Below are 115,343 nucleotides of genomic sequence, written 5' to 3'. Positions count from 1 at the left end.
GATTGTCATTACCAGTTTACATGGGAAATCCAGAGTCAAACACCGGTAAGCAGTCCGGACCGGACGGCCCTCCTCCCGGCCGGGCAAGGACGCTCCATGAAAAGACTGCCGCAGTGGGTGTGGCTCGCGGTGCTCGCGGTCTCGCTGTTTCACGCGGACCGGGCACGGGCGCAGATCGCCGCCGCGCACGTGTATCACAATCACATGCCCAACTTCTGGGCGTACTACGACCTGACCCAATACAACGCGACGCCCGTGGGAGGGCCCATCCGCTACGCGTATGACGGGCAGGTCATCCAGATAAAACAATCGCCTCCGGCCAACTACACCTACTTCCTGCCGTCGGGCGCGCCCATGCCGCACGACGACCTGGTGACGTATTACTCGCACCACGCGAAGGTGGGCGCGTATCAGTTCTGGCCGCCGGACGTGGCGGCGGACATGAAGGCCAACGCCTCCACCGGGCAGGTGCACGTCACCATGTCGGGCGCGGTGGTGAACAACGTCAACGACCTGGTCACCCGCCGCAACGTGTCCGGCTATGACAACGCGAGCTGGGGCGCGACGTGGCGGGACCGCTACACCAACCTGCGCACGCCCGCGGGCAACCGCACGTTGGACCTCATCCACTTCACGGGCCACCACTCCATGGGGCCGCTGGTGGGGCCGGACTACTTCCTCAAGGACCTCATCCACCAGAACGCCACCCTGTCCCAGTCGTACTTCCTGGGCAGCGGCTTCACGTCCTCCAAGGGCTTCTTCCCCACGGAGCTGGGCTTCTCCGAGCGGCTCATCCCCACGCTGGCGAAGCTGGGCGTGAAGTGGTCCGTGATTGGCGACAACCACTTCTCCCGCACGCTGAAGGACTACCCGTTCCTGAACGACCCGGGCGCCGACACGCTGGTGTCGCCGCCCAACCGCGCGGACCTGCAGAACACCAGCACGGTGGGCGCCTGGGTGAGCGAGGGCATGGCGCACGAGCAGCAGGTCATCCGCAACAAGTACCCCTTCGCCTCCACGCCGCACTGGGTGCGCTACGTGGACGCGACCACGGGCGCCGAGTCGCGCGTCGTGGGCATCCCCGTCAACCAGAACGGCTCCTGGCTGGAGGGGTGGGAGGGACAGGCCACCGTGGACGTGGTGGGCCTGCGCAACTTCGAGGGCCTGGTGCCGCAGAAGCAGTTCTTCGTGCTCGCGCATGACGGCGACAACTCCGGCGGGCGGGCGGGGTCGCTGGACACGTGGATGAACGGCCGCGCCGTCACCTGTTCGGGCGGGGTGCAGTGCCTGGGCATCGACGAGTATCTGGCCACGAACACGCCGGTCGCCACGGACGTGGTGCACGTGCAGGACGGCTCCTGGGTGGACACGCGCGACTCGTCGTCCGACCCGCAGTGGCACCACTGGCGGCTGCCCTTCGGCATCTGGAAGGGGCAGTTCCCCGCGTTCAACACCGCCACCGGGCTCAACCTGGCGCCGAAGACGAACCTGAGCGGGCTCCAGGAAGGGATGACAGTGTCGCTGGAGCACGGCTGGCACTACCTGGAGCGCAACTTCGCGCTGCTCCAGGCCGCGCTCAACTACGCGAAGACGTCCGAGCAGATCTGGCTGGACGCGCACCCCAACCACTGGAAGCCCACGACGGCGCTGGACTCGCAGGTGACCTACGCGGGCAACCAGCTCAACCCGTGGATGCTGTCCTTCCCCGTCAAGGGCGACGCCGCCAACGACTGGGCGGGCGGCGCGAACCCCGCGGAGCTGGCCTGGTACTTCCTGCTGCCAGCCATGGACTCCGGCTTCGGGTACTACGACGAGAACACGGACGACAACGTGAAGCCGACGCTGTCCTTCAACCAGTCGCTCTACTTCTCCAAACCTTACGTGCAGGACCGGCTGGCGCAGGACCGCACGGGTCCATCCATCTGGGCGCCGCAGCGCTGGCCGTACAACCCGGGCAGCGCCAACACGGACAAGTCCGAGGGCTGGACGCTCCACCACTTCGACAACACCTTCGCGCTCTACACCTACGCGTTCGACGTCAGCGGCATCGCCAGCATCAAGGCGCGCGTGCGCGTGCACACCGCGAAGAGCATCGACCCGCTGGACAACACGCCGCGCGTCTATGACCCGGTGGCGCTCAAGGCCGCGGGCGTGGCCAACATCGACCCGGCGCGCGTGGGCACGTGGGTGGACTACCCGCTCCAGCGCCGCGAGCTGCGGCCGGTGATGAACGGCGTGTCCTGGCAGCCGGCGTACCTGCCGGTGATGCAAAAGGTGGCCGCGCAGGAGATCGGCGACCTCTACTACGTCTACCTGAGCGCCTACCGCGACCAGCTGGTGGACTTCTACATCGAGGCCACCGACGCGCGCGGCAACGTCACCCGGAGCGAGATCCAATCCGTCTACGTGGGCGCGGGCCGGTACCGCCAGGAGGCGGGCAAGTACATCGAGGACCTCAACGGCGCGGTGGCGGGCACCTACCCGTTCCTCCGCGTGGACACCACCGCGCCCTCCACGCCCACGGGGCTGGCGGCGACGCGGACGGACCGCTCGGTGACGCTGTCGTGGACGGCCTCCACGGACAACGTCGGGGTGACGGGCTACGCCGTCTTCCGCGACGGGACGCAGGTGGGCACGCCCACGGGCACGACGTACACGGACAGCGGGCTGAGCGCGGGCACGACGTACAGCTACACCGTGAAGGCGCGCGACGCCGCGGGCAACACGTCCGCGGCGAGCACGCCGCTCTCCGTCACCACCCTGCCCCCGGACACCACGCCGCCGTCCGCGCCCACGGGGCTGGGCGCTTCGGGGATCACCAGCTCGTCGGTGGTGCTGAGCTGGACGGCGGCCACGGACAACTACGGCGTCAGCCACTACCTGGTGTTCCGCGATGGCACGCAGGTGGCCACGCCCACGGGCACGACGTACACGGACACGGGCCTGTCCTCGAGCACGACGTACAGCTACACCGTGAAGGCGCGCGACGCGGCGGGCAACACGTCCGTGGCCAGCGCGGCCCTCTCCGTCACCACGGGGCTCGGGTACACGACGACGGTCTATTACAAGAAGGGCTTCAGCACGCCGTACATCCACTACCGCCCCGCGGGGGGCACGTGGACGACCCCGCCCGGGGTGCTGATGCCGGACGCGGAGGTGGCGGGGTACTCGAAGTACACGGTGAACCTGGGCTCCGTCCAACAGCTGGAGGCGGTGTTCAACAACGGCAGTGGCACGTGGGACAACAACAACGGGAGCAACTACCTGTTCCCCACGGGCACCTCCACGTTCAACGCGGGCGTCATCACGGCGGGCGGCCCGGTGAACGACACGGTGGCGCCGTCGGTGCCGTCGGGGCTTGCGTCGCCCTCGAAGTCCGCGACGACGGTGACGCTGTCGTGGACGGCCTCCACGGACAACGTCGGCGTGACGGGCTATCTCGTGTTCCGCGATGGCGCCCAGGTCGGCGCGCCCACCACGACGGGCTACACGGACAGCGGCCTGTCGTCGAACACGGCGTATGTCTATACGGTGAAGGCGCGCGACGCGGCGGGCAACACGTCCGCGGCGAGCACGGCGCTCTCCGTCACCACCAGCGCGGGCAACACGGCGACCGTCTATTACAAGAAGGGCTATGCCACGCCGTACATCCACTACCGCCCCGCGGGGGGCACGTGGACGACGGCGCCGGGCGTGGCCATGGCGGCGGCGGAGGTCTCCGGGTATGCGAAGCACACGGTGGACCTGGGGTCGGCCACGCAGCTGGAGGCGGACTTCAACAACGGCAGTGGCACGTGGGACAACAACGGGGGGCTCAACTACTTCTTCCCCGCGGGGACCTCCACGTTCAACGCGGGCGTCATCTCCGCGGGCGCGCCGTCCACGGACACCACGGCGCCCACGGTGCCGTCGGGCGTGACGGCGGCGTCGAAGACGGCGACCACCGTGTCGCTGACATGGACGGCGTCCACCGACGCGAGCGGCATCGCGGGCTATGACGTCTACCGCGACGGCTCGCTGGTGGGTTCGCCCACGACGGCCAGCTACACGGACACGGGGCTGACGGCGGGCACGACGTACAGCTACACCGTGCGGGCCCGGGACACGGCGGGCAATGCGTCCGCGCAGAGCACGGCGCTGTCCGTCACCACGTCCACCAGCGGGGCCACCGTCACCTTCAACGTGACGGCGAGCACCGTGGTGGGACAGAACGTGTACGTGGTGGGCAGCATCGCCGCGCTGGGAAGCTGGAGCCCGGCGGGCGCCATCCTGCTCTCACCGGCCAACTACCCGACGTGGGGCGCGGCCGTCTCGCTGCCGGGGTCCACGGCGGTGGAGTACAAGTACATCAAGAAGGACGCCGCCAATAACGTCACCTGGGAGAGCGGCGCCAACCGCACCCTGACGACGCCGGCCACGGGCACCGCGACCGTGAATGACACCTGGCGCTGAGTTGACGACCTTCACGGCGGGCCCGGTGCACGCGGCCCGCCGTGAAGTCCCGATGACTCGGATTGGCAGGTGGCGCGTTCCCTCCACCGTGTGACAGTCCGCGCCCGGGCCGCGCGCCTTCGGGTGCGCGGAGGGTAGTCTCCCGTCCTCCCCTCTCACCGGAGCCCACCCCATGAAGACCAATCCCTACGACGCCCTGCCCCAGGTGCCCTCCTTCACGGTCACGAGCACCGACGTGCGCGACGGGCAAGCGCTGGCCACCCCGCAGCTCAGCGGCATCTTCGGCGCGGGCGGCCAGGACGTGTCTCCTCAACTGGCGTGGAGCGGCTTCCCGGAGGCCACGAAGGGCTTTGTCGTCACCGTCTACGACCCGGACGCGCCCACCGGCAGCGGCTTCTGGCACTGGGCCGTGGTCAACCTCCCCCCCTCCACCACCAGCCTCCCCTCCGGCGCGGGCGCACAGGACGGCAAGAAGCTGCCGGCCGGCGCCTTCCAGCTGCGCAACGACGGCGGACTCGCCGGGTACATCGGCGCCGCGCCACCGCCGGGCCATGGCGCGCACCGCTACTTCATCGTCGTTCATGCCGTGGACGTGCCGTCGCTCGACGTCCCGAAGGACGCGTCGCCCGCCCTGCTGGGCTTCAATCTCTTCACCCATACGCTCGCGCGCGCCACGCTCGTCGGAACGTACGGGCGCTGAGCACCCGCAGGTGCGGCGGGCGACCCTGGCTTCGCGCTAGCGTCCCCCCATGGTCCCCCGCCTCATCCCTGTCGTGGCCCTGCTCCTCCTGGCGAGCTGCGCGAAGCCCGCCTGGAGGGTGCGCGCCATTCCCCGCGACGCCATCCAGCTTCCACGCCTGGAGCCCTCCGTGGAGCTGGAGCTGCCGCCCCGAGGCTCCGTCGTCTCCGCCTCGCTCGGGGACGGCACCCCGCTGTGGCTGGTCCACCGTGAGGATGGCACCGTCTCCGTCTTCTCCGCCCTCATCCCAACGGCACATGCCGTGGCCTACGCGGGGACGATTGCCTGGATTCCCACCATGCGGCGCTTCAGCGGCACCTACGTCTGGGACGACCACGGCAGGGTCGTCGGCAACCATGGCTGGGATATGTGCATCGGTCCATGCCCCGAGGACAAGGACATGCCCGACGAGGCAAGGGACATGGACTCCTTCCAGGTCGAGCGCATCCAGGCAGCGCCTGAACGGATCCGCGTGGGCCGCCCAGTCCCGGGCTCGTGGCGGGAGATTCCCCAGAAGCCCCGCCCCTCATGGTCCGCGGAGCCGTCCTGGGTACGCCTCCACCGCCTGTCCGTCGCCGAGGCCCTGGCGATGCCCGAAGGCATGATTGTCGCCGTCGATGCCGCGCTGGTGCTGGCCAGCGCCGGGACGCCGCGAATCTGCCAGCGGCCGTCGGGCTTCTCGTGCTGCCCCAGGGGGTCGCCCCGGCTCTATGACGTCGAGGGCATTCCCATGCGGCACGTGGGTCCTATGGTCTATACCCACAGCGTCCCTCTGCTGCGCCGCTACCGCGACGGCTTCGTCCAGTATGAGCCGGGGAAGAAGCTCGGCGCTCCTGACAGCGTGGGGACCCTGGGCGACACCGTGCCGAGGGCCTCCGAAACCTGGGACCCCGCCAAGCCTCCTCCCGTGGACCCCTGCGAACAGGCCTCCACGGGAGCCCCTTGAAGCCCCCGCGGCGAGCGGACATGCCGTGACTCAACCCGGCAGCAAGCCGCGCGCCCTTCGCACCACGCGCTCCATGCCGCTCTTCACGTGGTCCAGCGGCAGGAAGCGGTTCACGGGCACCGGCTGATAGCCCAGCGGCCCCAGGCGCTTGCGCAACGCATGGTTGGCGCGCAGCGCGCGCAGGTGCCGCGCCGTCTCCCGGGTGTTGAAGATGATGGACAGCGAGATGGAGACGTCCTCCATCCCGTTCTTCACGTAGTGCGGCGCCACGAAGGGGATGTGCAGCGCGTCCCCGGGACCGAACGCGTAGCGCGTCGCCGTCTGGTCGAAGGTCTCCCGGTAGCTCACCTTCGAACCCGAGCGCGCGACGAAGGCCTCCAGCTCCGCCGCGGGCACCACCTGCTCATCCCAGGCCTTCGAGACATGCACCGCCTTGCTGCCCCGGAACTGGAGGAGGAGCGTGGAGTAGCGATCCAGGTGGAACGGCGTGACGCTGCCGGGGGACGCGATGAAGAGGTAGAGCATCGGATCCACGGCGGTGGTCCCCACGCCCTGCTCCCGCATCAGGTCCTCCACCTCCGCGAGCATCGCGCGAAACAGCTCGTGGAAGCTGGGGTCCTGCTCCGGCGCGCGAAGCATGATGTACGAGTGGCTCGTCATCATGTTCTCCACGGTGTCCTTCAACGACAGACCGGTGCGGTAGTCCACGTGCGCGCGGTCGAAGTCCGCGTCCTTGGGCAACAGGCCCGAGCTGAAGAACACGTTGTCTGAAGGCAGCCGTTGCACCACGCCCGCCAGGTTCTCCAGCTCCAGCGCGGGGTGTCCCAGCAGCGTGTGGCGGCACCGGAAGGACTCACGGTCGAACAACAACGGCGACCCGGCGGAATCAAAGATGTGCTTCACCAAGATGAACTCCTGGCCGCGTGACGACGCGGTGTTCACTCGATGCCAGCAGAGCGTGAACACCTCGTCAAAATGGGGCGTTTTGCCCCGCGTTTCCGTGGGGCGTTCTGCCCCACGACGCCTGCGCGACCGCCTGTCTTGAGAGGGCATGCACGAAGGAGCCTGGCCGCCTGCTCTCCAAGGCGACGCCCTCCAGGGAGGGGCGAGCGTCGCCGGGAATCGTGCACAGGTTGTGTCTCATCACCTCGATGGGAGGAATGACAATGGCGTTGGAAGCAATCCTGTTGTGGGCGGTCATCGGCCTCATCGCGGGGTGGCTCGCCTCCGCGGTGGTGGGCGGCGGTTACGGCGTCGTCGGCGACATCGTGGTGGGCGTGGTGGGCGCGTTCCTGGGCGGCTTCATCTTCCGCGCGCTCGGCACCGGGGCCCCGTTTGGCGGTCTGGCCGGAACCATCTTCGTGGCGTTCATTGGAGCGGTGGCGCTGCTGTTGATACTCCGGGTCATCCGGTCCGCCACGGTCCGAAGGGTCTGACCCCTCCGGACCGGATGAGTCGTGGCGTCCCTTCTCGCGCGGGCTCACGGGCCCGCGCGAGAAGTGTTTCAGGGGGTGATGACGCCAGACATCGGACACCGAACGGCTGTCATCAGGCGACACGGCGGGACGCGGCCTGTCACCGGTGAGCACCCAGCGTCGCGTGATGGAATCTCGCGGGTTTGCCTTTCACGCCACCCGGGCGTGAGGCTGGCACGCGTCCTGCTCATGGGTCCCGGCATCCCTGTCGGCTCCGGCCGGCGCTGCTGCCTCCGAGGACCCCACCATGGCGCTCGCTCCCCTCTCCCGTTCGTCCGTCGCCAGCCCGTGCGCGCAGCGCTCGCCCGAAGCCGCGCAGGCCGGCCAGCGCGTCGTGGTGAAGGTCGTCAACGCGGACGGCTCGCCCCTGAAGACGCTGGATGCGCAGAAGCAGCCCCGGGAGCTGGCGGCCCTGCTGAAGCAGTTGGGCCTGTCGCCCCAGTCCCTCCAGAAGACCGCGCAGGGCACTGGCGGCGCGTGTCAGAAGCAGGCCGCGCACCAGCAGTTCCAGCAGGCCTACCAGCGCGACAGCTTCGAGCCGGCCAAGAGCCAGAAGCCGTCGCCCACGCCTCCGCCCGCCCAGGCCCAGAACACCCCCGCGCCCGCGCAGCCCCAGAACGCCGCCGCGCCCGCCCAGGGAGCCAAGGGCCCCTCCTCCGGCAAGAGCGCGGATCAGGTGGCGCAGGACATCGCGAAGGAAGCCACGACGTGGAAGTACGACTACACGGGCGGCAAGACGTGGGACGCCGCGATGAACAACGCCCAGAACTTCGACACGTCGAAGGCAGGCGTCTGCGTGGACATGGCCATCGAGGCCGAGCAGCGGTTCGAAGCGCAGGGCGTGGACGCGCACGTCGTCTTCGGCAAGACGGCCGAGGGCGACCACGCCTGGGTCGAGTTCAAGGACGACCAGGGCGGCTGGCAGGCCTTCGACCCCACCGCCGCGGCCTGCACCAAGAAGGCCGACGACGCCATCACCCCGTACGACGGCGGCCCCTACCACTACCAGGGCGTCACGGAGACCCACGAAGCCGTGGCCTGAGCGCCCCCCTCGCGGCGCCCCTCGCTCCCGCTGTTCAAACGACCCGGACTTCCACCTTCCCCCAGGTGGAGGCCCGGGTTTGTTCGTGGGCCCGGGCCTGATGACGGCAGACATCAGCGGCCTGACGGCAGTCACCAGGGACAGGGCCTCCAGCCCCCACCGGCCTGCCGCAACTCCCTGTCATTCCAAGGGGTTGCCCGACACCAGAGCGCGTGAACTCGCTGGCACGCGTCCTGCTCTAGCCCCCCACATCAGCCGAACCGGCCGGCGCCCCCGCCGACCCATCCAATCTCGAGGAACACCGCCATGGCGCTCTCCCCTCTGTCCAAGTCCTCCGTTGCCAGCTCCTCCTTCTCCCCCCGCACCTCCGCCGCCCAGCTGTCGAGCCCGGTGGCGCGCACCCCGGCGGTGACGGCGGACGCGGTGAAGGGCAAGGGCGGCCCGGGTTCACTCCAGGGCCTGTTCCAGGCGGACGGCTTCGACGGCGCGGCGGGCGCGGGCAAGAAGGGCGCCCTTCAGGGCAGCCCCCTGGAGCAGCTGAGCGAGGTGGTCCAGGCGCTGACCCAGTTGGTGCAGATGCTCGGCAGCCTGCAGGGGCTCGGCGGCGCGCAGCAGGGTGGCGTCCCGGGCACGGAGGGAGCGGCGGGCGTCGGTCAAGGTGGCGGCGAGGGCGCGGACTTCGGCGGCGCGCCGGACCTGGGCGGCGAGGGCGCGGACTTCGGCGGCGTGCCGGACCTGGGCGGCGAGGGCGCGGACTTCGGTGGCGCGCCGGACCTGGGCGGCGAGGGCGCGGACTTCGGTGGCGCGCAGCAGGCCGCCGCGGCGGAGGCGGCCCCGGCCCCCGCGCAGTCGGCTCCGCCGGCCGCCCAGAAGCAGCCTGCCGCTTCCGGTGCCCAGGGCGCGGCTCCGGCCGCGGGCGCCTCCAACGGCAAGAACACCCTCACCCTCAACAACGACGGCGATAAGCCGATGACGGTGAACTTCACCCCCAACGCGGGCGAGAAGGCCGTCGACTCCGTCACGCTGAAGCCCGGTGAGAGCAAGACGGTGCAGTTCCCGGAGGGCTGGTCCGGCAACTTCCGCAGCGACTCCGGTGACGGCAAGAACGCGACGCTCGGTGAAGTGAAGTTCGGCGGCGGGTTCGGGCAGACGTACTACGACGTCAGCTACATTGAGGGCCACAACGCCGCGATGACCATGCAGCCGGAGGCCGGTGGCCGGAAGTCGGGAACGATGGAGGACCTGCTCGCCTCCGCGCCTGACTCCGTGAAGGCCAAGGGAGCGAACGGCGAGGCGTACGGCATCAAGAAGAGCACCACCTCCAACGTGCAGGATCCGGAGGTGGTAGACTTCTTCCGCAAGCACGTCGGCGCGGATCAGGGCTACGTCATCCCCACCGACGACGCGAGCACGCTGGGCAGCAGCGACAGCAACCTCGTCGTCCACATGAAGAACCTGGCCTGATTCCCCCCACCCGAGGCCCCCGCCCATGAGCATCCGCCTTCCGCCCAGCCTTCCCCGTCCGGGTCTGCCCCTCCAGGGCCCCAAGGACGAAAAGGGCGAGAAGGCCCCGGCGGGCGAAAGCAGGACGCCGGGCAAGGCCACCGGGAAGGGCGCCGCTGGCAAGGGCGTCGCCCTCAAGGGAGGCGCCTCCGCGAAGGGCGGCGCGGCGCAGTCCTCTGGCACGGAGGGCGGATCCGCGCGCTCCGCCGAAACGGAGCGCGGTAGTGGTGGTGGCGCGCAGGCCGCGAAGCAGCAGGACGGGATGGCGCCCAGCACCCAGCGCGGCGCCGGCGCGGCGGGCTTCGGAGGCCTGGAGCAGCCGCCTCCGCCCTCCGCCCAGACGCTCCCGTCCGCGCCTCAGCCCCAGGCGCTGGCGCCGCAGGTGGAGGTGGCCCCGCTCCTGACGCGTCAGGCGCCCACCTCCGAAGCCCCTCGGGAGCGCACCGCCACGGAGGGCCGGTCTCCGGACACCGCGAAGCAGGCGGCGGAGAGCCGCGCGAAGCTGCGCGTGGCCCTCCTCAACCGGCTCCACCGGGGACTCACCGAGGTGGAGAAGAAGCTGTCCGCGTTCCTCGCCAACCCGGGCCGCCAGGGCGTCGTCACCCTTCCGGTGGTCCTGAGCGAGAGCTCCGTCACCTACGAGTGGTGGAAGACGGCGAACGCCGTTCCCGACGACCGGGCCTACCTGGCCCAGGCGCTGGGCGAACCCAACACCGTGGACGACGCCACGCTCCTGCGCACGCTGCGCGAGGAGATCCACCAGGCCTTCGGAGAGTTCCAGCGCACGGCGCCGGGCATCGAGGCCCGGAAGCAGTACGACGCCGTCCTCCAGAAGTACGAGGCCGCCCGCATCCAGCCCGTCATCTCCGGCCACGACACCGGCCCGCTGGTGGAGGAGTGCGCGCGGCTGGGCCTGACGTGCGAGCGGGACTTCACCCGCTCCCTGCTCCTGTCCCCGTGGATGCTCGCCATCAGCCAGAGCCCGGACGAGGGCTCCTCCACGCAGGTGATGGTCGCCGGCCTGACGCTGCCCCAGCTGGGCGCGCTGGTGGGCCACCTGCGGCGGCTCAACCCCATCCTCAGCAACGCCCAGCTGCGCACGCTGCTGCTGCGCGCCTCCACGGACCTGAAGCTCGCGCTGCGCAAGGCGCTGGGCCAGCAGGAGGTGGAGCAGGTGCAGGAGCTGGCCCGCCAGCTGCTGCGGCTGCGCGCCGTGGAGCACCTGGTCGTCTGAAGCCCGGGGCCGGGCTCAGGCGCGGAAGACGGTGGGCCGCAGCGCCAGCGCCACCGTCGGATCCAACGTCACGGACGCGAGCAGCGACTCCGCCACGGACCGCGTCGCGGCCAGCCGGTGCGCGCGCTGGGTGTACGTGAAGGTGAAGGCCACGTCGTCGCGCAGCACGTAGAACTGGAGCTGCGCGAGCTCGAGCGAGTGCATCTGGAAGGTGTACTCGCGCACCACGCCGGAGTTGGCGCCGAAGGTGGCGTGACGCTCCGACAGCTGGAGGAAGTCCTGCGCCCCGCGCACGCCTTCCAGCATGCGCGCGGCGAACCGCTCCAACGTCTCACCCGGGACCGCGGGCTCCAGCGACACGACGAGGTTCGCGCGGAAGCCGTCCTCCTCCGGCCCCACCGCCACGACCTGGCTGGCGTCGAACCAGCCATCAGGCAATGAGACGCGCAAGGGCCCGTGGCGGATGGTCCTGGGGGCGGACATGGGAGGTGGAAGCCCTTAGGAGGATTCGCGGCCGAAGTTGCCCATCGCGCGGGAGCCACCGCCGTCGGTGTTGCCGAGCGCGACCGCCTTCTCCCCGCCCTCCTGCGCGGCCTGGGCCTCGGAGGCGCCCTGGGCGCTCTCGACGATCATCATCCCGCCGCCCTGGTGCTGCTCCCAGCTCTTGTCGACCGCGTTCGCCAGCTTGTCGGCGTCCACCGCGACGTTCTTGCCCGTGCTGGGGTCCTTCACCAGGTAGCGGCCCTGGTCGTCCTTGCCCTCCACCGTGACCCAGTGCGCACGGCCCGTTTCCCCGCCCTTCGCCGTGGGGTCCACCACGGACGAGTCCACCATCACCGCGGCCTTGCCGCCGCCGCTCAGGGCCTGGTCCAGCACGCCCTTGTCGAGCGTGGACGACGTCTGCGTCACCTTCGCGCCCTGGTTGGCCAGCATGTTGGACAGCTCATGCGGCGTCGTGCCCTTGCCGTCGGTGAAGCGAGACTCCAACGCGTCCATCTTCTGCGTGTTCGACTCGGGCTGCGTCTTGCTGGTGCCCAGCTCGTTGCCCAGCATCACCGCCACCGCGGAGCCACAGTTGTTCTCCTTGGTCTGCTGGATGACGTCCGGGTCCTTGCCCACGTCGTCCCAGCCGCCAATCTCCGGTGCCTGGGGCGCACCCGCCAGGCCCACGCGGAAGCTGGAGTCATCCAGCGGCGCACCCGCGGCCGGCTGGAAGCGGTTCGCCCACGTCTGCGTGAGCGCCTCCGCCGCGAACGCGTCCGTGGCCTGCTCCGCCTGCACGGGCGTGGCCGTGGACTCCACTCCAGCGACGACCTGATCCTGGGACAACCCCACCTGCTGCGCGGCGGCCTCCGGTGACGGCTGACCGGGAGGTGTCACGTCCACGCGGGACAGGATGGAACGGAGGAGGTTGGAGGGAAGGCTCACGCTCACGGGAGGCTCCGGAGGGGGGGGATGGGGGATGCCATCCTACCCGGGTTGCCGCCCCGTGTTAAGGGTCCCCGGACGGATCCAGCCCGTGCTTGCGCAGGAGTTTCCGAAGGTAGACACGGTCGATGTCCGCCTCGCGGGACGCCCGGGAGATGTTGCCTTCGCAACGCTCGATGAGGTTCTTCAGGTAGTCGCGCTCGAAGCCCTCGATGAGCTGTTCCTTGGCCTCCTTGAAGGGCAGGTCCAGCTCCGGGCCCCGGCGGCCGGACGCGTCCGGGGGCGGCTCCAGGTCCGGCAGCGCCTCCTCGCCCAGGTTCACCACCTGCTCCACCACGTTGCGCAGTTCGCGCACGTTGCCCGGCCAGGGGTACTGCATGAGCAGGGCGCGCGTCTGGTCCGACAGGGCGCTGGGCGGCCGGCCCATCTGCTTGAGCATGGTGTCGATGAGCAGCGGGATGTCCTCCGGGCGCTCGCGCAGCGACGGCAGCGTGACGCGCAGCACGGCGAGCCGGTGGAAGAGGTCCCGGCGGAACTTCCCCTGCTGGACGGCCTGCTCCAGGTTCACGTGCGAGGCGGCCACCACGCGCACGTTCACCGTGAAGTAGTCATTGCCGCCCACGCGCTTCACCTGCCGGCGCTCCAGCACGCGCAGCAGGCGCGGCTGCAGCTCCAGGGGCAGCTCGCCAATCTCATCCAGGAAGACGGTGCCGTTCTGGGCGCGCTCGAAGGCGCCGGCGCGGTCCGCCTGGGCGCCGGTGAAGGAGCCCTTCACGTGGCCGAAGAGCTCGGATTCGATGAGCGTGGAGGGCACGCCCGCCAGGTCCACGATGACGAAGGGCCCCTTGGCGCGAGGGCTCTGCTGGTGGATGGCCTCCGCGCACAGGTCCTTGCCGGTGCCCGTCTCGCCGTGGATGAGCACGTCCGCGCCGCCGGGGGCCAGCCGCTCCAGGAGCGTGAAGGCCTCGCGCATCTTGCGGCTGTGGCCCACCAGCGCGCCGAAGCGGTCCCGCGAGGAGAGCGTCAAGGTGCGCTCGCGCGTGTCCTCCGGCACCAGCTTCAGCTCGGTGGAGCCCACGGTGACGACGCTGCCGGGGCGCAGCTCCATCGCGCTGAAGCGCAGGCCCTCCACGAAGGAGCCGTTGTGGGAGCCCAGGTCGGTCGCGAGCACGTGCTCGTCGTGCACCTCCAGCCGCAGGTGCTGGCGCGAGACGGCCTTGTCGGTGAGGACGATGTCGCACGTGGGGGCCTTGCCCAGCACGTACGTGCCCTGCTTGAGCGCGTGGGCCTTGCCGGCCTCCGCGCCCGAGAGCACCCGGAGCAGCATCCGCACCGGACCCATGCGACCCCGGTTCAGGGTGGCCGTGGCGTCCAGGAGCGCCTCATCCTCGTCTGGCGGCAGCGACACGCGGCGGGACGCTAGCACGCCTCGCCATCGCCGCCAGCAGGCCGCTCGCGGGAGCTACTGACGCCGGGCACGCGGAGGCTTGCGAGCAGGCGGGCGCGGAGCCTCCTTCGGAAGGGACTGGAGCCACGTGTCCACCTCGCCCACGCGCTCATCCATCCCCGCCTCGCTGAAGCGCCCCCGGGCCCGGGTGGCCTCTCCGCGGGCCTGGGGGGACTGCCCCGTCTGGTACAGCGCGCGCGCCAGCGCGAAGCCCGACTCCGCCAGCGCATCCGCAGGCGCGGACGCGAAGGACACCGCCAGTTGGAGGGGCTCCACGGAGTCGCGCGCCCGCCCCAGGCCCAGCAGGGCCTGTCCCACCCCGTCATAGGAGGGTTGCAGGCCCTCGTCGCCTTCGGGGAGCAGCTCGCGCTTGAGCGCGAGCGCCTGCTCATAGGTCTTCAGCGCGTCGTCGTAGCGCTTCATCCCCAGCTGGCACATGCCCACCTCGTCCAGCGCCTCCGCGGTCTGCGGGCTCTTCCCGCCGTGGAGCGCCTGGGAGATGTCCGCCACCGCCCGTGCGTGCGGCAGCGCGCGGTCCGGCGCCCCGGCCTCGCGCAGGGCCAGGGACAAGAGGCCGTGGCGGCGCGCCATGTCCGGGTGCACCGAGCCCACCGACGCCTCGGTCTGCGCGAGCGACGCCTCCAGCAGCGGCAGCGCCTGCTTCGCGTCGCCGTTGCCCAGCAGCAGCCGCCCCAGGAGGAAGAGCGCCCGCGCGCGCTTGGGGTGCGGCGACGGCAGCGCCTTCTCATAGAGGGCCCGCGCCTCCTCCAGCCGCGCCCGGGCCTCGTCGACGTGGCCCTGGGAGATGGCGAGGTTGGCCTGGTTCACCTTCACGTCGGCTTCGAGCACGGGCTCGCCGCCCACGCGCTGGAGGGTGGCCTCCGCCAGCTGGCCCCAGTTGGCCGCCGGGTCGAAGTGCTTCTGGCCGTCCTCCACGAAGAGCAGCTTGTTGAGGATGGCGACCTTCAGCCGGTCCGCCCGGCCCGCCTCCGCGTCGAACACCGCGCGCGACAGGAGCCTGGCGGCTTCGGGGGACTGCCCCGTCTGCTCCTGGAGCCAGCCCAGGTGGAAGCGCATCTCCGCCTTCAGCGGCAGGTAGCCCGTCTTCTCCACGGGCGCCTCCAGGGCCTTCACCGCCGCGAGCGCCGCCGGGAAGCGGCCCGCGTCCACCTGCGCGCGCACCTCCGACAGCTGGTCCTCCAGCCCTTCAATCGTCTCTCGGAGCGCGGGGTCGGAGGGACGGCGCTGCTGTTCGGCCAGCGACTCCACGTCCTCGCACTCGTGCAGCGCGGGCAGCGCGTGCGCCATGTCCACGGCCTTGTCCACCATGGCGGCGTCCGCGCCCGCGAGCAGGTCCACCGTGGCCCGCAGGTCCTTGCGGCGGCGCTCCAGGCACACCACCTGCCGGTCGAGCTGCTCCTCCGGCTTCACGCCGCTCACGCGCGCGTCCTCGCACGCCTGGACACGCTGGTGCTTCCACGCGCCCGCGTACTGCTCCAGCACCTGCGCGGTGCGCAGCGCCATGGCTTCGGCGTAGGGCCTGCCGGTGGCGTGGAACGCGGACGCCAGTCGCGCCTTCGCGTCCGGCGTCCAGACGGCATCCATCAGCGAGCCCGCGTCCGCGCAGACATGGGACTGCTGCCAGACCACGCCCGAGGCCACCGCCAGCGTGGCGGCCATCGCGCCGGACGCGCCCACCCAGCGGCGGCGACGTCCATGGCGCTGCTCCTGGGAGAGCGCGTCCAGCAAGGCCTGCATGGAGGCGAAGCGCGCGTCCGCGTCCAACGACAGGCCGCGCAGCACCGCCTGCCGCACCCAGCCGGGCACCTTCGCCTCGCGCGGCGGCTCGCGGATGAGCGCGGGGGGCGGCGCGATGGGCGCGCGGGCGGGGGCCGGGGCCAGGGACTGCGTGCCGCCCAGCGACTGCGTGCCCTCCGCGTCCACGCCCGGTTCGCGGCTGGCGGAGGCGTACGCCTTGATGCTGCCCGGGTCGAAGGGGCGCGTGCCGTAGAGCGCCCCGTACAGCGCCGCGCAGAAGCTGAACTGGTCCGTGCGCGCGTCCAGCTGCGTGCCGCGGAACTGCTCCGGGGACATGTAGTTGGGCGTGCCCACCAGCAGGCCCGCCTCCGTGAGCGTGGTCTCCAACATCCGCCGGTCCGAGGACTCCAGCAGCAGGGCCTCCTCCGGCGACGCCGCGGCCTCTGGCCCGTCCCCCACCTGCCGCGCCAGACCGAAGTCCGTCACGTAGACGCGCCCCGCGCGGCTCACCAGCACGTTGGCGGGCTTGAAGTCGCGGTGCACCAGCCCCGCGTCGTGCGCGGCCTGCAGCCCGCGCCCCGCCTGGAGGTAGCGCTCCAACACCTCGCGCCAGGAGGGCTTCGCCTCCTTCAGCCACGAGCCCAACGTGCCGCCGTCCACCAGCTCCATGGCGACGAAGACCTGGTCGCCCCACATGCCCACGTCGAAGACGGGGATGACGTTGGGATGGGAGACGCGCGCCATGGCCTGCGCCTCGCGCAACAGCCGGGCCCGCGCCTCCTCGCTGTCCTTCTGGGCGTTCGGGTGCAGCAGCTTGAGCGCGACCTTGCGATCCAGATCCGGATCATACGCGGCGTACACCACGCCCATGCCGCCCTGCCCCAGCCGCCGCAGCAGCAGGTAGCGGCCCACCTGCGGAACGGGCGGGACGTCCTCGGCGCGACGGGGCCCGGAGCCACTTCCCCGCCCCGTGCCACGGCCCGTGCCTGCCCCCGAACGCGCCGAGTCCGACGGGCCCGTGCCTGAGCTTCCCCTTCCGGTGTCTCTCTTCGTCATGGGCGGCGCACCTGGTGCGGCGAGTGTAGCGCTGGCCCTCGCCCGCTCCGCATTCTCTTCCTCGACGCGTGAGCACCGGCCGCCTGCCTGGTGACAGCCGTCACCAGGTCCCCAACGACTGTCATCAGGCCCCGCGCCGCGTGTGGGAGACAAACCCCTGGAATCAGGAACAGTGGGAGGACTCCCGACGCTGGCATGCCAGCCGCAGTGGGTCCGGACATCGCGGTCCGCCCTCCATCCCCCCTCTGGAGTCCCCCATGGCTCTCGCCCCTGTCTCCCGGAAGCCGCTGTCCCTGGTCAGCCCTCCCGCCGTCACCGAGAAGGCGGCGGCCACCGCGCCGAAGGCCGCGCCCGTGGAGCCCAAGGCCGAGCCCCGGCAGCCGGCGGTCGTGGCGGATGGCTTCGATGTGAAGAAGCCCGCCGCGGGCCCGGAGCTGAGCGGCGTGGGCGCCGCGGTGAAGGCCGTGAGCACCGCCGCCGCGAGGGCGAAGGCGGCCCCGGCGGTGGACGCGCCCCCGGCGGAGCGGCAGACGGTGTCCGGCGAGGACAAGGCGAAGCAGGCGGTGGACCTGAAGACGGTGGGCGACCAGCGCAAGGAGACAGAGGACGCGCAGAAGTCGCTGCGGGAGAAGACCACCCAGCAAGCCGACAAGCTCTTCGCCATGGCGGACGGCAAGGAGCAGGTGCCCGAAGGCGCCAGCGTCAAGCGCGTGTCCGACTCCGAGGTGGAGCTCACCCGCGTCAACGGCGAGAAGGAGGTGGTGGAGCGCTCCGTCGCGACGAAGAAGGACGGCGCGGTGGTGATGGACACCGCCTCCTATGAGGACGGCACCAACAAGCGCGACCGGCTGGAGATGAAGGGCGACGGCGCCACCCGGGTGGAGCGCGCGGAGTGGAAGGGCGACAAGAACGAGACCGCCGACCTCAAGTCCTTCGGCGACATCTCCAAGAGCCGCGACACGAACCTGACCTACACGCGCAACGAAGTCTCCATCGAGAAGCACAAGGACGGGGACCGGCTCCACACCGACGAATACTCGCAGGTGAACGGCAACGCCGAGGGCAGCCGCACCTCCTTCTACCAACAGAAGGGCGGCGGCAGCATCGACAACAAGCTCAAGGGCCCGTTCGACTTCAAGAAGCCGGTGGACCGCTCGGACACGTACAGCTACTCCATCCCCGCCCCGGGCGCGGACGGCAAGCAGGGCGACCCGCAGTACAGCCGCGTGCAGAACTTCTCCCAGGACAACGTGAAGGCGACGTCCTACGTGGACCGCACGCTGGACGGCCACACCCAGTTCGCTGGCGAAGGGCCGCACACGTTCGAGGACATGGCCCGGGTCCGCGACGAGTACTCCAAGCACGGCGGTGAGGACTGGGACGCGGACAAGGCGGGCGAAGGCCGCCCCCCGAAGCGCTGGACCGTGGACCTGCAGAAGGACGAGAACCGGCTGGACTCGCAGACCTTCATCGAGGGCTACCCGGACGCGACCATCAAGACGGAGCGGACGCGCGAGGGCAGCACCGTGAAGGAGAAGTACGAGGGCAAGACCTTCGAGAAGGAGGACTCCTCCAAGCGCGTGCCCGTGAGCGGCGAGTCGTCCACCACCTACGGCCAGGACGGCTCCATCGAGAAGATGGACGCCAAGAGCCGCGAGCCGGACGGCGCCGACCTGGAGCAGCACTACAACAGCAGCCGCCAGGCCACCGACCAGGGCCTGGAGCTCCAGGAGTCGCTGGAGACGAAGCGCACGAAGGACAACAAGACGGAGAGCTCCCTCAAGGAGGACACGTCGCTGCTGTCCGACCAGGGCGCGCAGCTGGTCGGCTCCCGCACCACGGTGACGGACGCGGACGGCCGCAAGGGCATCCACGAAGTGGGCAAGGACGGGGAGAAGCTGCAGCTGTCCGGCAAGGGCGGCGCGGACATGCGCGAAGTCACCGACGCGGAGGCCTTCAAGGACGACGCGTTCGGCAAGGTGCTGCTGGAGCAGGCGTCCATCTCCACCGCGAGCACGGTGAACCAGTACGCCAACAGCGGCGGCGCGCAGTCCCTGAACATCCTCAAGGGCCTGAGCCAGGACGCGGGCCGGCTGCCGGCCAAGGCGACGGAGGTCCTGGGCAAGGACACCCTCTCCAAGGGCCTGAACGCGGCGCAGGGCGGCGCGAGCGCGCTGGGCGGCGTGGCGGGCGTGGTGGCGGGCGGCATGTCGCTGGCGCGGGGCATCCGCGAGAACAACATGCCGGACATCGTGAAGGGCGTGTCGGACACGGCCAACGGCGCGCTGAACATCTACAGCGGCGGCAAGGCGTTCACGGAGGCCATCAAGGGCTTCAAGAACGCGGGCGCGCTCACCACCACGACCGCCAACGCGTCGAAGAGCATCCCCTGGGCGAAGACGCTGGCGAACCCGAAGGTGGGCGGCGCGGTGACGAGCGCGGTGCTGGACTCGGTGAAGGGCATGGGCGGCATCGGCAAGGTGGCCGGCGCGGCGGCGAGCGTCGGGAGCAAGGCGCTCTCCGCGCTCAAGGCGGCGGGCGGCGCGGCCAACGTGCTGGGCGCGGTGGGCGGCACGGTGGGCGGCGTGTTCGACATCGTCAACGGCGCGAAGGTGAACGACGGGGCGCAGATCGCCAAGGGCGCCATCGGCATCGCGGGCAGCATCGGCGGCGCGGTCGCGGTGGGTGCGATTGGCGGACCGTTGGGCATGGCGGTGGGCGCGGGCATCGGCCTGCTGACCTTCGGCGTCGGGAAGATCATGGACGCCATCAGCGACAAGCCGCACAAGATCGCGGAGCTCCAGATCGACTGAAGCCGCGCCGCGTCCCCGGGAGGCGGGGGGACACCTCCGCCTCCGGGAGCGCGCTTCAGCGCTTCACGCGCAGGGGGCGCTCGGAGTCCTCGTCGCGCGGCTTCACGAGGGTGCGCCAGTCGCAGGTGCGGCCCCCGATGCCCTCGGGGTGCCGCCCGGCCCCCGCATCCAGGAGGCCCTCGGGGTGCCGCCTGGCCCCCGCATCCAGGAGGCCCTCGGGGTGCCGCCCGGCCCCCGCATCCAGCGCGCACCGGCTCGTGGGGCGTGCGTGCGCGGGAACCCGAAGGCGCCGTCCAGGTCCCTGGGCTGGTCCGCGCCGTCCAGCTCGAGGATGCGAGGGGTCGTCTCCAGCCCGTGCTCGCGGGTGAAGACCTGGAGGGCGTCCTCGGACACGAAGGGCTGGCCTCCCAACTCGCGCCAGTCGGACACCTGCTCCAAGCGGGCCCAGGCATCGACCCACTCCGGCGCGAGCCTTCCGCGCGGCGCCCCTTCGGTGCCTGGGGGCGCCGGGAGGGGAACCTCCAGCCCGGCAGGCCGCTCCTGGGCCCGTGGATGGACGCGGGCCCCTTCCCTCTGGCGCCTGGGGGCAGGCCGTGCCGCACGCAAGCTCCTGTCCTCCATGACGCGCCGGTTGACGTGCGTCCCCGGCGCCCCTCTTATCTGCCCCTCACCTTGAGCAGGAGTCCACGTTGGCAGGCGCACCGGTTGAACTGAGCCCGGAGGATTACAAGCAAGTCACCCAGCGGCCCGGCATGTGCGTCGTGGACTTCTGGGCCTCGTGGTGTGAACCCTGCCAGGAGTTCGCCCCGATCTTCGAGGCCGCGGCGCCGCGCTTCGCGGACATCGCCCTCGCCCGGCTCGATACGGAGGCGCACGAGGAGCTGTCCGAATCGCTGGGCATCGAGTCCATGCCCACGCTCGTCGCGTACAAGGACGGCCTGGAAGTGCACCGCGTCTCCGGCGCGCTGTCCGCCGAGGCGCTGGACCTGCTGCTCACCCGGCTGCGGGCGGTGGACGTCGCGGAGGAGAAGCGCCGCGCCGCGAACCGCGAGCGCACCGAAGCCGGCAAGCTGCCTTCTGGCATCCCCGAGGGCGCGACGTGGGACGACGGCGACGGGGAGTGGTCCTTCGGCCCCACGGACTCCAAGGGCCGGCCGCACGGACCATGGCGCTACTGGCGCGCGGACGGCACGCTCTGCAACGAGTGCATCATGAAGCAGGGCGCGCCGCACGGCCCCTTCAAGCGCTTCCACGAGGACGGCGCGGTGTCGCAGGAGGGGGCCTTCGAACAGGGCCAGCTCCACGGCCCGCGCACCTGGCTCGCGTCCGAGCACTTCACCACCGAGCGCATGCACGAGAACGGCGTGAGCGAGCGCGTGCGCAAGACCGTGATGCAGTACGACCATGGCACCGTCCGGCAGGTGCTCCACTTCGACGGCGCCGGCCAGCGCGTGCTCCCCACCACCGGTGAGCCCTACCCCACCCGTCCGCCGCACCTGCCCGAGGACGCGGAGCTGCGCGAGGACCTGGGCCAGTGGGCGAAGGTGACGCTCAACGCCGACGGCGAGCGCCACGGCCTCGCGCGCTTCTGGGACTCGCAGGGGCAGTTCCTCTGGGAGGCCGAGTTCGTGGACGGCGAGCGCCACGGGCGCTACCGGTCTCGCGCCGAGGACGAGTACGCGGACTTCCGCGTCCACTTCGACGAAGGCCGAATGGAAGGCGACCTCGTCTGCGGCGAGTGGTCGCTCAGGGATTCGCAGCGCGAGGTCGTGCTCACGCGCGACCTGGGCCGGGCGCAGGATGAGCGGACACTGGAGCGCTCGCCGGTGTTCTCCAACCTGGCGCGCACGGCGGAGGGCTGGCGAGAGGTCGCGAAAGAGGCCCGGGCGGACCGGCGCTATCGGGAGGCCCTGCTGGCCACGGCGCGCGCGTGCGCCACGTCCCTGGACGCGCAGCCGCTGAAGGAAGGCCTGGAGGAGCTCACCCTGCCCCGCACGCGGGACTCGGCGTCGGAGCTGGCGGACGACGTCGTGGAGGACGAGGGTCAGGCCTGGGCCCCCATGGCGGATGCGCTCATGCGGGGCGGTGAGGCCGCCACGATCCTGCGCGCCTACGCCGTCCTCCTGGACCAGAGCAACCGGCCGCGCGCGGCGCTGGACTTCGTGCACGCGGCGATGCTGCTCGCTCCGGAGCGCAAGGCGTATCTGTTCACGCGCGGCCTCATCCTGTTGAACCTGGGGTTGGCGGAGCAGGTGCGCCAGGACGCCGAGGGGCTCGCGACGGTGGAGCCGGACACCGCCCGGTTCCTGGGCACGTACGCGCGGGCATTGTTTCCGCGGTTCGACTTCTGGGCGGGGCAGGAACCTCCGCGCTGCACCTACGACGGCCTGCCGGAGAAGCCCGGACAATCCCTGGAGGCCATCCAGGACCTGGTGCGCAAGTACGCCACGCGCCTCCAGGCGATGCGCACCGCGCTGCTCCAGCGGTTCAAGCCTGGGGCCGCAGTGTCCTGGCTTCCGCCGGACCTGTCGGGGTTGTTGGACAAGGGGCCGGTGAAGCTGGAGCAGTTCGAGCGGGAGCTGGGGGATGAGCAGGTGGAGGTCGACGAGACGCTCGACCTGGAGCTGGGGCTCGCAGACCTCGCGCAGATGCTGCGTGGCGACTGGAGCGCGCTGACCTGGCTGTTGTGGTCGTGCGGGGAGACGACGCTCCGGATGCCGTCGCGCATCGCGCCCCCGGCGGACTACGGACAAGCGGCGGGGCAGGCCTCGCAGCGCCTGTGGCAGAGCCGGGACCGGCGCATCCGCGGCGGGGCCAGTCCGACGAAGGCCGGCGACGGCTTCCTGTTCGAAGGCGTGGCGCTGGGCGACCTGCACCCCAGCCTGGTGTCCATCGCGGAGCGGCAGTACGCGGAGACGCAAGCGATGTTCTATTGGCTCAATGACCCGGACCATGTCTCTCCGTGGCAGAGCAATCTGAGGGGCAGCTAGTCATGAATCGGATTCGTGAAACCATCGAGGTCGCCGAGCCCCTGTGGCGGGCGCTGGAGCAGATGAGCCACGACCTGGGCGTGGATCGGAACGCCCTGGTGGCCCAGGCGCTGTTCCTGCTCGCACGACAGAACGGTTATGTGGCGCCGACGCCCGTGGTGCTCGGGAGCGCGGCCGAACCGGCGCCGATGACCGTCGCGGAGGTCCGGTCCCCAGCGCTCCGGCCTACCGACGCCACGACCCGCCCGGCGGATGCCGCCACCGTTCCTCCCGTGAAGGCGCCCGTGTCCGCGCCGGCCCCGGGCGCTCCCGGGCCGCTGAAGGACAGGCCCGCGGAGGACGAGGCCGCTCTCGCACGGGCCCGGATGCAAGAGGTGCTCGCGACCGTGGATGCCGTCGTGCAGCCCCGAGATGTGCCGGTCCCCTCCGATGAGGAGGAATCGGACGAAGAGGAGTCCGACGATGAGACCTCCGCCGAGGAGGACGCGTCCGACGCGGCGTCCGAGGATGACTCGTCCGAGGATGATGACTCGTCCGAGGATGATGACTCGTCCGAGGATGATGAAGCGGACGACAGCGACGACGCGGACGAGGCCGCAGCCGACGAAGACGGCTCGGACGACGCGGACGAGGCCGCAGCCGACGAAGACGGCTCGGACGACGACGACTCGGACGACGACGACTCGGACGACGACGCCTCGGACGACGACGCCTCGGACGACGACGCCTCGGACGACGACGCCTCGGACGACGACGCCTCGGACGACGACGCGGCGGACGACGACGCGGCGGGCGACGACGAAGACCACGCGCACGCCTCGGGCGAGAACGCATCGGACGACGAGGCGGCGGACGAAGACGCTGCGGCGGACGACGACGCGGATGCATCGGACGATGATGACGCGGCTGAGCAAGTCGCGGCCTCGTCCGCCGCTGGGACTACGGATGACACCGACGATGCGGACTCCGACGAAGCGGACGGAGTAGCCGCGAAGGTCCCCGAGGAAGAGGACGACGGTTCCGCCGCCGATATCGAAGCGGCGATCGGCTCCGAATTCGCGTCGAGCGCGGCCGTCGACTCCGGACCCGAAGAGGCCAAGACCGGCGAGGAAGCCATGGGCTCCGACGACGCCGAAGAACAGGCAGCGGCCTCCGAAGCGGACGTCCCCCCCGCCCCCTCCCACGAGTCCGAGGGACAAGACGTCCCCTTCGAAGTCCCCCGCCCCGCGAAGCCCGCCAGCGCCCGGAAGTCCTCGCGCATCCGGCCCGGCCCGCGCGACGAAGAGACGCCCGCGCCCGCCGTGGACTCCGGCAAGAGCGCGAAGCCCACCCCGGCGGCCAGGGCCTCCGCGCGGCGAGAGCTGTTCGTGCGGCTGAGCCCGGATGGGCCCTCGGTCATGGTGGACGTGGAGCGCTTCACCTTGGGACGGGGCCCGCAGTGCAGCCTCGTCGTGAAGTCCGGAAGGGTCTCCCGCGAGCACGCGGTCATCGTGCGCGACGGCAACGACTACTTCATCGAGGACCTGGGCTCATCCAACGGGACCTGGATCAACCACCAGCGCATCAAGCGCCAGAAGATCGCGGACGGGGACACCTTCAACCTGGGCACCGAAGCCGTGTACTTCGCCATGGGGCCGCCCGAGGACTGACGCGCTCAGGCCTTCCGCGGTGGGTTGCGGATGCCCACCGCGGAGATGACCCCGCCCAAAACGAGCAGGACGGCGGTGGCCATCATCGCCCGGTGAAAGCCCGCGACGTCCAGTCGCGGCCCCACGATGAGCCCCGTGAACGCGATGGAGATGAGCCCCGCGACCCGGGAGATGGCGTTGTTGATGGCAGAGCCGATGCCCGCCTGCTCGGGATGGACGGACCCGAGCACCGCGGCCGTCAGCGGCGCCACCGTCACCGTCAGCCCCAGCCCGAACACCAGCACCCCCGGCAGCATCTGGGTCCAGAAGTGCAACGGCGTGCCCACGCGGAGCATCAGCAGGAACCCCACGCTCGCCAGGCACGGCCCCACCGCCATGAACAGGCGCGACCCGTAGCGGCCCGCCAGCCCGCCGAACACGGAGGACAGCAGCAGCATGATGAGCGTGGTGGGCATCAACGCCAGCCCCGCGGCCGTCGCGCGGAAGCCGCCCACCTCCTGAAGAAAGAGCGTGATGACGAACATCCCCAGCGACAGCGCGCCATAGATGGACGTGGTGGCGAGGTTGCCCACCCAGAAGTTGCGCTCCCGGAAGAGCCCCAGCGGCATCATCGGGTGCGGGGAGCGCCGCTCCTGCAACAGGAACGCGATGAACGCCGGCACGCCAAGGCCCAGCGCCAGCAGCACCGTCGGGTGCGTCCAGCCCACCTTGGCCTGCTCGATGAGCGCATAGACCGGCCCGCCCAATCCCAGACACGCCAGGACCGCGCCCAGGATGTCGATGCGAGCACCCGCCGGACGCGGAGGCTCCTCCATCCGCGCGAGCAGCGCGAGCGTCAGCGCGATGGGCAGGACGTTGATGGCGAAGATCCACCGCCACCCCACGGTGTCCACCAGCAACCCGCCCACCAGCGGGCCCGCGATGAACGCGCCCCCCGTCCACCCCGTCCACGAACCAATCGCTTTCGCCTGCTCGGGACCGGAGAAGGTGGCCAGGATGAGCGCCAGCGAGCCCGGCACGAGCAGCGCGCCCGTGGCGCCCTGGAGCCCTCGCGCGAGGATGAGCACGGCTCCGGTGGGGGCCAGCGCGCACAGCAGGGACGTCGCGCCGAACCCCCACAATCCCAGCCGTAGGATGCGCTTGCGTCCAAACGCATCGGACAGCGAGCCCGCGACCAGCATCAGCGAGCCCAGGGTGATGAGGTAGGCATCCACCACCCACTGTTGCAGGGTGAGACCTCCCCCCAGGTCCCGCACCATCGCGGGCAACGCGACGTTGATGATCGCCCCGTCCAGGAACGTGACGAGCGACGCAAGCACCGCGATTCCCAGGACGAGCCGCTGTGGAGGGGTCAAGGTACCGGGACTCTCCCGGAGGAAGCCCTCGCACGCACCCCGGCGCTCTCCAGGACGTTGGGCAGACGACGGACCTCGCGAATGGGGAGGGGAGCCGCTCGCTCCCCTCCCGAGGCTCCTCACGGAGCTACAGCCCCGATGAGCCCGTCAGAGCTCGCACTTCGAGCCGCGATCCGTACAAAGCGGAGTCGTGAGCTCCTTGCGCTCCCTCAACTCTCCTCCCGCTCCGGACAGAAGGCGGACCGTCTCGCGCTTCAGGCTCAGCTTCTTGGGCTTCTGGGTGTCCTGCTTGTCCATGGCATCGTCCTCGCAGTGCAGCGCTTGTGGATGTCGGCGGTGAATCTGGATTCACGGACGCGAGCGTCCGTGAACCGCTTCAGAGGTCACACTTCGGACCGGACTCCGTGCAGAACGGCGTGGTGAGGTCCTTGCGCTGCTGCGGCTCGGCTCCGCCCGAAAGCAGGCGGACAGTCTCGCGCTTCAGGTTCAGCTTCTTGGGCTTCTGGGTGTCCTGCTTGTCCATGACATCGCCCTTTCGTTGCGTTCCTTGACGGCGTCAACTGCAACTGCAAGTCAAACACCTGCATCCCAACCAAACAAGCACTCCACGCCAGAACCGTGAGACGATAATTTTCATTTCCTCTCATGACTGCCAAGGCCAACGACATGCGACGCACACCGCCGTGGAAGCCCTTGCTGCATGGCGTCGAGCACGACATGGCCGTGGAAGTGCTCGCGATGCTCGCCGATGCGCTCTCGCACCTTCCCGCCCATGCGTCCTCGCGGACCTCGCTGGCTCGCGGAGATCCAGGGCGTGCGGTGTTGTTCGACTCGCTCGCGCGGGTCCACGATGACGCGCGGTGGCGCGCGATGTCGGAGGCGCTGCTGGAGCGCGCCTCGGATGCGCTCGCGGAGGAGACGCTGGGGCCGGACCTCTATGATGGCTTCACGGGCGTCGCATGGGCGGTGCAGCACGTGCGCCGCCCCTCCGAGTTACCCGACGAGGATCCGCTCACGGAGATCGACGCCGCGCTCGAGGACTTCCTCCAGACGCGGCCCTGGCCGCATCGCTACGACCTGGTGAGTGGACTGGTGGGCATGGGTGTCCATGCCCTGGAGCGCCTTCCTCGCGAGGGCGCCCGGCGCTGCCTGGAGGCGGTGGTGGCCCGGCTGGGAGAGCTGGCCGAGCGGACACCGGAGGGCTTTCGGTGGAAGACGCAAGCCGCGCACGTCGCGGCACGGCTCCAGGGTGAACACCTCGACGGAGAATTCAACCTGGGCGTCGCGCACGGGGTGGCGGGGGTGCTCCTCGTGCTCGGCGGCGCGGTGGCGGCGGGCGTCGCGGCGGAGAGCGCTCGCGAATGGCTCCAGGGCGGCTGGACGTGGTTCATGGCCAGACGCGCAGCGGACTCCGCGCCGGCGCTCTTTCCCACGCGCGTGGGGGCTCGGGATGAGCCCCTGACGTGGCCTCGCCGTCCGGCATGGTGCTACGGCGATCCCGGCGTGGCGTTCGGGCTGCACACGGTGGCGCGGGCCGTGGGGAACCCGGAGTGGGAGGCGCGGGCGCTCACGCTCTGCCTCGAAGCCGCCGGGCGCTGGCGGGACGCCGCCTTCGTGCATGACGGCGGGCTCTGTCATGGATCCGCCGGGCTCGGGCACCTCTACAACCGCCTGTTCCAGACGACGGGCGAGCCCGCCTTCGAGGCCGCCGCCCGCCATTGGTTCCGGCACCTGCTCTCCGTCCACCGACAGCCGGGGCTGGGCGTGGCGGGCTTCCGCGTGCTGGAGCGCTTCGACGGCGGCGGCGAGGGCTGGACCGACAACCCGGGCCTGCTCTCGGGGGCCACCGGCATCGCGCTGGCGCTCCTGGCGGCGACCTCCTCCGTGGAGCCCACCTGGGATCGCCTGCTGCTCATGTCCCTGCGCCCCTCTCCTCTGGATTCTCCATGACGCCGACGGGCTTCTCCCCTTCCGGGTTCTTCGTCCTCCGCACCCCGCTGTTGCCCTTCGACGAGCTGCGTGCCTGGAGCCAGGGCCTGCTCGCGCCCACCGCGCTGGAGGCTTCCGGCGCGGAGCTGGAAGCGGCGCTCGCCCGCGACCGGGACCTGTTGCGCGAGAGGCTTGCGGCGGTGGTGGCGCGGCCGGAGGTGCGGGAGGCGCTGTTCCTCGCGTCGCCCTCGCTCGAGGAGCAGCTGCCCGCGTGGACGGCCGCGCCGGGAGGTCCGCACGGAGAGAAGCTGGAGCGCACGCTGGTGCGCTACTGGCAGCGCATGACGTCGCGGGCCACGCCCTTCGGCCTCTTCGCCGGCAACAGCCTGGGCATGCTCGCACCGGCGACCCACCTGGGCCTGCCGGCCCGTGAGAGCTACCGCCGCCACACGCGGCTGGACATGGACTACGTGGATGCGCTGACGGACGCGCTCGGCCGGCTGCCCGCGCTGCGCGAGGCCCTGGACTACCGCCCCAACTCCAGCCTGTACCGGGTCGCAGGACGGCTGCGCTACGCCGAGTCGCGGCGCGACGGCGGCACGCGGAGCCACCAGCTCGTCGGCGTGGAGCCCACCCCGTACCTGGAGGCGACCCTGGAGCGGGCGCGAGGGGGAGCCTCGCTCGCCGCGCTCGCGCAGGCGCTGGTGGACGCCGACCCCGACGTGTCCCGCGACGAGGCCGTGGAGTACGTGGACATGCTCGTGGCGAGCCAGCTCCTCGTGCCGGAGCTGGCGCCGCTCGTCACGGGCCCGGAGCCGGTGCGCGAGCTGCTCGCGCACCTGGAGTCCGTGCCGGCGATGGCCGGCCCCCACCGCGTCCTCCAGCACGTGCAGGGCGCGCTCGCGGAGCTGGATGGCACGCCCCCGGGCGCGGAGCCTTCACGCTACCGCTCGCTCGCGCACGGGCTGGAGGCCCTCCCTTCGCCGGTCGATCCAGGCCGCCTCTTCCAGGTGGACCTGCGCAAACCCGCGGACGCACTGACGCTGGGCCCCGCCGTGGTGGAGGCGATGCGCCAGGGCGTGACCCTGCTCCATCGCCTGAGCGCGTCCAGCGAGCCCGCGACCCTGCGGCGCTTCCGCGAGGCCTTCGTCCAGCGCTACGAGGCGCGCGAGGTGCCCCTGCTGGAGGCCCTGGATGAGGACGTGGGCGTCGGCTTCGAGCGTGCGAGCCCGGAGTCCGCGGAGGACTCGCCCCTGCTGCGCGACCTGCCCTTCGCCGCGTCCCGGAGCGAGGAGCGCGTCGCGTGGGGGAAGGCGCAGGCCCACCTGCACTTCCGGCTGTCGGAGGTGCTGCGCACGGGCGGCCCGCTGGAGCTGGACGCCGCGGACCTGGAGGCGCTCGCGAACCCGCGGCCGGGCCCCCTGCCGGATGCCTTCTCCGTGATGGGCTCCGTGCTGGCGGCGTCGCGGGAGGACGTGGACGCGGGGCGGTTCCGGTTCGTCTTCGAGTCGATGATGGGCCCCTCCGGCGCGGCGCTGCTGGGCCGCTTCTGCCACGGAGACCCGGAGCTGCTGCGCCAGGTGACCGCGCACCTGCGCGCGGAGGAGGCGCTGCGTCCGGAGGCCGCCTTCGCGGAGGTGGTGCACCTGCCGGAGGGGCGCGTGGGCAACATCCTCTGCCGCCCGGTGCTGCGCGCGCATGAGCTGGTGTACCTGGGGCGTTCGGGAGCACCGCCGGAGCAGCAGCTCCCGCTCACCGACCTCTTCCTCTCCGTCCAGGGCACGCGCATCGTCCTGCGCTCCCAGCGCCTGGGGCGCGAGGTCCTCCCCCGCGTCACCCACGTCCACAACTTCGGTCACGCGCACCTGCGCCCCTACACCTTCCTGGGCACGCTCCAGCAGCAGGGCGCCACGCCCGGCCTGCGCTGGCAGTGGGGTCCGCTGGCGAGCAGCGCGTTCCTGCCGCGCGTGACGGCGGGCAGGCTCATCCTCCACCGCGCGCGCTGGCGGCTCCAGGCCCCCACGCTCCGGGGGCTCGGAGAACACGAAGGAGCGCGGCGCTTCCACGAGGCGCAGCGGCTGCGCGCGCGGCTGGGGCTGCCTCGCTACGTCGGACTGGAGGACCACGACAACGTGCTGCCGGTGGACCTGGACAACGTGCTGAGCCTCGACACGTTCGTCCACCTGGTGCGCCAGCGGCCGGAGGTGGTGCTGGTGGAGCTGCTCATGGACGAGGGCCTGTGCGTCCAGGGCCCCGAAGGGCGCTTCGTCCACGAGGTGGTCGTGCCCTTCGTGCGCGACGCGCCGGCCGCGCCGGCCGTGGCCCTGCCGAAGCCGCCGCGGGTGGAGCGCTCCTTCCCGCCAGGCTCCGAGTGGCTCTACGTCAAGCTCTACACCGGCACGGCGCTCGCGGACCGCGTGCTGGCGGAGGCCGTGGCGCCCCTCGTCCGCGAGGCCCTGGCCTCCGGCGCCGCGAACCAGTGGTTCTTCCTGCGCTACGGCGACCCGGACTGGCACCTGCGCGTGCGCCTCCAGGGCGACCCCCGGCGGCTGCGCACGGAGGTGCTGGAGCGGCTCCACGCCTTGCTGCACCCGCTGCGGCGGGACGGGCTCGTGCACCGCGTCCAGGTGGACACCTACGAGCGCGAGGTCGAACGCTACGGCGGCGACGCGGGCATGCCCCTGGTGGAGCAGTGGTTCCACGCGGACAGCGACGCGGTGCTGGAGCTGCTCGACACCGTCGTCGGCGACGACGGCGCGGACGCGCGCTGGCGGCTCACGCTGTGTGGCATCGACACGGTGCTGACGGACCTGGGCCTCGACCTGGAGGGCCGCCGCCAGCTGCTCGCCACCCTTCGCCAGGGCTACGGCCAGGAGTTCAGCGTGGACGGCGCCTTCGAGCGGCGGCTGGGCGAACGGTTCCGCGCGCACCGCCAGGAGCTGGAGGCCCTGCTGTGGCGGCCGTGGCCCGCCGAAGGCCCCTTGGCGGCGGGACTCGCGGCGCTGCGCCGCCGCTCCGAACGGCAGGCACCGGTGCTGGCCCGGCTGCGCGCGTGCGCGGACCAGGGACTGCTCACCCAGCCCCTGGAGCGCGTGGCCGCGAGCCTCGTCCACATGCACACCAACCGAGCCCTGCGCACCGCGGCCCGGGCGCAGGAGCTGGTCCTCTACGACTTCCTCCATCGCCTCTACACGTCACGTCAGGCGCGAGAGAAGAAGCAGCCCTGAGCGGCCCTCCACCTCGCCGGAGCCCAGGGTGGTTGCATGGGGGCCTGGGCACGGCGCGCGCTTTTTCCTGCACGCCACTTCTACCGAGGAGTGACAGAGGCCCTGCTGACTTCATTTTTCATGAAATCAATAATTTATCGAAAAAACATGAAACACACGTGAACAGGACAGATAGGGCCTACGGGTGTAGTTGCTCAATACAAACAAGGTCGCACCCGGGCGGCCGGTCATGGCGCCTCAGAACGCCGAGCGGTGCGAATGGGGCACTCCACCATGGCTCTCTCCCCGGAACAGAAGCGCGCCCGGCTGGCGGCATTGTTGAAGGAGCAGCAGCGGCAGCCCCGGCGGGCGCCCGCGTCCTTCGCTCAGGAGCGGATGTGGCTCCAGCAGCGGCTTTCGCCCACGAGCGCCGCGCTCCACATGCCCGTGGCGGTGAAGCTGGACGGGGTGCTCGACGTGAGTGCCTTGCGCGAGAGCCTCCACGCGGTGCTGCGCCGCCACGACACGCTGCGCACGACCTTCATGGAGCAGGATGGACGGCCGGTGCAGCGGATCGCGCCGGACCTGCCCTTCCCGCTGGAGGCGGTGGACCTGCGGGAGCTCCCCGCGCCCCAACGCGCCCCCGAGGCGTGGCGGCGGCTGCATGAGGAGGCGCGGCGACCGTTCCATCTGGAGGCCGGTCCCTTGCTGCACGCGGTGCTCTACCGGCTCGCGGACGACGCGCACCTGCTGCTGCTCAAGCTGCACCACCTCATCACCGACGGCTGGTCCATGGGCGTGCTCGTGGGCGAGGTGTCCGCGCTCTACCCCGTGTTCGCCTCCGGTGGCGTCCCCGCGCTGCCGCCGCTCGCCATGCAGTACACGGAGTTCGCCGCGTGGCAGCGGCAATGGCTCCAGGGCGCCGTGCTCGAAGAGCCCCTGGCGTACTGGCGCGAGCGGTTGGATCCGCATGCCGTCCTGGACCTGCCCGGGGACCGTCCGCGTCCGGCCGTCCTCGGCGAAGAGGGGGCACGCCTTGGCATCACCCTGCCCGCGGCGCTCACGCAGGCCCTGCGGGAGCTGTCCATCCAAGAAGGCCGGACGCTGTTCTCCGTGCTGCTGGCCGCGTTCAACGCGCTGCTGCACCGCTACTCCGGACAGGACGACCTCACCGTCGGCACGCCCGTGGCCGGCCGCTCCCGCGCGGAGCTCGAAGGGCTCATCGGCCTCTTCGTCAATACGCTGCCCCTTCGCGTGGACCTGTCTGGAGATCCGTCCTTCCGCCAGCTCACCGGCCGCGTCCATGACGTGGCGCTGGGGGCCTTCGCCCACCAGGACGTGCCCTTCGAGAAGCTGGTGGAGGTCCTCCAGCCCGCGCGCCGGCTGAACCTCACGCCCTTCTTCCAGGTGATGTTCGTGCTGCAGAACGCGCCCCTGCCCACCGTGGACGTGTCCGGCCTGCGCATGGAGACGCAGCCGGTGGACAGCGGCTCGGCCAAGTTCGACCTCACCCTCATCGCCGCGGAGATGGCCCACGGCCTGCGACTCACCGCCGAGTACCGCACCGCGCTCTTCGACGTGGCCACCGTGGAGCGGATGCTCGCGCACCTGCGCACGCTGCTCGAAGGCGCCGTGCGCGATCCAGAGCAGCCCCTGTCCAGGCTGCCGTTGCTGGACGCGCGCGAGCGCCTGCGCCTGCTGGAGGACTGGAGCGGACCGCGGGTGGACATGCCCGAGGCGTGCCTCCACTCGCTCATCGAGGCCCAGGTGGAGCGGACTCCCGACGCGGTGGCGCTGGTGTTCGAGGACGCGGCGCTGAGCTACCGGGAGCTGGACGCGCGCGCCAACCAGCTCGCGTGGCACCTGCGCTCCCTGGGCGTGGGGGCGGAGACGCGCGTCGGCCTGCTCCTGGAGCGCTCCGTGGAGCTGGTCGTGGCCCTGCTCGCCACGCTCAAGGCCGGGGGCGCCTATGTGCCCCTGGATCCGGACCATCCGCCGCGGCGGCTCGCGTGGATGCTGGAGGACGCGCGGCCCCAGGTGCTGCTGGCCCAGCGGCACCTGCTCGCGCGCCTTCCCCCGGACGGGACGCATGCGGCCGTGCTCTGCCTGGACACGCAGTGGGAGGCCGTCGCGGCACAGCCCCGGTACGCGCCGCCTCCCGTGGCCGTGCCTGACGCGCTGGCCTACGTCATCTTCACCTCCGGCTCCACCGGGCGGCCCAAGGGGGCCATGAACACGCACCGCGCGGTGGTCAACCGTCTGCGGTGGATGCAGGACGCGTTCGACCTGCGCCCGGACGACGTCGTGCTCCAGAAGACGCCGTTCAGCTTCGACGTGTCCGTGTGGGAGTTCTTCTGGCCGTTGATGACGGGCGCGCGGCTGGTGGTGGCGCGGCCGGGCGGACACCAGGAGCCGGTGTACCTGGCGAGGCTCATCGCGCGAGCGGGCGTCACCACGATCCACTTCGTGCCGTCCATGCTCCAGGTGTTCCTGGAGGAGCCCGAGGCGACGGCCTGCGCCACCCTCCAGCGCGTGGTGTGCAGCGGCGAGGCCCTGCCGCTGGAGCTGGCCGAACGGTGCCTGCGCCGGCTGCCGTCCGCGGGCCTGCACAACCTCTACGGCCCCACCGAGGCCGCCGTCGACGTCACCTGGCACGCGTGTGTCGCGGGTGAGCGCGGGCGCTCGGTCCCCATTGGCCGGCCCATCGCGAACACACGCATCCTGCTGCTGGACGCGCAGGGCGGCCCGGTCCCCGTGGGCGTGCGAGGCGAGCTGCACATCGGCGGGGTGCAGGTGGGCCGGGGCTACCTGCACCAGCCCGCGCTCACCGCGGAGCGCTTCGTGCCGGACGCGTTCAGCGCGCGGCCCGGCGCACGGCTGTACCGCACGGGCGACGTGGCGCGGTGGCTCCCGGATGGCTCCATCGAGTACCTGGGGCGCGCCGACTTCCAGGTGAAGGTGCGCGGCCTGCGCATCGAGCTGGGTGAAATCGAGGCGGCGCTGGAGCAACTGCCCACCGTACGGCAGGCCGTGGTGCTGGCCCGGCGGGATGGAGGCGGGGATCCGCGCCTCGTCGCGTACGTCATGGTCCGGGGCGAGGACAGGGACGTGGGCGGCCTGCGCTCGCGCCTCCAGGAGCGGCTGCCCGGGTACATGGTGCCAGCGGCCTTCGTCGTCCTGGACGCGCTGCCGCTCACGCCCAGCGGCAAGGTGGACCGCAAGCGGCTCCCCGCTCCCGACACCACCGTCACCGCCGGGGAGTACGTCGCGCCCCGCACGCCCACGGAGGCCCGGCTGGCGGAGCTGTGGCAGGAGGTCCTGCGCGTGCCGCGCGTGGGCGCGACCGAGCACTTCTTCGAGGCGGGGGGCCACTCGCTCCTGGCCACGCAGCTGCTCTCCCGCGTCCGCGCGTCCTTCGGCGTGGAGCTGCCCCTGCGCGGCCTCTTCGAGTCCCCCACGCTGGAGGCGCTCGCGCGGCGCATCGATGGCGGGACGCACGCGTCGGCGCCAGCGACGCCGCCGCTGCTCCCCGTCGCGCGGGAGGAGCCGCTGCCCCTGTCCTTCGCCCAGGAGCGGATGTGGTTCATCGACGCGATGGAGCCTGGGAGCGCGGCCTTCAACATGCCCCTCGTCCTGCGGCTCACTGGCGCCCTGGATCTGGAGTCCCTTCGCCGCGCGCTGGAGGCGCTGGTGCACCGGCACGAAGCGCTGCGCACCACCTTCCGCGCCGGCGCGCCGGGCCCCTGGCAGGTCATCGCCGCGCCGGGCCCGTTCCCACTGGAGGCCATCGATCTGCGCTCGCTGCCCATCGCCGCGCGGCAGGCGGAGGTCCGTCAGCGCGCCAGCGCCGAGGCGATGAGGCCCTTCGCGCTGGACACCGGTCCGCTGCTGCGCGCCACGGTGCTGCGGCTCGATGACGCCGCGTTCGTGTTGCTGCTCACCGTGCATCACATCGTGTTCGACGGGTGGTCGCTGGGCCTGCTCGTGCGCGAGCTGACGGAGCTGTACCGCGCCCGGGCCTCGGGGGTCACACCATCCCTGCCCGCGCTGCCGCTCCAACCCGCCGACCACGCGGTCTGGCAGCGGCGGTGGCTCCAGGGAGACGTGCTGGAGGGACAGCTGGCGTACTGGCGCGAGCAGGTGGATCCGCACGCCGTGCTGGAGCTGCCGCTCGACCGGCCCCGGCCTCCGGTCCTGTCCTCCGTGGGTGCCCGCCGCTCGCTCCGGCTCTCCCCTGCCCTCACCGGGGAGCTCAAGCGGTGGGCCGTGAGCGAGGGCCGCACGGTGTTCTCCGTGCTGCTGGCCGCGTTCGACGCGCTGCTGCACCGCTACTCCGGACAGGACGACCTGACCGTCGGCACTCCGGTCGCGGGCCGCTCGCGCCCGGAGCTCGAAGCGCTCATCGGGCTCTTCGTCAACACGCTGCCCCTGCGTGTCGGCCTGTCCGGCGACCCGTCCTTCCGCCAGCTCGTCACCCGCGTGCATGAGGTTGCGCTGGGGGGCTTCGCCCACCAGGACGTGCCCTTCGAGAAGCTGGTGGAGGTCCTCCAGCCCGTGCGCCGCCTGAACCTCGCCCCGCTGTTCCAGGTGATGTTCGCGCTCCAGAACGCGCCCCTCCCCCCGGCGCGGCTGCCCGGCCTCTTCATCGACGCCGAACCGGCGGGCGCGCCGGTCGCGAAGTTCGACCTCACCCTCATCGCCACCGAGACGGCCCACGGCCTGGACCTCACCGCCGAGTACCGCACGGAGCTGTTCGACGAGGCCACCGTGGCGCGGCTGCTCACGCACCTGCACGCGCTGCTGGACGGAGCCCTCCAGGCCCCGGAGCAGCGGCTGTCCGCGCTTCCACTCCTCACCCACGACGAGCGGCGGCAGGTGCTGCACGACTGGAATGACACCCGGTCCACCCATCCCCGCGATGCGTCCCTGCCGGAGCTGTTCGAAGCCCAGGTGCGCCGCTCACCCGACGCCATCGCGCTCGTCCAAAGCAACGTCACGCTCAGCTACCGGCAGCTCGACACCCGCGCCAACCAGCTCGCGCACGCGCTTCGCGCGAAGGGCGTCACCCCCGGCAGCCTCGTGGCGCTGGGGTTGGAGCGCTCGCCCGCGTTCGTCGTCGCGGTCCTCGCCGTCCTCAAGGCGGGGGGCGCGTACGTGCCCCTGGAGCTGGCGCATCCCCGGGAGCGGCTCGCCCTGTTGTTGGAGGAGACAGCGCCACGGGTGTTGCTCACCCGCGCCGGGACCCGGGCCGCGTTGCCCACGTTCGACGGCCCGACGCTCTGCCTGGACACCGAGGCGGACACCCTCGACGGGCAGCCTTCGCACGCTCCCGCCTCCGGGACGACGGCGGACAGTCTGGCGTACGTGATGTTCACGTCGGGCTCCACCGGACGGCCCAAGGGCGTGATGGTGGCCCATCGGGGCGTCGTGCGCCTCGTGCACGCGCCGGAGGTCTACGACCTGGGGCCGGACAGCGTCTTGCTCCAGACCTCCGCGCTCGCCTTCGACGCGTCCACGTGGGAGCTGTGGGGTGCGCTGCTGCATGGAGGCCGGCTGGTGCTGGCACCGCCGCATCCGCTCTCGCTGGAGGAGCTGACCGCGCTCCTGCGCGAGGTGGCGCCCACCGTCGTCTTCCTCACCACCGCCCTCTTCGAGCAGGGGGTGCTGCACCCGGAAGCGCCCTGGGACCGGGTGCCGCATGTGCTCGTGGGTGGAGAGGCGATGCCGCCCCAACGCGCGCGCGAGTTCCTGGCGCGCCGGGGCCCGGATGGCCGGCTGAGCAACGTCTACGGCCCCACCGAGAACACCACCTTCTCCACGCACCACCCGATGCGCGCGGACGCCGTCGTGGGACACACGGTGTCCATCGGCCGGCCCATCCCGGCGTCCACCACCTACGTGCTGGAGGCATCGCTTCACCCCGCGCCCGTCGGCGTGCCCGGGGAGCTGTACGTCGGTGGCGACGGGCTGGCGTGGGGCTACCTCCACCGGCCCGAGCTGACCGCCGAACGGTTCATCCCCCACCCCTTCTCCACGACCCCCGGAGCGCGCCTCTACCGGACTGGAGACAAGGCCCGGTGGCGGGCGGACGGCACGCTGGAGTTCCTGGGCCGCACCGACTTCCAGGTGAAGCTGCGCGGCTTCCGCATCGAACCGGGAGAGGTGGAGGCCGTGCTGCGCCAGCAGCCCGGCGTCCGCGAAGCGCTCGTGGTGGTGGAGGAAGGGGGAAGCGCCGCGGAGAGGCGCCTCGTCGCCTATGTCGCGAGGGACGGCGCTCGGGATGCCAGCGCCCGCGCCGCGCTGCGCGAAGCCCTGCTGCGCTCGGTGCCCGCGTACATGGTGCCATCCGTGTTCATCCTGGTGGAGGCCCTGCCCCTCACGCCCAATGGCAAGGTGGACCGCAAGGCGCTGCCCGCGCCGGACGACGCCGCGCCGGGCGCCGTGCACGTCGCGCCAGCCACGCCCACCGAGGAGCGGCTCGCCGCGCTCTGGTCTCAGGTGCTGCGGCGCGACCCGGTGGGCACCACCGACAACTTCTTCGAGCTGGGTGGGCACTCCCTGCTGGCCACGCAGCTCGCCTCCCGCGTGCGCGCCACGTTCGACGTGACGCTGCCCCTGCGCGCCTTCTTCGAGGCGCCGACAGTGGCGCAGCTCGCGCGCCGCATCGACGCGAGCCCCCGCTGGGAGACGCCCGCCGCGCCGCCCCTCGTCCCCGGCCCCCGCACGCCCGCGCCGCCGCTGTCCTTCGCGCAGCAGCGGCTGTGGGTCCTGGATCGACTGGACCCCGGCAACCCCGCCTACAACATCGCCTCCGCGCTGAAGCTCCGGGGCGCGCTCGACGTGGCGGCGTTGGAGCGGGCCTTCCAAGCGCTCATCACCCGCCACGAAGCGCTGCGCACGACCTTCCGCCTCGAAGGCACCGAGCCCGTCCAGCACATCGCCGCGCATGCGGACTTCCACCTGTCCGTCGTCCCGCCGCGGCCCGGCACGGAGGCATGGCACGACGCGGCCCGGAGGCTGGCGAGCGCGGAGGCGGTGCGCCCGTTCGACCTCACCCAGGGGCCGTTGCTGCGGGCCACGCTCCTCCAGTCCGGAGCGGAGGAGCACGCGCTGCTGGTGACGATGCACCACATCGTCTCCGATGGCTGGTCCATGGGCGTGCTGGTGCGCGAGCTGCTCGCGTTCTACGCGGCCTTCGCCTCGGGACGGGAGCTCCACCTCGCACCGCTGGCCGTGCAGTCCGCGGACTTCGCCCTCTGGCAGCGCGCCTGGCTCCAGGGCCCGGTGCTGGAGGCACAGCGGGCCTACTGGCGGCGTCAGCTCTCCGGAGCCCCCACGCTGCTGGAGCTGCCCACCGACCGGCCTCGCCCCGCCGTGCAGACCGGGCGCGGGGCGGTGCGGCCCTTCGCGTTGTCTCCCGCCGTCTCGGAGGCGCTCGCCTCCTTCAGCCAGCGCGAGGGGCTGACGCCCTTCATGGTGCTGCTGGCCGCCTTCCAGTGGCTGCTGTCGCGCTACTCCGGACAGGACGACGTCAGCGTGGGCACGCCCATCGCCGGGCGCACGCACGCGCGGACCGAAGGGCTCATCGGCTTCTTCGTCAACACGCTGGTGCTCCGCGCCCGGCTGGACGGCGCGGCTTCATTCCGCGCGCTGCTCCAGCAGGTGAAGGAGACGACGCTCGCGGCCTACGCGCACCAGGACGTGCCCTTCGAGAAGCTGGTGGAGGAGCTCCAGCCCCAACGCACCCTGAGCCATTCGCCCCTCTTCCAGGCGATGCTGGTGCTCCAGAACACGCCCGAAGCGCCCCTGGAGCTGCCGGGCCTCGCCTTCGAGCCCCTGGAGCGGGACTTCGACGCGGCCAAGGCGGACCTCACGCTGTCCCTCACCGCGACGGCGCGCGGCCTCACCGGCACGCTCGCGTGGCGGACCGACCTGTTCGACGCGTCCACCGTGGAGCGCCTGGGAGAGCACCTGGGCATCCTGCTGGAAGCCGCGCTCGCCGCGCCGGATGCGCGCCTGGACGCGCTGCCCCTCCTGGGTGACGCGGAGCGCGCCCGGGTGCTCTCGTCGTTCAACGCGCCGGAGCCGCTGCCGTCCGCCGCCACGCTGGACGTCCTCGCGCGGTTCGAAGAGCAAGCCGCCCGCCATCCGGAGCGCGTCGCGGTCGAAGCGGACGGGCGGTCCCTCACGTATGGAGCGCTGGACGCGCGCGCCAACCAGCTCGCGTGGCACCTGCGCTCCCTGGGAGTCGGGCCGGAGTCCCGCGTGGCGCTGTGCCTGGAGCGCTCCGTGGACGGGGTGTTGGCGCTGCTCGGCGTCTGGAAGGCCGGCGGCGCCTACGTGCCGCTGGATCCGGAGTGGCCCGAGGCCCGGCGGGAGGCGCTGGCGTCGGAGGCGGGCGCCTCGGTGGTGGTGACGGCTTCCGCCCACTCCGCCGCGTTCGCGAAGGTCCAGACGGTCTGCCTGGACACGGAGGCCGGGGTGCTCGCGGCCTCGCGCGGGGATGCGCCTCCCGGCTCACGGGACGCTGGACGGCTCGCCTATGTCCTCTTCACCTCCGGCTCCACGGGCCGTCCCAAGGGGGTCTGCGTGGAGCACGCGCAGCTGGCCGCGTACGTCCACGCCGCCACGCACCGGCTGGGACTGGAGGCCTGCGACAGCTTCGCGCTCGTCTCCACCTTCGTCGCGGACCTGGGCAACACCGTGCTCTTCCCCGCGCTGTGCACCGGTGGCCTCCTGCGAGTCCTCTCCCAGGAGACGGCCAGCACGCCCGCCGCCGTCGCCGACCTGTTCCGCCAGGACCCGGTGGACTGCATGAAGATCGTCCCCTCGCACCTCGCCGCGCTGATGACGGCGGCCGAGCCCCGCGACGTGCTCCCGCGCAAGCGCCTGGTGCTGGGTGGCGAATCCTCCTCGTGGGCCCTGGTGGACGCGGCGCGCGCGCTCGTCCCTGGCTGCGAGGTGCACAACCACTACGGCCCCACGGAGACCACCGTGGGTGTCCTCGCGGGCCGGGTGGAGGGGGACGGCGCACGCAACGCCTCCGTGCCGCTGGGACGCCCGCTGTCGGGCTCCCGGCTGTACGTCCTGGACGCGGCGGCGCGTCCGGCCCCCCTGGGCGTACCCGGCGAGCTGTACGTCGGCGGCGCGCAGGTGGCGCGCGGCTACCTGGGCAGGCCCGACCTCACGGCGGAGCGCTTCCTGCCAGATGCCTTCAGCCCCACGCCCGGCGCGCGCATGTACCGCACCGGCGACCGGGTGCGGTGGCTCGCGGACGGCCGCATCGAGTTCCTGGGGCGCGTGGACTTCCAGGTGAAGGTGCGTGGCTTCCGCGTGGAGCCCGACGAGGTCGCCACCGCCCTGCGCGCCCTGCCCTCCGTGCGGGAGGCCATCGTGGTCGCCCGCGAGGATGTCCCCGGCGACAAGCGGCTCATCGCCTACGTGGTCCCGGTCCCCGGTGAAACGGCGCCTGCGTCCACGGGGCTGCGCGACGCGCTCCTGCGCGTGCTGCCGGGCTACATGGTGCCGTCCGCCTTCGTCGTGCTGGAGGCGCTGCCGCTCACCCCCAACGGGAAGGTGGACCGCGCCGCCCTGCCCGCGCCCGAGGAGCGCTCCGCCACGACGGAGGCCCTCACGCCCCGCACGCCCACCGAGCAGTTGCTCGCGTCGCTCTGGGCGGACCTGCTGCACCGCGAAGCCGTGGGCGTGGAGGATGACTTCTTCGCGCTGGGCGGCCACTCGCTGCTGGCCACGCAGCTCGTCGCCCGCGTGCGCGCGGCGTTCGGCGTGGAGCTGCCCCTGCGCGCGCTCTTCGAGACCCCCACGCTCGGGAAGCTCGCGGCGCGAGTGGACGCGGAGCTTCAGACGCGGGGAGGCAGCGCGCTGCCCGCGCCGGGACGCCGTCCCCCTGGCGCCGAGGCCCCGCTGTCCTTCGCGCAGCAACGCCTCTGGTTCCTGGATCAGCTCCAGCCGGGCACGGCCACGTACAACATGCCGCATGCGCTGCGGCTGGAAGGCCCGCTCGACCTCGCCGTGCTGGAGCGAGCCTTCACGGCGCTGGTGGAGCGACACGCCTCGCTGCGCACCGTCTTCCATGGCGACGCGGGAGAGCCCCTCCAGCGAGAGGTCGCGCCCCAGGCCTTCCAGCTCCCCGTCACCGACGTGAGCTCGGAAGCGGAGGCCCATCGGCTCGCGAGCGAGGAGGCCCTGCGCCCGTTCCAGCTCACCACCGGCCCCCTGCTGCGCGCGCTCCTCCTGCGTCAGGGCGCCGAAGCGCACGTGCTGGTGCTGACGATGCACCACATCGTCTCCGACGGCTGGTCCATGGGCGTGCTGGTGCGCGAGATGCGCGCGCTCTATCAGGCGTTCGCCACGGGCGCGCCGTCGCCCCTGGCAGAGCCGACGCTGCGCTACTCCGACTTCGCCGTCTGGCAGCGCACGTGGATCCAGGGCCCTGGCCTGGACCGCCAGCGCGACTGGTGGCGACAGCACCTGGCCGGCGCCTCGCAGGCGCTGGAGCTGCCCACCGACTTCCCACGTCCCGCGCTCCAGTCCTTCCACGGAGGGACCGTCGCGTTCGAGCTGCCCGAGGCCCTCTCCGCTTCGCTCCAGGCCCTCACCCGCCGCCACGGCAGCACGCTCTTCATGGTGCTGCTGGCCGGGCTCCAGGCGCTGCTGTCGCGCACGTCGGGCCAGGACGACATCACCGTCGGGTCCCCCATCGCCGGGCGGCGCTTCGCGGAGCTGGAGGGCCTCATCGGCTTCTTCGTCAACACGCTCGCGCTGCGCTCGCGGCTGGAGGACAACCCCACCTTCCTCCAGCTGCTTGACCGCGTACGCGAAGCCACGCTGGGGGCCTTCGCGAATCAGGACGTCCCGTTCGAGAAGCTGGTGGAGGAGCTTCAGCCCCGGCGAGACCTGAGCCGCTCGCCGCTGTTCCAGGTGATGCTCATCCTCCAGAACGCTCCGGCCGTGCAGGACGCGCCGCTGCCGGGGCCGCTCACCCTGCGGCCGTACGACGCGGAGCTGGAGGCGGCGAAGTTCGACCTCACCTTCTCATTCACCCACTCCGCCCGGGGGCTCACGGGCTCCATCAACTACGCCACCGCGCTGTTCCGCGAGGACTCCATCCGCCGGCTCATCGCACAGCTGCGCGTGCTGCTGGAGGGCGCCGCGCGCGCGCCGGACACCCGCCTGGGGGACCTGCCGCTGCTGCCTCCCGAGGAGCGCCAGCAGGTGCTGATGGACTGGAACGCGACGGCGCGCGCCTTCGACGCCACGGAGGTCCACCTCCAGTTCGAGGCCCAGGCCCGCCGCACGCCGGATGCGCCCGCGCTGAGCTTCGGGGACACCCGCCTCACCTACCGCGAGCTGCATCAGCGCGTGCTGCGTCTCTCTTCACGGCTCCAGGCCCTGGGCGTGACCCGGGACACGCCGGTGGCCCTGCGCGCGCGGCGCTCGCCCGACCTCGTCGCCGCGATGCTCGCCATCCTCCACGCGGGCGGCGCCTACCTGCCGTTGGATCCGAACTACCCCGCGGACCGCCTGGAGTGGATGCTCCAGGACTCCGGCGCCCGCGTCCTCGTCACCGAGACGGCCCTCGACGGCGCCGTCCCGGCCCGGGGCGTGGACGTGTTGCGGCTCGACACACCCGACGACGGAGCCCCCGCCACGGCGTCGCCCGGGGCCGCTTCGGCGGACAGCCTCGCGTACATCATCTACACGTCCGGCAGCACCGGCCGTCCCAAGGGCGTGCTCGTCCCGCACGGCACCGTCGCCAACTTCCTGGCGGCCATGGATCCGCTGCTGGACGCCGCGGTGCCTGGAACGTGGCTCGCGGTGACGAGCGTGTCCTTCGACATCCACGTCCTCGAAATCCTCTGGACGCTGTCGCGGGGCTTCCAGGTCGTGCTGCACGACGAGCAGGCCGCGGCCCGGGGCGCGGCCCTGCCGCTGACGGAGGTGCTGGCCCGCCACGCCATCACCCACCTCCAGTGCACGCCCTCGTTCGCGCGCACGCTGGTGCTGGCCCCTGAGTCCGTCGCGGCCCTGGGAGCCCTGCGCCACCTGCTCGTGGGCGGAGAGGCGCTGCCGGGAGTGCTGGCCCGCCAGCTTCGCGAAGCCCTGCCTACCACTCGCCTCACCAACATGTACGGCCCGACGGAGACCACCGTCTGGTCATCGACCCACACGGTGGACACGGACGCGCCGCCCGCCACCGTCTCCATTGGCGCGCCCATCGCCAACACGCGGATGTACGTGCTGGATGGCCAGCACCGGCCGGTGCCCATGGGCGTCTCCGGCGAGCTGTTCATCGCGGGCGACGGCGTGGTGCGCGGCTACCACCACCGCCCGGACCTCACCGCCGAGCGCTTCGTTCCGGATCCGTTCTCCTCCCGGACCGGCGCGCGCATGTACCGCACCGGAGATCTCACCCGCTGGCGCCAGGACGGGACGTTGGACTTCCTCGGCCGCGCGGACTTCCAGGTGAAGGTGCGCGGCTTCCGCATCGAACTGGGAGAGGTGGAGGCCGTCCTCTCGCGCCACCCGGACGTGCGCCAGGCCGTGGCGGGCGCGCACCTGGACGCGGGCGGAGACAGCACGCTGGTGGCGTGGGTGGTGCCGGTGGCCGGGCGCGAGGTGGACGACGGAGCCCTGCGGGACTTCGCGCGCAAGCACCTGCCCGAGCACATGGTCCCCACCTTCGTCCTCGCGTTGGAGACCTTCCCCCTCACGCCGAACGGCAAGGTGGACCGCAAGGCCCTGCCGCCGCCGGAAGCGGGGGCGCGGGAGCGGGCCTACGTGGCCCCGTCCACTCCGCGCGAGCAGCAGGTCGCGGAGCTGTACGCGGGACTCCTGGGCGCGCCTCGCGTGGGCGCCACCGACCACTTCTTCGAGCTGGGCGGCCACTCGCTCCTGGCCACGCGGCTCATCTCCCGCGTGCGCGCGAACCTCCAGGTGGAGCTGCCCGTCCAGACGCTGTTCGAGGCGCCCACCGTCGCGGCCTTCGCCCGGCGCATCGACGCCGCGCTCCAGTCCGGCCAGCGCGTGGAGGCGCAGCCCCTGGAGCGCATCCCGCGCACCGGCCGGTTGCCCACGTCGTACGCGCAGCAGCGGCTGTGGCTGTTGGACAAACTCGCGCCCGGAAGCCCCGCCTACAACCTCCCCGCGACGCTGCGGCTGACGGGCGCGCTGGACGTGGAGGCGCTGCGCCGGGCGCTGGAGGCGCTGGTCCACCGGCACGAGCCCCTGCGCACGACGTTCCGGGACGATCCGGACGGCCCCGTGCAGCACATCGCGCCCCCCACCGAGCGACCGCTGGAGGTGGTCGACCTGCGGGCGCTACCGCTCCGGGAGCGCGAGGCCGAGGCCCGGCACCGCGCCGAGGCGGATGCCCGCCGGCCGTTCTCGCTGGAGGACGGCCCCATGCTGCGCACCACGTTGCTGGTGATGGACGTGGACGAACACCTGCTCCTGCTCAACGTGCACCACATCGTGTCCGACGGCTGGTCCATGGGCGTGCTGGTCCGCGAGGTGACGGAGCTGTATCCAGCGTTCGTCGCGGGCCGGCCGTCACCGCTCGCGCCGCTGTCCATCCAGGCCGTGGACCACGCCGCCTGGCAGCGCCGGTGGCTGGATGGCGGCCATCTGGCGAAGCAGCTGGCGTGGTGGCGGCGACACCTGGAGGGAGCCCCGTCGTCGCTGGAGCTGCCCACGGACCGGCCCCGAAAGCACCCGCTGCGCTCCGAAGCGGGCTACCTGTTCACCACGCTTCCGCTGGAGCTCTCCGAGGCGGTGGAGTCCTTCAGCCTCGCGGAGGGACTGACGCCCTTCATGGTCCTCCTGGCGGCCTTCCAGTGGCTGCTGATGCGCTACACGGGGCAGTCCGACATCAGCGTCGGCTCTCCGGTGGCGGGGCGCGACCGGCCGGAGCTGGAGGGGCTGGTCGGCTTCTTCACCAACACCGTGGTGTTGCGCACGCGCTTCGACCTTGAGTCCACGGTGCGGTCGCTGCTGCGCCGCGTGCGCACCACCGTGCTGGACGTCTTCGAGCACCAACACGTCCCCTATGAGCAGCTCCAGCCGATGCGAGACCTGCATCAGGCCCCCCTGTTCCAGGCGATGTTCATCCTCCAGAACACGCCTCCCTCGCGCCTGTCCGTGCCGGGGCTGACGTTCCAGTTCGAGGAGCGCCAGGGCCACGCCGCCAAGTTCGACCTGACCCTGTCGGTGACCCGCACCGCGGAGGGCTTCGCGCAGGAGCTGGAGTACGCCGCCGCCCTCTTCGACGCCTCCACCATGAAGCGGATGCTCGGCCATCTGCGAAGGCTGGTGACCGCGATGGTCTCCACCCCGGAGCTGCCCCTGTCCGCGGTGGACCTGCTGGGCCCGGAGGAGCGCCAGCGGGTGCTGGTGGACTGGAACGCCACGCAGGCGCCCTTCCCGGACGCCTGCCTCCACGCGCTCTTCCAGGCCCAGGCCCTGCGCACGCCGGAGGCGACCGCCGTCGTCTTCGAGGGCACGTCCCTCACCTACGCGCAGCTCGACACTCGGGCGAACCAGCTCGCGCACATGCTGCGGCGCGGAGGCGTGGGGCCGGAGACGCGGGTGGCGCTGAGCGTGGAGCGCTCCCCGGACCTCGTGATCGGGATGCTGGGCATCCTCAAGGCCGGTGGCGCCTGGGTGCCCGTGGATCCGCTGCTCCCCCGCGAGCGCGTGGCCTTCATGTTGGAGGACAGCGGCGCGCGGCGGCTCGTCACCCAGTCGCCCCTCCTGGAGCGCTTCACCCCTGACTGGGTCCGGCGGGCCCTGTGCCTGGACACCGTCGGCGCGTCGCTGTCGGTCGAGGAGCCCGAGCCACCAGACGCGGGGGTGACGCCAGCGAACCTGGCGTACCTGCTCTACACGTCGGGCAGCACCGGACGGCCCAAGGGCACCGCCGTGGTGCATCGCGGCGTGGCCAACCTGGTGACGCACGAGGCGGTGGCGTACGGCATCGGCCCGGGCAGCCGGGTGTTGCAGTTCGCCAGCCCCAGCTTCGACCTGTCGGTGGAGGAGATCTTCACCACGCTGTGCAATGGCGCGACGCTGGTGCTCGCGCCGCTGGAGCGGTTGATGCCGGGTGAGCCGCTGCGGGCGTTCCTGCGCGAGGAGCGCCTCACCGTCATCAGCCTCACCCCCGCGGCCCTGGCGGCGACCTCCGCCGAAGACCTGCCGGACCTGCGCACCGTCATCTCCGGAGGGGATGCCCTGCCCGCGGACGTCGTGGCGCGCTGGGCGCCGGGCCGCCGGTTCATCAACTCCTATGGCCCCACCGAGGCGACGGTGGTCGCGACGCTCACCGACGTCGTCGCGGAGGAAGGCACGCCCTCCATCGGACGCCCCCTGGCGAACGTGCGGGCCTACGTGCTCGACGCACGGGGAGGCCCCGTGCCCGTGGGCGTGCGCGGGGAGCTGTACCTGGGAGGCGCGGGCGTGGCCCGGGGATACGAGGGGCGCCCGGCCCTCACCGCCGAGCGCTTCGTGCCGGATCCCTTCTCCTCCGAACCGGGAGCCCGGCTGTACCGCACCGGCGATGCCGTGCGGTGGCGCGACACCGGGGCGCTGGAGTTCCTCGGGCGCACCGATGCCCAGGTGAAGGTGCGGGGCTTCCGCATCGAACCGGGTGAGGTGGAAGCGGCGCTCGCGCGGCTGCCGGACGTGAGGGACGCGGTGGTGGTCGCGCGCGACGCGGGCCCCGCGGGGAAGCAGCTCGTGGGCTACGTCGTCGCGAGGCCGGGCCGCTCGGTGGATGGCGCGAAGGCGCGCGAGGCGCTGAAGCAGGACCTGCCCGACTACATGGTCCCGTCCGCGCTGGTGGTGCTCCAGGCATTGCCACTCACGCCCAACGGCAAGGTGGACCGCAAGGCGCTGCCCGCGCCGGACTTCACGAACGACGCCCGCCCCTTCGTCTCGCCCCGGACGCCGACGGAGACACGGCTCGCGGAGCTGTGGTCGCGGTTGCTCGGCGTGCCGCGCGTCGGCGCGAGCGATGACTTCTTCGACCTGGGAGGCCACTCGCTGCTGGCCACCCAGGCCGCCAGTCGCGTCCGGCAGGCCTTCGACGTGGAGCTGCCCCTGCGCCGCCTCTTCGAGGCGACGACGCTGGAGCAGGTGGCGCGCCTCATCGACGAGCGCCTCGCCTCCGACCCCACGGCCGCACCGAAGCCGGACGCCTCCGCGACGCTGGCGCTGCCGTTCCTCCCGCTGAGGGAGGCGGCGGCACGGGAAGCCGCGGAGCCCTCCGGTGCGTGGGACGCGCCCCCCGTCATCGAGGCCCTGGCGCCCTCCGCGCCCGCGAGCATTCCGCGACGAAGCCCCCAGGAGCCACCGCCCCTGTCCTTCGCCCAGCAGCGGCTGTGGTTCCTCACCCGGCTGGACCCCGAGGGCGCCACGTACAACCTGCCGGTGGCGGTGCGCTTGGAGGGCCCGCTGGACGTGCCCGCCTTCACCCGCGCGCTGGGGGCCCTGCACCAGCGCCACGAGTCCCTTCGCACGACGTTCGAGGAGCACGCGCACCAGCCCGTGCAGCGCATCCACGAGGCTCCGCCCCTGCCGGCCCGCTGGCTGGACCTGCACGCGCTGCCGGAAGCCGAGCGCGACGCCACCCTCCAGCGCCTCATCGGACATGAGCCCTGGAGGCCCTTCGACCTGGAGCAGGGTCCGCTGTGGCGCGCGGTGCTCGTGCGCATGGACGCGCGTCAGCACGTGCTGCTGCTCACCTTGCACCACGCCATCTCCGACGGCTGGTCCATGGGCGTGCTGCTGGAGGAGCTGACGGCGCTGTACACCGCGTGCGTCGAAGGCCAGCCCGCGCGCCTCGCGCCGCTCCCGGTGCAGGCCGCCGACCACGCCGTCTGGCAGCGCTCCTGGCTGCGCGACGAGGTGCTGGACTCGCAGTTGGACTGGTGGCGCCAGCAGCTCGCCGGGGCCCCTCCCTCGCTGGAGCTGCCCACGGACCGCCCGCGCCCCGCGCCCCAGACGTTCCGGGGTGGAGCGGTGCCCTTCGAGTTCCCCCGCGCGCTGTGGGACGGGCTGGACGCGCTCTGCCGCCAGGAGAACGCCACCCCCTCGATGGTCGTGCTCGCCGCCGTCCAGGCCCTGTTGTCGCGCTGGTCCGGACAAGAGGACGTCAGCGTCGGCGCCCCCGTCGCCGGCAGGACGCACACGGAGCTGGAAGGCCTCATCGGCTTCTTCGTCAACACGCTGGTGCTGCGCACGAAGCTGTGGGGCGACCCGAGCTTCCGGACCCTGCTCGGCCGGGTGCGGGAGGGAACGCTGGCCGCCTACGCGCACCAGGACGTCCCCTTCGAGAAGCTGGTGGAAGCGCTGCGGCCGGAGCGGCTCCCGGGCCGGACTCCCTTCTTCCAGGTGATGCTCGCGTACCAGAACGCGCCCATGCCCGACGTCATGGGTCCCGGCCTCACCCTGGCCGCCCTGCCCCTGGGCCAGCGCACCGCGAAGTTCGACCTGGCGCTGTCCGTGACGGACCGCCAGGGCGTGCTGCGCGGCCAGCTGGAATACAACGCCGACCTGTTCGACGCGTCGACCGCGGCGCGGCTCGTGGAGCACCTGCGCGTGCTGCTGGAGGGCGCGCTCGAAGCACCGGATCAGCCCCTCTCCACGCTGCCCCTGCTCACGGCGGCGGAACGGCACCTGCTGCTTCAGGGGTGGCGTGAACCGTCCACGCTCACGCTTGCGGACGCGGGAGTCCAGCGGGTCCTCGCCGCGGCGGCGCGCCTCACCCCCGACGCGGTGGCCGCGCGGTGGGAAGGCGAGCCCCTCACCTGGGCGGAGGCCCACCGCCGCGCCGGAGTCATCCGCCGGACGCTGCTCGCGCGGGGAGACGTGGCGCTCCCGCCTCCACCACCGCTCGTCGCGGTCCCGCGAACCCGGCCCCTGCCCCTGTCGTTCGCGCAGCAGCGCCTGTGGTTCATCGATCAACTCGACCCCGGCAGCCCCTCCTACAACCTCACCTCCGCGGTGCGGCTGAGCGGAGCGCTGGACCCCCGAGCGCTGCACCAGGCCCTCACCGCGCTGGTGCACCGCCACGAAACCCTGCGCACCACCTTCCGTGAGCAGGACGGCCAGCCCGTCCAGGACATCGCCCCGCCCTTCGAACCCGCGCTGCCCCAGGTGGACCTGGGCGACCGGGGCCTGTCCGCCTTCGACGAGGCCCGCCGCCTCGTGGCGGAAGAAGCCGCGCGGCCCTTCGACCTCGCCGCGGGCCCGCTGCTGCGCGTGCTCCTGCTGAAGCTCTCGCAAGACGACCACGTGCTGGTGCTGAACATGCACCACGGCGTCTCCGACGGCTGGTCCATGGGCGTGCTCGTGCGAGAGCTGGTCACGGCCTACGCGGCCTTCCGCGAGTCCCGGTCCCCCGGCTTCGCGCCCCTGCCCCTCCAGGCCGCGGACCACGCCGTCTGGCAACGCCAGTGGCTCCAGGGGGAGGTCCTGGACGTGCAACTCGATTACTGGCGCCACCAGCTCACCGGCGCGCCGGCCCTCCTGACGCTGCCCACCGACCGGCCCCGGCCCGCCCTCCAGACGTCGCGGGGTGGGCTGCTCTCCCTCCAGTTCCCGGCGTCGCTCGCGGAGTCCCTGGCCGCGTTCTGCCAGGAGGCGGGCGTCACGCCGTTCATGGTGCTCCTGGCCGCGTGGCAGGTGTTGCTGTCGCGCTACTCCGGACAGGACGACGTCAGCGTGGGCACGCCCATCGCGGGTCGCCAGCGGCAGGAGACCGAAGGGCTCATCGGCTTCTTCATCAACACCCTGGTGCTGCGCTCACGGGTGGACGGAGGACAGTCGTTCCGCCAGCTCCTGGCGCGGGTGAAGGAGACCGCGCTGGGGGCCTACGCGCACCAGGACGTCCCCTTCGAGAAGCTGGTGGAGGAGCTCCAGCCCCAGCGCAGCCTGAGCCACTCGCCGTTGTTCCAGGCCGTGCTGGTGCTCCAGAACACGCCCGCGGGCCCGCTGTCGCTCCCGGGGCTCACCGTCGCTCCGGTGGAGCGCGACACGGAGGCCACCAAGGCCGACCTCACCCTGTCGCTCGTCCAGACGCCGCGCTCCCTGGGGGGCACGCTCGTCTACCGCGCGGACCTGTTCGAACCCGCGACGATGTCCCGGATGGTGGAGCACCTGCGGACGCTGCTCACCGCCGCGCTCGGAGCGCCGGACACGCGGCTGGAGGCCCTGTCCCTGCTGCCCACCGAGGAGCGCCTCCGTCTGCTGGAGACGTTCCATCCGCGCGCGCCAGTCCCCCCCGCGCCCCGCCCCGTGCACCAGGACATCGAGGCCCGCGCGAGGCTCCACCCGGACCGTCCCGCCGTCGCGTTCGAGGAAGTGGTGCTCACGTACGGACAGATGGACGCCCGCGCGAACCAGCTCGCGTGGCACCTGAAGTCGAAGGGCGTGGGCCCGGAGACGTGCGTCGCGCTGTGCCTGGAGCGCTCCGTGGACATGGTGGTGGCCCTGCTGGCCGTGTGGAAGGCGGGCGGCGCGTACGTCCCGTTGGATCCCGGTCAGCCGTCCGCCCGCCTCCAGGCGTTGGTGGCGGAGGTCGCCGCGCCCGTGCTGGTGACGACGTCGCATCACGAGGCGGCCTTCGAGGAAACGGCCTGCACCGCGGTGCGGCTGGACACGGACGCGGACCTGCTGGAGCACCAGCCCCTCCATGCGCCGCCGGGCGGAGTGGACGCGGGCGCGCTGGCCTATGTCCTCTTCACCTCTGGATCCACCGGGCGCCCCAAGGGAGTGGGCGTCACGCACGCGCAGCTCTCCGTGTACGTCCGCTCCGTCACCGCGCGCCTGGGCCTGGAGGAATGCGACAGCTTCGCGCTCGTCTCCACGTTCGCCGCGGACCTGGGCAACACCGTGCTCTTCCCCGCCCTGTGCACCGGCGGCCTGCTGCACGTCCTGTCGCAGGAGCGCGTCACCCAGCCGGACGCGCTGGGCGACTTCTTCAAACGTCACCCCATCGACTGCATGAAGATCGTCCCCTCGCACCTCGCCGCGTTGATGGCGGCGGCCGAGCCCCGCGATGTCCTGCCGCGCAAGCGGCTGGTGCTGGGCGGTGAGTCCACACCGTGGGCCCTGGTGGACGCGGTGCACGCGCTCATGCCCGGCTGCGAGGTGCACAACCACTACGGGCCCACGGAGACCACCGTGGGTGTCCTCGCGGGCCGGGTGGAGGGGGACGGCGCACGCAACGCCTCCGTGCCGCTGGGACGCCCACTGGAACACTCGCGCGTGTATGTGCTGGATGGGGCGGGGGGACTCGCTCCCGTGGGCGTGCCCGGCGAGCTGTATATCGGCGGCGCGCAGGTGGCGCGCGGCTACCTGGGCAGGCCCGACCTCACGGCGGAGCGCTTCCTGCCGGACGCCTTCAGCCCCACGCCCGGCGCGCGCATGTATCGCACTGGCGACCGGGCCCGCTGGAGGGACGACGGCCGCATCGAGTTCCTGGGGCGCGCCGACTTCCAGGTGAAGGTGCGCGGCTTCCGCGTGGAGCCCGGCGAGGTCGCCACCGCCCTGCGCGCCCTGCCCTCCGTGCATGAAGCCATCGTGGTCGCCCGCGAGGACCTCCCCGGCGACCCGCGCCTCGTGGCGTACGTCGTCACCTCCCCGGGTGCCACCATCACCGCCCAGGCCCTGCGCGAGGCACTCAAGGACCAGGTACCCGGCCACATGGTGCCCGCCGCCGTCGTGCTCCTGGAGGCCCTGCCGCTCACGCCCAACGGCAAGGTGGACCGCCGGGCCCTGCCCGTCCCCCGGTGGGAGTCCGACACCGGGCCCGCGTTCGCCGAGCCCACCACGCCGCTGGAGGAACAGCTCGCCCAGGCCTTCGCGCGCGTGCTGGGGCTCCCGAGCGTGGGCATCGACGATGACTTCTTCGAGCGGGGTGGCCACTCGCTGCTGGCGGTGCGCCTGATGGCGGACCTCCGCGCGAGGACGGGAATGACAGTGCCGCTCTCCGCGCTCTTCCAGGGGCCCACGGTGCGCAGGCTCGCGGCGAGGCTGCGGCCCGACGACGCCCGCTCGCTGCTCACGCGGCTGGACACCGGACGCTCCCAGCGGCGCCCGCTGTACTTCGTCCACGGCGGAGGCGGCGAGGTGCTGAGCTACGCGGAGCTGGTGCGACACCTGGGCGACGCGCACCCGCTCTACGGACTCTCCGCGCCCGGCATGGACGGCGGCGCGCTGCCGCCGGACTCGCTCGTGGCCCTGGCGCGGCGCTACGTGGAGGAGGTGCGCGGCCAGCAACCGCGCGGGCCCTACCGGCTCGCGGGGTGGTCGCTGGGCGGCGTGGTCGCCTATGAGATGGCGCGGCAGCTCCAGGACCAGGGCGAACCGGTGGAGCTGCTCGCCCTCATCGACGCGTACGCGCCCACCGGACAAGCGGAGGCGGAGCCACCCACGCTCACGCGGCTGGCCCGCCTCACCCAGATGGTCGGCCTCACGCCCCAGGACCTTCCGGGGCCGGAGCTGGAGCGGCTGCTGTCCTCGTCCGAAGGCCCCGGGTGGCTGGAGCAGGTCGTGGAGACGCTGGTGCGGCTGCGCGGCGACGAGGGACTGGAGCCCGCCGTCCTCCAGCGCCTCTTCGCCATCCACGAACGACTGGCCCAGGCGATGCGCGGCTACATTCCGGCGGGCACGTACCCCGGCCGGGCCGCGTTCTTCCCCGCGGCGTCGCGGCAGGAAGACCCGGCGGCGGGCCCGGACGCGGGCTGGGCCCGCTGGGTGACCGGCGGCGTCACGGTCCAGCCGCTCCCCGGAGACCACCGGAGCCTGCTGCAACCGCCCCAGGTTCGCACGCTCCGCGACCACCTCACCGCGCTGCTGCGCGACCTGGAGCTGGAACCCCGCGGCTGATGCGAACGCGATGATCCGGCGAGCCTCCTGCCTCCCCCCGAAGCAGGAGGCCACCGTCATCGCACAGGCGCTGGACACCGGACCGGTCCACCCCATCGCGGGAGGGCCTGGCGCGCGGCCCCAGGTCCGCGCGCCAACGCGACATTCCCCCACGCCGGCCCCGGCGCCACGACAGGCGCCGGGTCTGTCATCCGTCCCCACCCCAGGTCGCCTTGACATACAAATTACGCAGATAATATTACGGTCGACATCAAAGGAGCCGCACATGACCGCCAGCTACATCATCGACGCCATCCGGACCCCGCGTGGGCGCGGGAAGATGGGCAAGGGTGCCCTCACGGGGCTGCACCCGCAGGAGCTGCTCGCACAGACGCTCAACGCGCTCCAGCGGCGCGGTGGCTGGGACGCGCGTCAGGTGGGCGACGTCATCGCGGGGTGCGTGTCCCAGGTGAACGAGCAGGGGGCGAACATCGCGCGCAACGCGGTGCTGGCGGCGGGGTGGCCGCAGGACGTGTCCGCCGTGTCGCTCAACCGCTTCTGCGGCTCCGGGCTCCAGGCGGTGAACTTCGGCGCGATGGGCGTGGCCTCCGGCGCCATGGACTTCGTGGTGGCGGGCGGCGTGGAGAGCATGTCGCACCTGTCGCTGGGCGCGGACGGCGGCGGCCAGGACGGCGGCAACGTGCGACTGCGCGAGCGCGTGTATCAGGTGCCCCAGGGCATCAGCGCGGACCTCATCGCCACGCTGGAGGGTATCCGTCGCGCGGACGTGGACGCGCTGGCGCTGCGCTCGCAGAAGAGCGCGGCCCGCGCCATCGAGGAGAACCGCTTCGCCCCATCCCTCTTCGCGGTGAAGGACCCGTCCACGGGCGCCGTGCTGCTGGAGCGCGACGAATATCCCCGCCCGGACACCACCGCGGAGGGACTGGCCGCGCTCAAGCCCGCGTTCGTGGCGATGGGGGAGCTGGCCGTGGGCCCGAACGGCGAGACGCTGGACGCCATCGCGCTCAGCGCCTACCCCCAGGCCCAGCGCATCCAGCACGTGCACACCGCCGGCAACTCCAGCGGCATCGTGGACGGGGCCGCGGTGGTGGCGCTGGCGTCGGAGCGCTACGTGAAGGAGCAGGGCCTCAAGCCCCGCGCCCGCATCCGCGCCATGGCGACGCTGGGCACCGAGCCGCTCATCATGCTCACCGCCCCCGCGCCGGTCAGCGAGAAGGCCCTGCGCATGGCGGGCATGAAGGCCGGCGACATCGACCTGTGGGAGATCAACGAGGCCTTCGCGGCCGTGGTCATCCAGACCACGCGCGCGCTGGGCATCGACCCGGACCGGGTCAACGTCAACGGCGGCTCCATCGCGCTGGGCCACCCGCTGGGCGCCACCGGGGCGATGCTCCTGGGCACCGCCCTGGACGAGCTGGAGCGCACGGGCAAGCAGACGGCGCTCATCACCATGTGCATCGGCGGCGGCCAGGGCATCGCCACCATCCTGGAGCGCGTGTAGCCGTCGCGTCAGCGGTCGCGGAAGGCGCGCACCAGCGCGTTGAGGCGCTCGCGGACCTCCGCGATGCGCCCGGGCTCCTGGGCCTCCAGCGCCAGGCGGAGGCCCGCGATGGCCGCCGCGAGTTCTTCTCGCGGCGCCCCGGTGAGCTCGACGAACAGCGCATCCGCGCGCGCCAGCGCGGTGGTGTTGGGCAGGGCGTCGCGCGGGTGCAGCTTGAGCGCGGCCATCCGCTGGCGCGCGTCTTCAATCTGCGCCGGCGTGAGGCGGCCGGGCCGCTGCTCGATGACGAAGGCCTCCTTGCGGCCGGTGGCCACCACCGTCACCTCCACCTCCAGGATGCCGTTGAGGTCGTAGGTGAAGCGCACGTCCACGGCCTGCTCGCTCGCGGGCGCGGGCGGCAGCCCCTGGAAGCGGTACTCGCCCAGCTTGACGTTGTCCTCGCAGCGGGCGTGTTCGCCCTGGTAGACCTCCAGGCGGATCTCCCGCTGGAAGTCGCTGCTGGTGGCGTAGCGCTCCACCCGGCTGGTGGGGATGACCGTGCCTCGCTCCAGGATGGGGCTGAAGACGCCGGTGACGTGCTGCCGGCCCGCCTGCGCCATGGTGGCCACGCCCAGCGTGAAGGGGGCCACGTCGGTGACGATGAGGTCCTCCACGGCCCGGTCCCCGCCCTTCATCGCGCCCTGCACGGCGGCCCCCAGCGCCACGGCCTCGTCCGGCGGCAGCTTGCGCAGGGGCAGGCGCCCGAACAGCTCCGCGCTCATCGCGGCGACGCACGGCATGCGCGTGGACCCACCCACGAGCAGCACCTCGTCGATGTCCTTGGACTGGAGCGACGCGTCCTTCAGCGCCTGACGGATGGGCCCGCGCACGCGCTCCAGCACGGAGGACCAGGCCTGCTCCGCCTCGTCGCGGCTCAGCTCCAGGTCCAGCGTCAGCCGGCGCCCCGTCTCCAGCGGGAGCTCGGGGAGCACCAGCCGCGTGCGCTCGGACGCGGACAGCCGGCGCTTGACGCCCTCGCAGGCCTCGCGCAGCCGGGACCACGCGGCGGCGTGCTCCTCCAGGTTCACGCCCTGCTTCTCCCGGAACGCCCGCGCCACGTGCCGCGCCAGCGCGGTGTCGAAGTCCTCCCCGCCCAGCCGCGCGTCTCCGGCGGAGGACTGGATCTCGATGACGCCCTCGATGATCTCCAGCACCGTCACGTCGAAGGTGCCACCGCCCAGGTCCAGCACCGCCACGCGCAGCTCCCGGCCGCGCTCGTGCAGCCCGTAGGCCAGCGCCGCCGCGGTGGGCTCGTTGATGATGCGCTCCACCTTCAGCCCGGCGATGGCGCCCGCGTCCCGGGTGGCCTGCCGCTGGAGGTCCCCGAAGTACGCGGGCACCGTGACCACCGCCTCCTCGATGGGCATGCCCAGGGCGGCTTCCGCGTCCCGCTTCAGCGAGCCGAGCACCAGCGCGGACAGCTCCTGCGGCGTGAAGCCCCGGCCGCTCAGGATGCGCTGGCGGTCCGTTCCCATGTCGCGCTTGAAGGCCACCGCGCCGGACGTGGGATCCAACACCGCCTGGGCCTTCGCCGCCGCGCCCACCAGCACCTCCCCCGCCCCCGTGAAGCTCACCGCGCTGGGCGTCAGCACCTCCCCCAGCGCGTTGGGCAGCACCGTCGGGCGACCGTCGCGCAGCACCGCCACCAGCGAGTACGTCGTCCCCAGGTCGATGCCCAGGATGGGCTTGTGGCCCGGACCACCGCTCATTGTCTCACCTCTGGCAGATGTGCCCCAAAGCGTCCTCGAAGGCCCTGAAGGCCTCATCCATCTCCACCTGCCGGGCCTGCCGCGAGGAATCACCCTTCGCCCCGACGACGGCGAGCTGGTCGCGCAGCCGGGTCCTCAAGGCGATGCGCTCCGCGAGCAGCCTCCCGCAGTCTCCCTCATCGCCCAGCGCCACCAGCGCGTGGAGGTGGTTGCAGCCCTTCTGGCCATCCACCCCTGTGAAGCTCCTGCAGAGCCCCTCCGCGTGACGCCGGGCGTTCTCCACCTGCTCCGGCCTCGGCACGCGGGTCCCCCATTGTCGCCAGGAGACAACGACGTGGACAGCCAGGGCCACCACCAGCAGCGCCAACAGCCCGCCCAGCGCCAGCGTCAAGACACGGGAGAAGCCCGGACGCCCAGCCAGGGGCATCGTCGCGCCCGCTCGCGAGGGCACCCCCGCATCCGGCGCGCGAGCGGGTCCCAGAGCCCCCCCGTCCAGCGTGGGCACAGGTGCGGCATCCAGCACGGGACGGCCCCCTTCGGGTTCGGGCGCGGGAGCAGGGCCCTGCGCGGCGGGGGGCCGGGGCGCGGGGCCCGGCTCCGTCGCGCCGCGGGGCCCGCGCGGCTCCTGCCTCGGCCCGGGCGGAGCGGGTCTGTCCAGCACCCGGTACAGGAGCGGAGCGTGCTCGCGCAGCAGGTGGACCGCCTCCGCGGCCTCCTGAGGCTGGGCCTTCGCCAGCGCCTGGAACGCGGACCGCGCGCCGTGCACCTGCCCCTCGAGCACGACCCGCGCGAGGATCCCTCGCAGCGTGCCGCTGAAGGAGTCCGGCAGCGCCCCCAGCTCCAGCACCAGCGGCCAGAAGCGCGCCAACTCTTCGTCGCTCTCGAAGGCGCCGAGCAAGCCCTCGCCCTGCATCCAGGCCCCGTAGCGCCGCGCCAGCTCCCGGCCCGTGCCGGGGTGGCCATTCAGGTGCAACAGCAACACGAACTGCACGAACCAGCGGGGAGGCGGAGGCGGCTCCTCCGGGCCCGTCCCCATCTTGTCGAAGGCGACCCGAGCCACCTTCGAGGCGCGCTCCACCTCCTCCAGTTCGAGCAGATCATCCGCCAGCATCCAGAGGAACCGATGTGGCGCCGCCTTCCCCAGCAGTTCGATCTCCGTGTCGTCCAGCGCCCGCGGAAACCGCTGCGAGAGCTCCGCCAGGAAGCCGACATGGCCCTGCCGGTAGGCGTCGCGGTACGCGGCCAGGGCCTCCTGGCTCCGGTTGGCGGCGAGCAGCGCCTTCACCAGCCACTGCCGAGGCTCCACCGCGTCCTGAAGGGCCTCCACGGCACGCCGCGCCACCTCCACCGGCGCGTCCAGGGGCGCGTCCGGAGGCAGCGCGCGGAACTCCGCCCGGAAGCGCTCCAGCACCTCCTGAGGCGGCGCGGACGCGGGGGCCGGCCCGGGCTCGGGGGCGCGCTCCGCGGGCTCCTCGCGCGTTGCCGCCTGGGTGCGCGGACCCTCGCGTCCCTCGCGGGCCGCCAGGACCGTCTCGTAGGCCTGGCGCAGGCGGGCGAAGCCCTCCGGGTCCGTCTCCGGTTTGCGCGTCTTGAGCTTGCGAAGATAGGCCCGCCGGACGGCGTCCCCGCCGGGGTCGGCATCCACTTCCAACTCCCTGAGCGCTTCCTGGAAATCCATGCGGCGGGCGACGATAGCCCAAAGCCAGAAGGCCCCTCCGAACCCCTTGCGGATGCGTTGACAGGGCCCCCCATCTCCGACATGAGAAAAGGTCGCTCCAGCAATCAATGGGGCGCGCGGCCCGGGCGTCCTCCCGGGCCGTGATGCCAGCCTGGAGGCGCCCCATGGACTCCCCCGCCGACCTGCCCACCCTCCTGGCCCAGGCGTCACACTGGCCCGTGGTGCCCGTGCTGACGCGCGTGGGTCTGGCCATCGCCATTGGCCTGTTCATCGGCCTGGAGCGCGAGCACAGCCGCAAGACGGGGGTGCGCACCTTCGCGCTCACCGCGCTGATGGGCTGCCTGGGCGGGCTCACGGGTCAGGCCTTCGCGCTGGTGGCCGCGGGCTTCGTCACGCTGCTGGTGGTGATGATGAACGGGCGGGAGCTGCTGCTGCACCGGCGGCTGGCACTCACCACCTCCACCGCCCTGATGGTGGTGGCCTTCTGCGGCATCCTGTGCGGCATGGGGCACACGTTCACCCCCATCGTGGTGGGCGTGCTGACGGCCGCGCTGCTCGCCTGGAAGCAGTCCATCGCGGGCTTCGTGGGCGGGCTGTCCGACAAGGAGCTGCGCTCCGCCATCCTGCTCGCGGTGCTGACGTTCGTCATCTTCCCCATCCTGCCCGCGCACCCGGTGGACCCGTGGGGCCTCATCGAGCCGCAGTCCAACTGGGCCAGCGTCATCATCATCGCGGCGGTGGGCTTCGTGAACTACATGCTCCTGAAGACGCTGGGGCCCCGGGGCATGGAGGTGACGGCGTTCTTCGGCGGGCTGGTGAACAGCCGCAAGGTCATCGTGGAGCTGGCCACGCGCTTGAAGGAAGTGGGCGCCCCGCTGCTGCCGTCCGCGTACCGGGGCATCCTGCTGGCCACCGGCGCGATGCTGCTGCGCAACGGCCTCATCGTCGTCATCTTCGCGTCGCAGGCGGCCGTGCACTGCGCCATCCCGTTCACCTTGATGCTGCTGGTGAGCGCGGTGCTGTGGCGCCGCTCGCCCGTGCAGGCCCCCGCGGAGGGCACGCCCCGGCTCGCGCTGGAGTCGCCCTTCCGCTTGATGGCGGCCATCAAGTTCGGCCTCGTGTTCCTGGCGCTCAACGTCGCGGGCGCGCTGGCGCAGCGCAACTTCGGCTCCGCCAGCTTCTACTTCGTCAGCATCCTGGGGGGCTTCCTGTCGAGCGCCTCCTCCATCGCCTCCGCCGCCACGCTCATCAGCCACCATGAGATTTCAGCGGTCACCGGCGTCAACGGCGTCATCCTCTCCAGCCTCACCAGCATCGTGGTGAACATCCCGCTCATCCGGAGCATGGCCCAGGAGGCCGGCTTCCGGCGGCGCGTGTCCACCGCCCTGCTGGCCGTGGCGATGGTGGGGCTGGTCGGCGTGGGCCTCAACCTGATGGTCTTCGAGACGCTGCTCCACCCCGCCTGAGCCTCACGGCCCCACGAAGGCCACGAGCGCGTCGCGGATGGCGTCGAACGGCGCGATGTCCCGGCGGGCGCGGCAGAGGATCAACGCGCCCTCCACCGAGGCCAGGATGAGCGCCGCCGCGCTGCCGGCCTTCGCGGAGGCCAGCCCCGCCGCGACCAGCCGCGCCTCCAGCTCGCGCTCCCAGGAGATGAAGACCGCCGCCGCCCGCGCGCCCAGCTCCGGGTGCGCCAGCCGCTCGTTCGCCACCGCCGCGATGGCGCACCCCGCCTGACAGTCCGTCTTCAGCAGCACCTTGCGCCACGCCTCGAAGAAGCGCTGCACCACCTGCGCCGGCGTCCCCCCCTCCCCCGCGCGCAGGGCCAGGAGCACGCGCTCCCCCACCAGCGTAAGGGCCTCCGCCGTGAGCGCGTCCTTCCCGTCCGGGAAGTGGTGGTAGATAGACCCCCGGGGCGCGCCGCTGCGCTCGATGACCTCCGAGAACGACGTGCCCGCGAGCCCCCGCTCACTCAGCAGCGAGGCGGCCGCGTACACCATCCGCTCCCGGGGCGTCCGCTCGGAGGCCACCGGCGCCTCCTCCTCCTTCTTCGCGGAGCCCCGCACGCGCTCCCGGGCCCCACCCTTCACACGCTCGGCCATCGCACCCCATTGACTATGACGACCATCTTAATTAGTTCTGGGCCGCCACTATGACAACCGTCATAGTCCTGGAGGGACCCGAACCATGCCCATGATCGACATCGCAGCGACCGAAGGAACCTTTCCGCAGGCGAGCGAGGCGGCGCTGCTGGAGCGCGCGACGGCCTGCCTCCTCCAGTGGGAGAAGGTGACGGGCATCCCCTACGCGGTCGCGAACACCGGCGCGTTCCTGAACATGCTGCCCCAGGGGCGGGCCGCCGCGGGGGGCAAGCCCGCGGGGGTGGTGCGCATCCAGGTGCTCACGCCCGCGAAGTCCCTCAGCCAGGAGCAGCGCACGGGCATCGCGGCGGGCCTCACCGACATCGTGGGCGAGCTGGCCGCCGACCCGGGCGTCCGCGAGCGGACCTGGGTGCTGTTCCACGAGGCCGTCGATGGCGGCTGGGGCATCGCCGGGAAGGCGTTCACCAACGGGGAGCTGGTGGACGCGGTCCGCGCGAGCGCCATCGCCGCCCGGCGCTGAAGCCATGAAGCCCCCCCGCGCCGCCAGGGCGACCCTGCGGCCCCGGCGGCGCGCGAGGCCTCACGGCGCGTACTTCCACGCCGCGGTCACCGCGGGCTGGAAGCAGTGCACGTGGGCCTTCGTGCCGCTGGGAATCTCCTGGACGACGCCCGCGCCGTAGCCCTGCGTGCGGCACCACTGGCTCACCTCCAGCCGTGAGCCGGGGGCGGTGTAGTCGCCCAGGTTGGACACCGGCCCCAGCACGGACTTCTCCACGTCCACCCGCAGCCCGGAGTTGAAGCAGCCCACCCACGGGCGGGACGTCAGCTCGAAGATCTGCCCCGTGGTCCACCCCTGGCTGTTGCAGAAGCGGTGCGCCGCCGCGGCGCAGTGGGTGCCCGTCACCACGCGGTCGTCGGTGCAGCCCGCGTGGATGCGCGCCAGCTCCTCGAACGTCACCGCCACGCTCTGGTGCTGGATGGGCGCGCACGCCACCGTCAGGTCCGTGGCCGTGGACGACACCGGCACGCCCGCCAGCGAGATGGGCGGGCGGTTGCTGACGAGCTGCTGGATGGTGTCCCAGGTGTTGGTGGTGTTCGCCATCGCGTCGCCCGCGCCGCGCTGCGCGCAGACCCGGTGCATCGCGGACTGGCACGCGGCCGTGTTCAGGGCCTGGGTGCCACTGCACGCCGGAGCCTGGGCGCTCATCACGAACTGGCCGGCGGAGGGCGCGTGCTGGATGGCCTCCTCGCGGCAGTTGGCGCCGTGGGCCGTCAGGCAGATGCTCCGGTTGGAGCGCGCGTGCGTGAAGATGCGCACCTCGTCGATGGCGCCCCGGAACGAGCCCTCGCCGTTCGCCGGGCAGCGCTGCGTGTCCAGGTTCGCGCCCGCGCCGATGTAGAGCGTCCCCGCGCCCAGCCGGGCCGAGCCCGGCGCGACCGGCAGCGCGCGATTCGTGGGCACGCCGTTGAAGTATTCATGGAAGACGCCGGTGGTGCCGTCCCAGGTATAGGCCACGTGGGTCCACTGCCCCACGGGCAGCGCCGGGCTGAAGCCCAGGCGCACTCGCTGGCCGTTGACCACCAGGGAGAAGTGCAGCTGGTTGCCCGCCTCGTAGATGACGTCCAGCCCGCCCGCCTTCTGCATCAGGTAGCGGTAGGGATTGCCGGTGGTGCATCCCTGCTGGATGTCCGCGTCCGGCCGCACCGCGAACTCCACCGACAGGGCGCGCACGTCCGCGCCCACGCCGGGCAGCGGCGCGCCGGGAGGATCCGCCAGGGGGACCGCGAGCGCGCTCCCCCCGGGCACCACCAGCGCCTTGCCCTTGCCGTGCGGCTGCCACAGCGAGTCCGGGGACGCGCGCGTGACGGCGTTGCTCGGGGAGATGGAGGCGCTGCCCACGAGCGCGCCGGTGAAGAAGTGGCCGGACAGGTCCGGCGTGCGCGTCAGGTCGTACGCGCCCGCGCGCGTGACGAGCTCGTTCATGGGCAGGAAGAGCAGGTGGAAGGGGTCCATCAGCTCGCCCAGGTCCACCTCGTTGTAGTCGCCCGTGTTGCTGCCGAAGAGGGACAGCACGTCGTGCGTCTTGGTGACGGGCAGGTAGTGCGCTTCGTTGCCCTGCCCCGGCGGGAAGCTCTGGGACGGCAGGCGCTCCTGCTCGAAGTTCCACATCGGCCCTGAGTAGAAGAGGTGCGCGATGTCCATCCGGTCCGTGTTGATGGCCCCATCGATGTGGTACGCGGCCCAGTTCGTGTCCGCGCCCACCAGGCTCACCGCCTCCCGCCGCGCCCCATCCGTGTAGGTGACCGCGATGTAGAGGAGGTTGCGCCCCTCGTGGTCCACCCACGCGTAGGCGCCGCGCACCAGGGGACCGGAGGCCGTGTCGCCGAAGTCCTCACCCGTGGCCGCCTTCAAGCGCTTCCACGCCAGCGGGTAGCGCTTCACGCCCGCATCCGGGTCGTTGAACATCATCGACAGCGGACGCGGGTTGCTCCAGCCGGTGGCCAGGCACGGCGTGGGGTTGTAGGCGTACATCATGTGGTCGATGCCGCCCGTGTTCGCGGGCGCGCCCTGGTAGATGAGCAGCCGGCCGTCGGACGTCATCGTCGGCTCGATGCCGCGAAGCGTGGCGCCCGTGACGGTGCGCAGCGTCTCCAGCGCGCCGGTGGTGAACGACGCCACCTCCGCCTGGGGCGTGAAGGGCTGGGACACGCGCAGGTCCGCCGTGCGCCGCCGGAAGACGTTGTCCCCGTTGAACATCATCGAGTCGAAGATGAACGGCTGATAGACCGCGACCCCGCCAGAGAGCGTGTACGGCTGCGCCGGGTTCGTGAAGCAGAACGCCAGCGCGTTCTCCCCGTTGCGCACCTGCACCGTCTTGCCCGCGGAGAAGGTCCCCGCGAAGGACGGCTTGCCCGCGGCGTCGTACGTCACCGCCTCCGGACGGAACACCCGCGCAATCCACGTCGTCGTCGTGGTCGCGTGGTCCTCCCCGATGTTGCCCACGAAGACGCGCCCGTCCACCGTCGACGAGTGCCCGTTGGCCCCGAACGGCGTCGCGATGCGGGTGTTCACCAGCGAAGGCCGGCCCTCCGCGAACACCGCCAGGGGCACGCCCACCAGCGCCGCGCCAAGGAGCCCCCCTAGACTCCAGGTAAGTTTGTTTTGCATGAAAACTAGGATAATCCACTTTCAGCGCCCCACCCAAGCGGACCTGGTCCGGGGGCCTCCGCGCCGGGGGCTGGCGTCGTGCGGTGAGCACCGGGTCCCAACCGAGGATGACGATGGCATCGAGAGCCGGGAAGACGCTGTGGACGCTGGTGGTGGCGGTGGGGCTGACGGCGTGTGGCGAGCCCCCTGCCCCCGCGATGGAGGGGGCGCTGACGACGCCCCGGGTGGCGGCGCGGGAGCAGTCCGCCACCGCGGCGCCGCTGGGGCAGACGGTGTGGCTCAAGGCGTGCGCGACGCAGAAGTACGTGTCGGCGGACAAGAACCTCCACGCGACCGCGCCGCTGGTCGCCAACCGGGACACGGCCCAGGGCTGGGAGCAGTTCCAGGTGGGCGACGCGGGCAATGACTTCATCTCGCTGCGCGTGCTGGAGACGGGCCTGTACGTGTCCGCGGATCCCAACGCGGGCGGACAGGTGACGGGCTTCCGCACGGCGGTGGGGGACTGGGAGCGCTTCACCTGGGTGCCCTTCCCCGACGGGACCGTGGGGCTGAGGGCGAAGAGCACCGGCCTGTACGTGTCCGCGGACGCGAACCAGGGCGGCACCGCGCCGCTGTACGCCAACCGCGCCACCGCCGGCTGCTGGGAGGCGTTCTCCTTTGGCGTCGTGGGCGGCGGGGCGGACCGCTGGGTGCAGATCTGGAGCGACGAGTTCGACGGCACCAGCGTCAACACCGCCAACTGGACGCCCAACACGTCCGTGCACGTGAACAACGAGCAGCAGCAGTACACCACGTCCGGCGACAACATCTCCGTGAGCAACGGCACGCTGAAGCTCACCGCGCGCCTGCAATGGAACAACAACTACCCGTTCACCTCCGGGCGGCTGGAGAGCGCGGGGAAGCGGGAGTTCAGCCACGGCCGCATCGAGGCGCGCATCAAGATGCCGGTGGGCGCGGGCCTCTGGCCGGCGTTCTGGCTGCTGGGCAATGACATCAATTCGGTGGGCTGGCCCTCGTGCGGCGAGCTCGACATCATGGAGAACGTCGGCTACGGCGACTGGGTGTCCGGCGCGCTCCACGGCCCGGGCTACTCCGGCAACACGCCCATCAATGGCCGCTTCTACCCGTCCTCCAGCGTGAGCGACTGGCACGTGTACCGCACGGAGTACTCGACCGCGGACATCAAGTGGTACATCGACGGCGCGCTGGTGAAGACCACGACGCGAGCCGAGGTGACGCGCTACGGGGCGTGGGTCTACGACAAGCCGATGTTCATCATCCTCAACCTCGCGGTGGGCGGCGGCTACCCCTTCGGCCAGAACGGCGCCACGTCGCCGTACTACGGCGTGCCGCAGTCCACGGTGGACCTGGTGCGCAACGCGCCGCAGACGATGGAAGTGGACTGGGTGCGCGCCTACCAGTGGCGGTAGGCTCGCGGCATGCCGCTTCCGCCCCTCCTCCTGCTGGCTGACAGCGCCCCGTTGTTCTGGCGCGTGGAGGGGCGCCCCTTCCTGGACTTCGTGCGCGTGCTCACCGGCGCGGAGCTGCGCGTTCCGCCCGTGACGGCCGCGTACCTGGGCGCCTCCAACGGCGACGCGCCGGAGTTCCAGGACATCTTCGTCGCGGCCATGGAGGGCATCGGCATCACGCGGTGCCGGAGCATCCCGGCCGCGCCCTCGGCGCGGGACCTGGCGTGGCTCGGGAGCGCCGACGTCATCCTCCTCGCGGGCGGCGACCCGCGCGTGGGCTGGGACGCGTTCCAGGCGCACGGCGTGGACGCGCTCCTGCGCGAGCGGCATCAGGCGGGCGCCCTGCTCATGGGCGTGTCCGCCGGGGCCATGCACCTGGGCCTGGGCGCGTGGTGCGACGACCTGCCCGGAGAGGGCGAGCCCTTCCCGGTGCTGGGACTGACGCCGTACCTCATCGGGGTGCACGAGCCCCCCGAGTGGCCCGGGCTCAAGCTCGCCGTCCAGCGCATGGGGCTGCCCACGCGCGGGCTGGGCATCCCGAGGGGCGGCGGCGTGCTGCTGCACGCGGACGGCAGCGTGGAGCCCGTGCGGCAGCCGGTGGTGGACGTGTCGCTGGACGTGGACGGCACGCCGCGCGAATCGCTGCTGCTGCCTCCGGCCACGCCCTACCGGGGCGAGGCCCCCACGGCCCCCGTGGACCGGCGGACGCTCCAATAGCCTCTCCTTTCCGAAGCCCCCGACCCACACGTGCGAGGAACAGCGATGGCGGCGAGACGCGGCATGGCGACGATGGCGTGGACGCTGGCGGCGGGACTGACGGCCTGCGCGGGCACACCGAAGCACGCGGCGGCACCGGACGCGGGCGGCGGCTGGGTCCAGGTGTGGAGCGACGAGTTCGACGGCGACGCGGTGGATGAGCGCAACTGGATCCTCAACACCGACGTGCACGTGAACAACGAGCAGCAGCAGTACACGACGTCACCCGCCAACGTGTCGGTGAGCGGCGGGACGCTGAAGCTCACCGCGCGCATGCAGGCCGCGAACGGCTACCCGTTCACGTCGGGCCGGGTGGAGAGCGCGGGCAAGCGGGAGTTCCGCCACGGCCGCGTCGAGGCGCGCATCAAGCTGCCGGTGGGTGTGGGGCTCTGGCCCGCGTTCTGGATGCTGGGCAGCGACATCCACTCGACGGGGTGGCCCGCGTGTGGCGAGCTCGACATCATGGAGAACGTCGGCTACGGCGACTGGGTCTCCTTCGCGCTGCACGGCCCGGGCTACTCCGGCGACACGCCCATCAACGGCCGCTTCACGCCGCGCACGCCGGTGAGCGACTGGCACGAGTACGGCGTGGAGACCTCGCCCGACGCCATCCACTGGTTCGTCGACGGCGAGCGCGTGAAGACGGCGACGCGCGAGGAGGTGGAGCGCCACGGCGCGTGGGCCTACGACAAGCCGCTGTTCATCATCCTCAACTTCGCCGTGGGGGGCGGCTACCCGGAGGGCGTCAACAAGGCGAAGGAGCCCTACTTCGGCGTGCCCCAGGCCACCGCGGACCTGCTGCGCCAGGGGCCCCAGACGATGGAAGTGGACTGGGTGCGCGTGTCGGAACGACGGCCGCGCTGAGGGTCCGACCGCCTCCTCTTCGCACGAATCTCCGAAACTGTTTCTGAATTCCGGGGTTGGGGTGTCCATCAAGGAACGTCCCCCGTTTCCGGAGCCCGCGTGCCCCCACTTCCTGAACCCCCGCGCCGCTGGTGGCTGCTCGGGCTGCTGCTGGGCTTGGCGACCCCAGCCCTGGCGAAGCCCACGGGCCCCGCGGCCTTCTGCGCCGAGTACCCCACGGCCCCCGCGTGCCAGGGCACCCAGCCCGCCTGCACCTACTGCCACGTGGCGCCGCCCCAGCGGAACGCCTACGGCGCCGCGCTGGAGCCCCACCTGGCCCCCGGCAAGCCCCGCCCCCTGTCCGACGAGGACTTCGCGGCGGCGCTCCCCGCCGCGCTCCGGGCCATCGCCACCGCGGACGCCGATGGGGACGGTGCCCCCAACCAGTTCGAGGTCGAGCAGGGCTCGCTGCCCGGTGACGCCACCAGCGTCCCGCCCAGCGGCGTCTGCGGCGGCGGGGAGAACCCCCAGTTCAAGGTCTGCCAGTACGACCCGCGCTTCGTGTACCGCCGCATGCTGAGCGACTTCTGCGGCACGTCCCCCACCTACGTCCAGGTGGCCACGTTCGTGGAGCTGGGCAACCCGGACACGCAGCGCGCCTTCATCGACCAGGAGCTGGACCGCTGCCTCCAGTCCGACTTCTGGCGCGGCAAGCACGGGCAGCTCTGGAAGGTCGCCCACCCGAAGATCCGCCCCATCGGCTCCATCAAGTCCGGTGAGGACGCGGGCCAGATTCCGCTGGCGGACTACGACGACGACTACGCGCTCTTCACCTGGTCCCAGACGGATGACCACGACGCGCGCGACGTCCTCACCGCCACCTTCCACGTGAAGCGCGCGGGGACGAACCCCACCACGTACACCTCCACCCCCAGCCTGCCCTCGCAGACGGTGGATGCCGCGCACCGCGCCGGCAACATGACCAGCGCGTGGACGCTCACCTCGTTCGTCATGTTCACCGCGCTGCCGCGCAACGCCGCGTCCCAGATGTACCGCGCCTACCTCGGCCTGGACATCGCGAAGCAGGAGGGCCTGCACAGCGTGGCCAGCGAGCCGCGTGACTACGACGCCAAGGGCGTCCAGGCGCCGCAGTGCGCCGCCTGCCACGCGACGCTCGACCCGCTGTCGTACCCGTACCGCAACTACAACGGCATCAGCGGCGTGCTGTCCAACCGCTACCTGCCCAACCGCCTGGAGCTGCTGTTCCCCAACGACGTGGCCACCCTGAAGAACACGCCGGAGAAGGGCGTCATCCTGGGCCAGCCGGTGAACAACCTCCTGGAGTGGGCCCGGGTGGCCGCCAACAGCGACGCCTTCGCCATCTCCACCGTCACCGACTACTGGAAGCTGCTCGTCGGCCACGCGCCCCTCCCGGAAGAGAACGAGGAGTTCGTCCACACCTGGCAGGCCTTCCGCTCCACGCACGGCTACCGCGTGCAGAAGATGCTTCACGACCTCATCCGCACGGAGGCCTACGGTGCGCCCTGAACGCCTGCTGCTGACCTGCCTCCTGCTGACGGGCTGCTCCGACGCGCTCCCCGTCGCCGTCGACCTGGGCCCGGGAGAGAACCCGGGCGTGACGCCCACGTACGATGGCGGCGTCGCGAAGTCCCAGAAGGGGAACCTGCGCTTCAAGGGGCCCGAGCGCCTGTCGCTCGACCTGGCCCAGGCGCTGGAGCTGCCCGCCGCCTCCGTGTGCAACGAGCTGGGCATCTACCCCTGCCAGAACGTGCACGGCGTGGCGCTGGGCGGCGTGGACCCCTACCAGCACAGCGTCTACGAGACAGCCCCGGTGACGGGCGCCACCGCGCCCCTCGCCGTGGAGCGGACCGTGCTCTCCGCGTGTAACGCCCGCGTCTCGCTGGACGTGAACACGCCAGCCGCCGCGGTGGTGTTCAAGGACGTCGCCCTGACGGCGGACGGGAAGCTGGTGGACGCCGTGAGCCCCGCCGTCGCCACGGCGATGACGTCCCTGGTGCGCCGGGCATGGCTGCGCGACCCGACCCAGGAGGAGCGCGACGCGCTGGTGCGGCTGGCCGGCGACGTGGCGGCCACCGGCGCGGCCCGCCCGGGCGTCGCGTGGATGCAGGCCTCCTGTCTCGCCGTCTTCTCTTCCGCCGAAGCCGTCTTCTACTGAGGAACCCCGTCCATGACCCTCAAGACCACCGGCCGGCTGTCGCGTCGGGAGCTGCTGCGGGCGCTGTCGCTCTGCGCCGCGGGCTCCACCACCCTGGGCCCCCTGCTCTCCGGCTGCCGTGAATCCCTCCAGGCCCCCGAGGCGCTGGAGAAGCTGGGCCACAAGCGCGACGCGCTCGACGGCAAGCCGAAGTTCCTCATCGTCATCGGGGCGGCAGGGGGCGCGTCCATCGTGGACAGCTTCCTCGCGGTGCGCCAGTCCGAGTCCGCCAACGCGAGCGCGGTCAACACCTTCCCGGACGCGCAGGTGCAGGCCGTGGCGGGCAGCCCCTTCCGCGCCGTGAAGTACAGCAACACGCGCCTGGGCAGCATCAACATCCCGGTCAACACGGACCAGCTGGCGTTCGTGAAGAAGCACCAGCACGAGATGCTGGTGGCCACCTCCGTGGGCACGTCCGTGAACCACGGCATCGCGCAGAAGCGCTCGCTCACCGGCAACGCCGCGTGGCGGGGGCGCACGCTCCAGGAGGCCGTCGCGCTCCAGTGGGGAAGCGGCCTGCCCCTGCCCAACGTCAACATGGGCACCGGCGGCTACGCCGAGCGCGGCACCGACGACGCCCTGCCCCTCTCCTGCTTCGGGGAGAGCGTGGTCAACCCCTCCCTCTGGCCCCTGGGCCTGGACGGCTCGCGCGGCATCGCGGGCGCGCCATCCAAGGACGTCATCGCCCTGGCGCGCGGCACGCGGGACGCGCTGGACCAGAAGTCCGTCTTCGGCCGCACCTTCCAGGACAGCGCCGCGCTCCGGCGCTGGAATGAACAGCGCGGCGTGCAGCAGCCGAAGCTGGAGGCCATGGACCTCATCACCCGGCTCAACATCCTGCCCGACCTGCCGCAGATTCCCCTGTCGCGGTACGGGCTGGAGAGCTCGCCGGACGGCGCGCGGCTGCGCGCGGCGTTCCCCGCGTTCCTCACCGACCCCGTGCAGGGCCAGGCGGCGCTCGCGTTCCTCCTGCTCAAGTACCGGGTGTCGGTGTCGGTGACGCTGGGGCCCGACTTCAACGTCGCGGTGGGCGGGCCCAACGGCATCGCCAACCCGCCGCTCGCGTTCGACATCAGCCACAACGACCACCGGGGCGGGCAGGCCTTCATGTGGGCGCGCATCCTGTCCACGGTGGACTCGCTCATCACCCTGCTCAAGGCGGAGCCCTTCGACGCGGACACCGGCGAGTCCATGTGGGACCGCACGATGCTCTACGTGGCCACGGAGTTCGGCCGCACGCGACCGCGCCCCTCGGGCGCCACGGAGTTCGGATCCGGGCACGACCTCAACAACGGCTTCCTGCTCCTGTCCCCCATGGTGAAGGGCAACACCGTCCTGGGAGGCGTGGACCCCAACACCACCCTCACCTACGGCTTCGACGCGCGCACCGGCGAGGCCCAGCCCGGCAAGCTCACGTCCAACGAGCCGGACATCTACTCCGGCATCCTCACCGCCATGGGCGCGGACCTGGGCGGCAGCGGCCTGCCGGACGCGAGCGCCTTCAAGCGCGCCTGACGCTCACGCCCCCCGCCCTGGCAGCCTCGCCCACAGCACGGTGGCGTTGGGCCGGGCGGGCTCCGGGGTGATGCCCAGCTTCTTGAAGTCACTCGAGTAGCGCGACCCCTTGATCAGCACGGCCCGGCGAGCCACGCGCCGGGCCTCCTCCACCATCTCCCGCGTCAGCGGCGCGGGGTCCGCGTGGCGGCGCAGCGCCTCGAACGCGGCGGAGGACTTGCGCTCGCGCTCGAACATCGGATCGAAGAGCACCACGTCGAACGCGCCGTCCGGCACCGCCCGCAGGTGCACCGCCGCGTCCGCGTGCACCACCTCCACCGCGCAGGAGGCCGGGTGGCGCGGCAGGCCCAAGAGCCCGTGGCGCACCAGCAGGTAGAGCGCCGGGCGCTTCTCCAACGCGGTGACGCGGCCCGAGGGCCCCACCAGCCGCGCCGCCACCTGCGCATCCGCGCCCAACCCCAGGGTGCAGTCCAGCACGTGCTCCCCGTCGCGCAGCCCCGCGATGCGCAGGAGCATGTCCTCCTCCACCCCCGCGTCCAGCTGCTTCACGCGCAGGTGCGCCAGCCCGGGGGAGAAGCGCAGCGTGCCCTCCGCGTCCACCAGCGACACCGCCGTGGACTCAAAGACGACCAGCGCATCCGCCATGTCGGTGAGCAGCTTCTTCAAGGGGAGCTTGTGGTGGCGCTCCACATACGGAACACCCACTTCCTCCGCCGCGCTCCGCGCACGCTGTGCGAGCGCCACGTCCACCCGGTCCGACGTGGTGACCACCAGCGCCTGGCGCGACGGGGACGGCGGGAGCAAGGACGGGGGGCGCATGGGCACCGCGCAGCCTACCCCGCGCGCAAGCCGTCCCCCGGGGCCGCCCGCTGTCACCCGCGCGCCCCCACCCCTCCCCCCAGGCGCATGGTCCCCCACGGCGCGCCTTCTTACCTCTTGGCCTTCGCGCGGGGATATCAAGGAAACCGCGTTCGTACGGCCTTGCAGGTTCAAAGGCCGCCAGGGGGGCGGACATGCGACACCACGGAATGGCCCATGCGGGCGTGCTGCTGTTCAGCGTGGCGGGGCTCGTGGGCATGGCCCTGCCGCGACTGACAGGCGACACACCCCGGCCGCTGTTGGAGGCGCAGCTGCTCGTGCCCACGGGGCTGGGGCCCCACGCGGTGGCGCTGGGCGACTTCGACGCGGACGGCCGCCTCGACGTCATCACGGCCAACCACACGGCGAGCACCGTGTCCGTGCTGCTGAACTCGGGCGACGGGACGTTCGCGGCCCGGATGGACATGCCTCTCGGGGACCGGCCCACGGGGGTCGCGGTGGGGGACTTCAACGGCGATAGCCACCTGGACGCGGTCACCAGCAACTTCGGCGGCACGGTGTCGCTGCTCCTGGGCCGGGGGGATGGGACGTTCGCTTCGCGGACCGACCTGCCCGTGGGCGGCGAGCCGTCCGCGGTCGAGGTGGGGGACTTCAACGGCGATGGGAAGCTGGACGTGGTGGCGGCCAGCGCGTTCAACGACGCCGTGTCGGTGCTGCTGAACCGGGGGGACGGCACCTTCCAGCCGCGCAAGGACGTGACCACGGGCACGTCGCCCTTCGCGGTGGCGGTGGGCGACTTCAACCACGACGGGAAGCTGGACCTGGCCACCGCGAACTTCGTGGACACGGTGTCGGTGCTGCTCGGCGTGGGCGACGGGACGTTCCGCCCGCACGCGGACTTCGCGACGGACAACGCGCCCTATTCGGTCGTGGCGGCGGACGTGGACGGCGACGGGCACCTGGACCTGGTCACCGCGAACTTCCTGGGCCGGAGCGTGTCCGTGCTGCGCGGCACGGGCACCGGCGCGTTCCCAGCGCGCTCGGACTTCAAGGTGCGGGGCGGGCCGTACTTCGTCGCGCCCGGGGACTTCAACGGCGACGGGAAGCTGGACCTGGTCACCGCGAACTTCGGCGAGGACACGGTGTCCCTGCTGCCCGGCATGGGCAACGGCACCTTCGGCGAGGACACGCTGCTGTCCACGGGAGCCGGGCCCTACGCGGTCGCGGTGGGGCGCCTCAACGGGGACCTGAAGCCAGACGTCGTCACGCCGGACGCGAGGGCCCACGGCGTCTCCGTGCTGCTGGGCGCCACCACCACGACGGCCATGCGCGCGCCCCGGTCCACGCTCGACACCCTGGACCCGGGCTGCGGCTCCCCGACGGGGCTCGCGGGCAAGTGCGATTAGCGGCGCGGGCGTTCAGCGAGGGCGCTTCAGCTTCGACCACATCAGCCCGACGAAGGTGTCGGGCGCGGGCTCCGTGGTCATCAGCTCCGCGTCCTCGTGGCCGCGCACGGGTGGAGGCAGGGGCTTGGGGGCCACGGGCGACGGCAGGGGCTCCGCGGAGTTCAGCCCCTGGGCGTGGCGCTCCATCACCTCCGCGAAGGAGCGCTGGGGGGTGTTCCGGGCGGACACGGGCGCCGCGCCTTCCACGCCCTGGAGGGCCCGGACCCGAAGGATGACGTTGGCCCCCTCCGCCCGGGAGATGCCCGTCACCCGTCCGATGGGACCTCGCGGTCCGCGTCCATGGCCCATGCGCGCACCCTCCCGGCCCTGACACCGTAGCGCCGACGGGGCTCCCCGGCCACTGCCCGGGCCTCCGGGAGGCCACGGCATGGCCCGCCCGGCCGTCCGCCCACAATCGCTGAAACCGTCCGCTGGGGTCCCGCGTACCAGGAAGGAGCGCCCGCACCGGGCGCGTCCGGAGGCTTCGCGTCCCATGACGTCCGCCCGAACCGCATCCCCTCGCATCCGCCGCGCCGCGCCGTCGCCGCGCCGGCTGTGGCCCGTCGCGCTGGCGCTGGCCGCGGCGCTGAGCGCGTGCACCGAGGCGCGCGGGGCGCCGCCCGACACGAAGGCCGCCGTCACGCAGTCCGCTCCGGTGCGGGACGGCCGCGAGTACCCGAAGCCCTCCGACGCGGAGCTGAAGCGCACCCTGTCGCCCACCGCCTACCAGGTGACCCAGAAGGGGGGCACCGAACCGCCCTTCCGCAACGCCTACTGGAACAACCACGAGGAGGGGCTCTACGTCGACGTGGTCAGCGGCGAGCCGCTCTTCTCCTCGCGCGACAAGTTCGAGTCCGGCACGGGCTGGCCCAGCTTCACCCGCCCGCTGGACAAGGACCACGTGGTGGAGAAGCGCGACGACAGCCTGGGCATGGAGCGCGTGGAGGTCCGCTCCAAGGACGGCGACTCCCACCTGGGCCACGTCTTCGAGGACGGCCCCAAGCCCACCGGCCTGCGCTACTGCATCAACTCCGCGTCGCTGCGCTTCATCCCCGTGAACGAGCTGGCCGCGCAGGGCTACGGGGCGTGGCTGCCCTCCTTCGGGCGCAAGGCGCCCGGCGACTCGACGGGCGCGCTCGTCCCCGCGGCGGGCGCCGCCGTGCTGGCGAAGGCCGCCGCGCCGACGGAGGCCCCCCGGGAGACGGCGTACCTGGCGGGCGGGTGCTTCTGGGGCATGGAGGACATCCTGCGCAAGATCCCCGGCGTCATCGACACGGAGGTGGGCTACACGGGCGGCGCGAAGCGCGGCGCCACCTACGAGGACGTGCACACCGGGGAGACGGGCCACGCGGAGGCGGTGCGCGTCGTCTTCAACCCGAAGCTGCTCACGTACGAGGGCCTGCTGGAGAAGTGGTTCTTCCGCATGCACGACCCGACGACGCTCAACCGCCAGGGCAATGACGTGGGCACGCAGTACCGCTCCGCGATCTTCTACCTGACGGACGCGCAGCGCCAGACGGCCGAGGCGGTGAAGGCCCGCGTCAACGCGTCCGGCAAGTGGGCCCGCCCCGTCGTCACGCAGATCTCCGCCGCCGGGGAGTGGATCCCCGCCGAGGGCTACCACCAGGACTACCTGGTGAAGAACCCCGGCGGCTACACCTGCCACTACCTGCGCGACTGAGGCACGCGCGCGGGGGCGCGTCACGCGGCGCGGTCGTGCGCCTCGAACGTCATCCCCGCCTTGCGCAGGCGCTCCACCAGCACCATGCCCATGGCCGACGCGGGCGTGAGGACGCCGCCCTGCCTGGGGATGGCGCCGAAGGCGAGGCACAGCGCGGACTCCGAGAGCATGCGCGCCGTCGCCGCGTAGCCCGGGTCGCCCTGGGCCGCGACCCGGCCCTCCACGTTCACGCGCTGGCCGCTCTTGGGGGACAGCCCCTCGCCGAACAGCCGCACCTCGAAGAGGCCGCGCTCGCGCACCGTGGCGGACGGCCCCTCGCCGGGCGCCGGCAGCACGTGCTTCTCCAGGAGGCCGCGCACCGCGTCCACCTTGGTGGCGGCCATGAAGCCGCCCAGGCCCGCGGTGGTCCCCGCCGCCAGGGCGAACCCCTTGGGCCCGGGCCCGAAGTCGGAGACCTCCGAATAGAAGAAGTCGCGGCCCCACGGGAAGCCCAGCAGCGCGTTGGAGCGCCGCACCACGCGCGTGTTGACGGACGCCATCACGAACGGCCCCGTCCACCCGCCCGTGTCCGGGCTCTTCTTCACCGTGGCCAGGTCGCGCTCCTCCGGGGTGCCCCGGCCAGGCTCGGGGTCCAGCGCGTGGGCGCTGGCCAGCAGGCGCTTCAGCGCCGGATCCGCCTTCACCGCGTCCAGGGTGTCCAGCATGCTGGAGATGGTGCCGCCGCTGAAGCCGCCGCGCATGCGCGTCACGTGGAAGCGGATGCGGTCGCAGTGCCCGCCGTGCTTCTCCCGCATGTAGTCCTGGAGCATCAGCGCGCCCAGGTCGGAGGGGATGGAGTCGAAGCCGCAGGTGTGCACGATGCGCGCGCCCGTCTCCCGCGCCCGCGAGTCGTGGGCGTCGATCATCTTGCGCATCCACTGCACCTCGCCCGTCAGGTCGCAGTAGTCCGTGCCGGCGCGGACGCACGCGGCGACCAGCTCCGAGCCGTAGCGGGCGTAGGGCCCCACGGTGGTGATGATGACGCGCGTGCGCGCCACCAGCGCGTCCAGCGACGCCGGGTCCTTCGCGTCCGCGAGGACCACCGGCAGGTCCGCGAACTGGGGCCGCACCCGCGCCAGCTCCGAGCGGACCTGCTCCAGCTTCGCCGTGTCCCGGCCGGCCAGCGCCCACTTCGCGCCATGCGCGTCCTGCGTGCGCGCCAGGTACTCCGCCACCAGGCGGCCGGTGAACCCCGTGGCCCCCCACAGGATGATGTCGAATGCGGTCTTCTTCTCGCGGGCCATGAAGTCTCCTAGTACCGGAAGTCCGCCGCCACGGTCGACAGTCGCATGCCGAAGGTGGAGCGCCCGGGCCACGTCATCGTGACGCGGGTGCGCAGCTGCGACAGCGGCACGGCGGGCGACAGGGTGTACGTGTCGTTGAAGAGATACCAGCCCTGCGTCATGTCCGGCAGGTTGTGCGTCACCGTCGACCGCGCGAGGACCGCGTCGCCGCGCAGCAGCACGCTGCCACCCTGGCCGCACATGAGCGGCGCGGTGCAGCTGGCGTTGCGCATGAAGTACTTCACGTTGACCTGGGTCACCAGCACGTCGCTCGCGCCGAGGGCCGGGTAGGCGAAGTCCACGGAGCTGCTGGAGCCGTTGCCCTCCACGTACGTCGCGTCGAAGTCCGGCTGCACCGGGTCCGTCACGTCGTTGAGCAGGTCCACGTCGTCGGGGACGCCGCGCACGCCGGAGCGCGCCACCACCGCGTTCGGGCGCACCGCGTTCGCGTCCGTCAGGCCCGCCCGGGACACGGTGAAGGCGCTGGCGTCCTCCTGGGAGTCAGCGCCCCCACAGCCCACCATCAGCACGGCGACGACGGCACCGGCCGGATACCGCGAACGCTTCCAGTTCATGGCTGCCTCGGAGTCATCGGGCGCGGGGCCCTGGCCCTCGCGCACGGAAGTTCGGCTTCGACGGCTGCCCGTAGTCGGACCCTGCATGTGAGCGCAAGCGGGATTCCTGGAGGTTCCCGTCTCCCGTGCATCGCCCCACATCAGGACGGTGCCGCGCCTCCCGCTTGAACTACGAAGGGCTTCGTTGACATCTACGAAATTGTTCGTATAACTAATCCGTCGTCAGAACCGAGGAGTGAGGACGCCATGAGCCGAGGAAAGCTGCCGCGCCCCACGGATGCCGAGCTGGCCATCCTGCGGGTGCTGTGGGACCAGGGGGCGCGCACGGTGCGCGAGGTCCACGAGACGCTTCAGGACGGGAGCGGCTACACCACCGTGCTGAAGACGCTGCAGATCATGACGGAGAAGGGGCTGGTGACGCGCGACGAGTCGCAGCGGGCGCACGTCTACAGCACCCGGCTCCCCCGGGAGAGCACGCAGCAGCAGCTGGTCACCGACCTGGTGGACCGCGTCTTCGGCGGTTCTCCGGCGCGGCTCGCCCTGCAGGCGCTGTCCTCGAAGAAGACGTCCCCGGAGGAGCTGGCGGAGCTGCGCCAGCTGCTGGATTCGCTCGAGCAGGAGGCGGAGTGATGAACGGTCTTGTCCTGGAGTCGGTGGGCTGGGCGCTCCTGCACCTCGTGTGGCAGGGCGCGCTCGTCGCGGCGGCGCTGGCCCTGGCGCTGCGGTGGGTGGGCCGGCGTTCGGCGAACCTGCGCTACGCGCTGGCGTGCGGTGCGCTGGGCATCATGCTGGCGCTGCCGGTGGCCACGGCGTTGCGGCACGCCTCGCGCGCGAAGGAGGTCCGGCCGGTGCGCACGGTGTCCGTCCGGCGGACCGCGACCCCGTTCACGGCCACGGCCACGGTGACCCTCACGCGCACGGAGCAGGTGGCGCGTGCCCCGGTGACGGGGACGGCGTCGCTGCCGCCGCTGGAGGGGATGCTGGAGCAGGTGGGTGAGCACCTGCCCTGGCTGGTGCTCGCGTGGGGGATGGGGGTCGCGGCGTCGTCGCTGCGGCTCTTGAAGGGATGGGTGGGGCTGCGCCGGCAGGTGGACGCGGCGGTGCACGCGTCGTGGGAGTGGCAGGAGCGACTGGAGGCGCTGGCCCGGCGGATGAACCTCACGCGTCCGGTGCGCCTGCTGGTGTCGTCGAACGTGGATGTGCCGTCCACGCTGGGCTGGCTGAAGCCGGTGGTGCTGGTCCCCACCGCCACGCTCACCGGGCTGGCCGTGCGGGAGCTGGAGCTGGTGCTCGCCCACGAGCTGGCCCACATCCGCCGTCACGACTTCGTGGTGAACGTGGCGCAGACGCTGGTGGAGACGCTGCTCTTCTACCACCCGGCCGTGTGGTGGATGTCCCAGGTCATCCGCGTGGAGCGGGAGAACTGCTGTGACGACCTCGCCGTGAAGCATGGCCCCGGCGCCCTCCCCTACGCCCGTGCGCTCACGGCCCTGGCGGCGCTGCGGCTGCAAGGGATGGAGGCGCAGGGCCCCGCGCTGTCCGCGCTGGGAGGTTCGCTGAAGGACCGCGTACGGCGGCTGGTGGTGCCGCCCAAGTCGCGGTGCTCGTCGCGCTGGGCGGCGGGGGTCTCCATCGTCACGCTGGCCAGCAGCCTCGCGCTGGCGATGCCGCTCACCGCGCTCGCCGTGCAGAACTCGAAGGAATCCGAGAGGAAGCCCGTCACCCGCGACGTGGCCCGCACCCCGCCGGCGATGGCCAGCTCGGTCCACCCGCGTGACCCCGCCGCGCCGCCCGCGCCCGCCGCCAACACGCACCCGTCCACGGTCGCGATGACTCCGGCCGGCGCCATGTCCCCACGCGTCGCCGCGGCGCCGGCCCCCGTGGCCCGCCCGGCTCCCGCTCCTGCTCCTGCTCCTGCTCCTGCTCCTGCTCCTGCTCCTGCTCCTGCTCCTGCTCCTGCTCCGAAGGTGGCAGCCAGCGCGAAGGCGGCGAGCGCGGAGGCCGATGACGAGACGACGCGCGTGGGCGTGGACCCCCTCACGGTGGATCAACTGGTCGCGCTGAAGATCGCGGGGGTCACGCCGGAGGTGGTCGACCAGATCGCCGCCATGGGCTACGTGCCCACCGTGGACACGCTGGTCGCGTTCCGCCACGCGGGCATCACGCCGGAGTACGCGAAGGCCATGGCGGCCCGCTTCGGCCGGGCGCTGCCCGCCGACCAGTTGGTGAGCATGAAGCACCTGGGCATCACCCCGGAATGGCTGGGCCAGATGGCCGCCCTGGGCTTCGCGAAGGCGGACGCCGACGAGTTGATGAGCGCGAAGGCGCTGGGCATCGACGCCGCGTGGCTCAACGACCTGAAGGCCGCTGGCTTCCGTGTCCAGGACCTGGAGGAAGCCAGCGGCCTGCGCGCGGTGGGCGTCACCTCCAGCTACATCCGCGAACTGGAAGCGGCGGGCCTGAAGCCCTCCACGGTGGATGACCTGGTGCGCCTGCGCACCAGCGGCATCGACGCGGACTTCATCCGCCGCATGCAGAAGCCCCGGAAGTAATCCCCCCATCCCTCCCACGCGGCCCCCACCGCGCGCTGCTCCCCGAGCGCGCGTGCGGGCCGCGCCTTGCCCGAAAAGGAGTCGCTGTCATGACGTCCCGCCTCTCACCGTGGCTCACCGCGTTGGTGGTGCTCTTCGCCCTTCCCGTCCTCGCCGCCAACGCCTCCGACACCGGCGCCTGGGTCGCGGCGGTGCGGGAGAAGGAGCTCCACCTGTCGTTGCATCCGAAGGACGACCCCGGCTCCCAGTCGGGCTTCTCCGCGCCGTTCACCGCCTTCCAGGGGTTGTCCACCGCGGACGGCGCCAGCACCCCGTTCAAGCTGGTGCGCGAGGCGGGCACCTTCGACTTCGAGGGCCGCTTCGCGGACGGACAGGGCGTGGGCACCTGGCGCTTCACCCCCGACACAGGCTACGTGAAGAAGCTGGCGGACCTGGGCCTTGCCCGCCCCAACGCGCGGGAGCAGCAACTGCTGGCCGCGCTCGACGCGGGCCCCCAGCGCATCCAGGGGCTCGCGGCCTTGGGCCAGAAGATCACCACCCTGCATGACCTCATCCAGGTGGGCCTCTTCGCGGTCACCCCGGAGTACGTCCGTGCGCTCGCGGCCGCGGGCTATCCGAAGCTGTCCCTGGACGAGACCGTCCAGTCCCGCATCCACGGCGTGACGCCCGAGCGCATCCAGGCGCTGGCCACCATGGGCTTCAAGGGCCTTCCCCTGGACTCGCTGCTGTCCATGAGCATCCACGGCGTGACGCCGGACTTCATCCGCGAGATGCGCGGCCTGGGCTTCAAGGGCCAGGACGCGGACGGCCTCGTGTCCATGCGCATCCACGGCGTCACGGCGGAGTTCGTCAAGGCGATGCGCGGCCTGGGCTTCAAGGACGTGGACGCGGAGGGCTTCATGGCCATGCGCATCCACGGCGTCACGCCCGAGTTCGTCAAGGAGATGCGCGACCTGGGCTACACGAACGCCACCGCGGACGACTTCGTCTCGCTGCGCATCCACGGCATCGACTCCCTGTTCGTCCGCGGCATGTCGAAGCCGGACGGCGGCACGCGGAAGTAGCCGCCCCCCGCTGGCTCCCCTGCCTGGGGAGCCCCCTCGCGCGCCCCACCAGGGGGACTTGACGCCGCGTCCTTCAAGGCCTATCACTGAACCAAATGGTTCAGTCTCAAGCCACGCTCGACCGTTCCTTCGCCGCGCTGTCGGACCCGACGCGCCGGGCCATCCTGTTGCGACTGGGAGGGGCGGGTGCGTCCGTCGGCAGCCTGTCCGAGCACTTCGCGATGACGCTCACCGGGCTGCAGAAGCACGTGCGCGTCCTCGAGGAAGCGGGCCTCGTCACGACGGAGAAGGTCGGGCGGGTGCGCCACTGCCGGCTGGGCCCGCGGCGGTTGGAGGACGTGACGAAGTGGCTGACGTCCTACCGGAACCAGCTGGAGCAGCGCCTGGATCACCTCGAGGACTTCCTCGAGCGCACGAAAGGAACGCCATGACGACCCGAATCGCGACTTCGCCCAAGGCCCTGGTGACACAGCCCTCCGACCGGGAGCTTCGCATCGAGCGCATCTTCAACGCGCCCCGGGAGCGGGTGTGGAAGGCGATGACCGACCCCGCGCTCGTCGCGCAGTGGTGGGGCCGGGGCAACAAGCTCGTCGTCGAGCGCATGGACATCCAGCGCGGTGGGCACTGGCGCTTCGTGGAGCACACGCCGGACGGCACGCACGGCTTCGAGGGCCGCTACCGCGAGGTGAAGCCCCCGGAGCGCATCGAGCAGACCTTCGAGTGGGACGGCGCGCCCGGCCACGTCGTGGTGGAGACGATGACCCTGGAGGACCTGGGCGACGGCCGCACGAAGCTCGTCACCGTGTCGCTGTTCCACACCGCCGAGGACCTCCAGGGGATGGCCCAGTCCGGGATGGAGGAGGGCCTCAACCAGAGCTACGCGGCGCTCGACAAGCTGCTCGCGCTTCCCAACTGAGCCGAGCGGGCGTGGCGGGGGCACACCTCGCGCGGAACGCGCCCCCGCACGCCCAGGGGCTACTCCCCGTCGCTGCTGTCGGAGTAGGCGCCCTCCACCTTGTCCTTGTGGTGGGGCGCGGTGGTGTCCGTCTTCTTCGCGTTCTTCACCTCGCCCACGTCGTAGTGGTGCCGGTAGTAGTCCGCCCGATCCGCCATGCCGAACGTGGGCTGCTTCTTGCCGAAGCCCTCTTGGAAGGAGGACTTGCCCGTGCTGATGAGCTCCAGCGTGGCGCGGGCGTTCTTGGCGCTGCCGCCGGCCCGCTGCTCCTCCGACAGGTGGGTGGCCGTCAGGAACTTGCTCGCGGCGTTGCGCTGGGCCGGGGTCTGGATGTTCGGGAAGTGGTGCTGGAGCTTCGAGGCATCCCCTTGATGCTCCTTCAAGTCGCGGAAGACCTCCTTGCTCCTGGAGGCCTTGAGCAGGTCCTTCGCGACGCCCTTCTCGTCGGTGCCCGGAGGCACCAGGGCCTTGGCCATCTTCGCGTACTCGTTTCCCACGGCGTTGCCGTCGTAGTTGTCCTTCCGGGTCATGATGAAGTTGGCCGGGTCGCGGTTGTTGCCCTTGGCCACCGTCACCGGGCCGAAGGGCGTCGAGTAGGTGCCCGCGTTCTCCGTCTTGTTCCTGCGGCTCATGTTGGAGGTCTGGCTCTTGAAGCTGTCCTCCTCGAGGCGCGTCTTCTCACGGGTCCGCTTCGAGGCCCGGTCATAGGCGTTCTGGGGCCGGGTCCGCCCCTCCACGCTGGAGCCCTCGGATTCCTGCCGGGGCCGCTTGGCCAGCTCCGGGGAAGGCGCGGTCCCATCGTCCTCGCGCGCCCGCTTCAGGTTGCCACGGCCGGGCGACGAAGCGCCGCTCGCGGCCGGCGAAGGGGACGGCGAGGGGCTCGAGAATGAGGGCGATGGTGAGGGGGAGCGGCTGCGCAGCTTCATGTGACACTCCTTGGAATGGGGGTGCCAGAACCTAGCGACCCCCCTCACCACCAACGACCGGGAAGGCTGCTTTTTCACGTATTGAATCATCCATTTCACACACCCCTGTCTGTGATTGTTTCGTCCCGGGGACGCCTCCGCCCTTCGGGGCTCCCGCCGCGCCCAGGCAGGTCCGGTGCGGAACATCCGGGAGGCTCGCAGGGCACGTAACAATTTCTCAGAGGGAGGCAGGGAGCGCGCCGCCCAGCCGCGCACAGCGTCCTTCTCCAGGCCATGCGCTGGTGCCCTCGACTCCGCCCCCGCGAAGCCCGTGGCCCCGGTCACCGGAACGCGCCAGGGCCGGCCCCCAGGCGGGCCCCCTCCCCTTCCACTCCGCCATACCCACCCCCTGCTTTTCGGTGTATCCCTGGCTCCCCCTCAACGGGCATCCCCCCACCGCCCAACACTTCCAGGAGCCGTCATGCACCACAGCCGACTCAGCACGTTCGTCATCGACTGCAAGGTGGAGGATCTCGACGCCGCCGCGCGGTTCTGGAGCGCGGCGCTGGGGCGGGCGCTGAAGCCGGCGGAGCCGGACTCGCCCACGTACCGGGAGCTGGAGGTCCGCGCCGACGAACCGATGCTGCTCATCCAGCAGGTGGGGCACGAGAGCCGCATCCACCTGGACATCGAGTCGGATGACCTGGACGCGGAGCTGGAGCGGCTGGAGGCGCTGGGCGCCCGGCGCATCGCCTACGTGCAGCGCTGGTGGGTGATGGAGTCCCCCACCGGGCAGCGCTTCTGCATCGTCCGCCCGCAGCGGGGCCCCCTGGAGGGGCGCGCCAACGTGTGGGACGGCGAGGGCCGCTAGAAGCTCACGCGGGCGGCGCCTTCGAGTCCGGGCCCAGCGCGGCCTGGAGCAGGTCCAGCAGCCCCGGCCACTCGTCCGCGGACAGCCACAGCCCCTCGGGCGCGTGCTCCGCGCGCATCCGCAGGGCGGAGGCTTCGAAGAGGCGGGCCGCCAGCGCCCCCTCCTTCGGCAGCCGGCCCTCCACCCGGAGCACCTGCCCATCCCAGGCCAGCGTCGGCGGCAACAGCTTCTGGGCCAGCGCCTTGAGCGCGGCCCTGCCGGCGCCCGTGCGCAGCGCCCCCATCAGCAGCGACGACGCGCCGGGCGACTCCTCCAGCTCCACCCGCCCCGGCGTGGACAGCCACAGCGTGTAGCGCCCCAGGGCCAGCTCCACGCGCTGGGGGGTGGTCTCCACCCGCAGCTTCCAGCCCCGCACGTCGAGGCGCAGGTCATACACGGTGGGAGTGGTGCCCCAGGAGCGCAGCTCCAGCCCCTTCACGTTGCGCAGGACGCCGCGCGACAGCGCCTCCACCCGCGTGTGCGCCAGCCGCACCCGCCGTCCGGACACGTCCACCGCGACCTGGGCGGACAGCCCCTCTGGGAGCGCCTTCGCCCAGGCGAGCACCCCCTCCAGCATTCCCGTCCACGACTGCACCGCCATCGCGCCTGCCTCGTCCGAAGGGCCCCATCCCATCCGGGCGCCCACCGGCCGAACAATGGGGGACGCGGGCCCCCCGTGCAAAGCGCACGCGCGGTGCTACGGTGCGCCCGTGCCCCAGAGCGAGTCACTGTCAGAGCGGGTGGAGCGGTTGCAGCTGCCCTTCAACGAATACGGTGTCGACCCGTACGGCATCTCCAAGAAGCACCTGAAGCTGGCGCTGGAGTTCTTCGCCTTCCTCTACCGGAACTACTTCCGGGTGCGCTGCACGGGCGTGCAACACATCCCGAAGACGGGCCGGGGCATGCTGGTGGGCAACCACTCCGGCGGCGTCGCCGTGGACGGGATGATGGTGCTCACCTCCACCCTGCTGGAGATGGACCCGCCCCGGCTGGCGCAGGGCATGTTGGAGCGCTTCATCCACAAGTTCCCGGTGGCCTCGCTGTGGGCCAGCCGCACCGGCCAGTTCACCGGCCTGCCCGAGCACGCCGTGCGCCTGCTGGAGGACGACCGGCTGCTGATGATCTTCCCGGAGGGCGCCCGGGGCACCGCGAAGCTCTACACGGAGCGCTATTCGCTGGTGGACTTCGGCACGGGCTTCATCCGGCTGGCGCTCCAGACGCGCTCGCCCATCATCCCCTTCGCGTTCCTGGGCGGCGGCGCGGCCATCCCCACCGTGACCAACGCGTACGCGCTGGGCAAGCTGCTGGGCGTCCCGTACGTCCCGCTGACGCCGTACCTGCTGCCGCTGCCGCTGCCGGTGGGGCTGGAGATCCACTACGGCCCGCCGCTCGTCTTCGAGGGCACGGGCGACGAGGAGGACCACGTCATCCAGGGCTATGTGGATCAAGTGAAGGCCAGCATCCAGCGGCTCATCGAGGACAACCGCGCCGAGCGCCACCTGCGCCGGACCCGGAGGCTGTTGCCATGAGGGTGTTGATTCCAGGCATCTCCGGAGGCATCGCGCGGAGGCTGGCCCTGCGCCTGCGCGACAGCGGCCATCAGGTCGCGGGCATCGACATCCGCCCGTGGCGGGACGCGCCGAAGGGCATCGAGGTCCACCCGGTGGACGTGCGCAAGCGCGCCGCGGAGGACGTCTTCCGCCGCTGGAAGCCGGAGGCGGTGGTGCACATGGCCACGGTGACGGCGTTCACCGTGCCGGGCGGCGAGCGGGGCCGCATCAACCTGGACGGCACCAAGGCGCTGTTCGACCACTGCGCGACGCACGGCGTGAAGCAGGTGCTCTTCGTGGGCCGGCACACGTTCTACGGGGCGGCGCCGGACTCGCCGCTGTACCACTCCGAGGACGAGCCGCCGCGCGCGCTGGAGGCCATCCCGGAGCTGGCGGACCTGGTGGCCGCGGACCTGTACGCGGCGACGGCGCTGTGGCGCATGCCGGACGTCACCACCGCGGTGCTGCGGCTCGTGTACACGCTGGGCACGCCGGGCACGGGCACGCTCGCGAACCTGCTGCGCGGCAAGCGCGTGCCGATGGTGCTGGGCTACGACCCGCTCTTCCACATGCTCCAGGAGGAGGACGTGGTGACGGCGCTGCAGCTGGCGCTGGAGAAGAAGGTGCGCGGCATCTTCAACGTCGCGGGGCCGCCGCCCGTGCCGCTGTCGGTCATCATCAAGGGCACGGGCCGCACGCCGGTGCCGCTGCCGTCGGCGCTCCTCTCGGTGCTGATGGGGCGGGCGGGCTTCCCCCGGCTGTCGGTGGGCGCGACGGACCACCTGCGCTACCCCATCGTGGTGGACAACAAGCGCTTCCTGGAGGCCACGGGCTTCCAGGCCACCTACGACGAGGGCCGCATCCTGCGCGCGTACGCGGACGCGCTGCCGGTGGACCGGGCGGGCCATGGCGGCTGAGACCGCGAGCGTGGGCGCGGCCGCCCAGGCCACGCCCGGCCTCGTGCGCCGGGTGGAAGCGGTGGTGTTCCTCACCGTGTTCCTGGACCTGGTGGGCTTCGGCATCGTCATCCCGATGCTGCCCTTCTACGTGCAGTCCATGGGCGGCTCGGCGCGCACGGTGGGCATCCTGCTGGGGTGCTTCAGCCTCACGCAGCTGCTGGCGACGCCGCTGCTCGGGCGGTACTCGGACCGGCATGGGCGGCGGGCGGTCATCCTGCTGAGCCTGCTGGCGAACGCGGTGGCCATGGGGTTGTTCGCGCTGGCCAGCTTCGAACGGATGCTGCCCTTGCTGTTCGCCTCGCGCATCCTGGCGGGGGCGACGTCCGGCAACATCGCCGCGTGTCAGGCGGCGCTCGCGGACGTGACGACGAAGCAGACGCGCGCCAAGGCGATGGGCCGCATTGGCGCGGGCATCGGGCTGGGCATGGTGTTGGGGCCCACGCTGGGCGGGCTGTTCTCCGGCCTGGGCGCGTGGGTGCCGCCGCTGCTGGCCGGAGGGTTGGCGCTGGTGGGCTTCGCGGGCGCGCTGGTGGCCATGCCGGAGACGCACCCGGCGGAGCTGCGCGTGGCGGCGAAGGCCCAGACGCGCTGGTCCGCGTTGCAGGACTCGCCCCGGCGCAAGGCCTTGGGGATGGTGCTGGGGTTGTTCTTCGCGGTGTTCCTGGCCATGACCACGCTCCAGGTGGCGTTCGCGCTGCTGGTGCAGGCGCGGCTGGGCTGGGGTTCCAAGGAAGTGGGCTACACGTTCGCGGTGGTGGGCGGACTGGGGCTCATCATCCAGGGGGGACTGATTGGTCCGCTGGCGCGCGCCGTGGGCGAGTTCCGGCTGCTCATCACCGGGGCGCTCATCCTGGCGGGCGGCATGGTGGGGCTCGCGGTGTCGCAGCAGGCGATTCCCATGATGGCCTCCGTGGTGCTGGTGGGCGCGGGGATGGGCTTCCTGCAGCCGCTGATTTCGAGCCTGGCCTCGCAGGTCGCCACCCCGGCGCAGCAGGGCGCCGTGCTGGGTCTGGCGCAGTCGTGCGGGGGGCTGGCCCGCACGGTGGGCCCTGTCGCGAGCGGCTGGATGTATGCGTCCTGGAGCACCCAGGCCCCCTTCCTGACGGGCATGGTGTCGGCGCTCGCGGCGGCGGGGCTGGGGGTGCTGCTGAGTCGGGAGTCGCTGGAGGACGCGGGGCGGTAAAGCCTTTCAGACCCACCCGGGTCCATTCCCTCCCAAACGCCATACCTCTTTTGGGGGTCTTGTCAGCACCCGACCCATGGGAGCAGGCTTTTGCTCACGAGGGGCGGTGAAGCCATACCACTCCCGGGGGGTAGGGCTTGGCACGGGAGGGAGAGGTCGCGCTGCTGGATGCGTTGGACCGTCAGGCCCGGCGCCGGACGGAAGGCATCGCGACCCTGAGTGTGTTGGAAGGGCCGGTGGAGCCGGGGAGCGCCCTCTGGAACCAGTGGGCCGCGCGGCATGGCCAGACAGTGGTGGAGGTTTCCGGGGAGGATCCGCACACCGCGGCGCTGGGCTGGGCCCAGGCGCTGGCGGCGGCCCGGGACCTGGGAGCGGACGCGGAGGCGCTGGCGACGTTCAGCCTGACGGCGTCGGCCCCTCGGCGCACGCCGACGTTCGCTGGAAAGACAGCCCACGAGAGGCGCGTGCTGCTGGACGCGCTGCCACCTCCCGCGATGTTGCCAGAGGCGACGTGGGCGCTGTGCCGGACGCTTGTCATTGAGCGGGAGGCCACGGCGCCGGGGGCGCTGCCGGAAGCGGTGCGCGCGGCGCTGGCGAAGAACGTGGCCACGGGGTTGAAGGCCTTGCATGCGCTGGTGCCCCCGGGAAACGCGCCGGTGGTGCGAGTGCCCGCGGGGGTGGCGCCGTCGCTCCGGGGGCTCCAGGTGGCGCGCGTGTTGAGCAACGCGGTGCCCGCGCTCGCGGTGGCGTGCGTCGTGTCCACCGAGGCGCTGGAGGCGTTCCTCGCGGGGCCGGAGACGCAGCTGAAGGCGCTGGTGCGCGAGGGCCGGCTGGAGGTGCCGGAGGCGGCGTCCGGGGCGCGAGGGGCGGTGGAAGCGCTCCGGAAGATGGAGCAGGCGGGGGCACCGGAGGCCCAGCGGGCCCGCGCGGCGGAGGTCGCGCTGGACGTGCTCACGGGCGCGGGGGAGTCCTCCGCGGACCGGGCCCGGAGCAAGGCGGAGGCGTACCTGCGCGACCGGCTGGAGGAGCACGCGACCACGGCGGGCCTCTTCGCGCTGAACGCCCGGCTTGACGCCGGAGACAAGCGCTCCTGGGAGGTGGACCTCCTGAGCCGCGAGCTGCGCATCGCGGTGGAGATCGACGGCTACTTCCACTTCCAGGACCCGGAGCGGTTCCGCCGCGACCGGCGCAAGGACCTGGACCTGCAGCGCGCGGGCTACTGGGTCTACCGGCTGCTCGCGACGGACGTGCTGTCTCGGCTGGAGCACATCCTCCACACCCTCGACACGTTGATTGAAGCCCGCAGGCGAGAGCTTGCCGGAAGGACGCCCTGACATGGATACCGAGACCCCTGACACCCGACTCCAGGGACTGGCCCTGGCCTGGCTCGCGACGCGGACGGAGAAGAGCCCGGGGACGCGCGCCGCGCTGGCGAAGACGCTGCATGCTTTCGTGGAGCACCGCTGGAGCCGTGGTGAGTGGAGCGAGCGGTTCGACTCGCTGCTGGCCGGTTTGCTGGACGGCAAGCTCGTGGAGCCACGAGGCCGCGCGGCCCTGGCGCTGACGGGCCCGGGGCGCCAGCGCGCGCTGAAGTTCCTGCGGGTGGATTCACCCAAGGGGCTGACGTGGAAGCGGGTGAAGCAGCAGCACCTGCTGGCGAAAAGCTTGGGCCTGCCGAACTCCAAGGCGGCGCTGGGACGGCTGGCGGACGCGGACGGCGTGCGGGCGCTGCTGCTCAAGCGGGCGCACCAGGTCCCGGGGCCGGAGACACCGACACTGACGCAGGTCGAGGACCGGCTGCTGTGGCGGGAGCTGGGCGTGGAGACGGAGGAGAAGCTCACCCTCGCCGCGTTGAAGGCGCACCTGCTGGGCAAGCTCCTGGGTCAGCAGGTCAGCCATCCGAAGCGGGGCCTGGAGCAGCTGGCCGCCCGAGCCGTGGGCGCATCCCGGGTGGATGCGGAGGTGGTGCGGCTGGCGGCCCTGCGCGAGTGGGTGTTGAAGGAAGGAGAGAAGACACCACCGAAGGAGTCCCCGAAGCCCCTGCGCAAGGAGGCTCGGAGCGAATCCCTGCCCACGGATGCGGCGTCCTTCGCCAAGCGCGTCCTGGACGTGGCCCGGACCTCGTCCACGGGCCGGTTCGGCGACAACAAGGTCTTCATCTCCCATGTGTGGAGGGCCTTGCAGCCCGAGTGGGCCAGCCGCGCGGCGTTCGACGCGGCATTGATTGAAGCCAACCGCGCGCATCACCTCTCGTTGGGCCGGGCGGATCTCCTGGCCGTGATGGATCCCCGGGACGTAGCCGAGTCCGAAGTGCGCTCGTACGGCGCCAGCTTCCATTTCGTCGTCCTCTAGCCTGAACCCTCTGGAGCTCCCCCATGGCCAAAGACGCCCGTCTCGAAGCGTTCCTCTCCGAGGGTCACGAGATCTTCAACAGCGTCCAGCAGGGCCAGACCCTGTGGAAGCGTGACCCGTTCGACGTGCCCTCGCTCAACGCTCCGGCGCGCGCGGCGTTCGAGAAGCTCTTGAAGCGCGCGACCCAGCTGCCAGCTCCAGACTCCGGGAAGATCCTCCTCTTGAAGGGAGACTCCGGCAGCGGCAAGACCCACCTGGTGCGGGCCTTCCGCAACAGCGTGCATGAGCAGCACAAGGGCTACGTCGGCTACCTGCCGATGACGGTCGATGTGACGCACTACGACCGCTACATCCTGTCGGAGTTCATCGACTCCCTGGAGAAGCCGTACGACCATGGCCACGTCGAAGAGACGGGCTTGATGCTCCTGTCGAAGGCCGTGCTGGACCGCTGCAAGAACATCTTCGCGGCCCACATCCCGGGAGAGGACGTGCTGGACGACGCGGACCTCCACGGCAACATCCGGGCGGTCGCGGATGATCTGCATTCGGATCCGGACTTCCGGCAGATCGACGTCAACCTCCTGCGCGCGCTGCTCTGCCTCCAGCGCCGCGAAGCCCGCTTCCATCACCGCATCGTCCAGTGGCTGCGCTGCGAGGAGATGTCGCCCGAGGACCGGGCCATCATCGGCAACCTGGTGCCGCGCTCTTCCGACGAGGCCCCCAGCAGGATGCTCATCCAGCTGGGCCTGCTCATGGGCATCTTCGGACAGGCCATGGTCCTCTGTGTCGATCAAGTGGAGGACATGAACGACTTCGAGCAGAAGCCCCAGATGGAGCCTTCATTCCGCCGCGCCATGGGCTGTCTGGTCGCGCTCGCGGGGCAGGTCCCGTCCGCCATCGTGGTGGTGTGTCTCACGGACTTCTGGACCGCCATGCGCACGAAGCTCAATCGCGCGATGACGGACCGCATCGAACGGAATCCCGAGCCGGTGGAGTTGGCGATCAACGTCACCGCGCAGGCCGCGCGGGACATCGCCGCCCGGAGACTGAAGTCCCTGTATGAGCAGAAGGGCATCGCGTTCGACCCCTCGCAGCCCACGTACCCCATCCCGGCCAGCGGCTTTGAGCCGCTCAGCGGCCAGCGGACGCGTGACATCCTGAACGCCTGCCATCGCTACCGCGAGCAGGCCGTCCAGGACGGCAAGCTCCCGGCGGTGTTTCCGCTGCCTGAGAAGGGGCAGCACCCGCCGACGCAACCTCCCCCCGTGCAGCCCCCCGCACCGGTCCTGGACCTGGATCAGGCGTGGACGGACTTCAAGGCCAACTTCAAGAAGCAGGTGCCCAAGCAGGACTCGGAGATCGCCTCGCTTCTGGCCTGGGCCATCGAGGTCAGCGCGGATGAACTGGGGGGAGCCACCCGCTTCAAGGTGAAGGCTCGCGACGAGGAGTCACTCGACGTCACGGTGCAGCCGGGCAACGCGCAGCTCTTCGTCACGCTCTGCAACCATTCCTCGCGTGGCGGGCATCTGGGCCGCCAGATGGCGAACGCCCTGAAGACCGCCGCAGGCAAGCTGCCCGTGCTGGTCCGCACCACCGACTTCCCGAACAGCCTGGGCACGTTGGTGGAGGATCAGACCACCGCCCTGATGCGCAAAGGAGGACGGCGGGCGGTGGTGGGCCCCAGTGACCTGCGTGAGCTGCTCGCGTTGCAGGCGTTCCGCAAGCAGTATGAGGAGCCGGTGTTCCTCGGGTGGAGCCGCGCTTCGCGCCCCGTGACGCGCCTCCAGGGCATCACGGATGTGCTCTCCCTGGAGAAGAACCTTCCCACCGCAGTCCCGGGCACGCCGCCCGCGCCCGTTGTCGCCCCCAAGCCCTCCGACGCGAACGAGCCCGTCCTTTCCGACGGGGACACGGAGTGGAAGGTCTCTCCTGCGAGCTCCATCCTGCCGCCCAAGCCCGCGCAGTCGGGACCGGTCACGTCCAAGCCGAAGACGGTGGAAGCGCCCAAGGGACAGATGCGTCTGGGCGTGTCCGAAGGCGTCTTCTCCAACACCGTCTACGTGAATCCAGACGAACTGACGAAGCACAGCGCGTTCCTCGGCGGTCCAGGCAGTGGCAAGACGACCCTGGCGCTGAACCTCATCGAGCAGCTGGTGATTCAAGGCATCCCCGCGCTGCTCGTCGACCGCAAGGGCGACCTCGCCGCGTACGCGCGGGAAGAGGCCTGGGAGGAGGAGCTGGACGACCCGGTGATGGTGGAACGCCGGCGGCTGCTGCGGGAGCGCGTGGACGTGGCGCTCTTCACACCGGGCCGTTCGGACGGACGGACGCTCGCGCTTCCGGTGGTGCCCGGGGGGCTCGACAAGCTTCCTCCGGAGGAGCGCGATCAGGTCATCCAGCAGGCGGCGGACGCCATCGCCAGCATGATGGAGTACAAGAACAGCCCCCGGGACCGGGCCTCAAAGGCGCTGCTGGCACAGGCACTGCGGCTGTTGGTGCAGCGGCCCTCCGGGAAGGAAATCACCCTGGACCTCATCCAGCGCTTCGTCGCGGGCCAGGACATCACGCTCGTTCAGGAGGCCCATGGGTTGGATGACAAGGTCTTCACCAAGCTGGCCCAGGATCTCGCGACGCTGCGGCTCAATGCCCAGGCCCTGCTCTCCCCCCAGGGAGAGAAGCTCGACATGAGCGAACTGCTGGGCCAAGGCGCCTCGCGAGTGCCAGGCAAGACCCGTCTGACGATCATCAGCACCAAGTTCCTCGGTGGATTGCAGGGCTCGCTCTTCTGGGTGTCGCAGCTCCTGGTGGAAGCGAACCGCTGGGCCAGTCAGCACCCGTCGCCGAAGCTCCAGGCGGTGCTGCTCTTCGATGAAGCGGACATCTACCTGCCAGCGATGAGCAGTCCTTCGACGAAGCAGCCCATGGAGAACCTGCTCCGGCGCGCACGCTCCGCGGGTATCGGGGTGATGCTCGCGACGCAGAGCCCGGGTGACCTCGACTACAAGTGCCGCGACAACGTGCGCACCTGGTTCGCGGGGCGTGTGAAGGAAGAAGTCGCCCTCAAGAAGCTCAAGCCGATGTTCGCCGACGCGCGGGTGGATGCGTCCGTGCGGCTGCCGCCCCAGAAGATGGGCCAGTTCCACGTCCTGCGCGAAGGGCAGGTGGAGCAGCTCAAGGCGGACCGGAACATCATCAAGACAGAGCAACTGGCCGAGGACGAAATCCTCCAGCTCGCGCACCGCCCCCTCGTGCAATAGCCCCCATCGTCACGTGCGCCTGTTGCTCACAGTGTCACAAGCAAACACGGATTGTGACATCGCGGGTTACTTCTGGTGAAGGGCGGCCTCGTGACGCCAGGCGCGGAGCTGATGGCATGCACCGTGCACAACGCGTGCGCCAACTCCCGGCCTGCCTTGTGAGCAGGGTTTGGCCGTTCACCTGAAGGAAATACAAATGAAGAAGTCTCTTGGAATCTTCGCGGGCGCCTGTCTCGCCCTGGGCTTCGCCGCGACCGTTCACGCCAATATCAGCGGAGCGCAGCCTGGAGCCGCGACTGGGGTTGTCACCATCTACGGCGGTGGAACGGGCGCCAATCCCAACCCGGAGTTCTCCGGCAACTGTAGGGCCTACCTTCAGCTGTGGGACGCCGTAGTGACCACCCAGTCGATGCCTCACAACTGGATGACCGTCGCCGCGGCCACTCCCGCCGAATGCATGAGGCTCGTCAACCTCTACGTCAATGACCCCAACACCAACTGGTTGGTCAACACGAACCTGCGCGTCTGTGAATGCGCTTCGCCCAGCATGGGGCGGGTCCTCCAGCTCGGCGCCAGCGCTGTCAACTGGAACCAGGAGAAGGAGATCTCCCTCAATGCCGAACTGAGCGAGCTGAAGGAGGAGTACCACATCAATGAGTACCACGAGCGAGTCCAGCAGCTCGTGGAGGCGCGCATCCAGTAGCCTGCGGGTCCCGCAGTCCCATTCCTTGAGGGCCTCCCAGTGTGATGCTGGGAGGTCCCATGCGCTGGGCTGATGGGGCTCCGCGACAACCTCCGCCTGGCCGCATGCCTCCCTGCCTCCCTCATGAGGTCGTCGGGCCCTTCGTCTCACGCGAATCTGGCCCGCGCTTGACGGCGGAAAATCATCCGTGTTACCGCACTGAACCATCATGAAGCCCGGTTTCGCCCGCGATTGGTGTCGGTGTTGTTGAGCGCGCTCGCGTTCACCTGACCCCATTCACGGCATTCGTGGTCGCCGCCGATGCGGCGACTCGAGCCCCGAAACCCGAGTTCGTGCATGTCCGTTCCAGGTCGTTCTCTTGGTGCATCGCACCCCGTGCTCCGTGTCCAGGGGCTGGGTTGCACCTACGCGTCAGACCGTCACCGCGTCGTCGCGCTGCGGGACGTGAGCTTCGAGCTTCGACAGGCGGAGCGGCTGGCCATCGTCGGAGAGAGCGGCGCGGGCAAGTCGACGCTGCTGCGCTGCTTGAACCTGTTGGTGCGGCCCACGCACGGCTCGGTCGAGGTCGATGGGCAGGTGTTGACCTCGCTCGGCCACAAGGAGCTCACGCTCGCCCGTCACCACATCGGGATGATCTTCCAGCACTTCGCGCTGCTCCACCGCCGCACCATCCGGGAGAACGTCGCGCTACCGCTCGAGCTCGCGGGGGTCCCGCGCGCGAAGATCTCCCAGCGCGTCGACTCGCTCCTGGAGCGCGTGCGGCTCCTCGACAAGGCCGACGCGTATCCCGCGCAGCTCTCCGGGGGGCAGCGACAGCGCGTCGGCATCGCCCGGGCGCTCGCGCACTCCCCACGCGTGCTCCTGTGCGATGAGCCGACGTCCGCGCTCGACGCGGAGACCGCGCGGCACGTCGTGGCGCTGCTGGACGAGCTGTCGAAGGAGCTGAACCTCACCCTCGTCTTCGTCACCCATCAGCTCGAGCTGGTGCGCGCGCTGGCGGATGTCGTCGCCGTCCTCGACGGCGGCGCACTGAGCGAGCTCACGCCCATCACCCAGTTCCTCGCGCAGCCCCGCTCCGCGGCCGGCCGGCGCCTGTTGACTCCGGAGGCCCAGATGAAGCTCCCCCATCACCTCGTGGATGAGGCCCGCCGACATGCCGGCGTGGGGCCGTCGACGCTGCTGACCTTCGCCATCTCGTCGACCGACGCGACCAGCACCATCTTCCAGATGCTCTTCCGCTACCCGCAACTGCACGTCGACGTCGTCGGCGCCAACATCGAGTCCACGCGAGGCCACTCGACGGGCTCGCTCTCGCTGCTGGTCCACGGCGCGCCCGCGGTCATCCAGGAAGCCATCGCCGCGTTCGAACAGCAGACCATCCCTGTCGAGGTCGTCGGCCATGTCCGCTCCGCTGCGTGAAGCCCTGGTGTCAGCGCTGCTCGAGACGCTCTTCATGGTGGGAGCGTCGTCGACGATCGCCGTGGCCATGGGGCTCCCGCTGGGGCTCTTGCTGCTCGTCACCGGACCGGGCCATCTGGCCCCCCACGGGGCGGCGCACCGGGCCCTGGGCCTCGTCGTCAACGCCACGCGCTCGGTGCCTTTCATCATCCTGCTGGTGTCGGTGATCCCGCTGACGCGGTGGCTCGTGGGCACCAGCATCGGCACCACCGCCGCCATCGTGCCGCTCGCCCTCGCCGCCGCGCCCTTCGTCGCGCGCCTCTACGAAGAGGCGCTGCGTCAGGTCGATCCGGCGGCCATCGAAGCGGCGCGGTCGTTCGGCGCGAGCCGCTGGCAGATCGTCACGCGCGTCCTGTTACCGGAGGCCGTGCCCGGACTGGTGACGGCCACCACGGTGATGGTGGTGAGCCTCGTGGGCTCGTCGGCCATGGCGGGCGCGGTGGGGGGCGGAGGCCTGGGGGACCTCGGAATCCGCTACGGCTACCAGCGCTTCCAGCCCGTGGTGATGGCGGTCGTCGTGCTCGTGCTCATGCTGCTGGTGAACGCCATTCAGTGGGTCGGAGACCGGCTCGCCCATCGCGCCGCCAGGGGCGCACGCACGCCCTGACGGCGGAACACCTTGTCTTTTCCACCCTCACCGACTCTCACGGCGGTCCGCGCAAGGAGCCCGTCTTCCATGATGAAGCAAATGGCGTCTGTCATGCTGTTCTCCGTAGGGCTCTTGCTGACCGTGGCGCTCACGTCGAACGGCTGCACGAAAGAAACCGAGAAACCGCTGCGTGTCGGCGTCACCTCCGGCCCCCACGCGCAGATCATGGAGGTCGTCGCCGCCGAAGCGCTGAAGCGTGGCGTGCGCGTGAAGGTCGTGGAGTTCTCCGACTACGTTCAGCCGAACGCGGCGCTCGCGGATGGCAGCCTCGACGCCAACAGCTTCCAACACCTCCCGTACCTGGAGCAGCAGCAGAAGGACCGTGGGTATCGGTTCGACGTCGTGGGGACCACGGTCACGTTCCCCATCGCGGCGTACAGCTCTCGCCATTCGAGCCTCGACGCACTGCCCAAGGGCGCGGTCCTGGCGATCCCGAACGACCCGACCAACGGCGCGCGCGCGCTCAAGCTGCTGGAGGACGCGGAGCTCCTCCGCCTGCGCAAGGTCCAGGATGCCAACGTGACGCCGCTCGACGTGGAATGGACGCGCGGCGAATACCAGCTCAGGGAGCTTGACGCGGCCCAGCTCGCCCGGGCGCTCGGCGACGTCGACCTGGCCATCATCAACACCAACTACGCGCTCGAGGCGGGGCTCGATCCCTTCAAGGGCCTGCTGCGCGAATCACCCCGGTCCCCGTACGCCAACATCATCGCCGTGCGGGCGGGCGAGGCGGGGCGACCCGACGTGAAGGTGCTCGTGGAGACCTACCACTCGCCCGAGGTGCGGGCCTTCATCGAGCGGACGTTCAAGGGCGCCCTCGTGGCGTCCTGGTGACGCGCCGTCATGGTGCTCGGCCCCTCGCTGCTCGACAGGATCCTGGAGTTCACGCGCTGGCACATCCTCCTCGTCATCACCGCGCTCTCGCTCGTGGCGTGGCTCGTGAGCGTGGTCCAGCGGCGGCGGTGGAATCCGTCGCGGCGGCGCCTGATGGCGTCGCAGCTCCATGCCCTGAGAAACGCGCTGGGGCTGTCCGTCATGCTCTGGCTCGCCAGTCGGGCGCTGGTGTGGAGCGATGCCGCGGAGTGGCTGGTCATCGGCGCGGGCTTCATCGCCGTCGTGGGATGGATGAACATGCTCCTGCGGGTCGCGCGCGTCTTCGTCTTCCAGTGGCTGTTCGCGCACAGCGAGCGCGAAGGCGTGCCGGTGCTCCTGGTCGACATCGCGACCCTGGTGGCCGCGGCGGTGCTCTTCGGCGCGCTCCTGCACGCCGTCTTCCTCATCGAGGTCGCGTCCCTGCTCGCGACCTCGGCGGTGGTGTCCGTGGTGCTGGGCCTCGCGCTGCAAGACACGCTGGGGCAGCTCTTCGCGGGCATCTCGCTTCAGCTCGACCGCCCGTTCCGGCTGGGCGACTGGATCGAGGTGCGCACGGGCACGGAGCGCATCAGTGGTCAGGTGCTCGAAGTCTCGTGGCGCGCCTCGCTGCTGCTCGCGGTCAGTGAAGAGCTCATCACCATCCCGAACAAGACGATGGCGCAAGGACTCGTGCTGAACTTCTCGGGTCGAGAGCGCCCCTTCGTGCGCGGGCACGTCTTCCGTGTGCCGCTCGACGCGGACCTCGCGCTCGTGAAGAAGCTCCTCACGCAGGCCGCGCTGGAGACGAAGGGGGTGGTCCCCGAACCCGCGCCCGTCCCCTTGATCATCGAGACGACGGAGTCCTGGACCACCCTCAAGATGATCAACTTCGTCACCGACTACGGAAGCCAGTACACCATCGGTGACGCCTACCAGACGCGGGCGCTCGAGCTGCTCGCGGAGCACGGCATCGGCCTCGCGGCCCCGCGCATCCAACTGGTGCGTTGAGCGCGCGGGCAGCGGCTGTGCACGCACCGTCCGAGGACGCTGTGCCGGCCATGTCCCAATCCGCCGAGGCGTGACTGAGCCCACCGAATCGAACGACGGAGGAGCAGCGCTTGCAGGCCATTCCCAACTGGGCGTCTCTCGAGCCCCCTGCCCCAGGTCGCCTTGACGGCGAGCGCGTCACGCGACCTGGTCAATCAAGTGCAAGGCGCGGAGGCCCCCATGGCCATCGTCCGAGCTGCTGCGCTTCACCGTCGTGGGGCGCACCCTCAAGCCTGTCTTTCGCCAGAAGTGCAGGGAGGGAGGCCCCCTGAAGAAGCACACCGTCCAGGCGCAGCCCGTGCTCCTCACCCAGAGTGAGGCCGACCTCGTGAAGCCGGGCATGCAACTCCAGGCGCGGGTCCACTCGAACAAGCCGGCGGACTCGGTGCTGGTGAACCTCTGGAAGAGGCAGGGGAAGAAAGAAGCGCTGGTGATCGACGGCATCCGACCGCGGTGAGCGCCGGGCCTCCTGGGCCCGTTCGGGATTCAGCCACCGTGGCTTAGAATGGGGGACCATGTTCTCGCAGTCCGCGCCTCACGCATGGCTCTGGTTCCCCATCGTCCTCATCCCGGGGATGTTCATGCTCGTCTCCTTCTTCCTCTCCTGGTTGGGAGGCTGGAGGGGGCTTGCCCAGCTCTACCGCCTGGACCGGGGCGGAGGCTTTCCGTGCAAGCACCTGGTCTCCGGCGACATGGGCTGGGTGGAATACCGGAGCTGCCTCACCGTGGGCGGCGATGAGCGGGGGCTCTACCTCGCGACGCTGCTCCCCTTCCGCCTCGGGCACCCGCCCCTGTGCATTCCCTGGTCGGACATCCACGACCGGCGCCGCAAGCGGAGCTTCTTCACGAACTGGGACACCTTCGAGTTGGGCCCCGACCGCGTGAAGCTCCGCGTCCAGAGCTCGGCCACGGCGCCGCTCGACCGCTATCTGCCAGAAGTCTCCTCGGGCTGATCATGCACGCCACCGTCTCCGTCGATGGCGTCGTCCAGCGATGGGAGGACCTGCGCCTCCACGACTTCGCGCAGGGCTTCTTCTTTGGCGCGGGCTTCTTCACCACGTTCCGCATCGACGCCGGACAGCCGTGGTTTCTCGCTCGGCACCTCACCCGCCTGCGCGCGAGCCTCGACGCCTTCCCATCCGCCGTGCGCGCCCCCCCGCCTCCGCTCCTCCACGACGGCGCCGTGCGGGACGCCCTGCGCCGCTGCCTGGAGGCGGATGCCTCGCTGGGTCCCCGGTTCACGGGTGTGGGCAAGCTCGCGGTCAGCGACGGCCATGTGCTCTGCACCTTCCGAGCCCTGCCTCCGGACCTGGAGGTACTGCACCGTGAAGGCCGAGCGCTCGACAGCGTGGAGTCAGGGGCCTACCGGCGCGCGGAGCGCACGGTGAATCACAAGGGACTCGCGTACTTCCGCCAGCACTCGCTCCTGCCGCGTCTGCCCCTGCTCACCAACGAGGCCGACGAGGTCTGCGAGCTGCCCACCGCCAACCTCTTCGTGCAGCTCGACGGCGCGCTCGTCACCCCGCCCCTCTCCGCACCGTGCCTTCCAGGCATCGCGCGCGCGGTCCTCCTGGACGAGGGCTCCGTGGACGGGCTTCCCGTGGTGGAACGCGCGCTGCCGCTCGCGGACCTCTCCCGGGCGCAGGCGTGTTTCTACAGCAACGCGGTGACCCTGACCGTGGGCGTGCCCCAGCTCCTGGGCCAGGACCTCCCTGGCAGCCTGCGCCTCGCGGAACGGGCACGCGCCCTCCTCGGAGCCCGGGCCGGTCGCGAAGGCTGAGCATGCGCCTCCCGGGGGCGGCACACGGCTGACACCCGGGATAGGCGCGATGGCGCTTTCGCGGAGGCGGGAAGCCGTTAACCTGGGGGGCATGTCCGCTCCCGCCCCCTACGTCTCCCGCGTCCCCTTCGAGTCGGTCCACCCGAAGGCCCTGGCCGTGTACTGCTCGGACGGGCGCTTCACCGAGGCCGTGGAGGACCTGGCCCACCACCTGGGCCATCCTCGCATCGACACGCTCACCCTCCCCGGCGGCCCGGCGCTCCTCAACCGCTGGGCGTCGGACTACCTGGAGAGCGAGGGCATCACCCGCGCCGCGCGCTTCCTCATCGAAGGCCACCACATCGAGGACGTGCTGCTGCTGGCCCACGCCACCTGTGGCTATTACAACGCCAAGCACGGCGCGCTGGGCCCCGCCATCGCCCTGGAGCAGCAGCTGAAGGACCTCCACTTCGGCGCGAAGGAGCTCCAGAACGCGTACCCCCACCTGCGCATCCACCTCTTCTACGCGCACCCCAAGGGCACCACCGTCGAGTTCGAGCCCATTCCTCGCGAAGGCTAACGCGCACCGCCTCCGCGCGACGCTGCCTCCCGCAGCCCCTGACGGAGCGCGTCCAGCAACGACGGCGGATCCCCCACGCGGAAGGCCGCGAGCCCCGCGTCGAAGTCCCCGCGCGCCTCCGCGAGCCCCCCTCGCTGGAGGCGCAGCATGCCCCGCTCGTACAGCAATTCGGGGTCCACGGCCTCGCCGGACTGGGCTTCGAGCGCGGTGGTGAGGTCGCGCTCCGCGTCCTCCGGCCGTCCTGCCCGGACGCGGACCCCGGCTCGCTGCTGGAGGAGCCACGGATTGCCCCGGTCCTCCGCGAGGGCCGCCGTCCAGTCGGACTCGGCCTCCTCCCACCGGCCCAGCGCCCCGAGCGACTGCGCGCGCTTCATGTGCAGCACCAGCGCCTTGCGGAAGCCCGCGGCCTCCACCTGCGTGAAACCCTCCACCGCCTCCGCGTGCCGCCCCAGCCGCGCCAGCGCGAGCGCCCGGTGGTAGCGCGTGGCCACGTGCCCCGGCGCCAGCTCGAGCACGCGGTCGAACCAGGGCAGCGCCTCCGCGGGCTGGCCGCCCCATACGCCCAGCGTGAGCCCCACCTCCACGAGCACCCGCACCTGCGCCGGGTGGGCTTCCGCCAGCTTCCTCGCCAGCGCGAGCGCCGACGCGTAGCGGCCTCCCCGGCGGAGGCGGTCCACCTCGCGGAGGGGTTCGGACAGCTCCGGGGGCCACGCCTGACGTCCGTTGCGTTCCATGCGGTGGGGGCCTCCCCGGCGATTTCGCAGGCGGGTCCCGGGGGTGTCAAGGCGACTTGACCCGCGAGCCCGGTCGCGCGAAGAGCGCTGGCATGAAGCCCTGGGAAACAGTGGAGCGCGCGCAGGTGCCGGAGGTGGGAGAGGTCGTCCTCGCCCGGCGGGATGACGAATACGTGCTGCGCGTGCGCGGCCAGACGCTGATGTCCAGCCGCCAGCATGGCTCCGAGTTCGCCATGGCCGACGCGGGCTGCTCGCACCTCACGGAGGGAGCGCCCGCCCGGGTGCTCGTGGGCGGCCTGGGCTTCGGCTTCACGGCGCGCGCGGTACTGGACCGGCTGGGCCCGGGCGCCCGGGTCGTGGTGTCGGAGCTGCTGCCCGTGGTGGTGGCGTGGAACCGGGGCGTGCTCGCGCCCCTGGCCCAAGCTCCGCTGGAGGACCCGCGCGTCACGGTGGTGGAGGGCGACGTGGGCCGGCTGATGCGCAGGCAGCAGGGCGCCTTCGACGCCATCCTGCTCGACGTGGACAACGGCCCCTCCGCGCTCACGCACCCCGACAACGAGAGCCTCTATGACCTCACCGGTGTGTCGCACGCCTTCAACGCGCTGCGCTCCAACGGGACGCTGGTGGTGTGGAGCGCCGGGCCCTCCCCCACGTACGTGCGGCGGCTGGAGGAGGTGGGCTTCAGCGTCCAGCTCCTGCACCCCAACGCGCACGGCACCAAGGGCCCCAAGCACACGCTCTTCGTCGCCCGTCGCGTGCCCAAGTCCTCCGCTTCCCGCGGCCCGTCGTCGCGGCGCTGAACATCCAACGCAGTGTTCCTGGAGGTACGGGGTGATGAAGAGTTTGCGTGGGTTCGTGCTCGCCGTGGTGCTGGTGAGCAGCGTGGGACAGGCCACCGAGGCGGAGCCGATGCCGCCCCATGTGACGTTCACCCTCAAGTCCGAGCTCTTGAAGGAGCAGCGGCGCATCAACGTCTACCTGCCGCCGGGGTACGCCGAGGCGAAGAACACGCGCTACCCCGTGCTCTATATGCCCGACGGCGGCGAGCAGGAGGACTTCCCGCACGTCGCCACCACCATCGACACGGCCATCCGCGCCGGCGAGATGCGGCCGCTCATCCTGGTGGGCATCGAGAACACCGAACGGCGCCGCGACATGACCGGCCCCACGCAGGTCGACAGTGACAGGAAGATCGCTCCGCGCGTGGGAGGCTCGAGGGCGTTCCGCAACTTCATCGGCGACGAGCTGATGCCCCAGGTGAGCCGCCGCTACCGCGTCACGCAGGAGACGGCCATCATCGGCGAGTCGCTCGCGGGCCTCTTCATCGTGGAGTCGTTCTTCCTCCAGCCGGGGCTGTTCCGCACCTTCATCGCGCTGAGCCCCAGCCTCTGGTGGAACCAGGAGGAGCTGGTGCGTTCGGCCGGCGCTCGGCTCAGGAGCCGTCCCACGCCGAAGGGCACGCTCTTCCTCGCGTCCGCGGGCGACGACGTCGGGCCGGAGGTCGGGCGCCTGGCCGAAGCGCTCCAGGCGAACGCACCCACCGGAGTCCAGTGGAAGTACGAGCCCCGGCCGGAGCTGCTCCACGGCAACATCTACCGCTCGATGGAGGCGAAGGTGCTGCGCGAGGCCTTCGCGCCCGAGGCCGCGAAAACGGCCCCCTAGCCTCCTGGATGGTCCCGGCACCGGGAAACCCGGTAGAACACCCTCTCCCCAACTTTCGTGGAGGTGTTCAATGGGTCTACCCGATGGTGTCCATCACCTGGCGCTCGCGACGAAGGACATGAAGGCGCAGCTCGCGTTCTTCACCCAGGTCGTCGGCATGGAGCTGGAGGCGCTGTACTGGATGCACGGCGTGGAGAACACCGTGCATGCCTTCCTGCGGCTGGGGGACACCTGCTCCCTGAGCTTCGTGCAGGCGCCGGACATGGCGGGCATCGAGCCGGTGATTGGCGTCTCGCACCCGGGCTTCAGCGCAGGCTCGGTGGCGCCGGGCGCGATGCAGCACCTGGCGCTGAGCGTCCCCAGCGAGGTGGAGCTGCTGGCGCTGCGCGACCGGCTGCGCTCGCACGGGTACTGGGTCGCGGGGCCGGTCAATCACAACATGTGCAAGTCGATGTATGTCCAGGCGCCGGAAGGGCTCATCCTGGAGTTCGCGACGGCGGAGGGCGCCATCGACGTGGCGCAGTGGATCGACCCGGCCGTGGTGGCCTTCTGTGGCATCAGCGCGGCGGAGCTGGAGTCCTTCGTCAGCCCGCCGCCCTTCACGTCCCAGGGCGGCAAGGTGCCGCAGCCGGCGCCCACCACGCGCCCCAACTTCGTCTTCACCGGCGAGTGGGCTCCGCGCGGCGAGGCCTTCTTCCAGCTCACCGACGCGCAGATCGCCGCCGCGCTGGACTCGCCCACGCCGCCGGTGCCGAGGAACCCTCCGGCGCCCTGAAGCCCTCCGCTACGGCGCGAGCCTCGCGGCGCCCCCGCCCGCTGACGCCTCGGGGGGCCGCATCATCCCGCCGGCCACCCGCAGGTTCAGCCAACGCGGCGTGAAGCGCGTGAGGTTGGCCTGGAGCCAGTTGCGCCACCCCGGCACCACCGACGCGCGGCCCTGGTCCAGGGCCTTGAGGCCGCGCAGCACCACCTCCTCCGCCGTCGCCATGGGGCCCACGGCGGCCTGCTTCGTGCCCACCACGTCGAAGAAGGCCGTCCGCACGGGCCCCGGGCACAGGGCGAGCACCCGCACGCCCCGCTCGCGCGTCTCCTCCGACAGCGCCTCCGAGAAGGACAGCACGAACGCCTTGCTGGCCCCGTAGACGGCCATGTACGGCACCGGCTGGAAGCCCGCGGTGGAGGCCACGTTGAGGATGCCCCCCACGCCGCGCGCGAGCATGTCCGGCAGGAACAGGTGGCTGGTGTCCACCAGCGACGTGACGTTGAGCATCACCTGCTCGTGCTGCCGGGCGAAGGGCGCCGCGTCGAAGGCCCCGTGCGTGCCGAAGCCCGCGTTGTTCACGAGCAGGTCCACGCGCAGCCCCTTCTGCTGGCAGCGCGCGTGCAGCTCGCGGCCCGCGCCCTCGCGGCCCAGGTCCAGCGCGATGACCTCCGCCTGGATGCCGTGCGCCTTCACCAGCTCCGCCGCCAACGCGCGCATCCGCTCCTCCGAGCGCGCCACCAGGATGAGGTCCATGCCCCGCGCCGCCAGCTCGCGGGCGAACACCTCCCCCAGGCCAGACGACGCGCCCGTCACGAGCGCGCGGTGGCCCGCGTAGGGGAAGGCTCCACCCCGAAGGGCGGGAGAGGAGACAGGGGGACGGCCAGCAGCCGGAGACGAAGTCGTTTGCATGGGGTTAGAATGTGAGCCAGCGCTCACGTTCACAACTCGCGTGGTGCTCACATTCCGTCCTGGAGGCCGCATGCCCCGCCGTCCCCCGCCGTCCCGTCGCAGGGCGCCCCGCCAGGAGCGGGCGCAGGCCACCTGCGACGCCATCCTCACCGCGACCGCTCGCGTTCTGCTCAGGGACGGCTACGAGGCCGCGAGCACCAACCGCATCGCCCAGGAGGCGGGCGTGAGCGTGGGCTCGCTCTACCAGTACTTCCCGAGCAAGGAGGGGCTGGTGACGGCGCTGATGGAGCAGCACCGCGCACGGGGGCTGGCGGACTTCGAGGCCGGGCTGGTGCCGCTGGCCGGGCAACCGCTCCCGGTGGCGATGCGGGCCCTCATCCGGCAGGTGCTCGCGGTGAAGCGGGAGAACCCGCGCCTGCATCAGGTGCTGCATGAGCTGATGCCGCGCATGCGCCAGTGGGGGCTGTCGGACGCGTATTCACAGCGCCTGTTCCGGCTGGTGCGGGCCTTCCTCGCGCCGCGCTTCGAGGACCTGCGCCCCCGGAACCTGGACATGGCGGTCTTCATCCTGGTGAACGCGGTGGAGGCGCTCTGCCACTCGGCGGTGACGGACCGGCCGGACTACCTGGAGGACGAGGCGTTCGTGGAGGAGATCGCCGCGCTCGCGCTCGGCTACCTGCACCCGGAGCCGGCCCTGGCACGCCCCCGGCGCGCGACCCGCGAGCGCGCGGCCCGGATGTGAAGGCCGCCACGCGCGACGCCCTTCCGCGAGGAGGGTCCGACGCGTGGCCTTGGAGGGGCGTTCGCACGCGTGGACCCCCTCCTCGCGGGAGGAAGCGGCTGCGTCAGGGAGGCGCCGGCGCGCGGCCCATGGGAATCACCAGCGGGCCGGGCAGGTCCGGGCGGACCAGCACCTCCACCTGCAATCCAAAGGTGTTCGCGATGAGGCCGGGCGTGAGCACGCTCGACGGGGCGCCCGTCTCCACGCACCGGCCCTGGGCCAGCACGGCGATCCGATCCGCGTACCGCGCGGCCAGGTTCAGGTCATGCAAGACGGCGAGCACCGCGCCGCCCTCGCGGGAGAAGGCCCGGGCGCGCTCCAGCACCAGGTGCTGGTGGGAGAGGTCCAGGCTCGCCGTCGGCTCATCCAGCAACAGGTAGCGGTGGCCGTGCACGGGCGGCGTCCACAGCTGGGCCAGCACCCGGGCCAGTTGCACCCGCTGCCGCTCACCGCCCGACAGCGTGGGGTACGCGCGGGAGGCCAGGTGCTGCGTGTCGGTGGCGTCCAGCGCGGCGCGGGCGATGTCCAGGTCGGACTGCGCGCCCCCCCGCCGGGCATGGGGGCTGCGGCCCAGCAGCGCGACCTCCAGGGCCGTGAAGCCGAAGCCCAGGGAGGACTCCTGCGGCAGCACGCCCAGCCGCTGCGCGCGCTCCACGAAGGGCCACTGGTGCAGCGCGCGGCCCTCCAGGGACACCTCACCGGTCTTGCAGCGCAGCTCGCCCGACAGCGCCGCGAGCAGGGAGGACTTGCCCGCGCCATTGGGGCCCACGACGGCCAGCACCTCGCCGGGCCGCAGCTCCAGTGACAGCGGGCCCGCCACCCGGCCCCGGCCGCGCCACACCTCGATGTCGCGCGCCTCCAGGCTCATGCGGCCCCCTTGCGCGCCAGGAGCGCGATGAAGGCCGGGACGCCCAGCACGGACGTGAGGGCGCCCACGGGCAGCTCCGACGGGGACGCCAGCGTGCGCGCGAGCAGGTCCGACGCGAGCAGCAGCGACGCCCCCGACAGCGCGGACGCGGCCAGCAAGCGCCGGTGGTCCGGCCCCAGCGCGATGCGCAGCAGGGCGGGCACCAACAACCCCACGAACCCGATGATGCCGCAGAAGGCCACCGCCGAGCCCACGCCCAGCGCCGCGGCGAGGATGAGCCGGCGCTTGAGCCGCTCCACGTCCACGCCCAGGTGCCACGCCTCGCGCTCCCCCAGGAGCATCAGGTTGAGCGCGCGCGACTCACGCAGCAACAACCCCAGCGTCGCCAGCAGCGGCACCGACGCGGCGCCCACCGCCTCCCACGACGCCCCGCCCAGGCTGCCCAGGCTCCAGAACGTGATGGTGCGCAGCTGCGCGTCCGAGGCCGCGTGCGTGAGCAGCCCCATGCCCGCGAACGCGCCCGCGCTCACCGCCACGCCCGCCAGCAGCACGCGCGGCGTGTCCGTGCGGCCGCCGCCCGACCCCAGCCGCAGGGCGAGCAGCGTCGCCCCCAGCGCGCCCAGGAAGGCCGCGCCCGGCACCACCAGCATCCGGAAGCCGCCCACGTGCGCGGCCAGCGCCACGTCCATCACGATGGCCAGCACCGCGCCCAGCGCCGCCCCGCTGGAGGTGCCCAGCAGGCCCGGCTCCACCAGCGGATTGCGGAAGAGGGCCTGGAGCGCGGCGCCCGTCGTCGCGAGCACCGCGCCCACCAACACCCCCAGCACCACGCGCGGCAGGCGCAGGGTGAGGAGCACCGCGCGCTGCATCGGCTCCAACCGGTGGGAGGCCTCTCCCAACCCCAGCGACTCCCACACACTGCCCAGGATGGCGGACGGAGGCACAGGCACCGTGCCCACCGCCAGCGACGCGAGCGCGATGAGCGCCAGCAGCAGCCCCAGCGTCACCCAGGGGCCCGCGCCCGGAAGCCGCGAGGGCACCGGGTGCGTGGCGGGCGCGGACATGGCCTCCGACGCGCTCATTTGCCGCCGCCCTTCGCCACCGCCGGGGCCACCGCGTCCTGCACCCGGACCACGGCCTTCCCCAGGCCGGGCCCCAGCCCCATGAAGTCCACGTCCTCCACCGTGACGAGCTTCCAGCCCTTCACCTGCGACAGCCCGGGCAGCTTCGCCAGCCCCTCCTCGCCCCCCACCGTCGTCACCGAGCCCGCCGGCAGCAGCACGAAGTCCGGCGCCGCCGCCACCACGGCCTCCGCGCCGAGCGGCTTGTAGCCCTGCAGGTCCCCCGCCGCGTTCACCGCGCCCGTCAGGCGGATGAGCGTGTCCGCCACCGAGCCCGAGCCCGCCACCATCATCGTGCCCGCGCCCCGCGAATAGATGGCGAGGACGCGCGGCGGCTTCGTGCCCTTCACCTGGGCCGCGCGGCCGGACGCCCGCGCCAGGTCCGCGTCCAGCTTCGCCACCAACGCCTTGCCCTGCTCCGGGATGCCCAGCCGCTCCGCGATCGTCTGGATGCGCGAGCGCGCGGACTCCACGGTGGGCTCGTTGGTGAACGTCTCCACCTTCATGCCCGCCTGCTTGAGCTGCTCCAGCACCCCGGGGGGCCCGGCCTCCGCCGAGCCCAGCAGCATGCCCGCGCCCAGCGACAACACCCCTTCGGCGGACAGCGCGCGCTGGTAGCCCACCGAGCGCAGCTTGGAGGCCTCCGGCAGCGCCGTGCTGGAGTCGTCCACGCCCACCACGCGGTCACCCGCGCCCAGCGCGAACACCGTCTGCGTGACGGCCGGCCCGATGGTGACGAGCTTCGGCGCGGGCGCGGGCGGCGCCGCGTACGCGGACACCGCGAACAGGGCCGCGAGCAGCCCCGCCTTCCAGGCCCCGCGCCTCATGACGCCACCTCCACCGCGGGCAGCGCCCGGCTCAGCTCCTCCATCAGCGCCCGCCACGCGGGGGACTCCAACTCGCCCGGCTTCCGCTTGCCGAACAGCAGCGCGATGTTCTCCCCCGCCGCGTCGAACAGCTCCAGGGATGTCACGTCGCCGTCGCGCGTGGGCTTGCGCACCACCCACGCGGTGTGGACGTGGTCGGTCCGCAGGTGGAGGTTGAAGCCCGGGTCCAACACGTTCATCCACGGGCCCATGGGCCGCACCGTGCGCACCGGGCCGGTGTGGATTTGAATCGCCCCGGGATTGCCCACGAACACCATGATGGGCATCGCGGAGGAGGCGGCGCGCTCCAGCGTCCAGGCCAGCGCGTCCGGCGCCACCGGCGTCGCGAACTCCTTGCCCGCCAGCCGCAGGGCCTGCGTGCGCGCCACCTTGAAGCGCATCAGCAGCGAGAAGAACTCGTGCGTGTCCTGGAGCGCCCGCCAGCCCTCCACCAGCCCCGGCGCGTCGATCTCCGAGTCCGGGCGCGGCGCGGCGGGCGGCGTCACCGGCACCACCTCCAGCGCGTGGCGCTGGTCCTCGTGCTGGAGCTCCCGCACCAGCGCCTCGAAGGCGGCGACGTTCGCGTCGTCCTGGAGGTAGATTTTATGCACCGCGGTGCCCGCCGCGTCGAAGACGTGGAAGCTGCGGCGCACCACGCCGGAGACGTCCTCGCGCAGCGCGAAGACGAAGCACCAGCGCGACAGGAACAGGCGCAGGTCGATGTCCTCGTCCAGCACCAGCGCCCGCGCCCCGCTCAGCTCCACGTTGCGGTAGACGCCCTTCTTCTCATGCACGGCGGACGCGTTGCGCGTGAGCGCCATCACCCGGCCCAGCGACTCCAGGCGGGGCAGCAGCACGTCGAAGCGCGGCTCCAGCCGCACCAGCTCTCCCGTCACGCCGGTGACGAGCAGCTCCGCCTCGCTCACGCCCAGCTGCTCCGCCGCGTCGCGGATGCGCATGCGCGGCTGGGCCTCACGCAGGGCCAGCCAGCGCTCCTTCAGCGCGGCATTGGGGCTCACTACCTCTTGCGAGCGGTCCATCACGGCTGCCCCCCGGCCGGCGCGGCCACCTTCGCCCAGAGCAGCTTCAGCATCGCGGGCGTCCCCACGGCGTCGTAGTAGGACTGCAGCTCCACCTTGAAGTACGTCCCCTGGTCGGAGCGGACGACGTAGATTTGCGGGCGCGGCGTGAGCGTGTGGAACTTGAGGTCGTAGACGTACCAGCCGTCCCCCACGTTGAAGACGGTGTCCGGGCTGTCGCCGGGGTCATCGCCATCTGGCGCGTCCGTCAGGTAGCCGGACGCCGGCGCCTGGGTGAGCGCCGCGAACGTCGTGCCCTGCACGATGGCCACCTGCACGCCGCCCGTGCCGCTGACGCCGCCGCGCGACTTCACGGTGTAGCGCTGGAAGGCCAGGTCCCACAGCGCGTCGTCCGCCGCGCTCACCTGCTTGCCTGTATCCAGATCCATCCCCACCCACGCCGCCGTGTCGGTCGCGTCGACGACGGTGGTGAAGGAGCCGTCGCCGTTGTCCTGGTGCTTCAGGTTCGCGCCGTCCTGCGGCGTGACGATGGGGTCCGGATCCTGGGGCCCGGGCTTGGGTTGGAGGTCATCACCGCACGCGGTGCTCAGCCCCGCGAGGAGCAGCGCCGCGCAGGCCCGGCTCAGCAGGCGGGAACGGAAGGGTTGGAGAGACATGCGGACTCCTTCAGGGTGCATGGGAGGTGCTTCAGAACCGGGTGGAGACACCGGCTTGGAGGGTGCGGGGAGGAATGGGCAGATCGTTCGGATTGCCCGCACCGGTGAGGTTGCTGCCCACAACGAAAAGCTGGAGCCCGCCCGCCGGCAGCTGCCAGGCGACTCGGGCGTCCAGGGAGACGGTGGGGCTGGCACGGTAGGAATCCGCCACACCGTCTCCGTTGGTATCGGGATAGAAAGGACGCTCGCCCGTGAGCGCGCCGCGCACGTTGGCCTCCAGGCCCCACTGCCGGTGGCGCCACGTGGCCTGCGCGGTGAGCCGGTGGCGCGCCTGACCTTCCAAGGCGCGGTCCAGCTCCTGGTCGGTGCCGTCGGTGAGCGTGTAGCCCAGCTCCAGCTGGATGCGGCCGGGCAGCGACTGGCGCAGCCCCAGCTCGGCGCCGCGCACGCGCGCCCGCGCGATGTTGATGTACGAGTAGCGCAGGAAGTCGCCCTCGGACTGGAGCGACGCGGCGATCATGTCGCGCAGCCCGTGCTGGAACGCGCCCACCCACACCATGGAGTCGCGCGTGGGCCGCGCCTCCAGGTTGATGCTGACGCTGCGCGAGCGCTCCGGCTTCAGGTCCGGGTTGCCGCGCACGGTATAGCCCACGGAGGGGTTCTCGAAGTCGATGAGCAGGTCCTGGAAGCTGGGCGCGCGGTAGCCCCAGCCGTAGCTGCCTCGCACCGTGAGCCACGACGTGGGGTCCGCCTTCAGCGCCACGCGGGGCGTGGCCGCGAGCCCGAACTGCGAGTCCACGTCCAGCCGTCCGCCGGGCACCAGCACCAGCCCCACCCCTTCCGCCAGCGTCCAGCTGTCCTGCGCGTACACGGAGCCACGTCCGCGACGCCCGCGCCCGCCCTCCAACCGGTCCGAGCGCAGCCACTCCCCCAGGTATTCGGTGCCCGCCACCAGCGCGTGTCCGCCGCCGGGCCGCGCCTCCACCTGCGCGCCCACCCGGGCCTGCTGGTCGCGGGTGTCCTCCACGGTGTCCAGCGCGGAGGCGTTGCGCTGGTCGCGCAGGTAGCGCCGCTCGTAGTGCCCGTAGGACACGTCCGCGCGCAGCGTCGCCGCGCTCGACAGCCGCCACGACGGCGACAGGCGCGAGGCGAAGGTGTTGTCGCGGGTCGCGCGGTCGAACACCGCGTTCCCGGCGCCCAGGTCCACGCCGCGCTGGATGCGGTGGGAGAAGGACGCGGTGCCCTCCAGCGAGAGCGTCTCCGAGCCGCGCCAGTCGCCGCGCGCGGACACGTCATAGCCGTCCAGGCTGCTGCCCGTGGTGCCGATGTCCGAGGGGTCCAGGTCATACGACGCGCGGCGCTGGAGCCCCGCGCTCAGGCGCAGGCCCCAGGCATCGCCGCGCGTCTCACCGGTGGCGTCCAGGTCCAGGCGCTGGAGCGTGCCGTAGGCGGCGCGCAGGTCCGCGCCCAGGGTGCGCTGCGCGCGCCGGGTGATGAAGTTCACCACGCCCGCGACCGCGTCGCTGCCGTACAGCACGGACGACGGGCCCTTCACGATCTCGACCTGTTCGATGTCCTCCAGCGACAGGCGCGACAGGTCCACGCTGCCGTCCACCTTGCCGGTGACGCGCTCGCCGTCCACCAGCACCAGCACGTACTCCGGCGCCAGCCCCTGCACCGACAGCGTGGCGCCCGCGAAGCCCTGCTGCACCACCAGGCCCGGGCGCGTGGCCAGCAGCTCCGACGCGTCACGCGCCCCGCTGGCGATGATCTCCGAGCGGGTGATGACCTCCGTCGCCACCGGCGTCTCGCGCAGACGCTCCTGCGTGCGCGAGCCCGTCACCACCGTCTGGAGCGCGGGGAGGTCGTCCGGGGGAAGCGAGGCGGTGGCGTCCACCGCGGACCGAGGCTCCACCGCCGGAGCCTCGGACGCGGCTTGCGCCACGCCGCCGTCCTCGGACGGTGCGTCCTCCGCCCGGGCCACGCCGGACAGGGCACTCCACAACAGCGCGCACAGCCACCAACGCCCGGACATCCCAGGTCCTCCCGGCACGGAGCCGGGGGCCTCCGCGGAAGGGAAGCCTGTCGGGCGCTGGGCTCAAGGGCCTCGGGCCTCAGGAAACGCACCACTGCGGGCCCCTTCCGGGACCCGGTCCTTCAAGGCACTTCAGCCACGCTCACCCCGGGGCGCGGGGCCCCGCCGGGACTCCGCCGGAGACGAGGACTCCAGGGGCACCACCTGTGTCCGGTGACAGCGCCGGCACTTCAGCTCCACGCCGCCCGGCACCAGCCGCGCCAACAGGCTGCCGCACATGCAGCGCAGCTCCTCGGAACCACCCTGCGCTCCGCATCCCTCGTGCATCGCGGCTCCCTGCGTTCGATGGGAAGGACGATATTGATACTGACTATCAAAGTCAAAAGACTTGCAGTGAACTCCCCAGGGGGGGTGGGTGTCCGGAGGGAAACCGTCTACTTCGTGCCCGTGTTCGCTTCCGGGCGGAGGGCGGGCCGGGGCGCGACGAGGAGGGGCACGCGGCCTTCCGGGTAGAGGGCGGTGAGGCGGTCGCCGCGAAGCTCCAGCGCGGCCAGGTGGCGGCCGTAGTGGGTGCTGAGGCCGGTGTCGATGACGATGACGCGGCCCCCGAAGCGGATGGAGAGCCGGCCGTCCTGCGACGGCGTGTGGCCCATCACCATGCGCCGGGCGCCGAAGCGCTCCAGCACCTGGGTGAGGCCGGCGTCCCACTTCGCCTCGTCGTCGAGGGCGTAGCCCCGGAACCACACCGGGCCCTGAGGATCCACGCCGCCGCCCGGAGGTTGCCCCTGCGTCAGGTCCTGCCACACCCAACGGTTCACGTCGTCCAGCGTGGTGCCCGGGACCGTCGGCGCCAGGCCACCGTGGAGGAAGAGGGTGTCGTTGATGCGGATGACGGCGGGGTGCGTGCGCAGCCACTTCCCGTAGCGCCCGTCCGCGGCGTAGGCGGCGGCGTGACCGCGAGCCCCCGGGGGTTCCCCCGGACCGTCGGCGGTGGGGGACTGGTCCGCGAAGGACGCGAGCTCACCGGGGGTGACGTAGCGCAGGTCCCCGCGCATGTTCATCAGCTCGTGGTTGCCCAGGAGCGGGTGCACGCGGCCGCCGGCCTTGCGGGCCTCGGTCTCCAGGCGCATGAGCAGCTCGAACGTGTCGCGGGTGCGGTCGCCCCGGTCGGGCAGGTCCCCCGTCTGCACGAGGTGCGTCTTGCCGCCCACCCAGCGGTCCTTCGCGTCGATGAGGCCCGCGAGCCGGAGCACGTCCTTGAGCGCGTCCACGTCCCCGTGCACGTCCGCGACGGCGACGATGCGCTCCACCCCCTGGAAGACGAAGGGGTCCTGCGCCTTCGGGGCGGCGGCGCTGGCGAGCACGGGCAACAGCAGGCAGAGGAGGACGGGACGCACGGGCTTCCTTCCATCAAGGGCGAGGAAGCCTACCGCACGTCCCGCGCGAGGCCGCCGCCGCGTCTCAGGCGGGCAGGCGACCAGGCCCCCTGCCCTACCAGCGTGTGCCCCGGATGCGGGCGGGGATGGCTCGCAGGAACTGCGCATCCTTCCAGTCCCAGCACCGCGACGGGTCGCTGTCCACGTTGACGGGGACGGAGTTCCACCCGTGCACGTCATAGGAGTTGGAGGCGCGCCAGTGGAGCAGCACGCTGAAGAGGGCTGTCACCACGAGCACGCCCGTGAGGACCGCGTGCCTTCGCGGCGCCTCCAGCACGGCCTGCACGGGGAACGCGAGGAAGTAGACGACGTAGGGCAGCACGTCGGTGAAGAAGCGCGGCCCCACGGAGTGGCCCGCCCACCAGATGGCGAAGGCGGAGATGGCCCCCCAGTGCAGGAGCACGATGAGGGCGAAGGCCTTCTCGTACGGCTCCAAGGTCCGGCCGCGCCACTTCTGGAAGAACCCCACCCCCGCCAGCACCAGGAACGGGGAGAAGATCAGCAGCCCGCGCGACGGGCTGACCAGGTTGGCGGCCAGGGCCAGGAAGAAGCGCGGGCCGGAGATCTCCAGCACGTGGCGGTAGTAGGGCGACAGGAGCGCGCCGTAGATGTGCAGGTTGTACGCGCAGAACGGCACCGCCACGAGCGCCGCGCCCGCGAAGTAGGCCGGCAGCAGCCGGCGGAAGCGCAGCACGAAGAGCCCGGTGACGACGATGACGCTGAGGGAGTGAGTGGGCCGGCAGACATACGCGAGCGCGACGGCCAGTCCGGTGAGCAGCGCGGTGCGCGCGGTCTGCGTGGGCCGGGCCAGCATGAGGATGATGCAGGCGATGGCGAGCAGGCCGGGGCCGTGCTGCCAGAGGACGCGGCTGGCGGTGGAGAACGCGGTGGTGCCCAGCCCGAAGAGGGCGACCGTGAGCAGCGCCGCGCGCGGAGACACCCGCCGGCGCAGCGCGATGAGCAGCACGCCCGCGGCGGCGCAGACGTAGAACGAGGCGATGAGCTGTTCGGTGCGGTTGTACGCGCCCAGGTCCACGAGTCCCGTGCCCTGGAACAGCGCCAGCCACGCCAGCGCGTCGGCCCCCGCGGTGCCCAGGTTCGGCAGGACCGGCCGCAGGAGCGTGAACAGCGCCTCGGCCCCCGCCACGAAGGGCAGCGCCGCGAGCACCACGCCGGGCGGGTACTCGTAATACGTGTGGGCGCCGGCCTCGCGGCGGGCGTAGGCGGTGCCCGGGAAGAACGTGGGCCGGAACTCGTCCAGGTCGGCGTTGCCCTCATGGAGGACGCTGGCCGCGGACGGGATGGACCACAGCGAGTCCGTCTGGAGCCGCACCTGGCTCACGCTGTAGACGATGAACAGCCCCAGGCACAGCAACCCGAGGGCGAGGGGCGAGGCCGCGAAGTCGCGGCGCGACGATGGGACCGGGATGGCGTTCACGGCCCCCTCTTCTAGCGAATCCACGCTCCGTGCGCGCGGCCGTGACTCGCCGCATCTCTTCTTTCCCTGGCGGGGGGATGGGCGAGGATGGGCCCCATGCAAATCTGGGTCGATGCCGATGCGTGTCCCGGGCCCGTGCGGGACATCCTCCTGCGCGCCGTGCAGCGCCTGAAGGTCCCCATCGTCTTCGTGGCCAACAAGCCGCTGGCGCTGCCGAGGCTGGCGTACGTCTCCACCGTGCAGGTGGGCGCGGGGGCGGACGTGGCGGACCGGCACATCGCCACCTCCGCGCAAGCCGGGGACCTGGCCGTCACGCAGGACATCCCGCTGGCCGCGCTGCTCGTGCCCAAGGGCGTCGTGGTGATGGACCCGCGCGGCGAGCTCTTCACGGCGGAGAACATCGACGAGCGGCTGTCGGTGCGCAACTTCATGCAGGAGCTGCGCGACAGCGGCGTCACCACCGGGGGCCCCAGCAGCTTCTCGCAGCAGGACCGTCAGCAGTTCGCCGCCACGCTGGACCGGGAGCTGACCCGGCTCGTGAAGCAGCAGGGCTGAGGGGGACTACCGGCCGGCGCCGCCGCTGCCCTCCACCGCGGGCGTGCCCGTCGAGGGGGACACGGGGCTCGTGCCGATGGACTTGTTCTTCTTCCAGGCGTCCGGGGAGATGTCCAGCCGCGCCCCCGGGTTGCCCGGCGAGACGAGCGGAATCAGCGGCGTCGCGGTGACGGAGCCGTAGGACGAAGCCACGTCCCCCGAACCGCCGAAGCCCACGAGCTCGGAGTCCACGCATTCGAACTCGCCGGTGGCCACCTGCTTGGAGGATCCAGAGGCGCCCGAGTCCCCGCCGGGCGCCGTCACGCCGTAGAAGTCCATGCCGTGGTCCTTCAGCATCGACTGCGTGGCCGGTGACGCCTCCGCGTCCCAGGACAGCTCGTCGCTGGCCCCCACCGGATGCTCCCGGGGCTGCTTCCCCGAACCTCCCGTGCCGCTGACGTCCTCCGACGCACGTGAGGTTCCCTCGTGGGCACATCCTCCCAGCAGGAGTGCGGTGAGCGTGGCCATGAGCGGAAGCTTCATCGGGGTGTCCTCCAGAAGTGTCGTCCGTCACTCAAGGTGGAGGCACTTGCGTCCGGGGCAAGCGACAGGGGCCGGCCGGTCCAGCGGCCCTGCTCCAGCCAGGAGCCTCGTCAGTGGTCGCGGGGTGCCTCGCCGCCGTGCAGACAGCTCAACGCCGCGACCGTGAGCGACTCGCAGCCCTTGCGCAGCGAGCCCGCGCGATCCGGTGCGTAGAAGGGCGAGTGCGGCCCCGGCAGGTGCGTCACCTTCTGCTGCGGCGTCGTCCCGGGCGCCGCGCTCCAGGCGTGCGGCGGCGTGACGCCCACGAACCAGTACGCCGTGGGCACCGGGTGCTCCGGCCCCTGGGCGAACCGGGGGAAGTCCTCGCTCGCGGTGGCGAGCACGCCCGGCACCAGCGCGTCGCGCCCGAACCACTCCGCGTGCGCGGCCCGGACGCGCCGGAGCAGCGCCGGGTCGTTGCGGTTCACCGGCGTGCTCGCCATCACCTCCACCTGGGGAGGCTTCGGGGCGCCCGCCGCCGCGGCCTCGCCCTTCACGATGCGCTCGATGGCGGCCAGGACACGGGCCTGCACCGCGTCGTCCGCCGTGCGCACCGTCACCTCCAGCAGGGCTTCGTCCGGAATCACGTTGGCACGAGAGCCCGCCTGGAAGTGGCCCACCGTCACCACCGCCGGTTCCAGCGGCGGCACCTCGCGCGACACGATGGTCTGAAGCCGCAGCACCACGCTGGCCCCCAGCACCACGGGGTCCACCGACAGCTCCGGCTGCGCCCCGTGCGCGCCCCGGCCGAAGAGGCGGATGCGCACGCTGGCCGAGCCCATCATCGCCACGCCCTCGCGGTGCATGAAGGCCCCCACCGGCAACGGCGCCGTGTGCTGGCCGAGCACGGCGTCCGGCGTGCCGAAGCGCGCGTAGAGGCCGGCGTCCATCATCGCCCTGGCGCCCTGGAGGGTCTCCTCCGCGGGCTGCCCCACCACCATCACCGTGCCACGCCACGCGTCGCGCGACCGCGCCAGCAGCGCCGCCGTGCCCGCGAGGCACGCGGTGTGGACGTCGTGGCCGCACGCGTGCATCACCGGCTCGCCGTCCTTCGTGCGCACGTGGCTCGCGTACGGCAGCCCCGTCCGCTCCTCCACGGGGAGCGCGTCCATGTCCCCGCGCAGCAGCACCGTGGGGCCGTCCCCGTTGCGCAGCAGCCCCACCACGCCGTGGCCGCCGATGTCCCGGCTCACCGTGTAGCCGGCGGCCTCCAGGCGCTTCGCCAGCGCCGCCGCCGTGCGCGCTTCGTGGCCGGACAGCTCCGGGTGTTCGTGCAGGTCGCCATAGAGCGAGTCCACGTCTGGCAGCACCGCGTCCAGGTGCGCGAGGACGCGGCGGGCGCGGGCCTTGAGCCCCGAAGGCCCCCGCTCCACGGGAGGCTGGGGATGGGCAT

General features: G+C 71.7%; 81 protein-coding genes (1 of these 81 running past the window's edge). 50 read left to right on the top strand and 31 right to left on the bottom strand.

From position 1 onward, the window contains the following. Positions 1 to 96: 96 nt before the first annotated feature. The 3 genes from GTY96_RS04315 to GTY96_RS04305 all read left to right on the top strand — a co-directional run bounded on the left by GTY96_RS04315 (position 97) and on the right by GTY96_RS04305 (position 6,137). Positions 97 to 4,452, top strand: coding sequence for a carbohydrate binding domain-containing protein (locus tag GTY96_RS04315; protein ID WP_161663920.1), 4,356 nt, complete (start codon positions 97 to 99; stop codon positions 4,450 to 4,452). 172 nt (positions 4,453 to 4,624) lie between these two features. Beyond that, positions 4,625 to 5,152 (top strand): YbhB/YbcL family Raf kinase inhibitor-like protein, encoded by a 528-nt coding sequence (locus GTY96_RS04310; RefSeq protein ID WP_161663919.1) that lies wholly within the window; start codon positions 4,625 to 4,627, stop codon positions 5,150 to 5,152. Between the two features lie 49 nt (positions 5,153 to 5,201). Continuing rightward, positions 5,202 to 6,137, top strand: coding sequence for a hypothetical protein (locus tag GTY96_RS04305; protein ID WP_161663918.1), 936 nt, complete (start codon positions 5,202 to 5,204; stop codon positions 6,135 to 6,137). 30 nt (positions 6,138 to 6,167) lie between these two features. Here GTY96_RS04305 and GTY96_RS04300 read toward each other — a convergent pair whose 3' ends face one another. After that, positions 6,168 to 7,040: a JmjC domain-containing protein gene (locus GTY96_RS04300; protein ID WP_328700779.1), complete on the bottom strand. Its 873-nt coding sequence runs from the start codon at positions 7,038 to 7,040 to the stop codon at positions 6,168 to 6,170. Between the two features lie 263 nt (positions 7,041 to 7,303). Here GTY96_RS04300 and GTY96_RS04295 point away from each other — a divergent pair, with 263 nt between their 5' ends. The 4 genes from GTY96_RS04295 (at position 7,304) to GTY96_RS04280 (ending at position 11,391) form a co-directional block, all read left to right on the top strand. After that, positions 7,304 to 7,573, top strand: a complete 270-nt coding sequence (locus GTY96_RS04295; protein ID WP_143898723.1) for a GlsB/YeaQ/YmgE family stress response membrane protein — start codon at positions 7,304 to 7,306, stop codon at positions 7,571 to 7,573. Positions 7,574 to 7,859: 286 nt separating this feature from the next. Further along, positions 7,860 to 8,654, top strand: a complete 795-nt coding sequence (locus GTY96_RS04290) for a transglutaminase-like domain-containing protein (RefSeq protein WP_161663916.1) — start codon at positions 7,860 to 7,862, stop codon at positions 8,652 to 8,654. A 306-nt stretch (positions 8,655 to 8,960) separates the two neighbouring features. Continuing rightward, a complete protein-coding gene (locus tag GTY96_RS04285; protein ID WP_143898721.1) occupies positions 8,961 to 10,118 on the top strand; it encodes a glycoside hydrolase 64/thaumatin family protein in 1,158 nt (385 codons plus the stop codon). A gap of 25 nt (positions 10,119 to 10,143) precedes the next feature. Further along, complete coding sequence (locus GTY96_RS04280; RefSeq protein ID WP_143898720.1) at positions 10,144 to 11,391, top strand: hypothetical protein; 1,248 nt, start codon at positions 10,144 to 10,146, stop codon at positions 11,389 to 11,391. A gap of 15 nt (positions 11,392 to 11,406) precedes the next feature. Here GTY96_RS04280 and GTY96_RS04275 read toward each other — a convergent pair whose 3' ends face one another. The 4 genes from GTY96_RS04275 to GTY96_RS04260 all read right to left on the bottom strand — a co-directional run bounded on the left by GTY96_RS04275 (position 11,407) and on the right by GTY96_RS04260 (position 17,080). Further along, positions 11,407 to 11,874 carry a DcrB-related protein gene (locus tag GTY96_RS04275; protein WP_143898719.1) on the bottom strand — a complete coding sequence of 156 codons (468 nt, stop codon included), beginning with the start codon at positions 11,872 to 11,874 and terminating at the stop codon, positions 11,407 to 11,409. 15 nt (positions 11,875 to 11,889) lie between these two features. Next, on the bottom strand, positions 11,890 to 12,825 hold the full coding sequence (locus GTY96_RS04270; protein WP_161663915.1) for a cysteine peptidase family C39 domain-containing protein: 936 nt from the start codon (positions 12,823 to 12,825) through the stop codon (positions 11,890 to 11,892). A gap of 58 nt (positions 12,826 to 12,883) precedes the next feature. After that, on the bottom strand, positions 12,884 to 14,161 hold the full coding sequence (locus GTY96_RS04265; protein WP_235685405.1) for a sigma 54-interacting transcriptional regulator: 1,278 nt from the start codon (positions 14,159 to 14,161) through the stop codon (positions 12,884 to 12,886). A gap of 120 nt (positions 14,162 to 14,281) precedes the next feature. Further along, positions 14,282 to 17,080, bottom strand: a complete 2,799-nt coding sequence (locus GTY96_RS04260) for a serine/threonine-protein kinase (RefSeq protein WP_161663914.1) — start codon at positions 17,078 to 17,080, stop codon at positions 14,282 to 14,284. A 257-nt stretch (positions 17,081 to 17,337) separates the two neighbouring features. Here GTY96_RS04260 and GTY96_RS04255 point away from each other — a divergent pair, with 257 nt between their 5' ends. The 3 genes from GTY96_RS04255 to GTY96_RS37445 all read left to right on the top strand — a co-directional run bounded on the left by GTY96_RS04255 (position 17,338) and on the right by GTY96_RS37445 (position 24,532). Continuing rightward, complete coding sequence (locus GTY96_RS04255; protein ID WP_161663913.1) at positions 17,338 to 19,893, top strand: hypothetical protein; 2,556 nt, start codon at positions 17,338 to 17,340, stop codon at positions 19,891 to 19,893. Between the two features lie 689 nt (positions 19,894 to 20,582). Further along, positions 20,583 to 22,883, top strand: coding sequence for a thioredoxin family protein (locus GTY96_RS04250; RefSeq protein WP_161663912.1), 2,301 nt, complete (start codon positions 20,583 to 20,585; stop codon positions 22,881 to 22,883). Between the two features lie 2 nt (positions 22,884 to 22,885). After that, positions 22,886 to 24,532, top strand: coding sequence for an FHA domain-containing protein (locus GTY96_RS37445; protein WP_235685310.1), 1,647 nt, complete (start codon positions 22,886 to 22,888; stop codon positions 24,530 to 24,532). 5 nt (positions 24,533 to 24,537) lie between these two features. Here GTY96_RS37445 and GTY96_RS04240 read toward each other — a convergent pair whose 3' ends face one another. The 3 genes from GTY96_RS04240 to GTY96_RS04230 all read right to left on the bottom strand — a co-directional run bounded on the left by GTY96_RS04240 (position 24,538) and on the right by GTY96_RS04230 (position 26,410). Next, positions 24,538 to 25,887, bottom strand: a complete 1,350-nt coding sequence (locus GTY96_RS04240; protein ID WP_235685309.1) for an MFS transporter — start codon at positions 25,885 to 25,887, stop codon at positions 24,538 to 24,540. Between the two features lie 147 nt (positions 25,888 to 26,034). Continuing rightward, positions 26,035 to 26,184: a hypothetical protein gene (locus GTY96_RS04235; RefSeq protein WP_161663911.1), complete on the bottom strand. Its 150-nt coding sequence runs from the start codon at positions 26,182 to 26,184 to the stop codon at positions 26,035 to 26,037. Positions 26,185 to 26,263: 79 nt separating this feature from the next. Then, positions 26,264 to 26,410: a hypothetical protein gene (locus tag GTY96_RS04230; protein WP_161663910.1), complete on the bottom strand. Its 147-nt coding sequence runs from the start codon at positions 26,408 to 26,410 to the stop codon at positions 26,264 to 26,266. A 143-nt stretch (positions 26,411 to 26,553) separates the two neighbouring features. Between GTY96_RS04230 and GTY96_RS04225 the strand changes: the two genes are divergently transcribed. The 4 genes from GTY96_RS04225 to GTY96_RS04210 all read left to right on the top strand — a co-directional run bounded on the left by GTY96_RS04225 (position 26,554) and on the right by GTY96_RS04210 (position 54,432). After that, a complete protein-coding gene (locus GTY96_RS04225; protein WP_161663909.1) occupies positions 26,554 to 27,837 on the top strand; it encodes a lanthionine synthetase C family protein in 1,284 nt (427 codons plus the stop codon). Continuing rightward, positions 27,834 to 31,043, top strand: a complete 3,210-nt coding sequence (locus tag GTY96_RS04220) for a lantibiotic dehydratase (protein WP_161663908.1) — start codon at positions 27,834 to 27,836, stop codon at positions 31,041 to 31,043. The genes GTY96_RS04225 and GTY96_RS04220 overlap by 4 nt, the downstream gene beginning before the upstream one ends. A 273-nt stretch (positions 31,044 to 31,316) precedes the next feature. Then, a complete protein-coding gene (locus tag GTY96_RS04215; RefSeq protein ID WP_161663907.1) occupies positions 31,317 to 52,931 on the top strand; it encodes a non-ribosomal peptide synthase/polyketide synthase in 21,615 nt (7,204 codons plus the stop codon). Positions 52,932 to 53,196: 265 nt separating this feature from the next. Beyond that, complete coding sequence (locus GTY96_RS04210; RefSeq protein ID WP_161663906.1) at positions 53,197 to 54,432, top strand: acetyl-CoA C-acetyltransferase; 1,236 nt, start codon at positions 53,197 to 53,199, stop codon at positions 54,430 to 54,432. Between the two features lie 8 nt (positions 54,433 to 54,440). Here the strand turns inward: GTY96_RS04210 and GTY96_RS04205 are convergent, their stop codons facing one another. Next, a complete protein-coding gene (locus GTY96_RS04205) occupies positions 54,441 to 56,180 on the bottom strand; it encodes an Hsp70 family protein (protein ID WP_161663905.1) in 1,740 nt (579 codons plus the stop codon). 4 nt (positions 56,181 to 56,184) lie between these two features. Beyond that, positions 56,185 to 57,825 (bottom strand): hypothetical protein, encoded by a 1,641-nt coding sequence (locus GTY96_RS04200; RefSeq protein WP_161663904.1) that lies wholly within the window; start codon positions 57,823 to 57,825, stop codon positions 56,185 to 56,187. A 197-nt stretch (positions 57,826 to 58,022) separates the two neighbouring features. On the opposite strand from GTY96_RS04200, the gene GTY96_RS04195 reads away from it, so the two are divergent. Next, a complete protein-coding gene (locus tag GTY96_RS04195; RefSeq protein WP_161663903.1) occupies positions 58,023 to 59,324 on the top strand; it encodes an MgtC/SapB family protein in 1,302 nt (433 codons plus the stop codon). Between the two features lie 3 nt (positions 59,325 to 59,327). Here GTY96_RS04195 and GTY96_RS04190 read toward each other — a convergent pair whose 3' ends face one another. After that, a complete protein-coding gene (locus tag GTY96_RS04190) occupies positions 59,328 to 59,960 on the bottom strand; it encodes a TetR/AcrR family transcriptional regulator (protein ID WP_235685308.1) in 633 nt (210 codons plus the stop codon). A gap of 85 nt (positions 59,961 to 60,045) precedes the next feature. Between GTY96_RS04190 and GTY96_RS04185 the strand changes: the two genes are divergently transcribed. After that, a complete protein-coding gene (locus tag GTY96_RS04185) occupies positions 60,046 to 60,480 on the top strand; it encodes a tautomerase family protein (protein ID WP_143898704.1) in 435 nt (144 codons plus the stop codon). 60 nt (positions 60,481 to 60,540) lie between these two features. On the opposite strand, the gene GTY96_RS04180 is transcribed toward GTY96_RS04185, so the two are convergent. Further along, positions 60,541 to 63,129 carry a LamG domain-containing protein gene (locus tag GTY96_RS04180; RefSeq protein ID WP_161663902.1) on the bottom strand — a complete coding sequence of 863 codons (2,589 nt, stop codon included), beginning with the start codon at positions 63,127 to 63,129 and terminating at the stop codon, positions 60,541 to 60,543. 113 nt (positions 63,130 to 63,242) lie between these two features. Between GTY96_RS04180 and GTY96_RS04175 the strand changes: the two genes are divergently transcribed. The 6 genes from GTY96_RS04175 (at position 63,243) to GTY96_RS04150 (ending at position 69,948) form a co-directional block, all read left to right on the top strand. Next, on the top strand, positions 63,243 to 64,559 hold the full coding sequence (locus GTY96_RS04175) for a family 16 glycosylhydrolase (RefSeq protein ID WP_143898702.1): 1,317 nt from the start codon (positions 63,243 to 63,245) through the stop codon (positions 64,557 to 64,559). A 9-nt stretch (positions 64,560 to 64,568) separates the two neighbouring features. Continuing rightward, entirely contained in the window at positions 64,569 to 65,315 is a 747-nt protein-coding gene (locus GTY96_RS04170; RefSeq protein ID WP_143898701.1) for a Type 1 glutamine amidotransferase-like domain-containing protein, read from the top strand. Positions 65,316 to 65,360: 45 nt separating this feature from the next. After that, entirely contained in the window at positions 65,361 to 66,218 is an 858-nt protein-coding gene (locus tag GTY96_RS04165; RefSeq protein WP_143898700.1) for a glycoside hydrolase family 16 protein, read from the top strand. A gap of 99 nt (positions 66,219 to 66,317) precedes the next feature. Continuing rightward, positions 66,318 to 67,745 (top strand): hypothetical protein, encoded by a 1,428-nt coding sequence (locus GTY96_RS04160; protein ID WP_161663901.1) that lies wholly within the window; start codon positions 66,318 to 66,320, stop codon positions 67,743 to 67,745. Further along, positions 67,735 to 68,394 (top strand): hypothetical protein, encoded by a 660-nt coding sequence (locus GTY96_RS04155; protein ID WP_328700761.1) that lies wholly within the window; start codon positions 67,735 to 67,737, stop codon positions 68,392 to 68,394. Before GTY96_RS04160 ends, GTY96_RS04155 begins: the two co-directional genes overlap by 11 nt. 12 nt (positions 68,395 to 68,406) lie before the next feature. Beyond that, positions 68,407 to 69,948 carry a DUF1501 domain-containing protein gene (locus GTY96_RS04150; RefSeq protein ID WP_161663900.1) on the top strand — a complete coding sequence of 514 codons (1,542 nt, stop codon included), beginning with the start codon at positions 68,407 to 68,409 and terminating at the stop codon, positions 69,946 to 69,948. 3 nt (positions 69,949 to 69,951) lie between these two features. On the opposite strand, the gene GTY96_RS04145 is transcribed toward GTY96_RS04150, so the two are convergent. Continuing rightward, the gene (locus tag GTY96_RS04145) at positions 69,952 to 70,767 is read right to left on the bottom strand and encodes a class I SAM-dependent methyltransferase (protein ID WP_161663899.1); all 816 of its coding nucleotides are present in this window, start codon (positions 70,765 to 70,767) and stop codon (positions 69,952 to 69,954) included. A gap of 194 nt (positions 70,768 to 70,961) precedes the next feature. Here GTY96_RS04145 and GTY96_RS04140 point away from each other — a divergent pair, with 194 nt between their 5' ends. Then, a complete protein-coding gene (locus tag GTY96_RS04140) occupies positions 70,962 to 72,173 on the top strand; it encodes an FG-GAP repeat domain-containing protein (RefSeq protein ID WP_161663898.1) in 1,212 nt (403 codons plus the stop codon). A gap of 12 nt (positions 72,174 to 72,185) precedes the next feature. Here GTY96_RS04140 and GTY96_RS04135 read toward each other — a convergent pair whose 3' ends face one another. Further along, entirely contained in the window at positions 72,186 to 72,521 is a 336-nt protein-coding gene (locus GTY96_RS04135; RefSeq protein WP_161663897.1) for a hypothetical protein, read from the bottom strand. A 184-nt stretch (positions 72,522 to 72,705) separates the two neighbouring features. On the opposite strand from GTY96_RS04135, the gene GTY96_RS04130 reads away from it, so the two are divergent. Next, positions 72,706 to 73,893, top strand: a complete 1,188-nt coding sequence (locus tag GTY96_RS04130; protein ID WP_161663896.1) for a bifunctional methionine sulfoxide reductase B/A protein — start codon at positions 72,706 to 72,708, stop codon at positions 73,891 to 73,893. A gap of 20 nt (positions 73,894 to 73,913) precedes the next feature. Here the strand turns inward: GTY96_RS04130 and GTY96_RS04125 are convergent, their stop codons facing one another. Further along, positions 73,914 to 75,176 (bottom strand): saccharopine dehydrogenase family protein, encoded by a 1,263-nt coding sequence (locus tag GTY96_RS04125; RefSeq protein ID WP_143898693.1) that lies wholly within the window; start codon positions 75,174 to 75,176, stop codon positions 73,914 to 73,916. A gap of 8 nt (positions 75,177 to 75,184) precedes the next feature. After that, complete coding sequence (locus tag GTY96_RS04120) at positions 75,185 to 75,790, bottom strand: hypothetical protein (protein ID WP_143898692.1); 606 nt, start codon at positions 75,788 to 75,790, stop codon at positions 75,185 to 75,187. Positions 75,791 to 76,036: 246 nt separating this feature from the next. On the opposite strand from GTY96_RS04120, the gene GTY96_RS04115 reads away from it, so the two are divergent. The 5 genes from GTY96_RS04115 (at position 76,037) to GTY96_RS04095 (ending at position 80,322) form a co-directional block, all read left to right on the top strand. Further along, entirely contained in the window at positions 76,037 to 76,420 is a 384-nt protein-coding gene (locus GTY96_RS04115) for a BlaI/MecI/CopY family transcriptional regulator (RefSeq protein ID WP_143898691.1), read from the top strand. Further along, positions 76,420 to 78,342 carry a M56 family metallopeptidase gene (locus GTY96_RS04110; RefSeq protein ID WP_161663895.1) on the top strand — a complete coding sequence of 641 codons (1,923 nt, stop codon included), beginning with the start codon at positions 76,420 to 76,422 and terminating at the stop codon, positions 78,340 to 78,342. The genes GTY96_RS04115 and GTY96_RS04110 overlap by 1 nt, the downstream gene beginning before the upstream one ends. Before the next feature lie 89 nt (positions 78,343 to 78,431). Next, complete coding sequence (locus GTY96_RS04105; RefSeq protein ID WP_161663894.1) at positions 78,432 to 79,406, top strand: 4-hydroxy-3-methylbut-2-enyl diphosphate reductase; 975 nt, start codon at positions 78,432 to 78,434, stop codon at positions 79,404 to 79,406. Positions 79,407 to 79,501: 95 nt separating this feature from the next. Further along, on the top strand, positions 79,502 to 79,837 hold the full coding sequence (locus tag GTY96_RS04100) for an ArsR/SmtB family transcription factor (protein WP_161663893.1): 336 nt from the start codon (positions 79,502 to 79,504) through the stop codon (positions 79,835 to 79,837). Further along, positions 79,834 to 80,322, top strand: coding sequence for an SRPBCC family protein (locus tag GTY96_RS04095; protein ID WP_143898687.1), 489 nt, complete (start codon positions 79,834 to 79,836; stop codon positions 80,320 to 80,322). Before GTY96_RS04100 ends, GTY96_RS04095 begins: the two co-directional genes overlap by 4 nt. A gap of 59 nt (positions 80,323 to 80,381) precedes the next feature. On the opposite strand, the gene GTY96_RS04090 is transcribed toward GTY96_RS04095, so the two are convergent. After that, on the bottom strand, positions 80,382 to 81,287 hold the full coding sequence (locus GTY96_RS04090; RefSeq protein WP_161663892.1) for a hypothetical protein: 906 nt from the start codon (positions 81,285 to 81,287) through the stop codon (positions 80,382 to 80,384). Between the two features lie 460 nt (positions 81,288 to 81,747). Between GTY96_RS04090 and GTY96_RS04085 the strand changes: the two genes are divergently transcribed. After that, positions 81,748 to 82,137, top strand: coding sequence for a VOC family protein (locus GTY96_RS04085; protein WP_143898685.1), 390 nt, complete (start codon positions 81,748 to 81,750; stop codon positions 82,135 to 82,137). A 4-nt stretch (positions 82,138 to 82,141) separates the two neighbouring features. On the opposite strand, the gene GTY96_RS04080 is transcribed toward GTY96_RS04085, so the two are convergent. Next, a complete protein-coding gene (locus GTY96_RS04080; RefSeq protein ID WP_143898684.1) occupies positions 82,142 to 82,777 on the bottom strand; it encodes a hypothetical protein in 636 nt (211 codons plus the stop codon). A 55-nt stretch (positions 82,778 to 82,832) separates the two neighbouring features. Between GTY96_RS04080 and GTY96_RS04075 the strand changes: the two genes are divergently transcribed. The 15 genes from GTY96_RS04075 (at position 82,833) to GTY96_RS04005 (ending at position 98,525) form a co-directional block, all read left to right on the top strand. Continuing rightward, positions 82,833 to 83,705: a lysophospholipid acyltransferase family protein gene (locus GTY96_RS04075; protein ID WP_235685307.1), complete on the top strand. Its 873-nt coding sequence runs from the start codon at positions 82,833 to 82,835 to the stop codon at positions 83,703 to 83,705. Beyond that, positions 83,702 to 84,643: an SDR family oxidoreductase gene (locus GTY96_RS04070; RefSeq protein WP_143898682.1), complete on the top strand. Its 942-nt coding sequence runs from the start codon at positions 83,702 to 83,704 to the stop codon at positions 84,641 to 84,643. Before GTY96_RS04075 ends, GTY96_RS04070 begins: the two co-directional genes overlap by 4 nt. After that, positions 84,633 to 85,868 carry an MFS transporter gene (locus GTY96_RS04065; protein WP_161663891.1) on the top strand — a complete coding sequence of 412 codons (1,236 nt, stop codon included), beginning with the start codon at positions 84,633 to 84,635 and terminating at the stop codon, positions 85,866 to 85,868. The genes GTY96_RS04070 and GTY96_RS04065 overlap by 11 nt, the downstream gene beginning before the upstream one ends. 137 nt (positions 85,869 to 86,005) lie before the next feature. Then, on the top strand, positions 86,006 to 87,202 hold the full coding sequence (locus GTY96_RS04060) for a DUF559 domain-containing protein (protein WP_161663890.1): 1,197 nt from the start codon (positions 86,006 to 86,008) through the stop codon (positions 87,200 to 87,202). A gap of 1 nt (position 87,203) precedes the next feature. Next, positions 87,204 to 88,220 carry a hypothetical protein gene (locus tag GTY96_RS04055; protein ID WP_161663889.1) on the top strand — a complete coding sequence of 339 codons (1,017 nt, stop codon included), beginning with the start codon at positions 87,204 to 87,206 and terminating at the stop codon, positions 88,218 to 88,220. Between the two features lie 23 nt (positions 88,221 to 88,243). Beyond that, positions 88,244 to 91,477, top strand: a complete 3,234-nt coding sequence (locus GTY96_RS04050) for a helicase HerA domain-containing protein (RefSeq protein WP_161663888.1) — start codon at positions 88,244 to 88,246, stop codon at positions 91,475 to 91,477. A gap of 196 nt (positions 91,478 to 91,673) precedes the next feature. Beyond that, on the top strand, positions 91,674 to 92,180 hold the full coding sequence (locus GTY96_RS04045) for a hypothetical protein (protein ID WP_161663887.1): 507 nt from the start codon (positions 91,674 to 91,676) through the stop codon (positions 92,178 to 92,180). A 375-nt stretch (positions 92,181 to 92,555) separates the two neighbouring features. Next, positions 92,556 to 93,599: a methionine ABC transporter ATP-binding protein gene (locus GTY96_RS04040; protein WP_328700760.1), complete on the top strand. Its 1,044-nt coding sequence runs from the start codon at positions 92,556 to 92,558 to the stop codon at positions 93,597 to 93,599. Beyond that, entirely contained in the window at positions 93,580 to 94,245 is a 666-nt protein-coding gene (locus GTY96_RS04035; RefSeq protein WP_143898675.1) for a methionine ABC transporter permease, read from the top strand. Before GTY96_RS04040 ends, GTY96_RS04035 begins: the two co-directional genes overlap by 20 nt. A gap of 69 nt (positions 94,246 to 94,314) precedes the next feature. Then, complete coding sequence (locus tag GTY96_RS04030) at positions 94,315 to 95,121, top strand: MetQ/NlpA family ABC transporter substrate-binding protein (protein WP_161663885.1); 807 nt, start codon at positions 94,315 to 94,317, stop codon at positions 95,119 to 95,121. A 9-nt stretch (positions 95,122 to 95,130) separates the two neighbouring features. Continuing rightward, positions 95,131 to 96,147 (top strand): mechanosensitive ion channel family protein, encoded by a 1,017-nt coding sequence (locus GTY96_RS04025; protein ID WP_143898673.1) that lies wholly within the window; start codon positions 95,131 to 95,133, stop codon positions 96,145 to 96,147. A 253-nt stretch (positions 96,148 to 96,400) separates the two neighbouring features. Next, positions 96,401 to 96,643: a hypothetical protein gene (locus tag GTY96_RS04020; protein ID WP_161663884.1), complete on the top strand. Its 243-nt coding sequence runs from the start codon at positions 96,401 to 96,403 to the stop codon at positions 96,641 to 96,643. Positions 96,644 to 96,701: 58 nt separating this feature from the next. Then, complete coding sequence (locus GTY96_RS04015; RefSeq protein ID WP_161663883.1) at positions 96,702 to 97,139, top strand: hypothetical protein; 438 nt, start codon at positions 96,702 to 96,704, stop codon at positions 97,137 to 97,139. Between the two features lie 2 nt (positions 97,140 to 97,141). After that, positions 97,142 to 97,966 (top strand): aminotransferase class IV, encoded by an 825-nt coding sequence (locus GTY96_RS04010; RefSeq protein WP_161663882.1) that lies wholly within the window; start codon positions 97,142 to 97,144, stop codon positions 97,964 to 97,966. A 91-nt stretch (positions 97,967 to 98,057) separates the two neighbouring features. Further along, positions 98,058 to 98,525, top strand: a complete 468-nt coding sequence (locus GTY96_RS04005; RefSeq protein ID WP_161663881.1) for a carbonic anhydrase — start codon at positions 98,058 to 98,060, stop codon at positions 98,523 to 98,525. Here the strand turns inward: GTY96_RS04005 and GTY96_RS04000 are convergent. Beyond that, entirely contained in the window at positions 98,522 to 99,259 is a 738-nt protein-coding gene (locus GTY96_RS04000) for a tetratricopeptide repeat protein (protein ID WP_143898669.1), read from the bottom strand. The genes GTY96_RS04005 and GTY96_RS04000 overlap by 4 nt on opposite strands. A gap of 92 nt (positions 99,260 to 99,351) precedes the next feature. Here GTY96_RS04000 and GTY96_RS03995 point away from each other — a divergent pair, with 92 nt between their 5' ends. The 3 genes from GTY96_RS03995 to GTY96_RS03985 all read left to right on the top strand — a co-directional run bounded on the left by GTY96_RS03995 (position 99,352) and on the right by GTY96_RS03985 (position 101,696). Next, complete coding sequence (locus GTY96_RS03995) at positions 99,352 to 100,059, top strand: spermidine synthase family protein (protein WP_143898668.1); 708 nt, start codon at positions 99,352 to 99,354, stop codon at positions 100,057 to 100,059. Positions 100,060 to 100,093: 34 nt separating this feature from the next. After that, positions 100,094 to 100,921, top strand: coding sequence for an alpha/beta hydrolase (locus GTY96_RS03990; protein ID WP_161663880.1), 828 nt, complete (start codon positions 100,094 to 100,096; stop codon positions 100,919 to 100,921). Between the two features lie 70 nt (positions 100,922 to 100,991). After that, positions 100,992 to 101,696 carry a VOC family protein gene (locus GTY96_RS03985; RefSeq protein WP_143898665.1) on the top strand — a complete coding sequence of 235 codons (705 nt, stop codon included), beginning with the start codon at positions 100,992 to 100,994 and terminating at the stop codon, positions 101,694 to 101,696. A 9-nt stretch (positions 101,697 to 101,705) separates the two neighbouring features. On the opposite strand, the gene GTY96_RS03980 is transcribed toward GTY96_RS03985, so the two are convergent. Next, complete coding sequence (locus tag GTY96_RS03980; RefSeq protein WP_143898663.1) at positions 101,706 to 102,593, bottom strand: SDR family NAD(P)-dependent oxidoreductase; 888 nt, start codon at positions 102,591 to 102,593, stop codon at positions 101,706 to 101,708. 70 nt (positions 102,594 to 102,663) lie between these two features. On the opposite strand from GTY96_RS03980, the gene GTY96_RS03975 reads away from it, so the two are divergent. Beyond that, entirely contained in the window at positions 102,664 to 103,335 is a 672-nt protein-coding gene (locus GTY96_RS03975; RefSeq protein WP_161663879.1) for a TetR/AcrR family transcriptional regulator, read from the top strand. A 103-nt stretch (positions 103,336 to 103,438) separates the two neighbouring features. Here GTY96_RS03975 and GTY96_RS03970 read toward each other — a convergent pair whose 3' ends face one another. The 9 genes from GTY96_RS03970 to GTY96_RS03930 all read right to left on the bottom strand — a co-directional run bounded on the left by GTY96_RS03970 (position 103,439) and on the right by GTY96_RS03930 (position 112,834). Beyond that, positions 103,439 to 104,242, bottom strand: coding sequence for a heme ABC transporter ATP-binding protein (locus GTY96_RS03970; protein WP_161663878.1), 804 nt, complete (start codon positions 104,240 to 104,242; stop codon positions 103,439 to 103,441). Next, on the bottom strand, positions 104,239 to 105,324 hold the full coding sequence (locus GTY96_RS03965; protein WP_161663877.1) for a FecCD family ABC transporter permease: 1,086 nt from the start codon (positions 105,322 to 105,324) through the stop codon (positions 104,239 to 104,241). Before GTY96_RS03965 ends, GTY96_RS03970 begins: the two co-directional genes overlap by 4 nt. Beyond that, the gene (locus GTY96_RS03960; protein ID WP_161663876.1) at positions 105,321 to 106,190 is read right to left on the bottom strand and encodes a heme/hemin ABC transporter substrate-binding protein; all 870 of its coding nucleotides are present in this window, start codon (positions 106,188 to 106,190) and stop codon (positions 105,321 to 105,323) included. The genes GTY96_RS03965 and GTY96_RS03960 overlap by 4 nt, the downstream gene beginning before the upstream one ends. Then, positions 106,187 to 107,269: a hemin-degrading factor gene (locus tag GTY96_RS03955; protein ID WP_143898653.1), complete on the bottom strand. Its 1,083-nt coding sequence runs from the start codon at positions 107,267 to 107,269 to the stop codon at positions 106,187 to 106,189. Before GTY96_RS03955 ends, GTY96_RS03960 begins: the two co-directional genes overlap by 4 nt. Next, positions 107,269 to 107,925 carry an HmuY family protein gene (locus GTY96_RS03950; RefSeq protein ID WP_143898651.1) on the bottom strand — a complete coding sequence of 219 codons (657 nt, stop codon included), beginning with the start codon at positions 107,923 to 107,925 and terminating at the stop codon, positions 107,269 to 107,271. The genes GTY96_RS03955 and GTY96_RS03950 overlap by 1 nt, the downstream gene beginning before the upstream one ends. Positions 107,926 to 107,956: 31 nt before the next feature. Next, a complete protein-coding gene (locus GTY96_RS03945) occupies positions 107,957 to 109,960 on the bottom strand; it encodes a TonB-dependent receptor plug domain-containing protein (RefSeq protein ID WP_161663875.1) in 2,004 nt (667 codons plus the stop codon). Positions 109,961 to 110,092: 132 nt separating this feature from the next. Next, positions 110,093 to 110,287: a hypothetical protein gene (locus tag GTY96_RS03940; RefSeq protein ID WP_143898647.1), complete on the bottom strand. Its 195-nt coding sequence runs from the start codon at positions 110,285 to 110,287 to the stop codon at positions 110,093 to 110,095. Between the two features lie 107 nt (positions 110,288 to 110,394). After that, positions 110,395 to 111,357 (bottom strand): metallophosphoesterase, encoded by a 963-nt coding sequence (locus GTY96_RS03935; RefSeq protein WP_328700759.1) that lies wholly within the window; start codon positions 111,355 to 111,357, stop codon positions 110,395 to 110,397. A gap of 94 nt (positions 111,358 to 111,451) precedes the next feature. Next, positions 111,452 to 112,834 (bottom strand): hypothetical protein, encoded by a 1,383-nt coding sequence (locus GTY96_RS03930; RefSeq protein WP_161663873.1) that lies wholly within the window; start codon positions 112,832 to 112,834, stop codon positions 111,452 to 111,454. A gap of 96 nt (positions 112,835 to 112,930) precedes the next feature. Between GTY96_RS03930 and GTY96_RS03925 the strand changes: the two genes are divergently transcribed. Further along, a complete protein-coding gene (locus tag GTY96_RS03925) occupies positions 112,931 to 113,389 on the top strand; it encodes a YaiI/YqxD family protein (RefSeq protein WP_143898641.1) in 459 nt (152 codons plus the stop codon). A 6-nt stretch (positions 113,390 to 113,395) separates the two neighbouring features. On the opposite strand, the gene GTY96_RS03920 is transcribed toward GTY96_RS03925, so the two are convergent. Then, on the bottom strand, positions 113,396 to 113,911 hold the full coding sequence (locus GTY96_RS03920) for a hypothetical protein (RefSeq protein ID WP_143898640.1): 516 nt from the start codon (positions 113,909 to 113,911) through the stop codon (positions 113,396 to 113,398). Positions 113,912 to 114,021: 110 nt separating this feature from the next. After that, a protein-coding gene (locus GTY96_RS03915; protein ID WP_161663872.1) for an amidohydrolase crosses the window boundary here: on the bottom strand, positions 114,022 to 115,343 show its 3' portion. It continues 7 nt past the right edge of the window; only the last 1,322 of its 1,329 coding nucleotides appear in the window; its start codon lies off the right edge, out of view — the gene reads right to left on this strand; the stop codon is at positions 114,022 to 114,024.

The sequence above is a fragment of the Corallococcus silvisoli genome (assembly GCF_009909145.1).
Classification (GTDB): Bacteria; Myxococcota; Myxococcia; order Myxococcales; family Myxococcaceae; genus Corallococcus; species Corallococcus silvisoli.
This window is presented reverse-complemented; position numbering and strand designations above follow the sequence as displayed.

Excerpts from the sequence above, each read along its gene's own strand:
- GTY96_RS04315 (WP_161663920.1), top strand. The coding sequence starts at position 97 with ATGAAAAGACTGCCGCAGTGGGTGTGGCTCGCGGTGCTCGCGGTCTCG.
- GTY96_RS04310 (WP_161663919.1), top strand. The coding sequence starts at position 4,625 with ATGAAGACCAATCCCTACGACGCCCTGCCCCAGGTGCCCTCCTTCACG.
- GTY96_RS04305 (WP_161663918.1), top strand. The coding sequence starts at position 5,202 with ATGGTCCCCCGCCTCATCCCTGTCGTGGCCCTGCTCCTCCTGGCGAGC.
- GTY96_RS04295 (WP_143898723.1), top strand. The coding sequence starts at position 7,304 with ATGGCGTTGGAAGCAATCCTGTTGTGGGCGGTCATCGGCCTCATCGCG.
- GTY96_RS04290 (WP_161663916.1), top strand. The coding sequence starts at position 7,860 with ATGGCGCTCGCTCCCCTCTCCCGTTCGTCCGTCGCCAGCCCGTGCGCG.
- GTY96_RS04285 (WP_143898721.1), top strand. The coding sequence starts at position 8,961 with ATGGCGCTCTCCCCTCTGTCCAAGTCCTCCGTTGCCAGCTCCTCCTTC.
- GTY96_RS04280 (WP_143898720.1), top strand. The coding sequence starts at position 10,144 with ATGAGCATCCGCCTTCCGCCCAGCCTTCCCCGTCCGGGTCTGCCCCTC.
- GTY96_RS04275 (WP_143898719.1), bottom strand. The coding sequence starts at position 11,874 with ATGTCCGCCCCCAGGACCATCCGCCACGGGCCCTTGCGCGTCTCATTG.
- GTY96_RS04265 (WP_235685405.1), bottom strand. The coding sequence starts at position 14,161 with ATGGGTCCGGTGCGGATGCTGCTCCGGGTGCTCTCGGGCGCGGAGGCC.
- GTY96_RS04260 (WP_161663914.1), bottom strand. The coding sequence starts at position 17,080 with ATGACGAAGAGAGACACCGGAAGGGGAAGCTCAGGCACGGGCCCGTCG.
- GTY96_RS04255 (WP_161663913.1), top strand. The coding sequence starts at position 17,338 with ATGGCTCTCGCCCCTGTCTCCCGGAAGCCGCTGTCCCTGGTCAGCCCT.
- GTY96_RS37445 (WP_235685310.1), top strand. The coding sequence starts at position 22,886 with ATGAATCGGATTCGTGAAACCATCGAGGTCGCCGAGCCCCTGTGGCGG.
- GTY96_RS04235 (WP_161663911.1), bottom strand. The coding sequence starts at position 26,184 with ATGGACAAGCAGGACACCCAGAAGCCCAAGAAGCTGAGCCTGAAGCGC.
- GTY96_RS04230 (WP_161663910.1), bottom strand. The coding sequence starts at position 26,410 with ATGGACAAGCAGGACACCCAGAAGCCCAAGAAGCTGAACCTGAAGCGC.
- GTY96_RS04225 (WP_161663909.1), top strand. The coding sequence starts at position 26,554 with ATGCGACGCACACCGCCGTGGAAGCCCTTGCTGCATGGCGTCGAGCAC.
- GTY96_RS04220 (WP_161663908.1), top strand. The coding sequence starts at position 27,834 with ATGACGCCGACGGGCTTCTCCCCTTCCGGGTTCTTCGTCCTCCGCACC.
- GTY96_RS04215 (WP_161663907.1), top strand. The coding sequence starts at position 31,317 with ATGGCTCTCTCCCCGGAACAGAAGCGCGCCCGGCTGGCGGCATTGTTG.
- GTY96_RS04210 (WP_161663906.1), top strand. The coding sequence starts at position 53,197 with ATGACCGCCAGCTACATCATCGACGCCATCCGGACCCCGCGTGGGCGC.
- GTY96_RS04205 (WP_161663905.1), bottom strand. The coding sequence starts at position 56,180 with ATGAGCGGTGGTCCGGGCCACAAGCCCATCCTGGGCATCGACCTGGGG.
- GTY96_RS04195 (WP_161663903.1), top strand. The coding sequence starts at position 58,023 with ATGGACTCCCCCGCCGACCTGCCCACCCTCCTGGCCCAGGCGTCACAC.
- GTY96_RS04190 (WP_235685308.1), bottom strand. The coding sequence starts at position 59,960 with ATGGCCGAGCGTGTGAAGGGTGGGGCCCGGGAGCGCGTGCGGGGCTCC.
- GTY96_RS04185 (WP_143898704.1), top strand. The coding sequence starts at position 60,046 with ATGCCCATGATCGACATCGCAGCGACCGAAGGAACCTTTCCGCAGGCG.
- GTY96_RS04180 (WP_161663902.1), bottom strand. The coding sequence starts at position 63,129 with ATGCAAAACAAACTTACCTGGAGTCTAGGGGGGCTCCTTGGCGCGGCG.
- GTY96_RS04175 (WP_143898702.1), top strand. The coding sequence starts at position 63,243 with ATGGCATCGAGAGCCGGGAAGACGCTGTGGACGCTGGTGGTGGCGGTG.
- GTY96_RS04170 (WP_143898701.1), top strand. The coding sequence starts at position 64,569 with ATGCCGCTTCCGCCCCTCCTCCTGCTGGCTGACAGCGCCCCGTTGTTC.
- GTY96_RS04165 (WP_143898700.1), top strand. The coding sequence starts at position 65,361 with ATGGCGGCGAGACGCGGCATGGCGACGATGGCGTGGACGCTGGCGGCG.
- GTY96_RS04150 (WP_161663900.1), top strand. The coding sequence starts at position 68,407 with ATGACCCTCAAGACCACCGGCCGGCTGTCGCGTCGGGAGCTGCTGCGG.
- GTY96_RS04145 (WP_161663899.1), bottom strand. The coding sequence starts at position 70,767 with ATGCGCCCCCCGTCCTTGCTCCCGCCGTCCCCGTCGCGCCAGGCGCTG.
- GTY96_RS04140 (WP_161663898.1), top strand. The coding sequence starts at position 70,962 with ATGCGACACCACGGAATGGCCCATGCGGGCGTGCTGCTGTTCAGCGTG.
- GTY96_RS04135 (WP_161663897.1), bottom strand. The coding sequence starts at position 72,521 with ATGGGCCATGGACGCGGACCGCGAGGTCCCATCGGACGGGTGACGGGC.
- GTY96_RS04130 (WP_161663896.1), top strand. The coding sequence starts at position 72,706 with ATGACGTCCGCCCGAACCGCATCCCCTCGCATCCGCCGCGCCGCGCCG.
- GTY96_RS04125 (WP_143898693.1), bottom strand. The coding sequence starts at position 75,176 with ATGGCCCGCGAGAAGAAGACCGCATTCGACATCATCCTGTGGGGGGCC.
- GTY96_RS04120 (WP_143898692.1), bottom strand. The coding sequence starts at position 75,790 with ATGAACTGGAAGCGTTCGCGGTATCCGGCCGGTGCCGTCGTCGCCGTG.
- GTY96_RS04115 (WP_143898691.1), top strand. The coding sequence starts at position 76,037 with ATGAGCCGAGGAAAGCTGCCGCGCCCCACGGATGCCGAGCTGGCCATC.
- GTY96_RS04110 (WP_161663895.1), top strand. The coding sequence starts at position 76,420 with ATGAACGGTCTTGTCCTGGAGTCGGTGGGCTGGGCGCTCCTGCACCTC.
- GTY96_RS04105 (WP_161663894.1), top strand. The coding sequence starts at position 78,432 with ATGACGTCCCGCCTCTCACCGTGGCTCACCGCGTTGGTGGTGCTCTTC.
- GTY96_RS04100 (WP_161663893.1), top strand. The coding sequence starts at position 79,502 with ATGGTTCAGTCTCAAGCCACGCTCGACCGTTCCTTCGCCGCGCTGTCG.
- GTY96_RS04095 (WP_143898687.1), top strand. The coding sequence starts at position 79,834 with ATGACGACCCGAATCGCGACTTCGCCCAAGGCCCTGGTGACACAGCCC.
- GTY96_RS04090 (WP_161663892.1), bottom strand. The coding sequence starts at position 81,287 with ATGAAGCTGCGCAGCCGCTCCCCCTCACCATCGCCCTCATTCTCGAGC.
- GTY96_RS04085 (WP_143898685.1), top strand. The coding sequence starts at position 81,748 with ATGCACCACAGCCGACTCAGCACGTTCGTCATCGACTGCAAGGTGGAG.
- GTY96_RS04080 (WP_143898684.1), bottom strand. The coding sequence starts at position 82,777 with ATGGCGGTGCAGTCGTGGACGGGAATGCTGGAGGGGGTGCTCGCCTGG.
- GTY96_RS04075 (WP_235685307.1), top strand. The coding sequence starts at position 82,833 with ATGGGGGACGCGGGCCCCCCGTGCAAAGCGCACGCGCGGTGCTACGGT.
- GTY96_RS04070 (WP_143898682.1), top strand. The coding sequence starts at position 83,702 with ATGAGGGTGTTGATTCCAGGCATCTCCGGAGGCATCGCGCGGAGGCTG.
- GTY96_RS04065 (WP_161663891.1), top strand. The coding sequence starts at position 84,633 with ATGGCGGCTGAGACCGCGAGCGTGGGCGCGGCCGCCCAGGCCACGCCC.
- GTY96_RS04055 (WP_161663889.1), top strand. The coding sequence starts at position 87,204 with ATGGATACCGAGACCCCTGACACCCGACTCCAGGGACTGGCCCTGGCC.
- GTY96_RS04050 (WP_161663888.1), top strand. The coding sequence starts at position 88,244 with ATGGCCAAAGACGCCCGTCTCGAAGCGTTCCTCTCCGAGGGTCACGAG.
- GTY96_RS04045 (WP_161663887.1), top strand. The coding sequence starts at position 91,674 with ATGAAGAAGTCTCTTGGAATCTTCGCGGGCGCCTGTCTCGCCCTGGGC.
- GTY96_RS04035 (WP_143898675.1), top strand. The coding sequence starts at position 93,580 with ATGTCCGCTCCGCTGCGTGAAGCCCTGGTGTCAGCGCTGCTCGAGACG.
- GTY96_RS04030 (WP_161663885.1), top strand. The coding sequence starts at position 94,315 with ATGATGAAGCAAATGGCGTCTGTCATGCTGTTCTCCGTAGGGCTCTTG.
- GTY96_RS04025 (WP_143898673.1), top strand. The coding sequence starts at position 95,131 with ATGGTGCTCGGCCCCTCGCTGCTCGACAGGATCCTGGAGTTCACGCGC.
- GTY96_RS04015 (WP_161663883.1), top strand. The coding sequence starts at position 96,702 with ATGTTCTCGCAGTCCGCGCCTCACGCATGGCTCTGGTTCCCCATCGTC.
- GTY96_RS04010 (WP_161663882.1), top strand. The coding sequence starts at position 97,142 with ATGCACGCCACCGTCTCCGTCGATGGCGTCGTCCAGCGATGGGAGGAC.
- GTY96_RS04005 (WP_161663881.1), top strand. The coding sequence starts at position 98,058 with ATGTCCGCTCCCGCCCCCTACGTCTCCCGCGTCCCCTTCGAGTCGGTC.
- GTY96_RS04000 (WP_143898669.1), bottom strand. The coding sequence starts at position 99,259 with ATGGAACGCAACGGACGTCAGGCGTGGCCCCCGGAGCTGTCCGAACCC.
- GTY96_RS03995 (WP_143898668.1), top strand. The coding sequence starts at position 99,352 with ATGAAGCCCTGGGAAACAGTGGAGCGCGCGCAGGTGCCGGAGGTGGGA.
- GTY96_RS03990 (WP_161663880.1), top strand. The coding sequence starts at position 100,094 with ATGAAGAGTTTGCGTGGGTTCGTGCTCGCCGTGGTGCTGGTGAGCAGC.
- GTY96_RS03985 (WP_143898665.1), top strand. The coding sequence starts at position 100,992 with ATGGGTCTACCCGATGGTGTCCATCACCTGGCGCTCGCGACGAAGGAC.
- GTY96_RS03980 (WP_143898663.1), bottom strand. The coding sequence starts at position 102,593 with ATGCAAACGACTTCGTCTCCGGCTGCTGGCCGTCCCCCTGTCTCCTCT.
- GTY96_RS03975 (WP_161663879.1), top strand. The coding sequence starts at position 102,664 with ATGCCCCGCCGTCCCCCGCCGTCCCGTCGCAGGGCGCCCCGCCAGGAG.
- GTY96_RS03970 (WP_161663878.1), bottom strand. The coding sequence starts at position 104,242 with ATGAGCCTGGAGGCGCGCGACATCGAGGTGTGGCGCGGCCGGGGCCGG.
- GTY96_RS03965 (WP_161663877.1), bottom strand. The coding sequence starts at position 105,324 with ATGAGCGCGTCGGAGGCCATGTCCGCGCCCGCCACGCACCCGGTGCCC.
- GTY96_RS03960 (WP_161663876.1), bottom strand. The coding sequence starts at position 106,190 with ATGAGGCGCGGGGCCTGGAAGGCGGGGCTGCTCGCGGCCCTGTTCGCG.
- GTY96_RS03955 (WP_143898653.1), bottom strand. The coding sequence starts at position 107,269 with ATGGACCGCTCGCAAGAGGTAGTGAGCCCCAATGCCGCGCTGAAGGAG.
- GTY96_RS03950 (WP_143898651.1), bottom strand. The coding sequence starts at position 107,925 with ATGTCTCTCCAACCCTTCCGTTCCCGCCTGCTGAGCCGGGCCTGCGCG.
- GTY96_RS03945 (WP_161663875.1), bottom strand. The coding sequence starts at position 109,960 with ATGTCCGGGCGTTGGTGGCTGTGCGCGCTGTTGTGGAGTGCCCTGTCC.
- GTY96_RS03940 (WP_143898647.1), bottom strand. The coding sequence starts at position 110,287 with ATGCACGAGGGATGCGGAGCGCAGGGTGGTTCCGAGGAGCTGCGCTGC.
- GTY96_RS03925 (WP_143898641.1), top strand. The coding sequence starts at position 112,931 with ATGCAAATCTGGGTCGATGCCGATGCGTGTCCCGGGCCCGTGCGGGAC.
- GTY96_RS03920 (WP_143898640.1), bottom strand. The coding sequence starts at position 113,911 with ATGAAGCTTCCGCTCATGGCCACGCTCACCGCACTCCTGCTGGGAGGA.